The sequence below is a fragment of the Nocardia sp. NPDC051929 genome, assembly GCF_044548645.1.
Taxonomy (GTDB): domain Bacteria; phylum Actinomycetota; class Actinomycetes; order Mycobacteriales; family Mycobacteriaceae; genus Nocardia; species Nocardia sichangensis.
On sequence record NZ_JBIUCG010000008.1, the window covers coordinates 113,731 to 227,557 of the forward strand.

Sequence of the window (113,827 nt, forward strand, 5' to 3'; positions counted from 1 at the left end):
CCAGATCCGCGCGTCCTCGGGGCCGGGAAGCAGGATCACCTCGGCCCGGTCGGTGCCCCGCCCCGCGCGTCCCACTTGCTGGTAGTAGGCGATGGGCGAGGACGGCGCACCGATGTGCACCACGAATCCCAGATCGGGTTTGTCGAAGCCCATGCCGAGCGCGGAGGTGGCGATGAGCGCCTTCACCTCGTTGTTCAACAGCGCCGCTTCGAGCGCCTCGCGTTCGGCCGGGTCGGTCTGGCCCGTATAGGCGGCGACGGTGTGGCCGTGTGAGTTCAGCACGTCGGCCAGATCGTGCGCGGCGGCGACGGTGAGCGTGTAGACGATGCCGGAGCCGGGCAGCCGGTCGAGGTGCCCGCCGAGCCAGGCGGTGCGCTCCACGGCATCGTCGAAGCGGACCACCGACAGGTGCAGCGACTCGCGATCCAGCGTGCCGCGCAGCACCAGGGTGTCGGTGCCGATCTGGGTGGCGACATCGGTGACCACCCGGTCGTTGGCCGTCGCGGTGGTGGCGAGCACCGGGACGTCCGAGCCCAGGTCGGCGATCAGCGTCCGGATGCGCCGGTAGTCCGGCCGGAAGTCGTGGCCCCAGTCCGACACACAGTGCGCTTCATCGATCACCACCAGCCCGGCGTCGGCCGCGAGCCGGGGCAACACCTGATCCCGGAAATCCGGATTGTTCAATCGCTCCGGGCTGACCAGCAGCACGTCGACCGCACCGGCGGCGACCTGTGCGTGGATCTCGTCCCACTCGGTGACATTGCCCGAGTTGATGGTCGCGGCGACCACTCCCGCGCGCTGTGCCGCCGCGACCTGGTTGCGCATCAGCGCGAGCAGCGGCGACACGATCACCGTGGGCCCGCGCCCGGCCCTGCGCAGCAGCTTGGCGGCGATGAAGTACACCGCCGACTTGCCCCAGCCGGTGCGCTGCACGACCAGCGCCCTGCGCCGCCGTACGACGAGCGCTTCGATCGCGGTCCACTGATCCTCCCGCAGCGCGGCGCCCGCCCCGGCCAGCTCGCGCAGCAGCTGTTCGGCGTGCTCGCGCAGGTCGGGGGCCGTGAGGTCGATCGGAGACGCGTCGGTGGCCGTGGTCATGCGGTCCATCGTGCCCGACGCCACCGACAGGCGGCGTCGGGGCGCCGGTGTGGCGATCGGTCAGCCGCGCGCGGCGCCTTCCGGCCACACGATCTCCACGGGCACGGCACTCGCCGTGGCGGGTGCGCATCCTCGACGTGAGGGCGTGATCAGGCGGATCGCGCGGTGGCGGCCGCCAACTCGGCCAGCCGGGCACGGACCAGATCCGGACGTTCCTCGAGAATGAAGTGGCCGCAGCCCCGCACCGGTTCCAGGCGGTAGTCGTCGGCACGCGCGGTCTCCTCGGCGGCGAGCGAAGGATGGACCGCCGCGTCCTCGACTCCGAACAGGGTGCGGATCGGAATCTTCGCTCGACGTCGTTCGCCGTGTCCGGCCGAGCGCGGAACTTCGCGCAGCAGGAAAGTGCGGTAGGTGTCGGTCGCCGTGCGGGCACAGACGGGGTCGCGGAAACGGTCCGCGTAGACGCGAATCGCCTCGGGTCCGAACTTCTCGCGATCGCGTACGGCGCCGGCGAAGACGAGGTCCAGAAAGCGGGTGCGCTGGTGCAGGTAGGTGCCGAACGCCGCGACGGCGGGTTGATAGAGCAGGAACCGCCACGCGTGCGGGAGGAAAGTGCGCGGTGTCTGCCACGGGTGGGCGATGTTGAGCGCCAGCAGCGCGTCGAATCGCTCCGGCTCGCGCAGCACGAGCAGGTGGGCGATGTAACCGCCCCAGTCGTGGCCGACCAGCAGCACGCGCTTCAGGCCGAGCGCGTCCAGCAATGCGAGCAGGTCGGAGGCGACTTCGTCCTTGGCCCACCGGTGCGGCGCGGGACCGGACCAGCCGTAGCCGGGTAGGTCGGGCGCGATGATCCGCAGTCCGTCCGGCGGGTCGGCGAGCAGGTGACGATAGGCGTAATGATGCTCGGGCCAGCCGTGCAAGGCCAACACGGGGCGGCCATCCGTCGGTCCCGCCTCGGTGACGTGGAAACGCACCCCGCGAGCGGTGACATAGGAACGCCGCACGCCGGGGATCTCCGGCGGGCCGGCCGCCGCGTCCGCAGGAGCGGGTGAGAAGAACGAGGGCCGCCAGGGCATATCCGATGGTATCCAGTACGCCGCCGAGACATCCAGAGCGAAACAGCTCCCGGCGATGGACAATGAAGCCCTGAATCCCCGGTAGGGGGACCGGGGAGGAGGCAGCGGTGTCGAGCCACATTCAGCCGCCCGCGGGGTGGGCTCCGCCGGGCGCCGAGTTCCGGACCAGCAACAATGTCTCGCGCACTGTGACGGGCACGCTCGTCGGCCTGTCGGTGACGCCCATCGGGATCGGCCTGGCCGCTCATGGCGGGCTCGGCACCCGGCAGTGGGTGATCCTCGGGGACGAGGGCGACCGCTGGAGCTCGAACGCCCAGATGATCGGTGGTGCGTTGCTGTTGTTCCTGGTGGCGCTGCTGGCCGCGTACTCACCCGTCGGCACTGTGATAGCGGGCCTGGTGTGGGGTCTGCTGCCGGGCGCGGTGCAGTTGTTCTTCCCTCACGACCTCTGGCGTCTGATCGAGCAGACGCCGGGGCTGTCGGAGGAATGGCGCCTGGCCCTCTACAACTGGGTGCTGAACGGATGGGGGCTGGTGCTCGGCCTGTTGCTCATCGGAGCCGGGCTCGCCGCCACCTTGCGGCGGTGCTGACCGCGGCCGCACGCCGGGCGAGTCGGTCCGCCCGGCGCGCAGCCGACGTTCAGCCCTTGACGCAGAGCACCTGGTGCAGCGTCGCGACCACGTCGACCAGGTCCCGTTGTGCCTCGATGACCTCATCGATGTCCTTGTACGCGGCCGGGATCTCGTCCACCACGCCCGCGTCCTTGCGCGACTCGACGCCCTCGGTCTGGGCGATGAGGTCGGCCACGGTGAACTGCCTCTTGGCCGCGTTGCGGCTCATCCGCCGTCCCGCGCCGTGCGAGGCGGACTGGAAAGAAGCCGGGTTCCCCTTGCCGCGTACGACATACGAGCGGGTGCCCATCGAGCCGGGGATCAGCGCGAGATCGCCTTCCCCCGCGCGCACGGCCCCCTTGCGGGTGACCAGCATGGGCACGCCGTCGATGATCTCCTCCGCCACATAATTGTGGTGACAGTTTCCGGTAAGGATGTTTCCCTCGAGAGCGAAGGAGTGTGTCTCTTCCACAACAGCGCAGAAGACCTCTGCTACCTCCGTAGTGGGCCTCACCGAGCGAACTGTCCATCCGCGTCGCTCGACAGCGCTCCTATTAGCAGCCCACAGCGAGCGGTGCTTCGCATGGATAAAGAACTCAGGCGTGACGTCACTGCGCGAGATGCCCATTACGAACACGTCGGACTCGCACCGGCCGAACCCTTCGCGAGTCTTCCTCCGTATCGGGAGGGTCCAGATGCCGAGTACATCGCAGGCAGTCTTGAAGAATTCGAGATGCTCGCGATTCGCGGACCGGATGGCCGGGCGGCCGGTCTTACCGACCTCTCCGTCTGCCGCGAAGTAGCCCGCGAGCCAGCCGTACAGATCGGAACGTGATCCGTCGAGTGGCGGATACTCGCGCTTCCACTCGCGCGGAAGTCCGCCTAACCGCTTGTACGCTTTTACGTTGTAGCCCTGCTTTCGAAGTTGCGCGACCTCGTTCAACTTCACGTAGGTCTTCCGCGATGGGTCGTCCGAGTACAGGTAATAGTAGGTTCGTACGCGCTCGAGGTTGTCGTAGTAGGGCAGTAGTGCCATGTCTTTCGACCCATAGAAGATGGCATTAGCCAGCGCGTCACCAGCGATGCTGCCATCGCCGAACACGAAGCCGCGGGCGATGCCTTCCCGAGACGGTTGGAGGTCATCCGGGCGCTTCGGGAAGACGTAGGCCAGGCGATCTCCGACGCGGAGTCCCGAAGTGATTGCCTCGGTGCGGTTATGTGCGACCTTCGGTCGAAGAAGCCAGCGATGCTCAGCTGTCGCGCGAATGGTGCGCTCTTGTCCGTAGCGCCCAACGACCAGCTCCCAGAGTGGTTGATGACCGAAGGACATGATGGGCGCCTTCACCCACTCGCCGCCCTCCGTGAGCAAGGTATGCATGCCACCCGCGAGCTCCGAGATAGGGCGGCAACCTTGTTCCGTCATCACCGAGGTCTCCCCGGCGAAGCAGCTTATCGGCTGCTCGAAACGCACTCTGCGATCGGCGAATTCGGCGGCGACCGCACGGCAGACCAGGGCGAGCATCACCGCGCGGTTGCGCGCCGCGTACTCCTGCGCCCAGGTGAGGTCGCGCCGGTACGCCCGCATCTCCGGCGTGCCGGAGACGAAGACCGCCAGGTCGCGGTCGGGCAGATCGACGTTGTGCGGCAGCGTGCGCGCGATCGAGATGTGCCGCTCGGCGAGTTCCTTGCCGATGTTGCGGCTGCCGGAGTGCAACAGGATCCACACCCGGTCGTCCTGGTCCAGGCAGACCTCGATGAAGTGGTTGCCGCCGCCGAGCGTGCCCATCTGCTTGTGCGCCTTCGACTCTCGTGCCTGAACCCGGCTGTCCAGCGCGCCGAACGAACCCCAGAACCGGTCCCAGCCCGCGCGCAGCGCCGCCGTGCTCGCGCCGAGGCCCGCGACCTGGCCGCCGAGCCGGGTGACATCGACGGCGTCGTGATGCGCCTGGAAGCCGACCGGCACCGCCGCCTCGATGCGCGACCGCAGCGAACGCAGGTTGTCGGGCAGATCCGCCGCGGTGAGATCGGTGCGCACGCTCTCCATGCCGCACCCGATGTCCACGCCGACCGCGGCGGGGGCCACCGCGTCCTTCATCGCGATCACCGAGCCGACCGTGGCCCCCTTGCCGAGGTGCACGTCCGGCATCACGCGGACGCCGTGGACCCATTTCAGCGCGGCGATGTTGCGCAGCTGCTGGAGCGCGGCCTGCTCGACCTCGTGCTCGTCGGCCCACATCAGCGTCTGCGCCTTGGTGCCGCGCAGCTCGACGGGAAACATGGTGTCGATCCTTCCGTTGGTTATGCCATCAACGGTAGGTACCGAGGACACCCGGCGCACCCGAATATTCGACCGCCCGGAATGCTGGCGGTCAGCCGGCCGCCTGCTCGAACCGTGCGCGATAGACGCGCTCGGCGTTCCCGTGGGCGATGGCGCTGACCAGGGCTTCGGCGTCGGCGGTGGTGATCGCGTCGTCGGCGAGCCACTCGTCGACGAGCTTGCCGAGACCGCGCCGCCAGAGCAGGGCGCCCAGGTAGTGCAACTCTGGGAGCCCGTAGCCGTCGGAGGAGTAACACAGCGCCCGGAACGGAGCCAGCTCCAGCGTCTCGGCCAGCACGGCCCCGGCCCGCTGTCCCACATAAGGGATGGTCAGGCCCAGATCCAGATGGACGTGCTCGAAGACGTGCGCGAGGTAAGCGGCATGGCGATGGAAGGGCCAGCAGTGCAGCAACATCACCGACAGCCCGGTGCCCGCGGTCCGGCGCAGGAAGTCGGTGAGCAGCAGCGGGTCGCCGTGCCGCAGGCGCAGGTCCGGGTCACCGAATCCGGTGTGGAATTGCAGCGGAAGACCTAGTTCGGCGCCGATGCGCGCGCCGAGGCCGACCAGCCAGCCGAGGACGTCCGGATCGGTGAGCCGGTGCTCGGGCGCGAAACTGGTCGGCGGGTGATCCCGCGGCGGGAAGTCCAGACCGCACCGGTAGGCCACGATCGTCTTCAACCCGACGGCGCCGACCGCCCGAGCGCGCAGCTCCTCCTCGATCCGCTCGTACACCCCGGACACCGCGCCGACCTGCGCGACGACTTGCTCGGCCACTTGCTCCAGCCGCACCACCTCGCGCACCTCCCCGCCGGCCAGCTCGATGAAATCCGCTGTTCCACCACCGATTCCGGTGTCCAGAAACCATCGGGTCACCCCGGTGGCGCGCAGCAGCCGGGCGGACACCTCGCGCGCGCCGAGCCGGGCGCGATGACGCAGGTAGACGTCCGGGCCGACGTGGGCGGGCAGATCGAGCGCGGGGGCACACCAGCGGCGCACGGCGAGCCCGATCGCGGAATCGAAACTGCCGCGCGCGCCTTCCCCGAGCAAGCGCTCGAAGCCGGGCCGATCCAGGTTCTCGGTGTACACCCCGTGGCAGTGGTGGTCGGTGAGCCGGACACCGTCGGTGAGCATGTCAGAACCGCCAGCGGGTCAGGGCGACCAGCTCGTCGGCGCTCGCGGCGGCGTACCGCTCGGCCTCCGCGCGGCGCACGGTGAGCATCGAGTCGTGTAGTTCGACGCCCATGGCGTCGGCGAGCACCGTGGACGCGGCGAGGTGGTCGGCGGCTTCGGACGGGGTGGTCGGCAGGCGGCGCACATTCGATACCATGCGTGCCTCGGCGTCGAAAGTCGCTGGATCACCGGTGATTTCGACCGGAAGGCGCAACTGTTCGGCGACACCGGCGAGCCCAGCGGCGATCACCGACCCGACGATCAGGTACGGATTGCCGGTCGCGTCGAAACATTTGATCTCGGCGTTGGCCGCCCACGCCTCGGTGCCGCGCACCCCGGTGACGAACCGTAGCGCGGCCTCTCTGGTCTCGTGGCCCCAGCACTGCCAGACTCCCGCCCAGCGCGACGGCTCCGACCGCAGGAAGCTCGCCGGATTGCCCGCGCCGACCGCGACCAGCGCGGGCAGTTCGCGCAGCACTCCCGCCAGGAACGCCTCGCCGGTCCGCCGCATGCCGTGCGGGCCGTCGCCGTCCGCGAACAGCGGTCCGTCCTCGTCGGTCACCGACAGGTGCAGGTGCGCTCCGGAACCGGCGCCGCCCGGTTCGATGCACGGGGCGAGCAGCGCCCGCCTGCCGTGCCGCGCGCTCACCTGCCGGATCGTGTGCCGGACCAGCACGGCCTCGTCGGCGGCGGTGACCGGCTCGGACGGTTCGACCGACAACTCCAGTTGCGCGAGGGCGTATTCGGGATGGAACTGGGCGACGGTGACGCCTTGGCGCTCGAGTGCGGCGACCAGGTCGGCGGCGTAGTCGGCCACCTGCCCGAGCCGCACCAGTCCGTAGGCGGGGCCGTGGATCGCGGGTGTGAAGTCGTCGGTGTCGTCGGCGCGGCCCACCGCCCATTCGGTCTCGAACGCCATGGACAACCGCAGTCCGGCGGCCTGCGCCGCAGCCGTCTGGCGTGCCGCGAAGTGGCGCTGGCAAGCGGCGAAGCGGGTGCCGTCCTGGGTGTATTTGTCCGTGGGCGCCCACGCCCAGCCGGGCTGGCAGGCCAGTTCGGTGAGCATGCTCAGATCGGGGACGAGTCGCAGGTCGCCGTCGGGCCCGCCGAGATAGCGCCCGATCGCCATCAGGTCGTCGAAGGCGAAGGTCTCGAAGCACGGCGACACTCCGACGCCGTACCGGGACGCTCGGTCCAGCCGCTGGCTGGGGACGGTTTTCACGCGCGTGATGCCCGCGTTGTCCACGAAGCTCAGCGCGACCATGGCCGCGTCCAGCCGCTCGATCGGCGCGGTGTCGCCCTCGGCGGGGATGCGATCCGGCGTGGTGGCCATGCGCATCACGATATCGGCTCGGGCGCAGCGGGAGCCGCCGCGGCGCGAGTCGTCACTCCGCGGCGAGGGCTGCGGTGATCTCCTCGCGGGCCGGGATCGAACTGCTCGCGCCCAACCGGGTCGTAGCCAGCGCCCCGGCCGCGCAAGCCCAGGTCAGCGCCCATTCCGGCCCCCGATGCCAGGCTGCGGCCAGCGCACCGGTGAAGGCGTCGCCCGCGCCGGTGGTGTCGACGACATCGACCCGCGGGCTGGGCTGGGACAGGCGGGCGCCGTCCGGTCCGCGATAGTCCGCGCCCGCCGCCCCGCGGGTGACGACCACGTGCGCGACGGTGTCCAGGTCCGCGCCCAGTTGCTCGGCCTCGCCGGAATTCACCACGGCGACATCGATATTCGTCCAAAGATCGGCGGGCAGCGGACGGGCGGGCGATGGGTTCACCAGCACGGTGGTGTCGTGCGCGCGGGCGTGGCGGGCCGCGGCGGCGATCGTTTCGACCGGAATCTCCAGCTGGCACAACAAGATATCGGCGGCCGCGATCGCCGCCAGGTCGTCCTCGGTCAGCTCGGTCATCCGCGTGTTGGCGCCTCCGACGACGATGATGCTGTTCTCGCCGTCGTCGTCCACCACGATCGTGGCGATGCCGCTCGGCCCGGCGACCGTGCGCAGCCGGTCGGTGAACACCGCGGCGTCCGTGAGCGCCGCGCGCAGTTCACCGGCGAAGACGTCGTCGCCGACCGCCCCGAGGAAGCTGACCTCGCCGCCCGCCCGCCGCGCAGCGATCGCCTGATTCGCGCCTTTCCCGCCGGGCACCATGGCGAAGCCGTTGCCGAGGACCGTCTCACCGGGGACCGGTCTGCGTGCGGTCGTAGTGATCAGGTCCATGTTGACGCTGCCGAGCACCACGATCGCGGGAGCGTCCGATTCGACCGTCATATCGCCGGACGGTAGTCGCCCGGCCCGGGTCGCGCACGTGACCGCGCCCGCGTCGCAGCGGGTGGAATCGGCGGTGTACCCGGTGCGTAGGCTGTACCCATGACGGTAGGAACGACCACCCAGCCTGATGTTCGCGAGGTAGTGCACGAGGCCGCGCGCAAGGCCAGGGTCGCGTCGCGAGCCCTCGCCCCGCTGACGACGGCGCGGAAGAACGACGCCCTGCACGCCGCCGCCGACGCGCTGCTGGCCGCCGCCGATCGGGTGCTGGCCGCCAATGCCGAGGACATCGCCGCGGCGCGGGCCGCGGGCACCGAGGAGTCACTGCTGGACCGGCTGCGGCTGACCGAGCCCCGCATCGACGGCATCGCCTCCGGGTTGCGTCAGGTGGCGGGACTGCCCGATCCGGTGGGTGTGGTGGTGCGCGGCTCGACGCTGCCGAACGGCTTGGAGATCCGGCAGGTGCGAGTGCCGCTCGGCGTGGTCGGCATGGTGTACGAGGCCAGGCCGAACGTCACCGTCGACGCGTTCGGGCTCGCGCTCAAGTCCGGTAACGCCGCCCTGCTGCGCGGCTCATCCTCGGCGGCCCGCTCCAACGCCGCGCTCGTCGCGGTGCTGCGCGAATCGCTTGCCGCGCAAGACATCCCGGCCGACGCCGTGCAGTTGCTGCCGAGTGAGGACCGTTCCAGCGTCACGCATCTGATCCAGGCCCGCGGCCTGGTCGACGTGGTCATTCCGCGCGGCGGCGCCGGGTTGATCAACGCCGTCGTGCGTGACGCGCAGGTGCCGACCATCGAGACCGGTACCGGCAACTGCCACGTCTACGTGCACGCCGCCGCCGACCTGGACATGGCCGAGCGGATCCTGATCAACGCCAAGACCCGCCGTCCCAGCGTGTGCAACGCCGCCGAGACCGTGCTGATCGACGCCGGGATCGCGGACACGGCGCTGCCCCGGCTCTCCGAAGCGCTGGAGCGTTCCGGCGTCACCATCCACGGCGACCTGCCCGGCCAGGTTCCGGCCACCGAGGCCGACTGGGGCGAGGAATACCTCACCCTGGACATCGCGCTCAAAGTGGTCGACGGCCTGGACGCGGCGGTGGAGCACATCAACACCTGGGGCACCGGCCACACCGAGGCCATCGTCACCGGCGACCTCGCCGCGGCCCGCGAGTTCACCAGCCGGGTCGACGCCGCCGCCGTGATGGTGAACGCCTCCACCGCGTTCACCGACGGCGAGCAGTTCGGCTTCGGCGCCGAGATCGGCATCTCCACCCAGAAGTTGCACGCTCGCGGCCCGATGGCGCTGCCGGAGCTGACCTCCACGAAGTGGATCGTCTGGGGCGAAGGACAGATCCGGCCCGTCTGACCCGCGTGCGCGGCGGCCACGGCCGATGCCGAGTCGGCATCGGCGACGCGCTGCCGTAGCGTGGGGGACGGTTCGGAAGGAAGGTGCCGGGTGGTGTCGGAGAGCGCAGTACAGGAGCCGATCTTCACGTCGGTGGACGACGTGATCGAACGGTTGGCCGGGACGGGCTACCTGGCGGACAAGGCCACCGCCACCTCGGTGTTTCTCGCCGATCGGTTGGGCAAGCCGTTGCTGATCGAAGGACCGGCGGGTGTCGGCAAGACCGAGCTGGCGCGCGCGGTCGCGCAGACCTCGGGCGCCGAGCTGGTGCGATTGCAGTGCTACGAGGGCGTCGACGAGGCCCGCGCGCTGTACGAGTGGAACCACGCCAAGCAGATCCTGCGCATCCAGGCCTCCAGCGAGAACGACTGGGAAGAGACGAAGGCCGACGTCTTCACCGAGGAGTTCCTGCTCTCGCGCCCGCTGCTGACCGCGATCCGGCGCACCGATCCCACGGTGCTGCTGATCGACGAGACCGACAAGGCCGACGTCGAGATCGAGGGCCTGCTGCTCGAGGTGCTCAGCGACTTCGCGGTGACGGTACCGGAACTGGGCACGATCACCGCCAGCCGCAAACCGTTCGTGGTGCTCACCTCGAACGCCACCCGCGAGCTGTCCGAGGCGCTCAAGCGTCGCTGCCTGTACCTGCATCTGGATTTCCCGGACGAGGAGCTGGAGCGGCGCATCCTGGCCAGCCGGGTGCCCGAACTGTCGGCGGCCGTCGCCGCGCAGCTGGTGCGGATCGTGCACGTGCTGCGCGGCATGCAGTTGAAGAAGCTGCCCTCGGTCGCGGAATCGATCGACTGGGGTCGCACGCTGCTGGCGCTCGGCCTGCGGGACCTGGACGACACCACCGTCCGAGCGACGCTCGGTGTGGTCCTCAAACACCAGAGCGACCACCAGCGCGCGCTGGCCGAACTGAAGCTGGCCTGAGCCATGGCGACCGGGCCGGTCCCCGCCGAAGTCGCGGCACTGAGCGCGCCACACGGTATTCCGGGACATCTGGTCGGGTTCGTGGAGGCGCTACGGGCGCGCGGGATACCGGTCGGACCGTCGGAGACGGTGGACGCGGGCCGCGTGGTGACCGTGCTCGACCTGATGGACCGTGAGGTCCTGCGGGAGGGGCTGGCGTGCGCGTTGTTGCGGCGCACCACCCACCGCGCGACCTTCGACGGGCTGTTCGACCTGTGGTTCCCCGTCGCCGTCGGGCAGCGCGCCGTGAGCCAGGACGAGCTGGAGATCCCGCACACGCCCTCGGGAGACGTGGACATCCCGGCGCTGCGCGAACTGCTCGCGGAGTTGCTGGCGCAGGAGTCGGCGACCCAGCAACTGGAGGCGCTGGCCGCGCAGTTGGTCGAGCAACTCGGCCAGTACCAGTCCGCCCGCGGTCCGTCTTTCTCGTCGTACCAGGCGCTGAAAGAGGTGCAGCCGCAGACGTTGCTGGCGAAGATCCTCGCGGGCATGGCCCTCGGGCCGAACACGAGCGAGTTCGACTCCGAGATCGCCCGCCGCGCCGCCCGGCAGCGCATCGCGGGCTTCCGCGCGACCGTCGAGGCCGAGACCAGGCGGCGCGTCGCCGAACGGATCGGACGCGAACGCGTGGCGAGCTACGGAGTCGCCCGGCAAGCCGAGGAGGTCGACTTCCTGCGCGCCTCCGAGGCCGAACTCTCCGAACTCAAGCGCGGTACCCAGCGGTTGGCCCGCATCCTGGCTTCGCGTCTGGCCGCGCGTCGCAGGCACGCCCATCGCGGAGCCATCGACCTTCGCCGCACTCTGCGCGCGTCCTTGTCCACGGGCGGCGTGCCCATCGACCTGGTGAACCGCAAGCCGCGACCGGGCCGCCCCGAACTGGTTCTGCTGTGCGATGTGTCGGGCTCGGTGGCCGGCTTCAGCAACTTCACGCTGCTGCTGGTGAGCGCGCTGCGCGAACAGTTCTCCCGGGTGCGCATCTTCGCGTTCGTCGACCAGATCGACGAGGTGACCCGGTTCTTCGATCCGCACACCCAGCTGGACCGGTCGATGACCCGGATCTTCGGTGAGGCGAACGTCGTCGGCCTGGACGGGCACTCCGACTACGGCAACGCGCTGGCCGGGTTCGCCAGGGGCTTCCCGGACGCCGTCACCAGCCGCAGCTCGCTGCTGATCCTCGGCGACGCCCGCACGAACTACCGTGACCCGGAGCTGAACACCCTGCGGTCGCTGGTCGAGGTGGCCAAGCACGCGCACTGGCTCAATCCCGAACCGCGCAACCAGTGGGGTTCCGGCGATTCCGCGGCGGACAAGTACCGCGACGTGATCGAGATGCACGAATGTCGTTCGGCCAAACAACTCACCGCGGTGGTTTCGCGGCTGCTACCGGTGTAGGAGACGGCATGGACGATGCCGCGCTGCTGAGCTACTGCCTGGCCAAGCCGGGCGCCTGGCAGGACGAACCGTGGGAGGGCGACGTCGTCGCCAAGGTCGGCGACAAGATCTTCGCCTTCCTCGGCGCGACATCGGTCGGCCTCAAATGCGGGCGGACCCGCGAGGAGGCCGACGAACTGGTCCGGGTGTACCCGGGGGACGTGGCGGCGTCGGCCTACATCGGGCGGTACGGCTGGAACGTCATCCAGTTCGGCGGCGCGGTCTCGGATAACGAACTCTACGAGCTGGTCGATCTCTCCTACGAGGCTGTCGTGCGCAAGCTGCCGAAGAGCAAGCGCCCGACCGCCTGAAAGGGTTCGTTAAGGGGATCTTTGGCTTGCGCCGACAAGATCGGCGGCCATGGGGAACAGAACGCCGGACGATCCGGTGGCGGTGCACAATAACTATTCGTTTCAGGTCGATTTGCGCGGGATAGTCGATCTGCTTTCTCATCACCTCTATTCGAGTCCGCGGGTCTATCTGCGCGAGCTGTTGCAGAACGCCGTCGACGCGGTCACCGCACGTGTTCGGCTCGATCCGCTGGCTCCCACCGGAATTCGGCTCTCCGTGGACGAGTCCGGGCTGCGGATCAGCGATCCCGGTGTCGGCCTGACCGACGCCGACGTGCACCGGTTCCTCGCCACCATCGGCCGCTCGTCCAAACGCGACGACATCGAAGGCGCGCGACGGGAGTTCCTCGGACAGTTCGGAATCGGGTTGCTGGCCTGTTTCACGGTCGCCGAGACGATCCGGGTCGTCACCCGATCGGCCGCCGACCCGACCGCCTCGCCGGTCGAGTGGCTGGCCCGCGCCGACGGCACCTACTCGGTGCGCTCACTCGATCGAGGCGAGTACGCGCAACCGGGCACGACGGTGTGGCTCACCCCGCGCGGGGGAGCCGGGGAGTGGTTCCGGCCGCAGCGGGTGACCGACCTGGCACGCGAATTCGGGTCGCTGCTGCCCTACGAGGTGACGGTGGAGTCGGACGGTGCTGTGACGACGGTCACCGAAGGCGTTCCGGTCTGGCGCCGCGCGTATCCGTCGGCGCAGCGGCGCAGGGCCGCCCTGCTCGACTACGGTCACCGGACGCTGGGCTTCGTCCCGCTCGACGCCATCGAGCTCGATGCCGGTGCGGCAGGCGTCAGCGGTGTGGCCTATGTCCTGTCCCAGCCGGGCAACCCGTCCGACAGCAGTGCGCATCGGGTGTACCTGAAGGGCATGCTCCTGGGCGACGCGGTGCGCGGCGTGCTGCCGGATTGGGCGTTCTTCGTGCGCTGCGTGCTCGACACCGACACGCTGCGCCCCACCGCGTCGCGGGAGGGCCTCTACGAGGACGAGCGGCTCGCCGTCGTGCGCGAGGTGCTCGGAGACCGGATCCGGGACTGGCTCACCGAGATCGCCGCCGAACAGCCGCAGCGGCTGGCCGCGTTCCTGTCCGTGCACGCACTCGGCGTGAAGGCGATGGCGAGCCATTCCGTCGAACTGCTGCGCATCATGCTGCCCCATCTGCACTTCGAGACCACCGACGGGCGCGTGCCGCTCACCGAGTTCGCCCGCCACCACCGCACCGTCCGGGTGACGGCGACGGTCGAGGAGTTCCGTCAGGTGGCGGCCACCGCCGCCGCGCAGGGCATCGGCGTCGTCAACGGCGGCTACGCCTACGACCGGGAGTTGATCGCGCGGTTGCCGCGGTTGCTGCCCGGCGTCGAAGTGGTCGACCTGGACGTAGACGCGATCGCCGCGGCGCTCGACCCGGTCGACCCAGGCGACGAACTGGCGCTGGCCCCGGTGCTCGAACTGGCGCGATCCGTGCTCGACCCGCTGTCGTGCGACGTCATCGTGCGCGCCTTCCATCCGGTCACGGTGCCCGCGCTCTATCTCGACGGCCGCGCCGCACGCAACGAACGCGCCAGAGCGCAGACGGCCGGGGACGCCGACGACCTGTGGACCGAGATCCTCGGCGCCCTGGCGGTCGCGACACCGCGCGCTCGGCTGGTGCTCAACCACCACAGCCCGATCGTGCGCAGGCTGTCCCGCATCGACGATCCCGGCTTCCGGAAGACGGCGGTGGAATCGCTCTACGGGCAGGCCCTGTTGATGACCCACCGCCCGCTGAGCGCGGCCGACACGGCGCTGCTCAATCGCGCCTTCGGCGAATTCCTCGGCTGGGCCACCCAACGCGCCGCCGACCGCGGTGAAGAGACGGAGTGAGCATGGACGCCGCCGAGATCGGCGCGGCGCTGGCGCAGGTCTACGCGCTACCGCACGGCCGGACGCGCACCGAGCGACTGGAGACCCTGGCCGCGGCCGCGCGAACCGGATCGGATCGCGCGCTGGAAGGCAGGGTGCTGCTGGAGCTCGCGCAGTCGTACACCTACGCGGGCGAACGCGATCTGGTGCCCGTCGCCTACGGCAGGTTGCTGCGGATCTACGACGACCACCCCGCCGAGCTGGGCTCGATGACGCACTCGGTGCACTGGTATCTGAAATGGGTGACCTGGGGCATGGTCGGCAACCCCGCGCTGCCGCTGTCCACGATCGATCGCTGGTTCGACGAACTGGACAGCCGCTACCGGCAGCGCGGCTACAGTCCGCGCCCGGTGCTGGCCCTGCGCTCCGAACTCGCCCGCGAGATCGGTGACGCCGCGGCCGCCGCCGCGTGGCTGGAGCAGGCGATGGCCGCACCGCGCGACAGCATGTCCGACTGCGATGCCTGCGAGCGCGGCGAATGGGGTGTGACGAGCGTGTCTCTCGGTGACGACGAGGGCGGACTCGCGCACTGGAAGCCCGTGCTCGACGGCGAACGGACCTGCGCCGAGGAGCCGCACCGCGTTCTGGCGCAGGCACTGCTCCCGCTGGTGCGCACCGGCCGCGTCGCGGCGGCACGCGGCGCGCACCTGTCCGGGTATCCGCTGGTCCGGCACACCGAGGACCTGCGTCCGTCGGTGGCGTCGCATATGGAATTCTGCGCGCTGACCGGCAACGAGGCACGCGGGCTGGAAATTCTCGCCGAGCACGCGAACTGGCTGGCCGATTCCGGAGCCGACGCGGGCGCGCGCCTGGCCTTCGCCACCGGCGTGTGCGTGCTGCTGCGCAGGCTGGTGGCGCTGCGGCTGGGTGATCTTCCGCTTGCGGAGGGGACGGTGGAATCGGTGCGCGCCCGGTTGGAGGTCGAGATCGGCGCGTTGTGTGCTCGCTACGACGCCCGCAACGGCAACAGCTCGGTCAGCCTGCGCACCGCCGCCCGGCTCGCGGCCGAACCGCTACTGGACCGGTTGCCGCTCGGTTTGCGCAGCACACTGCCGCGCGCCGCGAGCGCGCCGGACAGCGTGCGGGCGGCCGACGACTTCTCCGGCGACCGAGCGACGGAGGTCCGCAGGCTGGCCGAACTCGGTGCCGCCCGGCTCGCCGATACGCCCGAGGAGGCGGAAGCCCACCTGCGGGAAGCGCTGGCGCTCGGTACGCAGGTGCTGGCCGGGGAGGAGGCCGCCCGGCTGGGCGCGCAGCTGGTCATCGCCATCGCGAGCCAGCCGGACCGCGAACTCGATCTGGCCGATGCCGCGGTGCGCGCCGCGGCACGCTGGGAAGGGCTGTCCGAACCGGATGTACTGCATCACACCGTGGTCGCCGCACGCGCGTTCCATCGCGCGGAGCGCCACGGCGAGGCCGTCGCCCTGTTCGAACACGCGCTGCTCAGCGGCGCGATTCCGTATCCGTCCGGCGAACTGGCGGTGGTGCGCGCGCAGTTCGGCCGATCGCTGAACGCACTGAACCGCCACCGCGAGGCCGCGCGGCAGTTCCTGGAGGCGGCACGACTCGTCGAACGCGACCCGGAGCGGACGAAGCTGCACGCCGAGCTGGCGTGGTCGGCCGCCACCGCGCTCGAGTACTGCGGGCAGGACGACGAGGCGGTGGCCGCCTACCAGCGCGCCGCACAGCTGTGGGCCGGGCTGGGCGCGGTGGCGGAGCGGGCGCGTTGCCTGCGGGCGGCGGCCTGGCTGCGCGTGTGCGGCGAAGCCGATCCCGAATCCGGGCTCACCTCTATGCGGACGCTGATCGCCGAGCTGGCCCCGCTGGCGGGCCGGTCGGCCGAGGCGGCGGATGAACTCGCGCGCACCCGCGAGCAGCTGGCCCGGATGCGCGAGATGGGAGACGCCACCGCCTGAGGCGCCGCCGGGCCCGTGTGGCGGGGCATAGTGCGGGCGGGTGTCCCCAGTTCGCCGCCCGCCCCCGCTTACCGGCCCCGTGCGGGCCGCGGGCGACCCGTTAAGCTCGGCAGTCATGCACGAGACAGGTCGGCGCGGCCGCAAGCTCGGGGTGATGGGCGGCACGTTCGACCCCATCCACCACGGGCATCTGGTCGCCGCCAGCGAGGTCGCGCACCGGTTCGACCTGGACGAAGTGATCTTCGTCCCGACCGGGCAGCCCTGGCAGAAATCGCACAAGCAGGTCAGCCCGGCCGAGGATCGGTACCTGATGACCGTCATCGCGACCGCGTCCAACCCACGGTTCTCGGTGAGCCGTGCGGACATCGAGCGCGGCAAGGTCACCTATACCGTCGACACCCTGCGGGAGATGCGATCGGCCCATCCCGGCGCCGAGCTGTACTTCATCACCGGTGCGGACGCGCTGGCCAGCATCCTCACATGGCAGGATTGGGCAGAACTGTTCGAACTGGCGAAGTTCGTCGGGGTGAGCCGTCCGGGGTACGAGCTGAACATCGATCATCTCGAGGAGCATCTGCGGGATCTCCCGCCGGATGCGGTGACCATGGTCGAGGTCCCCGCGCTGGCGATCTCGTCGAGCGAATGCCGTCGCCGCGCCGCCGAGAATCGGCCGGTGTGGTACCTCGTCCCCGACGGCGTGGTGCAGTACATATCGAAGCGGCACCTGTATGTGCCCGGAGCAGCGGAAGGTAGCTGAGCGTGAGCGAGCGCAGCGAAGGTGCGGGCATGAGCGAGCGAACGATCCCCACGGCCGCGAGTGCCGTCCCGCCGAGCGCTCGGGGGGTGCAGGCATGACCGCGTCGACCGAGTCGGTGGAGATCGCGCAGGTCGCCGCGCTGGCCGCCGACGAGAAGCTGGCGTCCGACGTGGTGGTGCTCGATGTGTCGGAGCAGCTGGTGATCACCGACTGCTTCGTGATCGCGTCCGCGCCCAACGAGCGTCAGGTCAACGCCATCGTCGACAACGTGGAGGAGAAGCTCCGCGCGGCCGGGCACAAGCCGGTCCGGCGCGAGGGCACCCGCGAAGGCCGCTGGGCGCTGCTGGACTACGTCGACGTCGTCGTGCACATCCAGCACAACGACGAGCGCAATTTCTATGCGCTGGAACGCCTGTGGAAGGACTGCCCCGTGGTGCCGGTCGCCGGTCTCACCGGGGCCGCGCCGGATTCGCGCGCCGCGGCGACGGAGGACGAGGCGCGATCGTGAGCAGACATGCCGGCGTGCGCACCCTCATCCTGTTGCGCCACGGGCAGACCGAATGGAACGCCACCGACCGCATGCAAGGCCAGATCGACACCGATCTCACCGAACTCGGTCGCAGACAGGCCAAAGAGGCGGCACGCGAACTGGTTTCGCGCAACGCCATCGCTATCCACGCTTCGGATCTGCGCCGTGCCTTCGACACCGCGACGGCTCTGGCCGAACACACCGGGCTCACCGTCGTGCCCGACGTCAGGTTGCGGGAGACCAATCTCGGCGACTGGGAGGGATTGACTCACCTGGAGGTCGACGCCGACTATCCGGGCGCGCGCATGGCGTGGCGGCTGGACGCGCGCTACACCCCGCCCAACGGCGAGAGCAAACTCGAGGTCGGGGCGCGGTCGCTGCCGGTGGTGCAGGAGTTGCTGGTCGAACGGCAGGACTGGCCGGGCCGGACTATCATCCTGGTGGCGCACGGCGGGCTGATCGCCGCCCTCACGGCTGCGCTGCTCGACCTGCCGCCGCAGAACTGGCCGATCCTCGGAGGACTGGCCAATACCAGCTGGGTGCAGCTCAGCAGTCACGGCCCGAGCATCGAACAGCCCGGCTGGCGTCTGGATGTGTGGAACGCAGCGGCGAAGGTAGCACCGGATGTCCTCTGAAGAGCCGATCAGATCGGTCCCGGACGAACTGTTCCGTAAGGTCTCGGCGAAGGCCGAACGGCAGTTGCCCGACGCGTTGTTCGGCGGTCCGCCACCGGCTTCCCGCGAATCCGCGGCTACATCCGACGAAGCTTCCGGCGCGGCAGGCGATTCCGGCGGCGGGTCCGAGTCCGGAGAGGAATCCGACTCGGAGGACGACGGATCCGGTGACATCGTCACCAGCGCCGAGCCGCAGGTACACGTCGGCGGCGGCGCGTCGCCCGTCGGTGCCGCGAACGACGCTCCGGAACGGATTGCCGAGTCGGCGGAAACGCTCGGCGAATCGGTCTCCTCGACGGGGGACGGGTCCACTGCAACGTTCGGCGAACCGGTTGCCCCGGCGGCGGACGGTTCCGCAGCCTCTGCGATCGCGGAATCGGTTGGCACACGGGCGGATGGATTCGCCGGAGCACTCGGCAAATCGGTCGCGGTGACGGACGGGGCCGCGGCCGACACAATCGCCGGATCGGATGCCACGGTGGCGGCTGGGTTCGCAGCGGTGCTCGACGAACCGGTTGTCTCGGCGGGTAATGGGTCCGCTGCGGCGCTCGGCGAACCTGTTGCTCCGGCAAGAGAGGAGTCCGCGGCCGACGCGATTGCCGCATCGCCCGCGCCGACAGACGCCGTGATCGAGTCCGCGACGCCCGGATCCGCTGTGCCAGGAGAACCTGAACTCGCTGCGCCCGAGTTCGCCGCTGTCGCTCCGGAATCCGCAGGCGCCGACGAACCCGCCGAAACGCGCGAAGCCGGGCGCCCGGTGCTGCTGGTGATCGCCGACTCCCTGTCCTACTTCGGGCCCAAGGGCGGACTGCCTGCAGACCATCCGCGTATCTGGCCGAACCTCGTTGCGGCCGAACTGGATTGGGACGTCGAATTGGTCGCCCGGATCGGCTGGACCTGCCGCGACGCCTATTGGGCCCTGATCGGCGATCCTCGGGTGTGGGCGGCGGTGCCGCGCGCCGGTGCGGTGGTCTTCGCCGTCGGCGGCATGGACACGCTGCCCTCGCCATTGCCCACCGCGCTGCGCGAACTGATCCGCTATGTGCGCCCGCCCGCGCTGCGCCGCGTCGTCCGCGCCACTTACAACTGGCTGCAGCCCAAGCTGTCGAAACTCGGCAGGCCCGTGGCGCTTCCGCCGAAGGTGAGTGTCGACTATCTGGAACAGTGCCGCACGGCTCTGGCGCAGTTGCGCCCTGACCTGCCGGTCGTCGCGGTGCTGCCCTCGGTGCACAACTGCGAGGCCTACGGCCGCGTGCACTCCGGGCGGCCACGGGCGGTGGAGGCGCTGCGCTCTTGGTCGAACCGGACTTCGGTGCCGCTGGTCGACCTGGGGGAAGCGGTGCGCGACAACATTTTCTCCGGCGAGGCGAATCCGGACGGCATCCACTGGGGCTGGGACGGTCACACGGCGGTGGCCAACGCGATGGTCAAGACCCTGCAGGAGGTTCGGTAGTCCGTGGCAGTCGTGGTCGTCACCGATTCGTCCGCCAGCCTCCCTGCCGAACATGTCGACGAGCTGGATATCGCCGTCGTCCCGCTGCACGTCCTGGTCGGTGACCGGGCGATGCGGGAAGGCGTCGACCCGGTCGAGATCGACTATGCCTCCGACACCGTGACCACTTCGGCCGCCTCGCCCGGCGAGCTGCGGGAGGTGTACGAGCGGGCCTTGGAGCGCAGCGGCGGTGACGGCGTTGTCGCGGTGCACCTTTCCCGGCGGCTGTCGGGCACATGGGAGGCCGGTCGGCAGGCCGTGCGCGACATGGACGCCGCCGACCGCGTCCGGCTGGTCGACTCGCTCGGAGCCGGGTTGGCCACCGGGCTGCCCGTGCTGGCCGCCGCCCGGCGTGCCGAGTCGGGAGCGCCGCTGGACGTGGTGTACGACGCGGCGGTGGCGGCCGCCGCGCGGGCCCGCACGTTCATCCTGGTCAATCGCACCGAGCAATTGCGGCGCGGCGGCAGACTGTCGTCGGCGGCGACGTTCTTCGCCAGCGAGCTGGTCACCAAGCCGCTGCTGCAGATCGTCGAGGGACGGCTGGAGCTGCGGGAGAAGGTCCGGACGCGCTCCAAGGCGTACGCGAAACTCGTCGCCGCGGCAGTCGACGCGGCGGGCGAGGACGGCGCCGCGGTGGCCGTGCAGCATCTGGGCGCCGAGGACGCCGCACAGACCATCGCGGGCCAGTTGCGGGAACTCGTTCCCGGCCTGGAAGAACTCATCGTCGCCGAGTTCGGGCCCGCGCTGGCAGTGCATCTCGGGTTGGGGGCGCTCGGCGTGCTCGTCGTCCCCGGCGGGTGTCGCTGAGCGTGTGCGGGTCTTCGGGCGGACAACGATCTCGGTGATCCGAATGCGAGCGCGTCGCCCGGCGTACGGCTAGCGTCGGAGCATGAGTTCCGCGAAGCCGCCGGTCCGTCCTCCGCTCACCGTGACCGCCGTGGACTGGGACCATCCGGACGCGGTGACGTTGCGCGCGGAGATGGCGGCCGAGGTCGGGCCGCGCTACGCGCATCTGGCCAGGCAACTGCCCACGAACCCGAACGCGGTGGATTCCGCCACTGTGCACAGCACTTTCGTGGCGTACTCCGATGGTCCGGTGGGTCACGCCGCGCTGCGGTGGAACGGGGAGGAACTCGAGGTCAAGCGGATGTTCGTCCGCCCCGCGCATCGCGGCTCGGGCGCGGCGGCGCTATTGCTCACCGCCGCCGAGGATGCCGCCCGCGCCGCTGGACGCCCCCGACTGATCCCGCAAACCGGTCACCTGCAACCGGAGGCCGTCCGCTTCTACGAACGCAGCGGTTACCACCGAGTTCCGATCTTCTCGCCGTACGAAGTGCTTCCCCTGTCGAACTGCTTCGCCAAGGATCTGGGCTGAGGCGGACCAGAGCCACGGCGGGTTCCGGCATAGCCGCCACTGTTCCCCGGTGAGTTGTGCACAGGGCCGCGGTTGTCAACATGTTCGTCGAATCCGCTGGTCGGACCGGTCTTTTCGGCGTCTGCCCGCACTACCGTCGCGGCCATGTCACGACAGGACGAACGCGAGCGGGTACGGCGGCGATTGGGTGAGCTGACCGCCCGGGTCGGCGCGAGCATGACGGCCGGTGTCGGCACCGGGAAGGCCGGGCCCGATGCGGAGCACGGACCGTCTGGATGGGAGACGACGCGGTCTGCGCGTAGCGTGCCCGTGGGGGAAACGGGGCAGCCGGATCGTCCGAGCCGCACCGCCATGGCCGCGGCGGCCGTCCCATACCGGCGTCGATCGAGCACGGTCGCACGCCCATCGACTGCGGATGAAAATGCCGCGCGTCCAGTGGGTCTCGGGTGGCAGACGGGCCGGACGCCGCCTGCCGTCCGCCCCGGTCCCCCAGCTGGGGAGACGCGACCCGCACCCGATGCCGGGAAGGTGGTGGATGCCCGCCCCGCCGAATCCGAGGATGACGAAGGCGACCGCCGGTCGGCACCCGTGAGAAATCACTCCGATGGCGCCGCGCAAACCGGTGGGGCCCGGCCCGCGAGCCGTCCTGCTGCCGCGGGGAAATGGGATCTCGTGCGGCTGCCCGGCCATCCCGCGCCCGACCGGGAGTCCGAAGACGATGTCGGCCGAGTTCGGTCGCCCGGCTGGCTGGAGGAGCCGGTGCCCGGCGCGAATCGGCTGCACCGCCTCGTGCCCGAACGGTTCCGGGGTCTGCGGCTCGATCCGGGGCGTTACGGGGTCCGTACGCTCGCGCTTGTCGGCCTTGCCGCGATGGTCGTCGCCGGGGTGGTCGTGTTCCGCGAACGCCCGATCGCTCACACGGTGCCGCCGTTGCCGATCGGACAGAGCGTCGCCTTGGCGACATCCAGTGCTGCCGCCACGAGCGCGGCCGGAGCGCCACCGCGAGCAGTCGATCCCGGCCCGCCGACGACGGAATTGGTCGTCAGCGTGGTCGGCCTGGTCCACCGCAGCGGTTTGGTTCGTCTCCCCGACGGTTCGCGTGTCGCCGACGCGCTCGCCGCGGCGGGCGGCCCGAGTGAAGGCGCGGACACCACCGGCCTGAATCTGGCGCAGCGGCTGTCGGATGGCGATCAAGTGCAGGTCGGTCCGGCCGCGCCGAGTTCGGGCGCGTCGCAGCAGGGCAGCGGCACGATCGGCGCAGGCGGGCGCCCATCCACCGGGTCCGCCGCCGCGCCGAGCCGTCCGTCGAGCCCGGCGGGCCGGATCGACCTCAACACTGCCTCCGAAGCCGAACTCGATGCTCTCCCCGGTGTCGGGCCGGTCACCGCACGCGCGATCATCAACTGGCGTACCACCAATGGTCGCTTCAGCACGATCGAGCAACTCGGTGAAGTCGAGGGCATCGGCCCCGCCCGCTTGGCGCGGCTGCGTGATCTGGTGCGGGTATGAACGCCGCCGGGTTGCTCGAACTGGTTCGCCGGAAGCTGGGTGCCGATACGGAATCGTCCATGGAGCGCCCGCGCGCCGGAGCCGTTCGAGGTTCGGGGGAGGGCGTCGCGTCGGAGGAGCCCGGCGTCGTTCAGGCACTCGACGCTCGCCTGCTGCCCGCCGCTTTGTGCTGCTGGGGTGCGACCATCGTGGCGGTGGCGGCAGGGTGGCGGGCCGGGATCGCGCTGGCGATCGCGTTGACGGTCTCGGCCATCGGGTTGTGGGTGTTGCTGTTGTGGGTGACCGCGCACCGCGGCGAACGCCGACGAGCGGTGGCGGTGGTTGCGCTCGCCGCCGTGGTGCTCGGCGCGGGGTTCGCGGCCGCGGCGGCATGGCGGGAACATCGCGTGGCGACCCATCCGCTGCGGGCTTCGTCCGGGCAGTCGGTGCGTGTGGTGGTCATTCCGACAGACGATCCGAAACCGCTGCGCGCGAAGGTCTCCGGCGCGGATCGTCAATGGGTGGTCCGGGCGGATCTGCGCGAGTACGGCCGCGGCGGGGTGACGGTACGTGCGGGTGGCGCGGTGGTCGTCCTGGCTTCCGGTCCGGAGTGGGGTGACTTGTCGCCGGGCGGGCCGGTCGAGTTCCGCGCCAGGGTGGAGATGCCGCGCCGATCCGACCTCACCGTCGTCACGCTGCACGCGCAGGGCGCGCCCACTGCCGCCGGACCGCTGCCGTGGTGGCAGCGCGCCGCCGAGTCGGTGCGCGCCGACTTCGCGGCCTCGGCGACGCGAGCCCTGCCGGCCGACGCCGCAGGGCTGCTGCCAGCGCTGGTCGTCGGCGATACCTCGGCGTTGCCCGAACAGGTGCGCGAGGATTTCAAGATCGCTGGGCTGCAACACCTGACGGTGGTCAGCGGCGCGAATTTCACCATCTTGCTCTCGGTGGTGTTGCTCGTCGTACGCCTGCTGACGCTCGGCCCGCGCGGTGCTACGGCCGTCGCCGCCGTGGCGCTGCTGATGTTCATCGTCGTCACTAGGCCGGACCCGAGCGTGCTGCGCGCCGGTGCGATGGGCGCGATCACCCTGCTCGCCGTGCTCACCGGCCGTCGTAAACAGGCGCTGCCCGCGTTGTGCGCCGCGATCATCGCGTTGCTAGCCCTTTGGCCAGGGCTCGCCGTCGACGCGGGGTTCGCGTTGTCGGTCGTCGCGACGGGTGGCCTGATCCTGTTGGCGCCGAGCTGGGCCGACTGGTTGCGCGCCAGGGGATGGTGGCGGGTGCCCGCCGAGACAGTGGCCGTGTCCGCCGGGGCGTTCGTGGTCACGACGCCGATCATGATCGCGCTCACCGGACAGCTCAGCCTGGTCGCCGTCCTCGCGAACGTGCTGGTCGCGCCGGTCGTCGCGCCGATCACCGTCGCGGGGGCAGCCGGTGCCGCGCTGTCGAGCCTGTGGTCGCCGCCGGCCGACTTGGCGCTGCGCTGCGCGGCACCGCCGCTGTGGTGGCTGTTGTGGGTGGCCCGCCACGCGGCCGCGCTGCCCGGCGCGTCCGTCGCGGTACCGGGTGGCCTGGCGGGAGGTCTGATCGCGAGTGCCGTCGTGGTGGGCGTGATCGCGGCATTGCGCGCTCGCCCGGTGCGGCGGATCGCCGCCGCGGTCGTGGTCGGGGTCGCGGTGGTCCTGGTCCCGGTGCGGCTCTGGCACCCCGGCTGGCCGCCGACCGGCTGGGTCCTCGCGGCGTGCGACGTCGGCCAAGGTGATGGCCTCGCGCTGTCGGTCGGTCCCGGCGCCGCCGTGGTCATCGATGTCGGGCCGGATCCGCGTCCGATCCGGACCTGCCTGGATCGTTTGCGCGTCTCGCGCATCCCGCTGCTGATCCTCACCCACCCGCACGCGGATCACATCGACGGGCTCGCAGGCGCGCTGCACGGCCGCACGGTCGACGCGATCGCCGTCGGCGTCCACGAGCTCGACGTGCTCGCGCCACCCGCACACGATCGGTCGACGCCCGAAGCGGGGCTCGGGTGCGCTTCCGTGCCCGCCACCGCACCGGCCGCGGAGGTGCACCGGCTCAGCGGGTTCGCGAAAGGTCATGCCCGGAACGACCGAATCGTTTCGTTCGGCCGACGAGATGCGCGAAGCCGGTTGCATGGCAGCCATGATCGCGCCGTTACCGTGCTGGGACATGCGCAAATCGATTGTCGGCCAGTCGGATACGGGGTGCGGAGCCAGGCGCGTCCATCGGGTGACGCGCATGCCGCTGCCTCCGGTCTCACGCGGGTCGCGGCCATCGCCAGGAGCGCGGGAGTGCCGCTGCTGGAATTGTCGGCCGGACATGTTCTGAGTTTCGGGTCGATCGAACTGGAGGTGCTCGCACCGGCAAGGAACGGTCCGCGACCGGTCCGGGGCGCGGAAACCGACGGCGCCAACGACCGTTCGGTGGTCGTCACCGCTCGCACGCCCGCGGGCAGGATTCTGCTCACCGGGGACATCGAGGCCACCGCGCAGCGGGCTCTGATGCACGCCGGAATTCCCATCCAGGCGGAGATCCTCAAACTTCCGCACCACGGATCACGCACCACCACAAAGGAATTTCTCGACGCGGTGCGTCCGCGTCTGGTGCTGGTGAGCGTCGGCGCGGACAACGCCTTCGGGCATCCCGCCCCCACCGTCCTCGCGGACTTGTCAGCCCTCGGCGCGACGGTGGTACGCACGGACCTGGACGGCGACATCGTGGTCTCGGCCGGAGGCGGCCACTTGCGTATGACGAGTTCGCGATGACCGGCGGATCACGCGTGCCGCGACTGCCCCTGGCCGGGGTGGGGTGTCGGTCGTTGACCGTAGGATCGGGCTGTGGACGAGCGCGGCGAATGGAGCAAGGCGGCAGAGCCATCGAGCACGATGCCCTCCGGCGACGAGGAGGCGCCGTCGTGAGCGAGCGGCCTGCGCCCGTGCATCTGGTGCTCGGGGAAGAGGAACTGCTGATCGAGCGGGCGCTGGGCGCGCTCACCGCGCAGGTGAGGGCGTTGGCTCCGGACCCGGACGCGGTGCCGGTCGATCGCATGCGCGCGGGGGACGCGAGTACCGCGGAGCTGGCCGAACTGCTGAGCCCCTCGTTGTTCGCCGAGGACCGGGTGATCATCCTCGAGGCGGCGGCCGAGGCGGGTAAGGACGCGGTCGCGGTGATCACCGAGGCATCGCAGAGCCCGCCCGAGGGTGTGTTGCTGGTCGTTGTGCACTCCGGTGGCGGACGGGCCAAGGCGCTCGCGTCCGCGCTGCAGAAAGCCGGTGCCGTCACCCACGACTGTGCCAAATTGACCAAGGCCGCCGAGCGCGTCGAGTTCGTGCGCGGCGAGTTCCGCAACGCCGGAGTGCGGGTGTCGGGCGAGGTCGTCCAAGTGGTGCTGGAAGCGGTGGGCTCGGACCTGCGTGAGCTGGCCGCGGCGTGCGGGCAGCTGGCCGCGGACACCGGAGGGAAGATCGATGTCGCGGCCGTGCGCCGCTACTACTCGGGCAAGGCCGAGGTCTCCGGGTTCGACGTGGCCGAACTCGCGGTGGCCGGGGATCGCCCCGGTGCGATGGAGGCGCTGCGCTGGGCGAACGACCGCGGCGTTCCGCATGTCCTGCTCGCCGACGCGCTCGCCGACTCGGTGCACACCATCGCGCGCGTCGGTTCGGCCGGCCGCGGCGACCCGTTCAAGCTGGCCCAGCAGCTCGGCATGCCGCCGTGGAAGGTGAAGAAAGCGCAAGCCCAGGCCCGCAACTGGACCCCCGCGACCATCGGCTCCGCCCTCCAGGTGGTCGCGACTCTCAACGCCGACGTGAAAGGCGGCGCCGCCGACGCGGGCTATGCGCTGGAACACGCCCTTACCCGAATCCTCGATCTGCACGGCGCGAGCTGATCCGGGTCCGGTCGACCCGTTCCAACGCGTTCGCCGGAGCACACGCTTCAGAGGGTTCAGCCTCGGTCCTGGTTCCCGCTGGGGCAACGCCATGCGGGGCTGGTCACCACCCAACTCGGCAGGTACCCATGCACGGCGGACGGCAGCTCGCCGGAGACCGGCCGCGCCGCCGATCAGGTGCGACCCGATGCGGCGGTGCGGGTCTCGCTTCGCGCCGCCGCATCGGATCGACGCTCAGACGCGCCCGTCGATCTTCAGGTCGCCGAAGGTGACGCTCTGGGTCATGGGGCGGTTGAGGAATTCGTGCGGGAATCCGAGATCCACCGCACTGGCCTGTTCCAGCCTGGCGAGCTGGGTGGCGTCGAACTCCACGTCGAGGGCGCCGAGGTTGTCCTCCAGTTGCGCCGCCGTGCGCGCGCCGATGATCGGCGAGGTGACTCCGGGCTCGCGCAGCGTCCAGGCCAGCGCGACCTGCGAGGGTGTCTTGCCGATCTCGTCCGCGACCTGCTTCACGACGTCGGCGATGGCGAGGCCGCGTTCGGTGAGCGAGCCGTTGGCGGCGGCCACGTTCTTGCGGCTGCCTTCGGGCGAACCGTCCGCCTGGTGGTCGAGGTCGGCGCGGCTGTACTTGCCGGTGAGCACACCGCTGGCCAGCGGTGACCACGGAATCACACCGAGGCCCAGTTCGCGCGCCATCGGGATGAGGTCGCGCTCGACGGTCCGCTCGATCAGGCTGTATTCGATCTGCAGCGCGATCAGCGGCGACCAGCCGCGCAGGTCCGCGATGGTCTGCATCCGGGCGATCTGCCAGGCGGGCGCGTCGGAGATGCCGACGTAGAGCACTTTGCCCGAGCGCACCAGATCGTCCATACCGCGCAGGATCTCCTCGACGGGGGTCAGGAAATCCCAGGCGTGCAAGTAGAGCAGGTCGATGTAGTCGGTGTTCAGCCTGCGCAGGCTGGCCTCCACCGAGCCGACCATGCTCTTGCGGTGGTTGCCACCGGAATTCGGGTCACCCGGACGGCGCAGCATGGTGTATTTGGTGGCCAGCACCAAGCTTTCGCGGTTGTCCGCGGTGAATTCGCCGAGCAGTTGCTCGGAGGTGCCGTTGGTGTACTGGTTGGCCGTATCGATGAAGTTGCCGCCGCGCTCGACATAGGTGTCGAAGATCTTGCGGGCTTCGTCCCGGTCCGCGCCCCAGCCCCAATCGGCGCCGAAGGTCATGGTTCCCAGGGACAGGGGTGACACCCGAAGGCCCGAGCGGCCGAGCAGCCGGTAGGTGTCGAGGGTGCGAGCTCCGGACATGTCCAGCTCCTTGTGTTTTCGCGATGTCTCGTTGCCGGAAGCCAGTCTTCAGCGCAGCGCGAGGACCAGTAAGGGAAGCTTCATCCTGGGAAAGCCAGTCCTAGGCAGCCGTAGGATCGACGGTGATGAGCACCGTGCACCCCACACAGCGCCGCGACCTCACCTCCGGTGGCGGCAGCCCGCGTAACCACGCCGGACCCGGGAGCGGCGCGGAGTCGGCCCAGCGCCGCGATCCCAGGCCTGGCAGCGGCAGCCCGCGTAATCACGCCGGACCCGGGAGCGGCGCTGATTCGACCCAGCGCCGCGACCTCGGGTCCAGCGGCGGGAGTTCGCGCACGCGCGCGGGGTCCGGCAGCGGCGCGGATCGAGTGCAGGAGATGGCCGCCTTCTTGCGGGCTCGCCGGGAGCGGCTGACGCCGGAGGATCTCGGCTTGCCGCAGCGCAAGCAGGCGCGCCGGACGCCGGGGCTGCGCCGGGAAGAGGTGGCCGAACTGGCAGGCGTGAGCACCGACTACATCGTGCGGCTGGAGCAGGGGCGGGGCCTGCGGCCGTCGGTGGACGTGCTGAACGCGCTGGCGCGGGCCCTGTGCTTGGACGACGACGAGCGCGCCTACCTGTTCGATCTGGCGCGACAGCGGCAGCCGGACAGCGGCAAGCCGAGCACGGTGCCCGCGCCCGCACTGGCCATGCTGGTGCGCGATCTGTCCCCGCTGCCCGCGATGCTGGTCAACCACCGCTACGACATCCTGGCCTGGAATCGGGAGATGGCGGCGTTGATCACGGACTTCGGCGCGCTGCCGGAGCGGCAGCGCAACTCCATGTGGTTGTGCCTGCTCGACCCGGGCATGCGAGATTTCTATGTCGAGCGGGAGCGCATCATCCGGGAGGGCATCGCGGATCTGCGCGCGGCATGGGCCGCGCATCCGGAGGACCGGGCGCTGGCCGACCTGATCGCCGAGTTCACCGCCCACAGCGCGGAGTTCGAGCAGGCATGGGCCCGCCACGACGTCCGCGTGCAGGGACGGGGGAACAAGCCGCTGCGGCATCCGGTGGTGGGTCCGCTGGTCGTCAGCTACGAGGTGCTCATACCCGTGCAGGATCCCGACCAGCGGATCGTCATCTACCGCGCCGCCGACGCGGACTCCCAGACGGCGCTCGACCGGCTCACCGCCGACCTGGATACGCGGTGACCGGGGCTATTCCGTGGAGGTCAGAATCAGCTCGCCGTCGTCGTCCGCGTCTTCGTAGCGGCCTTCCCACTCCTCGTAGGCGGGCACGTCCTCGTCCCGCGTGACGATCCACTCCAACGAGTAACCGCCGTCGTCGTCGGGAACCAGCACATTCTCGATCTTCAGTCCGAATCCGAGCACCTCGGCCGCGCGGATCACGTCCGGCAGGTCCTCGGCGCGAACGACCGTCTGATTGGCATACACGGTTACCATGCGCGGAATGGTAGCTGGAACCTCCGACACAGCGCGGGCCGAATCTCGAAACAGCAGCTGAAACGGCGTGGGAGCCAGATTGCTGTCCGGGCACGACAAAAGCCGCCGTGGTCATCGAGGCCACGACGGCTGCGTCACACCACGAGTGCGGTACCGGCGCGCGGTACCGGGTGAATCAGAGCTTGTTGAAAGCCAGCGACAGGGCCGACTTCTTGTTGGCGGCCTGGTTGGCGTGGATGACGCCCTTCGAGGCGGCCTTGTCCAGCTTCCGGCTGGCGAACTGAAGGCGCACGGCGGCGGCTTCCTTGTCACCGGCGGCAGCGGCCTCGCGGAAGCTGCGGATGGCGGTGCGCAGCGCGGACTTGACCGACTGGTTGCGCTTGCGCGCTTCCTCGTTGGTGCGGATCCGCTTCAGCTGGGACTTGATGTTGGCCACGCCGGTTCCTCGTGTTCCTGTCTGGTAGGTCTGTCCTGGGAAAGTTCGTCGAGCGCGCGACATACCCGAATGGAACGGGTAACGCAGCGCCGAAGGTCGAGGTTACCAGTCACCGTTCGGCACGCGAAATCCGACACCGGACCCGCCCCGGTCGATACCGGACACGGCACCGCGCTGGCTTCCCTGGCGACCGGCGAGTTCCACCCGCGAATCCGGCTGCGGGGATCGGCACGACGGTCTCCGGGCGAGAGTACGCCCGCGTCGAGGCATGGACCGGCGCGTGGTCGGGCTCACGGCCCGGCCGGCGCACGCAGGCGCCGAGCAGCACGTGTCCGTCGGGGTGGGCCGTCGCTACGCGATACGCCGCCGCTGAAGGGCCTCTTGTCGGGCGGCGGTTCGACCGGCCCGAAGTCGTTGTAGAGATCACACGACTCGCGTAGCGTCCTCCTAGCAACCGTTGCTTTCGAGCGGCTGGCGTTGCCGAAGCGGTACCACGACTCGTCCGAGTACATGTCTGGAACGCGGAAGGTGGACAGATGTCTCCAACGGCCCAGGAAGTAGTCGAAGAGGCTGTCGAGAACAAACCGGTTCCCGAGAGCAAGAAATGGGGCGCGGAGGCGCTCGGCACCTTCGTCCTGGTGATCGGCGGTGTCGGCACCGCGGTGCTGGCGGGGGAGAAGGTCGGTCCGCTGGGCATCGCGCTCGCTTTCGGCCTGTCGCTGATGTTTCTCGTCTATTCGATCGGGCCGATTTCGGGCTGCCACGTGAACCCGGCGGTGACCGTGGGGCATCTGCTGCTCGGCCGGATCAGCGGCGTGTCCGCGGCGGGGTACGTGATCTCGCAGCTGATCGGCGGGCTCCTCGCCGGTCTCGTTTTGTTCGCGCTGGCCAAGAACCTGCCGTCGTACGACCGGTCGGTCGACGGCCTCGCCGCGAACGGGTGGGGCAAGCACAGTCCCTCGGCGATTCGGGGGCCGCTGGGCGAGGTGGTGGTGCAGAACGGGTTCGGCATCGCCGCCACGATCATCGTCGAGGTGATGCTCACGGCGCTGCTGGTCTTCGTCGTGCTGTCCTCCACCGATCAGCTCTCCGACGTGCCGCTGGCCGGCCTGTCCATCGGCGCCACGCTGGCGGTGATCAACCTGGTGGCGATTCCGGTGGACTACGCCTCGGTGAACCCGGCACGCAGCCTCGCCGTGGCGCCCTACCAGGACGGCGCGATGGGGCAGGTCTGGGCGTTCATCGTGTTCCCGCTGATCGGCGGCGCACTCGGCGCGCTGCTGTACGGCCTGCTGTTCGGCCGTTCCCGCGAAATGATCTCCTGACGAAGGCGTTCGGCCCCGGTCAGTCGGCCGGGGCCGATCACTGTGGCTGGGCGGTCAGCTCGCGGTGCGCTCCTGCGGTGCGGTGCACACCAAAGTGACCAGCGCCGGGATCGGGAAGAGCAGCAGGAAGAGGTTGGGCACCCACCACAACGGACTGAAATCGCCGCGCAGTGTCCAGAACGCGATGGCTTGCAGCCCCGCCACGCTGGTCAGGGTCAGCGAAACGGTCATCAGGGTGCGCCAACCGGGCGAGCGGCACAGGCTCGCCAAGCCGGTGGCGCTCGCGGCGAGGTCGAGTACGACGAACGAGTAGTTCCAGTCGCTGAGGATCGGGTCGGTGTAATCCTTGTACGCCCATTCGGGCGGAATCACCTGGGCGAACGCGATCGCCCAGTAGAGCAGGAAACCGACGTCGGTGATCAGCATGGCGATCTTGGTCGGTCCGAGCACGCGTGCCATGGTCCGCCTCAGTGCCAGGCGTATTCGGCGCAGAGCCGGTGGGCGACCAGATCGAAGGTCTTGCGGGGCAGGATCGCGCCCTCGCGGCGGATGCCCGCCTCCGGCACGTCGAGCACCCGATCGAGCCGCACCCAGCTAGGGCGGTTGTCGTGGTCCCAGGACCCGCTGCCGATGCCGATCCAGTTGCGGTCGTAGGCGCGTTCCGGGTTCGACGACAGCATCAGCCCCAGCAGCGTGCGACGGTCCCGGCCCACCACCAACACCGGCCGGTCCTTGCCGTTGCTCGGATCCTCTTCGAACGGCACCCAGGTCCAGACGATCTCCCCGGGATCGGCACGGCCGTCCAGTTGCGGCGAGTAGACGATCTGCCGCGCCCGCTCGGCGGTCGGGACCGGCGTCGACGCGGCGGGCCGCACCGTGACGCCCACGGCCGTGCGCCGCTGGGCCAGCGACCACACCAGCCGGTCGACCAGCCGGGGACCCTGCTGCTTGACGATCTTGGGCCCCTGTTGCTTAGCGATGAGACCGATCTGCTTGCCGAGGGTGTTCCAACTTCGGGCCATCCCAGGAGAATAACGGCGCACCCGCCGCTTCTCACCCGCGTGGGAACCGTTGTGTCGCGGGGGCCATTCGTCTGCGAGCGAGCTATGGAAGCGGATGTGCCCGCCGATCCGGGACCGATCGGACATGTCCGGCTCCCTGCCCCGTTGGCAAGGTACGCCGAGACCGAGCGCGATGAACGCAGCGGAGGACGGCGCGGCGCGCCCGACGGTGGCGACGGTGCGGGCGGTGACATCTTCGAAGCGTGGCCTCAGCGCATTCTTCGCGCAATGCGCAGGCAGACAGTAATCGCTGACCATGAGCGGTCGCGCGGGGCGCAGCATCGCACCGCGACCATCGCGGCGCACTTCATGTCCGACTGCCCGAAGCGTCTGCGACATATCCACTGGCTCATCCCCAGCCGTCACCGGCTCGGCCGCGTCCGTCCATTCGCCCCGGGTAAAGGAAGGACCCGCAGCTCGGGCGCGAGCCATGAGGGGGCCGCGAACACGCAGCGCCGAAGGCGCTGCAAAAACTGGCAGAGCACCATGGGACGATAGACGGCAGTTTGCCGATACCCATGAGGAGTGGAGTGCCCGCCAGCTTCGCCGACACGACGTTCACCGATCCCGCCCGGATCCGGAACTTCTGCATCATCGCGCACATCGACCACGGCAAGTCGACGCTGGCCGACCGGATGCTGCAACTGACCGGTGTGGTCGAAGAGCGGCAGATGCGTGCGCAGTATCTGGACCGGATGGATATCGAGCGCGAGCGCGGCATCACCATCAAGGCCCAGAACGTGCGGCTGCCCTGGACGCCCAGGACGGGGGAGCACGCGGGCACCGATTTCGTGCTGCACCTCATCGACACACCCGGCCACGTCGACTTCACCTACGAGGTGTCGCGCGCCCTGGAGGCGTGCGAGGGCGCGATCCTGCTGGTCGACGCCGCGCAGGGCATCGAGGCGCAGACGCTGGCCAACCTGTACCTGGCGCTGGAGAAGGATCTGACGATCATCCCGGTGCTGAACAAGATCGACCTGCCCGCCGCGGACCCGGAGCGCTACGCCGCCGAGCTGGCGCACATCGTCGGCTGCGATCCGTCGGACGTGCTGCGCGTCTCCGGCAAGACGGGCGAGGGCGTGGCCGATCTGCTCGACCAGGTGATCGCCCAGGTGCCGCCGCCGGTCGGCGAGGCGGACGCGCCCGCCCGCGCGATGATCTTCGACTCGGTCTACGACACCTACCGCGGCGTGGTCACCTACGTCCGTGTGGTGGACGGCAAGCTGACTCCGCGCGAGAAGATCAAGATGATGTCCACCGGCGCGACCCACGAGCTGCTGGAGATCGGCATCGTCTCGCCCGAGCCGAAACCGACCCAGGGGCTCGGCGTCGGCGAGGTCGGCTACCTGATCACCGGCGTGAAGGACGTGCGCCAATCCAAGGTCGGCGACACGGTGACCGGCGCGCGCGGCGGCGCGACCGAACCGCTCACCGGCTATCGCGAGCCGCGCCCGATGGTGTACTCCGGCCTGTATCCGGTGGACGGCTCCGACTACCCGGACCTGCGCGACGCGTTGGAGAAGTTGCAGCTCAACGACGCCGCCCTGACCTACACGCCGGAGACCTCGGTCGCGCTCGGGTTCGGCTTCCGCTGCGGCTTCCTCGGCCTGCTGCACATGGAGATCACGCGCGAACGCCTGCAGCGCGAGTTCGACCTCGACCTCATCTCGACGGCCCCGAACGTGGTGTACCGGGTGGAGATGGAGGACGGCGTCGAGCACGTCGTCACCAATCCCTCGTACTGGCCCGAAGGCAAGGTTCGCAATGTCTACGAGCCGGTGGTGAAGTGCACCATCATCGCGCCGAGCGAGTTCATCGGCTCGATCATGGAGCTGTGCCAGTCCCGCCGCGGCGAGCTCGGCGGCATGGACTACCTGTCCGAGACCCGCGTCGAGCTGCGCTACACCATGCCGATGGCGGAGATCATCTTCGACTTCTTCGATTCGCTGAAGTCACGCACCCGCGGTTACGCGAGCCTCGACTACGAGGAGGCGGGCGAGCAGGAATCGCAGCTGGTGAAGGTGGACATCCTGTTGCAGGGCGAGGCGGTGGACGCGTTCAGCGCGATCGTGCACCGCGACGCCGCCCAGGCCTACGGCCACAAGATGACCACCAAGCTGCGCGAGCTGATCCCCCGCCAGCAGTTCGAGGTGCCCATCCAGGCCGCGATCGGGTCGAAGATCATCGCCCGCGAGAACATTCGCGCCATCCGCAAGGACGTGCTGGCCAAATGCTACGGCGGTGACATCAGCCGCAAGCGCAAGCTGCTGGAGAAGCAGAAGGAAGGCAAGAAGCGGATGAAGACGATCGGCCGCGTCGACGTCCCGCAGGAAGCCTTCGTGGCCGCGCTGTCCTCGGACGCCGCTTCGGACAAGCCGAAGGACAAGAAGTAGGCGGCTAGCCCGCCGCGCGCAGCCGTACGCGCAGGCGGGCGCCGCCCATCGGGCTCTCGTCGAGTTCGGCGGTGCCGGAATGCAATTCGGCTTGCTGACGGACCAGGGCCAGGCCGAGGCCCGAGCCGGGGGAACCGGGGCCCTTGACGAAGCGGTCGAAGGCGTCGCCGCGCAACGCCTCGGGGATGCCGCGACCGTCGTCGTCCACATAGATCTCCACGATGTCCTCCGGGCCGGATCGTGCGCTGACGGTGACGGTTCCGGCCTTGCCGTGTTGCACGGCATTGGCGACGGCATTCGTGACGATGAGCATGACGCCGCCCGGTAGACCGGTCACCGTGATCGGTGGGCATTCGGCGAGTTCGACCCGCACCCCGGGATGCCCGCGCCGCGCGTCGTGCACCGCGCGGTCGAGGGTGTCGCAGAGGTCGAACGGCTCGAAGACGTCCGGTTCGGTGAGTTCGCCGACCGCGAGGCGTTCCAGATCGGTCAGCGTGTTCTCGATCTGCCGCTCGGCGAAGAGGATCTCGGACAGGATCACGCCGCGCTGCTGTTCCGGAATCTCTTTGGTGGCAAGTACTTGCAGGTCGGTGCGCAACGCGGTGAGCGGCGTGCGCAACTCGTGCGCGCAGACCGCGGCGAAGTCGCGTGCGCCGGTCAGCGCCCGTTGGGTGGCGCGGTGGGCGGCTTCCAGCCGGGCGAGCATGCGGGTGATCGCGTCGGAGAGTTCCTCGGCTTCCCGCGCGCCGCGGCCGGACAGCGGCGGCAGTTTCTCCAACGTGTCGATGCGGTGGGTGGCGTCGGCGAGACGACGCAACGGGCGTGCGGCGAACCCGGCCAGGAACCAGCCGAGCAGGGCGGCCAGCAACGCGCCCGCCGCGCCGATGCCGAGCCCGATGCGCTGGCTGCGATGTATAGCCGCCTCCACGACGTCGCGGTCGGGATCGAGCGCGACCAGCACGCCGGGCAGCCCGTCGACCCGGGCGATCGCCGCGTCGGCGGGCGCCACGGGTCCGCGCGCGTCGGCGGACCCCTGCTCGGGAGACAGCGTGGCCGCGGACGGCGGAACAGGTTGCGCGGGCGCGGCTTCACGCGGCGCGGCGACCCGCACCGCCATCGACGAGACGGTCTCGTCCAGCTGACGTTCACCGGTGGCGCCGAGCAGGGTGGCGAAAGTGATCGTCAAGGTGAGCGCGACCAGCGCCGCGACCACCCCCGACACGACCGCTACCCGGGTGCGCAGCGACGGCGATCCGCTCATGGTTCCTCCCGGAGGACGAAGCCGACGCCGCGCACGGTGTGGAGTATCCGGGGCACGCCGTCCGCCTCCAGCTTGCGCCGCAGGTAGGAGACGAAGACGTCGACGACATTGGTGTCGGTGGGGAAGTCGTAACCCCACACTGCGGACAGGATCTGCTCGCGGTCGAGCACGATCCCGATGTGCTCGGCGAGCAGGGCGAGCACCTCGAATTCACGTTTCGTCAACTCCACCGGCCTGCCCCCGGCCAGCACGCGGCGTCCGGCGGGGTCGATCCGCACCTGCCCGACCGTGCGCGCCTGGTCGGGGCGGTCCAGCGGTTTACGCCTGCGTCGCAGCAGCGCGTTCAACCGCGCGACCAGCTCGCCGAGATCGAACGGCTTGGTGAGGTAGTCGTCGGCTCCGCGTTCCAGGCAGGCGATCCGGTCGCTGACCGCGGTGCGCGCGCTGAGCACACAGATCGGGATGTCGTCGCCCATCGCCCGCAGCGCGGTGACCACGCCGACACCGTCGAGTTCGGGCATGTTGACGTCGAGCACCATCGCGTCGGGCGTGGTGGCGCGGACCATGCTCAGGGCCTCGGCGCCGTCGGTCGCGGTGACGACCTCGAAATCGGAGAGCTCCAGTCCCCGCCGCAGCGACGCGAGGACGCGAACCTCGTCGTCCACGACCAAGATTCGATGTCCGGCCATGAGGTCAATCTAATCCCACAGTCTGAGATCGTGGTGTCGGCTGCGCCCGCGGTGCGCGATGCGCAGGACCGGAAAGTGAGGCATTGGCCACGGCGCAAACTTGTAACGGACGTGTCGGACGGTGTGCAGACGCGGATCGTCGCGATGCGGCCGAGTGGAAGTCGATATGAGCCGATAGTCGTCCGGTAGATACGTTCGCGTCCCGGCCAACTCGGCATCCATGCCGCCGAACGGCTGATTCGTCGAATTCCTCGATGGAGAGCAAATCCTCGGCACTCCGTCGGCAACTCTCAGAGTTCCTTCAGTTCTTGCCGTCGAGCACTCGCCACGTTTCGATCAGGCCTGGTGACGGTGTCTATTCGAGACTGTGCGCGGTCGGGGAGGCCGCCGGAAATGGGGCTTCCGATCCGGCAAATCGGATGGCAGGGTTGTGTTGCCCGCCACAGTCGCATTCTCTCCAGTCCTGGAGAATGTGACAGGGGAGTATTCCCGAAATACTGTTGGGTGATCTTCACTCTCGGTCGGACCGGCGTGGTGAGGATGCTGAACAACCGAGAGTGGAGCTTTTATGACGCGTGATCTGCCCTTCGACGGCGACACCGAAGAGGCCGACCGCGCGGGCGACACCGCCTACCGTGTGGCCACCGGCGTCGCACGGGTCGCGCGGGCGGGCGCCTATGTCACCGGCGGCGCGCTGGTGGCCGCCAACGGCGGCGGCGTCCCCGCACAGCCCGGCGAATCCCGTCTCGACAGCTGGCACACCGGCTGGGCGCACAGCACCGATCCCGATCCCGACCAGCCGAGCCCGGTGATCACGTTCCCTGACCCGGTCGTCGAGCCCGCGCCGTTCTCGCATGGCTCGAATGTCCCGGTGGCGCACGGAAACTTGGTGCCAGGACCGGGCAATCCCGCGCCCGGGTTCGCCCTCCCCGGCACCGGCGCTGGCCCCGCCGGGTCGCTGCCCACGCTCCCCGGCGAGTACAGCGGCACCGACGCCGGCATGCCACTGCCGACGCTGGCCGGCGAGTCCGGCGCGCAGCAGGGGATGCAGCTGCCGACGCTGCCCGGCGAGTCGGGCGGCCACGGGACGCAGCTGCCCGGACACTCCGGCGGCGGCGTCCCCGGGCTCGGCGGGATCCCCGGCATGGACGGTGATGCCGGGAGCGGACTGTCCATCCCGGGGACCGACGGTCACGTGTCCAACGGTTTCTCGCTGCCCGGCGTCCGGTCCGACGCCGCGAACGATCTCGACGCGCCCGGCGGGCACGGGTTCGGCCTGCCCGGCCACGGACTCGGCCAAGCCGGGCACGGCTTCGGCCTGCCCGGCGCGAACGGCTTCACCGCGCCCGGCTCCACCGTCTTCGACCTGCCCGGCAACAGCGGCGCCGGTGCGGCGCACGCGGCGGGCGATCCGTTCGACGGCGTCGGTCAGGGCGGCGATCTCGGGATGTTCGTCGGCACCCAGTGGTCGGTCGACTTCGGGGTCGGCCCGAACGGGATCTACTTCACCTCCGAGATGAAGGTCGACGGCGCCGTCGGGCACGTCGGCGATCAGCTCGACGAATTCACCGACTATCTGGCCGACGGCATCCATCTGCCGGACGGCACCGCCAGCGCGGCCGCCCAGCCGAACGCGCTGAGCCAAGGCCCTTCCGGACTGCTCGGTGGGCTCACGTCATCGGGCGCGTCCGCCACGCAGTCGTCGGCGGCCTCCGGCGTCGCGCAGTCCGCGTCGGCGGCCGGTGCGCCGACGGCATCGAGCGTCGCGCAGCCGCTGGCGGCCTCGGCGTCCGTCGCCCCCGTGAGCGCGGTCGCGCCGGTGGCCCCCGCCGCCACGGCGCCCGCGCCCGCACCCGCGGCGGTCGCCGCGGCACCGGTGGTCGCGGCCACCCCGCTGCAGACCACGATCCAGCCCGACGCCGCCTCGACCCCGATCGCGAATGTGTTCGCCGCTCCGGAGGGCCCGTCCGTGCTGACCGCTCCCGCGGCGGCCGTCCCCGCGCTGTTCGACGCGGTACGGCCTGCGCCCGTGGTGAAGCCGGCACCCGGGACCGACCCGCATCCGTCCCACCCCGCCCAGTCGCCCGCGTCGACCGTCACCGCGCCGACGACGATCGTCAAGACCACGCCGACGCCGAGCGTTCCCGGCGACGTGACCGTCCCGTCCGCGCCGAAGACGCCGGATCACGACGTCACGAAGCTCCCGGGCGCCACCACGGTGCCGCACGGGGGCGTCACCACCGCTCCGGACGTGCCGACCACCAAGGTCCCTGGCGCGACGGTCACCCAGACCCCGGCGCCGACGCATGCGCCGACCACCCCGGGTGACGACGCGACCTCGCCGGGTGGCGTCACGGGTCGCCCGAGCACCGGTGGCACCTCCAACAGCACCTACCCGACCAACGACGTGCCGACCCACGAACTGCCCACCGGCGACGTACCGACGGTGAGCAGGCCTTCGCAGCCGACGTACGAGGCGCCGGACCAGCCCACCTACAGCGCCCCCGCACAGGCGCCCACCGTCGAGCCGCACGCCCCGTCCGCGCCGACCTACACCGCCCCCGTACCCACCCAGGCGCCGATCAAGCCGCAGGTGATCGACCCGAAGCCGCACGGCATCTCGGCGCCGCTGGCGCTCGACCACCCGGCCGACACCGTCTACCCGGTCGCCGACTACACCTACGACCACTCCGCACTGGCGCTGTCCTCGGGTGGCAGCCTCTCGGGTGCGCTGCTGCCGGAGTCGGGCATAGTGGAAACGCACCATTACGTGTCCGATGTGTCGGACATCTCCCTGATCTAGCAGGGGCGTAGCGGGTTCCGACGACTGCGGAGTGGTCGCAGGGGGCACCTGAACGAAAGTCATCGAGAGTAAGGAGGAGGGTTGTCTGCCGCTGCCGGGCTGAAGGCTGCGACCGTGAAACATCCGGACGCGATGGCCCCGCTCATTCGGATACTCGACGAGCTGCGGGAGACGGCCCGATCCTCGGGACGCGACGACCTCGGCAGCCGACTGAGCATGGTTCGTGCCAGGGTGAGCGATCCCCGGGTACGGCTCGTGGTCGTCGGTCGTCCGAAGAACGGCATGAGCACGCTGGTCAACAGCTTGGTCGGTGCCTCGGTCAGCGCGACGAACAGCGATCTGAGCGTCCCGGTGATCGTCGAGTACGGGCCGGAGCCGACCGCGACGCTGGTGCGGCAGACCGAGCACGGCCGCACCGAACGTCAGTCGGTCGACCCGCTCGATCCCGGTCCAGCGCTGGCCACCCAGGGCGTCGTCCGTGCCGAGTTCACCCAGCCCAGTCCGCTGCTCGCCGACGGTGTCGTGGTGATGGACGCGCCGGGCGCGCTGGGCGACAACCGCACCACCTGGTCGATGATCGCCGCGGCCGACGCCGTGCTCTACGTCGGCGACGCCGGCACCGAGCTGACCGTGGAGCAGATCGCCGAGTTGCAGCGCATCCAGCAGATCTGCCCGACCGTGATCTGCGTGCTGAACAAGATCGACGTGTTCCCGCACTGGTCGCGCACCCAGCAGCGCAACCGGGAACTGCTGGACTCGGCGGGACTCGGCTTCGCGGTGGCCCCGGTCTCCGCGGAACTGCACCGGCAGGCCGGGTTGACCGGTGACTACCAGCGCGACATCGAATCCGGCGTGCCGCAGCTGATCGATCATCTGCGCGACTACGTGGTCGCCCGCGCGGACGCGGTGGCGCTGGAAGCCGCGGTCGGGGACATCCGCCTGGTCTGCGATCACCTCGCGCTGACCCTGCGCACCGAAGCCGAGGCGCTGCGCGACCCGCGACGCCGCGCCGAGATCACCGACCAGCTCGCCCGCGCGCGCGACGAGGCCGATCAGCTGCGCCAGCGCACCGCGAACTGGCAGGTCACGCTCGTCGACGGCGCGACCGAGCTGATGGCCGACATCGAGCACGATCTGCGCCACCGGCTGCGCAGCCTGATCCGCGACGCCGAGGCCGAGATCGCCCAGACCGATCCGGCGCGCCGCTGGAAGGATTTCGCCGCCGATCTGGACGCGCGCATCTGCGAGGCGGTCGAGGAGAACTTCGCCGTGGCGCACTACCGCTCGATGGAGTTGTCCGAGCAGGTGGCCGCCAAGTTCCCGGCCGACAACCGGACCCCACCGCTGCCGGACCTGCGCTTGTCCAACCCCGGGGAGGTGCTCGAGGCGGTGCAGCCGCTGGAGCCCCTCGAGAGCGCGAAAGCCGGGGTCACCCAGCAATTCCTGACCGGTCTGCGCGGTTCCTACGGCGGCATCCTGATGGTCGGTCTGGCCACCAGCCTCCTGGGCATGTCGCTGGTGAACTGGTATTCGGCGGGTGCGGGCGTGCTGCTGGGCGTGAACGCGCTATGGGACGACCGCAAGAGCCGCAAGGTGCGCCGCCGGGCCGAGGCCAAGGTAGCGGTGGCCCGCCTGATGGACGACGTGATCTTCCAGGTCGGCAAGGAGTCGCGTAACCGCTTGCGCGCCGTGCAGCGAGTGCTGCGCGACCACTTCACCGACATCGCGACCGAGGTTTCGCGCGCCGCGGACGACGCGCTGCGCTCGGCCGAGGAGAACTACGGGAAGTACGGCGACCGCAGGCCGGAGCGGATCGCCGACCTCGAGGCGCGGCTCGGCAAACTGCACGCGCTGCGCGAGGAGGCCGACGGACTGGTTCCCGCGTAGACCGTTTCCCGGCGTGGGTCAGACCGGATGGCCCTGCGGGGTGTTCGCGGGCTGGAAGCGGCCCGCGTGCCGGGAGCTCTCGGCACGGATGACGTGGGTCACGGCGTTGATCAGCGCGAGGTGGGTGAACGCCTGGGGGAAGTTACCGAGGTGGCGGCCACTGCGCGGATCGATCTCCTCGGCGTACAACCGCAGGGGACTGGCGAAGCCGAGCAGTCGTTCGCACAGGTGCCGCGCCCGCTGGATCTCCCCGATCTCGACCAGCGCGGAGACCAGCCAGAACGAGCAGATGGTGAACGCTCCTTCCGTGCCGCTCAGGCCGTCGTCGGTGGTTTCGGTCCGGTACCGCAGCACCAAGCCGTTCTCGGTGAGCCGGTCGGCGATGGCCAGCACGGTCGCGCGCACGCGATCGTCCTCGGGCGGCAGGAAGCGGGTGAGCACCACCAGCAGCAGCGAGGCGTCCAGCGTGTCGCCGCCGTAGACCTGGGTGAATACGCCTTCTGAGGTGACGCCGTTGGCCAGGACGTCGGCCTTGATCTCCTCCGCGATCGCGTACCACTCTTCGGCGTGCTCGTACTGGCCGTGCAACTCGGCGAGCTTCGCGCCGCGGTCCAGCGCCACCCAGCACATCACCTTGGACGAGGTGAAGTGCTGCGGCTCACCGCGCACCTCCCAGATGCCCCGGTCGGGCTCCTTCCAGTGCTCGATGGCGGCGTGCACTTGGCGGACCAGTAGCGGCCACAGCGTCTCCGGCACCTGCTGGCGCGACTTCACGTGCAGGTACACCGCGTCGAGCATGGTGCCCCAGATGTCGTGCTGATCCTGGCTGTAGGCATTGTTGCCGATGCGCACCGGACGGGACTGGTCGTAGCCGCCCAAGTGATCGAGGATGATCTCGTCGAGCTGCCGCTCGCCCCCGATGCCGTAGAGCACCTGCAGCGGGACGGGCTCCCCGTCCTCGCCGGTCGTCGCGTCGTTGAGAAAGGCGAAGAAGTCGTCGGCCTCCCGGTCAAGGCCCAGCGTGTACAGGCCCCACAGCGCGAAGCTGGCATCCCGCACCCAGCTGTAGCGGTAATCCCAATTGCGTTCTCCGCCAGGGGTTTCCGGTAGCGAGGTGGTGGCGGCGGCCATCAGGGCGCCGGTCGGAGCGTAGGTGAGGCCTTTGAGGGTGAGCGCGCTGCGCTGCAAGTAGTTGCGCCACGGGTGATCGGGGAACTTGCCGAGCGTGATCCACTGGCGCCAGCATTCGGTGGTCTGCCACATCTTCTCGGCGGCCTCGTCGAAGGTGCGCGGCGCGGGCAGTTCCGACCAGGTGAGCGCGACGAAGACCTCGTCGCCCTCTTTCATCCTGGTGCGGGCGCGCGCCTCGCGCCCCTCGAGTCCGAGACGCAGATCGGTGGTGAGCACCAGGCTCGGCCCGGCGCTGGGCTCGTCGCCGCGCACCGCGGTCGCCTCCTCGTACACCTTGCCGGTGTACTCCCACCGTGCGCTCGCCCGGTGGTAGTCGAACGCGGGCTCGCAGCTCACCTCCAGTTCCACGGTGCCGTTCACACATTTCACCGTGCGCAGCAGCAGATGCTCGGCATCCCAGTCCATCGGGGTGCGCCGGTGGGTCTTGCTGCGCTGATCGTTGTTGTGCCAGGGGCCGAGCACCAGTGCGTCGCGCACGATCAGCCAGCCGGTGCCGGTCTGCCAGGTGGTCTCCAGGATCATCCCGCCGGGCAGGTAGCGGCGGGCGGCGGGCACGTTGACCCCGTACGGCCCGACCCGGAAGTGCCCCGCGCTGCGGTCGAGGAGCGCCCCGAAGATGCTCGGCGAATCCGGCCGCGGAACACACATCCATTCCACCGCGCCGTTGCTGGCGACCAGGCAACTCGTCTCGCAGTCGGACAGGAAGGCGTAGTCGTCGATCGGCGGGTAGGCGCCGTGGCGGTGGGTTTCGGCCAAGTTCGTCGGCAGGCCGTCGGAGTCGTTGAGGGTGAGGTCATCGGAGGACGCCATACCCCATCTTCGGGCCGATGTACGCCCGTCGTCCACTGCGCGATTTCTCCGTCCGCCGATGTGGCCGACGGCCTCGTGGAACCGGCCGGCGTACCGACTAGGCTGGAGCCGTGCATCGCATCGCAGGTTGGTGGGACGGCTTCGAGCTGTGGGTGGCGGGACTGCCGTTCATCCCGCAGTTCCTCGTGGTGCTCGTGGGCATGGTCCCGATCAGCTTCGCCATCGCCTACGGGCTCGATCGCGTGCTGCGCGCTGTGCTGCGCGTGCTGGATCGCCGCTACGGCGCCCATTCCGCACCGGCCCGCCCCGCCCCGGCCGCTGCGGCGGCGGTGCTCGAACCCGGGCAGGCCGCCGCCGATCGCACTCCCGTGCAGAGCGGGGCGCGCTGATGCCTCGTTCGCGGGTTCAGCTCGCCCTCATCGCGCTGCTCGTGCTGATCGTCGTCGCCTGGTTGATCACCCGCTGACGGTCAGTTCCCGCCGCCGCGCCAGTCGCCGAACCGCTTGCCGAGCTTCGCGACGGTGTCGCCGACCTCGTGGGCGACCGTGCTCGCCGCCGCGCCGACATCCCGGCCCAGCGTGCGCACCGTACGGATGAGCGGATCGTCGGACTGGTCGAAGTTCGTGCGGTAGGTGCGGGCGGCGGCCTTCATCTCGTCGGTGATCCGGGTGGCGCGATCCTGGTCACGGCGCGGATAGTCGCCCGAGAGCACGCGGTCGTAGTCGCCGCTCTGGATCCAGCGGCGCAGTTCGGCCGCGCGCAGCACGGAGAACGGGTGGCTCTGTAACTCCAGGTTGAGCAGCTTCAGCACTCCGTCGCGCAGATCGCCGGACCGCTCGTAGTCGTCGGCCTGGGACAGGAACGCCCCGTGGTTCATCTCCTTCACCAAGGCGCCCCCGGCCGTCTTCATGTGCACGCGTACCGAAGCGTCGACATCCTGGCCGCACAGCAGCCCGGCCCGGTCGCCGGACAGCTCGGACTTGCGGCTCCACTCCATCAGGGCCGCGACGATGCCGCGCAGAGCCCACCCACCGACCGGCAACCAGCCGACGCTCGCCGAGACCCGCAGCAGGTGCATGAGCATCGTGCGGTACACCGCGTGGCCGGACAGCGCGTGCCCGAGTTCGTGGCCCACTACGAAACGCAGCTCCTCGGTGTCCATCAGTTCGAGCAACCCGGTGGTCAGCACGATGAACGGCCGGTCCATGCCGATGGTGAAGGCATTCACCTGTGGGCTCTGCAACACGAACAGCTCGGGCGTCGTGGGGGCGTCCAGGATTCGCACACAGTCCTCGCGCAGGTGGTGCAGGGTGCGGAATTGCCGCTCGTCCACCCGTACCGCGGTGGCCAGATACAGCAGTCGGTGCTGGCGTTCTTGCAGCAAACCCGACAATGTGCGCAGCACCACGTCGAACCCCGGCAGTGACCGCAGGGTAACCAGGGCGGTGCGGTCGGCCGGGTGCTCCCACGTGCGGGTGCTGATGCCGGGGAATGTCGTGCGGACGCGATCCGGACTGGTGGTCATAAGGTGAAACCCCCCTCTTCCTGGGCTCTTCGATTCGAACTCCGCCTTGCGCTCTGCTACAGTCTGCCCGTGTCTTCGAGCGCAGTCCCGCAGGTCCGCCATGAATTGGCGTTGATTGCTGTCGGTGACCTCGCGGTCGCGGACGTCTACTGTCGCTGATCGCGACCGGGCACATCCGCGTCTCGTTTGTCAGCAGACCGGCGCGCTTCTTGCAGATGTGCTTTCGCTTCCCGACGGCCCGTTGTGGGCCGGTAGTCGCGCCGCTGCCGTATCGCTCGATCGGCGGGTCTGCTGAATCGATAAGTTTGTCGCCGCCACCGATGTGTTACCGGAGAACTGGCGGTCCGCACGAAAGGTCCACCCCGATGGCTCGCAAATCCTGGCTTTCGCCGCGCCGACGCTACAGCGCCGTTGCCCTAGCCGCCCTAGCGGCGGTCGCGCTGACCGCGTGCGGCGGCGGAGCCAGCGACACGGTCGGGGCGGGCGCTTCCGACGGCAGCGGCGGCACCCTGAACCTCTACGCCTACGCCGTGCCGAAGCCCGGTTTCGACAAGGTGATCCCCGAGTTCAACAAGACCGAGCAGGGCAAGAACGTCCAGATCCAGCAGTCCTACGGCGCCTCCGGCGACCAGTCCCGCAAGGTGAAGGACGGCGCCGAGGCCGACGTCGTGAACTTCTCGGTCGAGCCGGACATCACTCGCCTCGTCGACGCGGGCCTGGTGGACGCGAGCTGGAACGCCGACGCCACCAAGGGCATCCCGTTCGGCTCGGTGGTCGCGATCGTCGTGCGCAAGGGCAACCCGAAGGGCATCAAGGACTGGGACGACCTGCTGAAGCCGGGCGTCGAGGTGGTCACCCCGAACCCGTTCAGCTCCGGTTCGGCCAAGTGGAACCTGCTCGCGCCGTACGCGGCCAAGAGCGACGGCGGCAAGAACCCGCAGGCGGGCCTGGACTACCTGAGCAAGCTGGTCTCCAAGGAGCACGTGAAGGTGCAGCCGAAGTCCGGCCGCGAGGCGACCGAGACGTTCCTGCAGGGCACCGGTGACGTTCTGCTGAGCTACGAGAACGAGGCGATCTTCTCCGAGCGCAACGGCGATCAGATCGAGCACTTCGTCCCGCCGGTCACGTTCAAGATCGAGAACCCGGTCGCGGTGCTGAAGAACAGCAAGAACCAGCAGAAGGCCGTCGCCTTCCGCGACTTCCTGTTCACCACCGCGGGCCAGAAGGCCTGGGCCGCCGCCGGTTTCCGCCCGGTCGACCCGAAGGTCGCCGCCGACTACGCCAAGGACTTCCCGACCCCGCAGAAGCTGTGGACGATCGCCGACCTCGGCGGCTGGAAGACCGTGGACAAGGAACTGTTCACCCCGAACACGGGTTCGGTAGCGGTGATCTATGACAACGCCACCAAGTGACCGGGTGACCCCCGTTACACGGGATACTGGACGATCGTGACTACGAGCAGTAACGCCGGGACCGCGCAGGCAGCTGGTCCCGGCGTCTCCGAACCCGTGCGTCCCGATCGCCGCTGGAACTGGTCGTGGCTGCGCGTGACCGGCTCGGTGGGTCCGCTCGGCATCGCCACCGCGGTGCTGTGGCTGAGCATCATCGTGCTGCTGCCACTGGCGGCGCTCACCGTGACCAGCTTCGAGGACGGGTGGTCCGGTTTCTGGGACGCCGTCACCGCGCCCGCCGCGCTGGACTCGCTGCGCATCACCGTGCTGGTCTCGGTGGTGGTGGCGGTGGTCAACGTGGTCATGGGCACGCTGATCGCCTGGGTGCTGGTCCGCGACCGGTTTCCCGGCAAGGGTGTGGTCAACGCGCTGATCGACCTGCCGTTCGCGCTGCCGACCATCGTCGCCAGTATCGTGCTGCTCTCGCTGTACGGTCCGCAGAGTCCGATCGACATCCACCTGAACGCCACTCAGCCGGGCCTGGTGGTCGCCCTGGCGTTCGTCACGCTGCCGTTCGTGGTGCGTTCGGTGCAGCCGGTGCTGATCGAGGCCGACCGCGAGGTGGAACAGGCGGCGCTCTCGCTGGGCGCGAACAACTGGACCACCTTCCGCAGGATCGTGCTGCCCGCGCTGGCTCCCGCCATAATCAGCGGCGGCGGACTGGCCTTCGCCCGCGCGATCGGCGAGTACGGTTCGGTGGTGCTGATCGGCGGCGCGATCCCGCGCAAGACCGAGATGGCCTCCCAGTACATCCAGAAGCAGATCGAGATCGATCGGCCGGTGAACGCGGCGGCCGTGTCGGTCGCGCTGCTGGCCATCTCGTTCGCGACGCTGCTGGTTCTGCGGCTGCTCGCCGAACGCAGCGCGCGCAAGGAGCAGGCGAGCCGATGACAAACAATCGCGCAGCGCTCCCCGTGTCGCCGGGGCGCGGGCATTCCCCTGGGACGGAGCAGGGTCGATGAAACTGCATCCGCTGACCCGCATCTCGTTGCGGACGGTGGCGCTCGGCTACTTGTTCGTACTGCTGGTGCTGCCGCTGATCATCATCCTGTGGCGCACGTTCGAGCGGGGGATCGGCGCGTTCGTCGACTCGATCACCACGCCCGCGGCGATCTCGGCGTTCCAGCTCTCCCTCCTGATCGTCGCGATCACCGTCCCGGTGAACGTGGTCTTCGGCATCGTGACGGCGCTCGCGCTGGTGCGTGGAAAGTTCCCGGGCCGCAACCTGGTTCAGGGCATCGTGGACTTGCCGTTCGCGGTCTCGCCCGTGGTGGTCGGCGTCTCGCTGATCCTGCTCTGGGGCGCGGGCGGCTGGTTCGGCGGTCTGGAAGACCTGGGCTTCAAGGTCATCTTCAACCTACCGGGCATGGTGATCGCCACCATCTTCGTGACGCTGCCGTTCGTGGTGCGCGAGGTCGAGCCGGTGCTGCACGAGATCGGCGACGACCAGGAGCAGGCCGCGGCCACCCTGGGCGCGTCCAAGTGGCAGACCTTCTGGCGGATCACGCTTCCCGCGATCCGGTGGGGCCTGACCTACGGCGTGGTGCTCACCGTGGCCCGCGCGCTCGGCGAGTTCGGCGCCGTGATCATGGTGTCCTCCGCGCTGCCTGGCAAGTCGCAGACGCTGACGTTGCTCGTGCACGGCCGGTACATCAACGACCACAACACCTTCGGCGCGTACTCCGCCGCCACCTTGCTGATGGGCATCGCCCTCGTCACCCTTCTGCTGATGACCCTCCTCGAACGTAAGCGGGGCACAAAGTGATCACCGTGACCAACGCGAACAAGAACTACGGCACGTTCGCCGCCCTCGACGATGTCAGTCTGGACATCCCCTCGGGCGAACTCACCGCGCTGCTCGGCCCGTCGGGTTCGGGCAAGTCGACGCTGCTGCGCTCGATCGCCGGGCTGGAGTCGCTGGACACCGGCGTGGTCAGCATCGCGGGGCGCGACGTCACCCGGGTGCCGCCGCAGAAGCGCGACATCGGCTTCGTGTTCCAGCACTACGCGGCGTTCAAACACATGACCGTGCGCGACAACGTGGCGTTCGGCCTGAAGATCCGCAAGCGCCCGAAGCACGAGATCAGCAAGCGCGTCGACGAATTGCTCGGCATCGTGGGACTGGACGGCTTCCAGCACCGCTACCCGGCCCAGCTGTCGGGTGGCCAGCGCCAGCGTATGGCGCTGGCCCGCGCGCTCGCCGTCGATCCGCAGGTGCTGCTGCTGGACGAGCCGTTCGGCGCGCTGGACGCCAAGGTCCGCGCCGACCTGCGGACCTGGCTGCGCAGGCTGCACGAGGAGGTCCACGTGACCACCGTGCTGGTCACCCACGACCAGGAGGAGGCGCTCGACGTCGCCGACCGGATCGCGGTGATGAACAAGGGCCGCATCGAGCAGATCGGCACTCCGGAGGACGTGTACGACCGGCCGGCCAACGAGTTCGTCATGTCGTTCCTCGGCGCGGTGGCCCGGCTCAACGGACATCTGGTGCGGCCACACGACATTCGCGTCGGCCGGGATCCCGGCATGGCGCTCGCCGAGCACGAGGGCACCGCCGATTCCGCGGGCGTCACCAGGGCGACGGTCGAGCGCGTCGTGCACCTCGGCTTCGAGGTGCGCGTGGAACTGCGCAACGCAGCGACCGGCGACCTGTTCGCCGCGCAGGTCACCCGCGGTGACGCCGAGGCGCTGCGACTGTCGGACGGCGAGACGGTGTACGTCCGCGCCACTCGGATCCCGGAACTGCCCGCGCACTAAGGGTTTTCGCGAACCGGTCGCATACTCGTCGACATAGGGAGTGTGGCGCTGAGAAGTTGCCACACTCTCTCCCGTTGCCGTGTCCACTGCTATCCGGCTGCGCTGCGGAACGGTTGCCGACGGGGAAGCGAGGTGTGCGCCAGGCGGCGGTCGTAGCGGCGTCGGGCCGGACCCGGCATGCGATGCGAATATCGACGACTGTCGCCGGTCCGGCGCCCCGTCCATTCGGCGAATTGTCGGCACGGATCCGTCAAGGGGAGTCTCCCCATGTGGAGCGCTGTCGCTCGGCGCCGTGCGCGTAAGAACCCGGATTCCGGCAAACATCCACCGGGCATGATCTATCCCCGCGTGTCGCAAGGAAATCCGACTGGACGGCATGTGTAGTGCTGGTTGGCCTGGTGAGGGCGTCGTAGCCCGTGGATTCGGATGCGGCGAGGCACAGGCGGCTTGCGGACAATCGGTTGTCCGGACTTGGCACGAAGATCGCGGAGTGGTTGCCTAAACGGCGTTCGAAGCAAATCGGCACGGCGATCGGGTGGATTGCGATGGCGGTTGGTCTCGGGTTGAGCATCGGTACGGTGAACACGGTTTCCGTTCTCGCGGAGGAAGGTTCGGCCAAGGCTCCGCCGGGGCGACGCAAAACGCAGCGGGCGCAGACCATCACGCGCCGCACCACGCTGACCTTCGACAGCACCGGCGTGGCCAGGGTGGGCATGATTCCCCGGCACGGCCGCGCGGTCACCGAATTCGCCGATCTCACGCAGCGTTCCAGCACGTGGGCGCGGGTGGGCAACCGCGCGCTCGCCCCGGCGGACCTCGTCGCGACGGTGGCGAAGTGCCTGACCGACGAGGTGCGGCAGGACCATCCCGGCTGCGGAAGCGGGCTCGGCATCGCGGTGGCCTATCCGGCCCGCTATGCCGACGAGCAGGTGGACGCGTTGCGCGCGGCGCTGGACGGCGTGGAACTGACGCAGGCGGCGCTGGTGGCCGAACCCGTCGCGGCGGCGGCCTGGCTGGAGGCCGACCGTGGTCCGCTCATGCCGGGTCTCGCCCTCGTCTACGACCTCGGCGGTGCCGGGCTCGACGTCACGCTGGTCCGGGTGGGTGCGGGATGTCCGCGCAATCCGATCGTCGGGGTCTCGCTGCGTTCCACCGAGTTCGGCGGACGCGCGTTCGGGGCGTTGATCGCCGAGCAAGCCGGGCCGGGCCCGCACTCGTCTTCGGTCGCCGAGTCGGTCGCCGACACGATCGCGGGCGAACTGCGCGTCAAGCATGTCCGGGAGTCGCTGGAACTCGTCTACCGCTGCTTGCGGGTCGCGGACGTCACCATGGCCGACGTCGACCGCGTGCTGGTGGTCGGCGGGGCGGCGCGACCGGCGGAGGTGGCCGAGGTCTTGGCGGCGGAATTGGCCAGGCCGGTGATCGTCGCCGCCGATCCCGGGCGGACCACCGCCGACGGCGCCGCGATCCTCGGACGGAGGGCGGCGGCCGCGGCCGAGGCGGCGGCCGAGCTGCGCCGGGTCAGGCGCAGGCGCGTCCGTCGTCGTGCCGCCACGCGGGCCCTGATGCTGTCGCGCCGGACCAGGCGCAGGCTGGGCCGGGTGGTCGTCGTCACGAGTATGTCGGCGGTATTCGGTTTCGGGACTTCGATCCTGGCGGTCGGTGACGGGGTGCTGGTGAGTTAGGCCCCGGCACGGACCGCGATGAACAGGGGCCGTCCGGCGGTGCGCGTGATGAGGGCGCGCATCGCCGGACGGCCCTAGCAACTGCTGGGTTGACGTAACTCTCCGTTGGTGTAACTATGGGATACAGTTAAACGGTTCCATCGAGGAGAGGCAGTGACGACGATGTCCGCAGCCGTGACACCAGCCGTCGATCCCGATCTTGAAAAGGCGCAGGAGTACGCCGCGAAGCTGCTGCTGCTCTCCGAGGGATCGGTCAACAAGCACTTCGATCCCTTCGAGGACATCGACTGGGACAACCCCGACTTCGCCGCCGACGCCGGCGAGGAGCGCTGGATTCTGCCCGTGTCCGCCGACACGGTGGCGCGCCACCCCTGGTATCAGGCGTTGTCGACCGAACAGAAGATCGCGGTCGGCAAGTACCGGCAGGCGAACATCGCCAAGGTCGGCCTGCAGTTCGAGTCGATCCTGATCAGCGGCATGGTCATCCACAACTTCGGCCTGCCCAACGGCTCGCCGGAGTTCCGGTACTGCTCCCACGAGATGATCGAGGAGCACAACCACACCCTGATGTTCCAGGAGATGGTCAACCGGATCGGCTTGGACGTGCCCGGCATGGGCCCGCTGGTCAGCAAGTTCAAGTACCTGGGCGCGCCCGTGGCGGCCTGGTTCCCGAATCTGTTCTTCATGGCCGTGCTGGCCGGTGAGGAGCCGATCGACCACATCCAGAAGCAGATCTTGCGCTCGGGCGAAGAGGTGCACCCGATCATGCGCGGCGTGATGGCCATTCACGTCGCCGAAGAGGCGCGGCACATCTCCTTCGCGCACGAGTTCCTGAAGAACCATGTGCCGGAAGCGAAGCCGGCGCAGAAGTTCATCCTCTCGCTGGCCATGCCGATCGTCATGCGGATTCTCGGCCGCTCGATCGTCACGCCGCCGCGGTCGTTCTTCGCCGAGTTCGACATCCCGGAGAAGGTCCGCAAGGAGCTGTTCTACGGCTCGCCGGAGGCCAAGCGGGTCTTCAGCGATTACTTCTGTGACGTGCGCGCCCTGGCCAAGGACATCGGATTGATGAACCCGGTCGCCAAGGCGGTCTGGAAGGCGCTCGGCATCGACGGTCCCAGCACTCGGTACCGATCCGAACCGCTGCGCGCCGCGAACAAGGTCGCCTGAGTCGCATGCCGTACGTCGTCACCCAATCCTGTTGCAGCGACGCGTCCTGCGTGTACGCCTGCCCGGTCAACTGCATCCATCCCACGCCCGACGAACCGGACTTCCGGACGGCGGAGATGCTGTACGTCGACCCGCAGGCGTGCGTGGACTGCGGCGCCTGCGCCACCGCGTGCCCGGTCGACGCCATCGTGTCATCGAAGAAGCTGACCGCTGAGCAGAAGCCGTTCATCGAGATCAACGCCGATTTCTACCGGCAGGCGCGACCGCGCCCCCTGCTGGCGCGACCGGTGCCCGCGGCACGGATCCACACCGAGCGCACGCCGCTGCGGGTGGCGATCGTGGGGTCGGGTCCTTCGGCGATGTACGCCGCCGACGAACTGCTGACCCAGCCCGAGGTGTCGGTGACGGTGTTCGACCGGTTGCCGGTGCCCTACGGGCTGGCCAGGCACGGCGTCGCACCGGACCACGAGAAGACCCGCAAGGTCGGCGAGCTGTTCGACGTCATCGCGGCCCAGCCGGGGTTCCGTTCGTACTTGAACGTGGACGTGGGCGCGCACGTTTCGCATGCCGAGCTGCTCGAGCACTTCCACGCCGTGATCTACGCCGTCGGCGCGTCGTCGGATCGCAAGCTCGGCATCCCGGGTGAGGGCTTGGCGGGCAATGTCTCGGCCACCGACTTCGTCGCCTGGTACAACGGTCATCCCGACTACGCCGACCGTGCCTTCGACCTGTCCGGCCGGCGTGCCGTGATCGTCGGCAACGGCAATGTCGCGCTCGACGTTGCGCGCGTCCTCACCAGCGACCCGGCGACGCTGACCGGCACCGACATCGCGCCCTACGCATTGCGGGCGTTGCGCGAGAGCAAGGTCGAGGAGGTGGTCGTGCTCGGGCGGCGCGGTCCGCTCGAATCCGCTTTCACAGTGCCGGAGTTCGTCGGCTTGCTCGGATGCGACGTGGACATCGTGATCGAGGGTGAGCTGCCCGAGCTCGGCGCGGAACTGCCGTTCCATGTCGAACAGAAGCTGCGGCTGCTGCACAGCGTGCGCACCCGGCCGGTGGGGCAGCGCAAGCGCATCGTGTTCCGCTATCTGGCCGGGCCCACCGAGATCCTCGGCACCGATCGGGTGACCGGTCTCGCAATCGGCCGCACCGAGCTGGTCACCGATCCGGACGGCCGCATCAGCGCCGTCGGGACCGGGCAGACCGATCGGCTCGACGCGGGCCTGGTGCTCACCTCGGTCGGCTACCGCGGCGTGGCGGTGCCGGGCCTGCCGTTCGACGAGCGGGCCGCGGTGATCCCGAACCAGGACGGCCGGGTGCTGGAGCGCCCGGGCGGCGCCGTGGTCACCGGCACCTACGTGACCGGCTGGATCAAGCGCGGGCCCACCGGCTTCATCGGGACCAACAAGTCCTGCGCGCAGGAGACGGTGCGGCAGTTGGCCGCCGACTTCAACGCGGGCCGCCTGACCGAACCCGCCGGCAGCGCAGCGGAACTCGATCGGCTGGTGCGGCTGCGGCAGCCCGCGGTGCGGGCCGGGGGAGCGGTGGAAGCTCGCCCAGGCCGGGTCCGCCGCTTGCTGGCGCGCGCCTGACGAACCCCGCCTCGGGATACCCCGGCCGCGCCGGTATCCCGAGGCGGTCCCACGTCCAGAGGTCACCGTGCGGTGAAGCCGCCGTCGATGGCGAGTGCCGCACCCGTGACGAAACTGGCTTCACCGCTGAGCAAATAGGCGCAGAACGAGGCGATCTCCTCCGGCGTCGCGATGCGGCCGAGCGGGTGCAGCGCCGCGATGGCAGCCACTCCTTCGGGCGTCGCGCCCATCGAATTACGGAACGCCGGGGTGTCGACCGCCCCGGAGACCAGTGCGTTCACCCGCACTCCCTGATCGGCGGCTTCGAGCGCCGCCGCACGCGTCAAGCCGACCACTCCGTGTTTGGCGGCGACGTACGGCGCCACCGAGCCCATGCCCACCACACCCAGATTCGACGCGTTGTTCAGGATCGCGCCGCCGCCGGAGGCCGCCAGCGCGGGAACCTGATGCCGCAGGCCGTAGAACACGCTGGTGAGATTGAGCTCGAGATCGGCGCGCCAATCCGCCTCGTCGATCTCCGCGACCGGGCCGAACGCGTGCACCGCGCCCGCGTTGTTGAACGCGGCGTCCAGGCGACCGAATTCGGATACCGCGGCGTCGGTCAACCGGGCCACGTCCTGTTCCACCGTGACATCGGTCGGCACGAACAGCGCGCGCCCGCCGGCCGCGCGGATGTCGGCGGCCACCTGCTCACCCGCGTCCTTGCCGCGTGCGCCGAGCACGACCGCGGCGCCTTCGCCCGCGACCCGCAGCGCGACGGCCTTGCCCACGCCCGAGGTCGCGCCGGTGACCAAGACGACCTGCTCCGCGAACCGTGTTGCCATCGTTCGATTTCCTCTCCACTCTCGCGATCGCACCTCCGTGGTGTGACCCGATGTCGAGTCAAGCCGGACGCGAACGAGAATGCTGGCGGTAATTGGACATCTAGTTGATGTGTCAATTGAATGCCGTCCCGTGGCGGCGTGCCGAGATGCACGGATTTGGCAAGGATTTGGTTACCTACCGGTGAGTGTCCGTCGAGCGGTGTGCTTTCGGTGGGGCAAACCGGCGATCGGTCGGATTTTCTCCTCATATCGAGATCGCTGTATGGTAGCGGAAATGCTGTGGGCTCAGTCTGATTCGTGACGTCGAGCCGGCTGGACGCGGGCGTCCACTCGTATCTACCTGGCAATTCGGACGATTATTGCTATCGGTCGAACATTCCGTATCAATTGCGCATCCACGTCGACGTGAAACAGCTAACCTGTGGTGGCTGTTTGGAAGACGACCGCGGCCACAGGGGAACGCCATGTGATGGACGTGGTCACGGTGCGTTGACGGGATAGCGAATGACTACAGGTCTGGGTTTCAGCATCGGTGCAGTGAATTCCGTGACGGCTTCGGTCAGCGCGGATCGGCCACGGCCGGCGGTGCGGTCTCGCCGCACCGCGGTGACCTTCGACAGCGCGGGTGGACTGCGCCTCGGCGGGATTCCGCAATTCAGCATGGCGGTCACGGATTTCGCCGATCTGAGCCGTGATCCGGAGGCCGTGATCGTCGGCGGCCGCATCTGGTCGCCGGCCAATCTCGTGGCCGCGGTGGTCAACGAGCTCAGGGCGGTCGAGCCGGACGCGTCCGAGGCGGGCGTCGTGACCACCTACCCGGCGGTGTATTCCGACAAGCAGGTCGCGTTGTTGCGCCAGGCGCTGGACCTATCCGGGGCGAGCGACGTGCTGCTGGTGCCCGAGCCCGTCGCGGCGGCGGAATGGCTGGAACACGAGCACGGCCCGCTGGATGCCGATTTCATCTTGATCTACGACCTCGGCGGCACCAGCCTCGATGTGAGCATCGTGCGCGTCGGGCCCGACTGGGACAACCATCCGATGATCGGGAAGCCGACGCGCTCCCACGATTTCGGCGGCAGGCCGCTGGGGTCGATGATCGCGCGGTACGCCCCGGACGTCTCGCGCGCCGGACTGTCGATGACATCGATCGTCGATATCGACGGACTGCGTACCGCGCATGTGCAGGACTCGCTCCAATTGGTCCGCGACTGTGTGCGGGAAGCGGGCATCACGCTTTCCGATATCGGGCGTGTGCTGCTGGTGGGAGGGGCGTCGCGGCCTGCGGAGGTAGCGCGCACGCTCGCCGAACTCGGTCGGCCCGTGCTGATCTCGGCCGATCCGGGGCAGACGATCGCCGCGGGGGCCGCGCTGATGGCGGCGCGCACCATGGCGCTCGGTGCGTCGGACCGCCGCGCCGCCGCGCCTCGCGTGGCGGTGTTCTCCAGTGCCGCGGTGGTCTCCGCGGTGGCCATGTCGGCCGTGACCGTCTTCGGCGGATCCATGGTTCCCGAGCTGGCGCCGATGCTCGAGCATCTTCCGCAAATCAGTTTCCCGGCCGATAGTCTGCTGGTCGACGTCGGAAGCGAGCACCTCGCCGACGCCTGGTCCCGGATGGCCGTGCCCGCCGCATGGAACTCGGGCCGGGCGCTGCCCTCGCTGCTATCGCAGCCGACTTCCGCGTATACCCGATTCATCACACCGGTTCCGCGCAGCACCGGTTACGGTCCGTCGGTGGCCGAGTCCAGGATCGGCTCGCACCGGGATCCGCGAAACTGCTGCGCCCATGGGAGCCTGCGGTACCGGGGATATGGCGATCCCGCCTATTTCGTGAATCCATTGCCGTTCGCTCCGGTGGTTCGTCCCGTGCCCGGAGGCATCGTGCAGCCGCCCGTTCCCGGACCGGCTCCTGGTCTGCCGCTGCCGGGGCAGGCACCCGGGTCTGATCTGCCCGGACAGCCGCCCGCGCCGGGGCAGGTATCCGCTCCCTGGTCGGGCACGCCGGGCTCCACCGGTCCGGTATCGCAGAACGGCTCGAAGCCTGCGGAGCCCAGTGGGACGGCACCAGGGAGTTCTGCGGGCGGTCCGTCGACCGGAAGGTCGGACTCACCGGGCGGCGGTACGGCAACGGGCGAGCACGGCGAACCCTCCGCATCGAATTCGTCCTCTTCCGGGACAGCGAGCCCCGGGAGTTCCTCGTCCGTGGGGACCGACGGAACATCCACCTCGTCCGGCGGGAGCGCGTCGAGCGGTGGCTCGGCGAACGATTCCACCGCGCACGAATCCTCCGACGACTCGCCGGGCGGGTCGACCGGTGGATCGTCGTGGGGAGGGTCGCCCGGGCACTCCACGACGCACGGATCGTCTTCGGCTGGGCCTGCCGGTAACTCGTCGTCGGACGGGTCGGCCGGTAATCCGTCGAACCATGGCTCGTCCTCCGGCGGCTCGGCTGAAACTTCGTCGGCCCACGGCTCGGGGGCGTCGGCCGGTAATTCATCGAGCGGGCGGCCGGGCGGCGCGCCGTCGGCGGGCGGCCACTCGGGTGGGAACCCCTCGGGCGCTTCGTCGTTCGGCGGCTCGCCGGGCCGATCCGGCTCGATCGGTGGGTCGGCAGGCGGGTCGTCCAGAGGAGGCGCCGGAGGTGCGGGCGGTGTCGGCGGCGGAGGGCGCGGTCGATAGCGGCCCAGCCCGGGACGGCGAATTGCCCGGTGGCGGTGCGGGTCTGGTCGCGCCGGATTCGACGGCGGGTGCGGCGGCCGCGAGGCACAATGGGTTGATGGCATCCGGGGGTCCCCAGCTGATCGCGCTGGACGTAGACGGGACGCTGCTGGATACGGGAACACCGATCAGTGCGCGGGTGGTCGCGGCGGTGCGCGCGGCCGTGGCGGCGGGTGCGCATGTCGTGATCACCACGGGACGCACGCTGCTGACCACACGTCCGGTGCTCACCGAACTCGGTCTGCGCGACGGACATGCCCTCTGCTCGAACGGCGCCGTGCAGATCGACGTCGCCAGGGGCGAACCGGTGGCGATCCAGGCGTTCGACCCGGCGCCCGCGATCACCGCGCTGCGCGCGCTGTTTCCCGCGATGATCTTCGCCGTGGAGAAGGTCGGCATCGGCACCTGGGCCACCGGAGCGAGTCCCGGCGAATTCTCGCTCGGCGAGTATCTGCTCGTCGACCATCACGCGTTGAGCAGCGAACCGACCCCGCGACTGAACGGCTGGCTGCCGGACGGTTCGCTGGAGGAGATGTTGCTGGCGCTGCGGTCCTTGCGCGTGCCCGGCGCGAGCTGGGTGCACGGCGAGTTCGGGCCGTGGCTCACCGTCTGCCGTCAGGGCGTGTCGAAGGGTTGGGCGCTGGAACAGCTCCGCATCGCACTCGGTGTCCCGGACGAAGCGACGCTGGCCATCGGCGACGGCTACAACGATCGGGAAATGCTGCGCTGGGCGGCGCACTCGGTCGCGATGGCGAACGCGCCCACGGACGTTCGCGATCTCGCGGACGAAGTGACCGGCCATGTCCTCGAGGACGGCGTCGCCACCGTCCTGGAGCGCTGGTTCCGTCCCTGATCTTCCGATCGGGTCCGTTTCGAGCGAGAATCGCCCGGAGTGCGCGGCGTGGTGTCCGTCGAGAGGATACGGGCAGCACGCCGCCGTACTGCTGCATTACGCGGGACCGGTCTCGGCGAGTATCTCGAGGTAGTGCGGGTTGGACATGAGGCCGAGGACGTTGCCGAACGGGTCCACAACGGCGGCGGTGACGAAGCCCTCGCCGTTGCCGCGCGGGGTGATGGGATCGTAGACGGTCGCGCCGAGTTCCAGCAGCCGGTCGAACGTTGCCCGCACGTCGTCGACGTGCCAGTTCACGATCGCGCCGCCGGGGGCGTTGCGCGCTCCGGCGGGCGCGTAGGCGCGGTTCACGATGCCGAATTCGTGCTGGTAGTCGCCGATGCGGAACTCGTAGTAGCCGTTGGGCACCTGGTAGTAGGGCTCGGCGCCGAAGAACCGCGCGTACCAGTCCTTGGCGGCCTCGAGGTCGTCGGCGTAGAAAGTGCTCGTCGCCATTCCGCGGAGCATGGTGGTCTCCTTCGAATCGTTCTCATCCGTACTCGTAGATCCATCATCCGAGTAAAAGTGCGCACCGAATGAGCACTTTTGACGGCAGAATTGTGCGTATGCGAGCGGACCGATTGGTGGCGATCCTGCTGATGATGCAGACCCGAGGACGGGTGACGGCCGCGCAGGTCGCGGCGGAGCTCGAGACCTCGGTCGCCACCGCGCGCCGGGATCTCGAGGCGCTGTCGGCCGCAGGGGTGCCGGTGTATCCGCAGCCGGGGCGTGGCGGCGGCTGGTCGCTGGTGGGCGGTGCGCGCACGGATCTGACGGGGCTGACGGCGGGCGAGGCGCGGGCGCTGTTCCTCTTGGCGGGTCCCTCCGCGGGCGCGGTGCCGGAAGCCAAGTCGGCGCTGCGCAAGCTGGTGCGCGCGCTGCCGCAGACCTTTCGCGGCGAAGCGGAGGCGGCGGCCGATGCGGTGGTGATCGATCCCGCGCGCTGGGGTGCGACGGATCGCGAGCTGCCCCCGCTGGTGTCGCTGCTGCAACGCGCTGTCGTGCAGCGGGAAAAGGTCCGGCTGCGCTATGCGAACCGGACCGGGAAGCGGTCCGAGCGTCTCGTCGATCCCTGGGGTCTGGCTGACAAGGACGGTGTCTGGTACCTGATAGCCGGAACCGAGCGGGGCCGGCGGACTTTTCGCGTCGATCGGATCTCCGAGGCGTCTTGCACCGGTGAACCGGCGCATCGCCCAGCGGATTTCGATCTCGCCGGCGCCTGGGAACAGGTGGTCGAGGAGATGGAGCAGCGGCGCGCGACCCTCGCCGCCACCGTGTTGATCTCCGAGCGTCTGTTGCCGATCCTGCACGACCAGCAGGGGCGGAACTGCGTTGTGGACGGTCCGGTTGCCGACGGCCGCATCCAGGTTCGCGTCACCGCTCCCACCGCCTGGATGCTGGCCCAGCAGCTGGCGGGCTGGGGCGCCTCGATCGAGGTCCTCGACCCGCCCGAGGTCCGCGCCGAATTGGCCAGCCTCGGCGCCGAACTGGTCGAACGGTACGGATCGGACGGCCGGTCCGGCGCGGCACCATGACACTGTCCTGGGTAGATCGCAGGCATCGAACGCGGGTTGCTCCGCCGTCGCGGCGGACCCGGGTTCGGTCGCTGCCCGCAAGGGCCTGGCCGGAGACGGGGCGTGTCGTCCTCGAATACCGCCGTGATCCTGGAACGGAGCGGTCGCGTCGTTCGCCTCGATCGGCGCCCGCAGCGCATTGCGCTCGGTTGTCCGCCTTTCGAGATGTGGTGGAGGCACCCGACCGCCGGCGCCTCCGCCACGTGTCCGATCAGCGCGACACGAGAACATGTCCGGCCAGCGTGCGCACCATGTCCGAGGCGAGCACGGCGTGACCGCTCATGCTGAAGTGGATGAGGTCGGCGCTCATAAGGTCGGGCCGCAGGCGCAGCGGGTGGTCCCATAGTTCGAGCAGGAGCGCGTCGTAGCGGGCGGCCAGTTCGCGGACCAGGTCGTTGAGCGCGGCCATCCGGTCGCGCATCGGACGCATCGGCGCCATGCGCTCGATTTCCCAGACGTCGGCGAGGGTGAAGGTCACGATCCGCGCTCCGGTGCGGGCCAGCGTTCCGAACAGCGTGTCCAGGTTGGAACGCAATTCGGCGAGGTCGCCGCCCGGCAGGAACAGGTCGTTGCCGCCGCAGCTGAGATGCACGAGATCGGGCCGGAATTCGAGTACGGAGGGCAACTGCTCGGCGATGACCTGGGCGGAGGTGGCGCCGATCCGGCCGGTGTTCAGGTAAGCCAGATCCGGGCGAACCGAAGTGAGCACGGCCGCGACGCGGTCGGCCCAGCCCGCGAATTCGTAACCCGGGCTCGGATCGCCGACGCCCTGCGCGATGGAGTCGCCGAGCACCGCGTAGCGCTGCCACGGGGCTTCGGCGAGCAGACGCCGCTGTTCCGCGGGCGGCAGCAGCAGCGGATCGTTCTCTTCGGTACGAATATTGTTGTCGCTCACGCTGATTCCTAGTTGTCGACGGAGAAGGACGGAGTGCGGGCCGGTAGCGCGGCCAGGCAAGCGGCCGCGGCGGCGATGCCCGCGCACACGGCGAAGACGATGTGGAACGCGCCGAGTGGATCGTCGGGACGTGCCGCGAACACGGCGGCGAGCACGGCCACGCCGAGCGCCCCGCCCACTTGCCGCGCGGTCAGATTCATGCCGGTGCCTGCGGCGAACTGCTGCGGCGGAAGGGCACCGGCCGCCGCGGTGCCCAGCACCGTGACGACGAAACCGATGCCGCCGCCGCCGAGCACACCGGCCGGAATCCACGCCGACCACAGGGCTGGAGTGGCGCCGAAGGCATCCGTGCTCATCCACGCGGTGCACGCCACGAACATCAACGCACCGAGCACGCCGAGCCACCGCCTGGCCGTCGCCGAGCCGATCCGGCCCGCGACGGTCGCCGTCACCATCGACGCGACCGCTCCGATGGTCATGGCTCCTGCGGAGCCGAGCACCGAGTAGTCCCAGATCGCGTCCAGGAACAGCGGTCCCGACAGCAGCCAGGCGAACATGGCCGCGCCGAAGACGAACGAGGTGGCGTTGGCCAGAGCGTAGGACTTGCTGCGCCACAGGTCGACGGCGATCGCGGGTTCATGATGGCGCGCCGAACGGATGAGGGCGGCCACGACCAGCAGTCCGCCGCCGATCAGCGCGGTCAGTGTCCCCGCCGAGGTCCACCCCCAGCGCTGCCCTTCGGTGACGCCCGCGACCAGCCCGCCCAGCCCGAGCGCCACCGCGAGGGTGCCGAGCGGATCCGGCAGCGCACCGCCGGATCGACGGTCGTCGGGGGCCGGAACGCGCGCCGCCGCCATGATGAGCAGCAGTGCCACCGGAACGTTGATGACGAAAACCGCCCGCCAGTCGAATCCTTCGACCAGCGCGCCACCGAGTGCGGGACCGACGACAGCGGCGAACCCGCCCGCGGCCGACCAGGCTCCGATGGCCGCGCCGATCTTCTCCCGCGGCGTGGCGGCGAGCACCAAGCCGAGAGCGGACGGCACCATCAGCGCCGCGGCGCCGCCTTGCAGCACCCGGCCCGCGATGAGCCAGCCCGCTGTCGGGGCGAGCCCGCACAGCAGGGAGGTGAGGGCGAAACCAGCCAGCCCGCCGAGGAACAGCCTGCGGCGGCCGAGCGCGTCGGCGAGACGTCCGGCCGGGGTGAGCAACGCGGCGAAAGCGACCGCGTAGCCGCTGACGACCCAGGTCAGCGTGGCGGTCGCCGTGCCGGGGTAGTCCCGGGCGATCGACGGGAAGGCGATATTGACGACGGAGAGATCCAGAAAGGCGATGAAGGCGGCGCCGCAGGCGATCAGCAAGGTGCGCGTGGCCGCGGTCGCGGTCGGTGGGCTGTCGAGCCGCACGGACGCGTCGGTCATGGGAAGTCCTTAGTCGGGGATACAAAACGCACGATCGTTCGTTCAAATAAAATACGACCATACGTTCGTATGTGCAATAGTGAAGTGGAAGAATGGCCGCATGACCGAGTCCGTCACCACACGCGACCAGCCGCGCGGCACCGATCAGCGCCTGGCCAAGGGCGCGCGGGCGCGTGCGTCGATCGCCCGCCACGCCGCCGACGTGGCGTCTGTCGAGGGCCTCACCGGCCTCAGCATCGGCCGCTTGGCCACCGACCTTGGGCTCAGCAAGAGCGGCATCGCCACCCTTTTCGGCAGCAAGGAGAGCCTGCAGATCGCGGCGGTGAAATCCGCGCGGCAGGTCTTCATCGACGAAGTCATCACGCCGAGCCTGAGCGAGCCGGCCGGACTACCGCGCCTGCGCGCCCTGGTCGAGCGCTGGCTGGGTCAGGTGGCCGACCCGGCATTCCCCGGCGGGTGCTTCCGCGTCGCGACACTCGCCGAGTTCGACAGCAGGCCGGGACCCGTGCGTGACGCCATCGCCGAAGACCGCAGGGACTGGCTCGCGTTCCTGACCAAGGAGATTCGCCGGGCGCAGGACCAGGGCCATTTCGGTGCGCGCAGCGCCGACGCCGTCGCGTTCGAACTGGACGCGGTGATCGCCGCGGCGCACACGGCGCGGCAGATGGGTGACGAGTGGGGCGTCACTACCGCGCGCCACCTCGTGGCGGATCTGCTCGGCCCGGGCGACTAGTCGGCCGGTGAACCGTTGACCAGGTAGTCCAGGTAGGAACCCGGGATCGGGGACAGTTCCACGCCTTCGGCGTCCACGATGTGCGGCCGGATGGTGCCGGTGGGCGTGATCTCGGGGCTTTCGATCAGCACCGTGGTCGCTACCGGAAGGGCGAAGAACTGCACCGCGAACGGCATGGCGGTGGCCAGTTCCAGCAGGGTGGTGTAGTACGACGACCGGTGCGCGTGGTCTTCGAAGCATTCCACCGACCAACCGGAGGACTCGGGGTCGTCCGGCTCCGTGCGCGCCAGCACCAGGACCGGTGATTCGAGTCCGCACGACGAGATGGTGGCCCGCTGGTCCTCGCCGGGAAAGTCGAGGCGATCGGTGAGGCCGACCCCGGCCGCCACTTCGCGCTGGTACCACACATCCCGCAGGGTGCGGTCGATCTGCTCGGCCCAGGTCTGCGCATCGGTACGTTCGGCGAGGCCCAGTGTGCCGTCGTCGCGGCCGCGCACCCGGACCAGATTCCAGCCGATCTGAATCGTTTCGCCGGGGTGGTAGCGCGTGCCCGCCGCGACGGTGGACTCCAGATACGACAGCAGCCAGTTCTCCATGCCGGGCAGCCGCGGCTCGGTGAAGAGAAGGGTGAACTCGGGATGTCCGTGGCTGGCGCAGGAGGTGGTGCGGAACGACTCGGCCATGCCACGTTCCTAGCACGCGACAGCGTCACGCGGGCACGCCCGCCCGGGAACCGCCGCGAACGCCCGGTCAGGCCGAGAGCGCGCGAGTGTCCGCGATCACCGCGTGATAGCGATCCAGGATGACCTCGGTGAGGGCCGGATGCGCGCCGAGCACATCGGCGTGGATCGCCTCCGGCGCCGCGTCGACGAGGCGATCGGTCAGTAATCCGGGTGCGAGGAACCAGGGAGCGACCAGCACGTGCTCGGCGCCGCGAGCGTGCAGTCGCGAAATCGCCTCGGTGACCGGCGGTTCGGTGGTCGCGAAGCAGATCTCGGTGCGCCAGCCGGTGCGGGCGGCCAGGCGGGTGGCCACCTCGGCGGTCCGGGCGTTGGCCGCCGCCGACGACGATCCGACCGCCGCGACCGCGACGCCGAGGCGCCGATCCGCGAAGCGGTGCCCGGCGCCGGCGGCGAGGACACGGTCGCGCAGCGCACCGACCAGTCCGGCGTCCACGCCGAGCACGTCGGCTTGGGTCAGGCGCAGCCCGAGATGGCGGGCGCGGGCCGCGGCGAGCAGGCCGGGCAGATCGACCCTGGCGTGGAAGGCGCTGCCGAGCAGCAGCGGCGTCACCACCGCGTGCGTGTGCCCGTCGGCGGCGACGGCATCCACCACCTGTTCGACCGACGGGGCGGTGAGATCGAGGAACGCCGTCCTGACGTCGAGGTCCGGACGAGCGGCGGCGACGGCGCCGACCACCTCCGCGACGGTTGCCGCCGACCGCGGATCGCGGCTGCCGTGGGCCACCGCGATCAGCGCGGGCGGTCGCGCCGGGCTGCCGTCGAGCCCGGGGGCGATCCGGGAAGTCGCGCAGCCCGGACCGCCCGCCGGGGCGACAGCGCCCAGGACCGGCGGGGCGCCGAACAGGGCTCGCGACACCGCCATGTCAGGCCCCGGTGCCGACCTCGACGGCGGTCAGCACGTCACCGACCAGACCGGCCGCCAGCGTGTTGCCGCCCGCCGGATCGATCAGCAGGAAGCTGCCGGTGTGCCGGTTGGCTCGGTAGTCGTCGGCCGCGATCGGCTCGGCGACTCGCACCGAGATGCGCCCGATGTCGTTGAGCTCCAGCGACTCCGGGTTCGGGTCGGCCGCGAGGCGCTGCTCGTCGAAGCGCTCCAGCAGCGCGCCGACGATCGCCTGGGTGGTCCGGGTGCCGTGCTTGAGCAGCAGCCGCGCACCGGGGCGCAGCGGCTTGTCACCCAGCCAGCACACCGTGGCGTCGAAGGTGTCGATCGGCTCGGGCGCGTCGGCGGCCGCGGCGATGATGTCGCCCCGCGAGATGTCGACCTCGTCGGCCAGGATCAGCGTGACGCTGCGTCCGGCCTGCGCCACCGCGAGCTCGCCGTCGGGGGTGTCGATCCGCTCCACAGTCGTGCGGATGCCCGACGGCAGCACCACGACCTCGTCGCCGGGAGCGACCGCGCCCGCCGCGATCTGTCCCGCGTAGCCGCGGTAGTCCGGGTGCTCGGCGGTGCGCGGCCGGATCACGTACTGCACCGGGAACCGCAGGCCCAGCTCGTGATCGCCGGTGCTGTCGGCGTCGACCGGCACCGATTCCAGGTGCTCGATCAGCGACGGCCCGTCGTAATACGGGGTGTTGTCCGACCGGGTGGCGATGTTGTCGCCGTGCAGCGCCGAGACCGGGATCTCCAGCACGTCCTCGCTCGACCAGCCCAGCGTGCTGGTGAGTTCGTTGAACTCCGCGGAGATGGCGGCGAACACCGCGGCGGCGTCGTCCACCAGATCGATCTTGTTCACCGCGAGCACCAGCTTCGGCACACCGAGCAGCGCGAGCACGGCGGCGTGCCTGCGGGTCTGCTCGATGACGCCCTTGCGCGCGTCGACGAGCAGGATCACCAGCTGCGCGGTGGACGCGCCGGACACGGTGTTGCGGGTGTACTGCACGTGCCCGGGGGTGTCCGCGAGCACGAATGAGCGGCGCGGAGTGGCGAAGTAGCGGTAGGCGACATCGATGGTGATGCCCTGTTCGCGTTCCGCGCGCAACCCGTCCACGAGCAGCGAGAGATCCGGGGTGGCGAGACCTTTGTCCACCGACGCGCGGGTGACGGCGTCGATCTGGTCGGCCAGAACGGATTTCGTGTCGTAGAGCAGGCGTCCGACCAGAGTGGACTTGCCGTCGTCGACAGAACCGGCGGTGGCCAGCCTCAATAGGTCGGACATGTCAGAAATAACCCTCTCGTTTGCGGTCTTCCATCGCGGCTTCGGAGACGCGGTCGTCGCCGCGGGTCGCACCACGTTCGGTCAGTCGGGACGCGGCGACCTCGGCGAGGATCGCCTCGTTGTCGGCCGCGTCGGAAAGCACGGCGCCGGTGGAGGATCCGTCGCCCACGGTGCGGTACCGCACCGACCTGGTCTCCAGCACCTCGTTTTCACGCGGGCCGCCCCACACGCCCGGCGTCATCCACATGCCGTCGCGCAGGTACACCGGACGCTCGTGCGCGTAGTAGATGCTCGCCAGATCGATGTCCTCGCGGGCGATATAGCGCCAGATGTCCAGCTCGGTCCAGTTGCTCAGGGGGAACACGCGCACGTGCTCGCCCGGCGCGTGGCGCCCGTTGTACAGGTTCCACAGCTCGGGACGCTGCCGCTTCGGGTCCCACTGGCCGAAGGCGTTGCGCAGCGAGAAGATCCGCTCCTTGGCGCGCGAGCGCTCCTCGTCGCGACGGCCGCCGCCGAACACGGCGTCGAACCGATGCTCGCTGATCGCGTCCAGCAGCGGGACGGTCTGCAGCGGGTTGCGGATGCCGTCGGGGCGCTCGGTGAGCCTGCCGTCGGCCAGGTAGTCCTCCACCTTCGCCACGTGCAGGCGCAAGCCGTAGCGCTCGACCACCTTGTCCCGGAACTCCAGCACCTCGGGCAGGTTGTGCCCGGTGTCCACGTGCAGCAGCGCGAACGGCAGCGGCGCGGGCCAGAACGCCTTGAGCGCAAGATGCAGCAGCACGGTGGAGTCCTTGCCGCCGGAGAACAGGATCACCGGCCGCTCGAACTCGCCCGCCACCTCGCGGAAGATGTGGATCGCCTCGGATTCCAGCGCGGCGAGAGTATCGAAATCGGTGATACCGAGCGAACGTTCGCTACGAATCGTTTCAGTCATGATTGGTGCAACCCGCATTCGGTCTTGGCGAGGCCGGCCCAACGGCCGCTTCTCGGATCGGCTCCCGGCTCCGGCTTCCGTGTGCACGGAGCGCAGCCGATGGACGGATACCCCTCCTCCACCAGGGGATTGACGAGGATGCCGTGCTTTTCGATGTAGTCCTGCATCTCGTCGTCGGACCACGGCGCGATCGGGTTGATCTTCACCAGGCCGAACGCCTCGTCGAAGGAGATCAGCGGTGCGTTCGCCCGGGTCGGCGCCTCCACCCGGCGGATGCCGGTGACCCAGGCGTTGTAGCCCGCGAGCGACTTCTGCAACGGGACGACCTTGCGCAACCGGCAGCACTCGTTGGGCTCGCGGGCGAACAGATCCTTGCCCAGCAGCCGATCCTGTTCGGCAACGGAGTGTTCCGGCCGGACGTTGACCACGTTCACCCCGTACACGGCCTCCACCGCGTCCCGGGTGCCGATGGTCTCGGCGAAGTGGTAGCCGGTGTCCAGGAAGAGCACGTCGACGCCGGCGCGCACGCCCGCGGCCAGGTGCACCAGCACGCCGTCCTGCATGTTGGAGGCCACGATGTAGTTCGTGCCGAAGGTGTCCTCGGTCCACCGCAGGAGTTCGGTCGCCGAGGCGCCGTCGAGTTCGGCGGCGCCGCGCGCGGCGATGGCGCGGAGCTGGTCCTCGGACAGCTTTTCCGCGAGTTCGGTTGTCACAATTGATCTCCCGTCGACACTTATCTCAGGTCGGCCTCGTCGGCGCGGACCGCCCACTGGGCGAACCGTTCGCCGTCCGAACGTTGCTTGACGAAGTTGCGCACCACCCGGTCGATGTAGTCGCCGAGTTCCCCGGTGGTCACTTTGTGCTGGCGCAGCTTGCGCCCGAACGCGCTGTCGAAGCCGAGGCTGCCGCCGAGGTGAACCTGGAATCCCTCCACCTGATTCCCGGTGCCGTCGTCGACCAGCTGGCCCTTGAACCCGATGTCGGCGATCTGCGAGCGGGCGCAGGAGTTCGGGCAACCGTTGATGTTGATCGTGATCGGGACATCCAGCTGCGCGTTCAGATCCGCCAGCCGTTCCTCCAGCTCCGGCACCAGCGCCTGGGAGCGCTTGCGCGTCTCGGCGAAGGAGAGTTTGCAGAACTCGATACCGGTGCAGGCCATCAGATTCCGCCGCCAGAGCGAGGGCCGCGCCTGCAGGCCGAGGGGTTCCAGCTCGTCGATCAGCGCGTCGACCTTGTCGTCGGGAACGTCGAGCACGATCAGCTTCTGGTACGGGGTGAACCGGACACGATCGGAGCCGATCCGCTCGACCGCGTCGGCGACCTTGGTCAGGACGGTGCCCGACACCCGGCCCGCGATGGGGGAGAAGCCGACCGCGTTGAGTCCGTTGCGCAGCCGCTGCACGCCGACGTGGTCGATCGGCTTGGTCGGCTGCTCGGGCGCGGGGCCGTCGATCAGCTTGCGCTTCAGGTACTCGTCCTCCAGCACCTGGCGGAACTTCTCGATGCCCCAGTCCTTGATCAGGAACTTCAGGCGCGCCTTGGTGCGCAGGCGGCGGTAGCCGTAGTCGCGGAACACCGATACGACGGCTTCCCACACGTCCGGCACCTCGTCCAGCGGCACCCACACGCCCACCCGCTTGGCGAGCATCGGGTTGGTGGACAGCCCGCCGCCGACCCACAGGTCCAGACCGGGGCCGTGCTCGGGATGCACGACACCGACGAACGCGACGTCGTTGATCTCGTGCACCACGTCCTGCTGGCCGGAGATCGCGGTCTTGAACTTGCGCGGCAGGTTGGAGTACTCCTTCTTGCCGATGTAGCGGCGCACGATCTCCTCGATCGCGGGCGTCGGGTCGATGACCTCGTCCAGCGCCTCGCCGGCCAGCGGAGACCCGAGCACCACGCGCGGGCAGTCGCCGCACGCCTCGGTGGTCTTCAGGCCGACCGCCTCGATCCGCTTCCAGATCTCCGGGACGTTCTCCACCTCGATCCAGTGGTACTGCACGTTCTCCCGGTCGGACAGATCCGCGGTGTCGCGGGCGAACTCGGTGGAGATCCCGCCCAGCGTGCGCAGTTGCGCGAGGTTCAGCGCGCCGCCGTCGCAGCGGATGCGCATCATGAAGTACTTGGCCTCGAGCAGATCGATGTTCTCGTCACCGGTCCAGGTGCCGTCGTAGCCCTGCTCGCGCTGGGTGTACAGACCCCACCAGCGGAACCGGCCGCGCAGGTCGCCTTTGTCGATGCCGTCGAAGCCGGTCTTGGCGTAGATGTTCTCGATGCGGGCGCGGACGTTGAGGGGGTTGTCGTCCTTCTTGGACTGCTCGTTCGGGTTCAGCGGCTCGCGGTAACCCAGCGCCCACTGACCCTCGGCCTTGCGGCGCACGGGCTTGCCGGTGCGCACGCGCGGTCCGGTCGTGGTCGCCTCGGGACGCGGCCGATCCGGGCGGACCCGGCGTTCGGAGGCCGGGCGTTCGGGGCGCGCGCGGCGCTCCGGCTGGGATTCGGGCGTGGGCTGATCGGTCGGACCGGCGTCGGTGCTCGACGTCATGGGGTCGCTCCTGCGGGGTGGGTGGTACATCCTGCTGAGGGGCGCGAGGGGCTGACTCACGCCTGCGGTGTCAGCGGGCCGATGAAGTCGGGATCGCCGGGGACCCGGGGATCGGGCGCGCTGAACTACCGGAGGGAACCGGGCAGACAGCAGGCGCTACAGACGCGCTTGTAATCGACGTGGCGACGGGCCACCAGTCGAATCTCCAAAGCGCGCATGCGGCCTATTGTGCCACGTCAGCGATGGCCTTCCGACCCTGCGTCTGGTATTTCCCGTGAATCTGCGGGAAATCCCCTGGACGTTCGACCCAGTTTGTGACGGCAGTCATAGTCGCGAGCCCCAACCAGGCGCGTGATACGGCGACCGCGCCGTCTGTGACACTGCGCACCTCGCTTGACCTCGAGCGAAGTGGAGGTTGGACGCTCGGCGTCATGAGTACCACAACTGTCGAGGCCACCGGTGAGCTCGAAGCCATCCGCGCGGTGGTCGCGAGCGTCCAGCACGCCCAGCGCAACGAGCTCGTCGACGAATTCGTCGCGCTGTTCCGGGAGGACGCGATCTGGACCACCGGACACGGCAAACGTCTCTTCGGACGGGCGGCCATAGCGGAGTTCACCGCGCAGGTGCTGCCCGGTGCCACCGCACACGGCACGGCGACCTACGAGGTCGAGCACGTGCTGTTCATCCGCCCGGACGTGGCGGCGGTGAAGGTGCGCCAGCGCTATTTCACCCACGCGGGCGTTCTGGAGAGCGAAGGCAGCCCGATGTACGTGATGTCCAAGGAGGACGGCCGCTGGTTGCTCACCGCGAACCAGAACACTCCGGTCGTGGCGGACTGAAGGGCCGGTAGCGGAGTCCCGGCCGTCGGCGCGGTCGCGGCGACGTTCACACTGGACAGGTGAGTTCTTCCGCCGCTACCGCGAGCACCGACACCTCCGCGCCGGTGCTACGCGACTTCGGCGACGGGCCGTTCGGGATCTACGTGCACGTGCCGTTCTGCGCCACGCGGTGCGGCTACTGCGACTTCAACACCTACACCGCGGGGGAGCTCGGCAGTTCGGCCTCGCCGCAGTCGTGGCTGGCGGCGTTGCGCGGTGAGCTGGCGACCGCCGCGCAACAGTTCGCGGCGTTGCCCACCGCGACGCCGGAAGTCTCCACCGTCTTCGTCGGCGGAGGGACGCCCTCCCTGCTGGGCGGCGACGGGCTCGCCTCGGTGCTGGACGCCGTGCGCGCCGAGTTCACCTTCGCCGCCGGGGCCGAGGTCACCACGGAGTCCAATCCGGAATCCACCTCGCCGGAATTCTTCGAGCGCATCCGGGCGGCCGGGTTCACCAGGGTGTCGCTGGGCATGCAGTCCGCCGCGGCGCACGTGTTGAAAGTGCTCGATCGCACGCACACCCCCGGCCGCGCGGTGGCCGCCGCGCTGGAGGCGCGCGCCGCTGGATTCGAGCACGTCAACCTCGATCTGATCTACGGAACACCGGGTGAGCGCGATGTCGATCTGGACGCCAGCCTGGACGCGGTGCTCGGCGCGGGCGTCGACCACGTATCGGCGTATTCGCTGATCGTGGAGGACGGCACCGCGCTGGCCAGGCGGGTGCGCCGCGGCGAGTTGCCCGCGCCGGACGACGACGTGCTCGCCGCACGTTACGAGCGCATCGACGCCCGACTGCGCTCGGCCGGATTCGGGTGGTACGAGGTGTCGAACTGGGCTGTGGGCGACGCCGCGGTCTGCAGGCACAACCTCGGTTACTGGGACGGCGGCGACTGGCTCGGCGCAGGACCGGGCGCGCACAGTCATGTCGGCGGCGTGCGGTGGTGGAACGTGAAGCACCCCGCTCGATACGCCGATCGAGTCGGCGCGGGCGGGCTGCCCGCCGCGGGCTGGGAGGCGCTGAGCGCGGACGAGCGCTACACCGAGCGGGTCATGCTCGCCGTCCGGCTGCGCACCGGCCTGCCGCTGGCCGAGCTGGCGTCCTCCGCGCGCACCGCCGTCGATCGCGTGGTCGCCGACGGCCTCGCCGTGCGCACCGCGGACGACCGGCTCGTCCTCACCGACCGCGGCCGTCTGCTCGCGGACGGCGTCGTCCGTGAACTGCTCGACTGATCCCGTGCCGGATCACGGTCGGGTCAACGCGATGCACTTTATGTCTCGTTCCGGTAACTCGGTGCGCACCGGCCGCGTAGTCTGCGATCAACCCCAAGGAGACTCATGGCTTCGGCACCACGTATGACCCTTATCCATGAACCAGGCGAGTTCGCGGAGGCGCGAGCAGCGGAGAAAGCGGAAAACGCGCGCCAGTGCGCCGTCGCCGCCCGCACTGTCGCCAGCTACGCGGAGAACGCCGCCGACTGCGAGTCGCTGCTGGCGATGCTCGGTCTCGATGCGCTCGCGGGCAAACAGGCGAAAACCTGCGGCTGACCATTACGCCTCGTCCGGGGCGAGGGCGGTGCTGCGCCATTCCCGTGGCGTGAGCCCGTAGGCGGCGCGGAAGCGCCGGGCGAAATGTGACGGATCGCGGAAGCCCCAGCGGCGTGCGATCATCGCGATCGTCCGATGTTTCTGGTCCGGACGAGTCAGATCGCCGTGTACCCGCTCGAGACGCTGGCTGATGATTCCCTGCTCGAGGCTGCACTCCGTGTTCGCGTAGATCTTGTAGAGCTGCCGGACCGACATGTTGTGCGCCTTGGCGATCTGTTCCGCGCCGAGACCAGGATCCGCCAGATTGCGCCGGATATAGGCGCGAATCCGGGACAGCAGGATGTCGGAGGGGACGACGGAGCCGTCGTCGGCGCACGCCGACAACAACAGTGCCCGGATCAGCTCGATGCTGGCGCAACCCGACAGGGCGGCCGCGGGGTCGGCGCTGAGCGCGTCCGCATCGGCGGTCAGTTGGACGATGTGGTTGGCCACCAGCCGGTAGTGCGGGCTGTCCTGCACTCTGGCGGCGGCCTGACCGATCAGATCGGCGGGCAGGCCGAGCTGATCGAGCGGCACGTGCAGGCAGGTCGACGCCCCGTCGCCGCGCCGGCTGAAGTCGTAGGGCGCGTTCAGATCCATGACGTGCAGATCGCCCGGTCGCACGACGCGACGGACGTCGCCCTGCTCGTACCGTCCGTCGCCCGCCTGCTGCACCGCGACCGCCAGTACCGGCGCGGGGGAGGTCCTGACCTGCTTCGGCGTCCGGATCAGCTGGATGCCCGAGGTGCTGGCACGCACGATGCGCGCCTCGCCGAACCACCACACGTCGAACGTGGCGTGCACACGCTCGTCCGGCCCGTCCAGCACGACATGGGACGGGACCGATGCCTCTTGTACTGCCGCGGCCACCGCGTCCGCCCGCTCGCGCGGCGCGATGGTGTCCGAATTGAACACGACCGTCATCACAGCCTCCGTCGCAAATGAGACAGATTCGGCAATCCTCGCATGGAACCCGCCGACCGGGCCGTGCATTCTGAGCCGACGATCGTGCACGCAGAGTCGTTTCTCCGGCGGCCGCCCGTCATACGCTGTCGGTCGACCAAGATCGATCCCCGGTTCACCCGACATCCGTCCAGATCGAAGGGAACTGTCATGCCGACGATCACCACCACCGATGGCGTCGAGATCTACTACAAGGACTGGGGTGCCGGACGTCCGGTGGTGTTCAGCCACGGCTGGCCGCTGAACGGGGACGCCTGGGACAACCAGATGAAACTGGTGGCGAGCAACGGCTATCGCGCCATCGCCCACGATCGGCGCGCGCACGGACGCTCGAGCGACGTGTGGGACGGGCACGACATGGACCACTACGCCGACGACCTCGCCGCGGTGCTGAACGAGCTGGACATCAAGGACGCGATTCTGGTCGGGCACTCGACCGGCGGCGGCGAGGTGACCAGGTATCTGTCCCGGCACGGCACCTCGCGGGTGGTCAAGGCGGTGCTGCTCGGCGCGGTCCCGCCGTTGATGCTGAAGACCGCGAGCAATCCGGAAGGGACGCCGATCGAGGCGTTCGACGACATCCGCGCGGGCGTGGCCGCCGACCGCTCGCAGTTCTGGAAGGATCTGGCGATCCCGTTCTACGGCGCCAACCGCACCGGATCGAAGGTCTCACAAGGACTGCGCGACCACTTCTGGCTGATGGGCATGCAGGTGGGGCTCGAGGGCGCGTTCGACTGCGTCAAGGCGTTCTCCGAGACCGATTTCACCGCCGAGCTGCCGAGCATCGAGATCCCGGTGCTGGTGGCGCACGGCGACGACGACCAGATCGTGCCGCTCGCCGCCGCGGGCGCCAAGACGGCGAAATTGCTGCCGAGGGCCGAGTTGAAGGTGTACCCCGGCGCTCCGCACGGCCTGTGCGGCGACTACGAGAAGGCGTTCGACGCCGATCTGCTGAACTTCCTGAAGAGCTGAGGAGCCGAGACCCGATGCCGAACAAACGCTACCTGCGCCGTGCTGTGGCCGCGCTGGCCCTCCTGCTCGCCGCCACCACAGCGGCCGGGCCGGCGCGAGCGCAATCGCTGCCCACCGTCGTGCTCGTGCACGGCGCCTTCGCCGACACCACCAGCTGGGACGGTGTCGCTGCCGTGCTGCGCGAGCGCGGCTACCGCGTGGTGACGCCGGAGAATCCGCTGCGCGGGCCTGCCTACGACGCGGCCGCCGTGCAGCGCACGCTGGACACGATCAGCGGTCCCGTCGTGCTGGCGGGGCACTCCTACGGCGGCTTCGTGATCAGCAACGTGCACGATCCGAAGGTCGAATCGCTGGTGTACATCGCGGCTTTCGCGCCGGTGGAAGGCGAGGTGGCGCAGGCCGAGCTCGACCCGATCCGCTTCCCGGGCAGCCAGCTGCTGCCGCCCGCGCTGCAGGTGAAGCTCGTCGACGACGTCACGGGTGTCGCCGGGAAGAACCTGGACGCGTATGTCGCACCCGCCAGCTTCCATGACGTCTTCGCCCAGGACGTCGGCCCGGAGACCACGGCCGACATGATCGTCCATCAGCGCTCCATCGCCGTGAAGGCCAATCTGGAACCGTCCGGGCCGCCCGCGTGGTCCGGCACTCCGAGTTGGTATCTGGTCTCCGCCGACGACCGGGTCATCCCGCCGTCCTCCCAGCGCTTCATGGCCCAGCGCATGGCGGCTCGAACCGGTGAGATCGAGGCCTCGCACGCCTCGCTGGTCTCCCGGCCCGACGCCGTGGCCGCGGTGATCGACGCCGCCGTTCCGCGCTGAGCGTCGCGCCGCTCGTCACGTCCCGTTGCAGGCGAGAGATCCGGTTACCGACAATTAGACTGGATCGACGGACGAACCGTGGTCGGCCCGCGATGTGCGGCGGTCACGGGACGTCGGCGCCGGGTACGGCGTGACGGGAGACGAGAGCGAGGAGGTGCGGCCGATGTCGAGCACCGAGGATCGGCGCTTCGAGGTCTTGCGCGCCATCGTCGCGGACTATGTCGCGACCAAGGAGCCGATCGGGTCGAAGACGCTGGTCGAGCGGCACAACCTGGGTGTTTCCAGCGCGACGGTGCGCAACGACATGGCGGTGCTCGAGGCCGAGGGCTACATCACCCAGCCGCACACGAGTTCCGGCCGCATCCCCACCGACAAGGGCTACCGGCAGTTCGTGGACCGGATCTCCGAGGTGAAGCCGCTGTCCTCGGCGGAGCGCAGGGCGATCCTCGAGTTCCTGGAGTCCGGCGTCGACCTCGACGACGTGCTGCGCCGGGGCGTCCGCTTGCTCGCTCAGCTGACCAGGCAGGTCGCCGTCGTGCAGTACCCGACGGTGTCGGCGTCCACGGTGCGGCACATCGAGGTGGTGGCGCTCAATCCCGCCCGCCTGCTGCTGGTGGTGATCACCGACACCGGCCGGGTCGACCAGCGCCTGGTGGAGCTCGGCGCGCTGGTCGACGACGAGGATCTGGCCGCGCTGCGCGGCATGCTCGGCGGCGCGATGGACGGCAAACGCCTGGCCGCGGCCTCCGCGGCGGTGGCCGAGCTGCCCGAGCACGCTCCGTTGCGGCTGCGCGACGTGCTGGTGCGGGTGTCCACGGTGCTGGTGGAGACCCTGGTGGAGCACCCGGAGGAGCGATTGGTGCTCGGCGGCACCGCCAACCTCACCCGCAACGCCGCCGACTTCGGTTTCCCCGGCTCGCTGCGTTCGGTTTTGGAGGCGCTCGAGGAGCAGGTGATCGTGCTCAAGCTGCTCGCCGCGGCCCAGCAACCGGGGACGGTGACGGTGCGGATCGGAGAAGAGACGCAGGTCGAGCAGATGCGCGGCACGTCGGTGGTGTCGACCGGCTACGGCGCGGCGGGCGCCGTGCTCGGCGGTATGGGGGTGCTCGGGCCCACCCGGATGGACTACCCGGGCACGATCGCATCGGTGGCGGCCGTCGCCCGATACATCGGCGAGGTCCTCGCCGAGCGCTGACGCGACGACGCCACTGCTACGCTCGATCTTTCGGCCGGATAAAGTTGAGTGCACAAGACTAATGCTGTTGTCGGCGCGCTTCACAGCGGCGCGGGCACCGGCGGCACTGTCGAGAACGACCAAGGACTAGAGAACTCAAGTGGCACGGGACTACTACGGACTGCTCGGCGTCGCGAAGAACGCGACCGACCAGGAGATCAAGCGGGCATACCGCAAGCTGGCGCGTGAGCTCCACCCCGACGTCAACCCCGACGAGGCGGCGCAGGCCAAGTTCAAGGAAGTGTCGGCCGCCTACGAGGTGCTGTCGGATCCGGAGAAGCGGCGCATCGTCGACATGGGCGGCGACCCGCTGGAATCCGGCGGTGGTGGGGCCGGATTCAACGGCGCGGGCTTCGGCGGGCTCGGCGACGTGTTCGAGGCGTTCTTCGGCGGCATGAGCGGATCGGCCGGTGCGCGCAAGCCGCGCGGTCGAGTCCAGCCCGGCGCCGACTCGCTGATCCGCACCCGGCTCAGCTTGGCCGAGTGCGCGGTCGGCGTGACCAAGCACCTGACCGTGGACACCGCGATCCTGTGCGATATCTGCCAGGGCTCCGGTACCAACGGCAAGTCCAAGCCGGTGCGCTGCGAAACCTGCGGCGGCGCGGGTGAGGTCCAGTCCGTGCAGCGGTCCTTCCTCGGCCAGGTGCTGACCTCGCGCCCGTGCCCCACCTGCCGCGGCGCGGGCGAAACCATCCCGGACCCGTGCCACAAATGCGGTGGTGACGGCCGGGTGCGGGCGCGCCGCGAGATCGCGGCCCCGATCCCCGCGGGCGTCGCGAACGGCATGCGGGTGCGGCTGGCCGCGCAGGGCGAGGTCGGCCCCGGCGGCGGTCACGCGGGCGACCTCTACGTCGAGATCGTGGAGCAGCCGCACGACGTGTTCGTCCGGGACGGGGACGATCTGCACTGCACCATCCGGGTGCCGATGGTGGACGCGGCGCTCGGCACCACCGTCGTGATCGACACCATCCTGGACGGCCCGACCGAGTTGAGTATTCCGGCGGGCACCCAGCCCGGCGAGATCTCGGTGCTGCGCGGGCACGGCATGCCGCGGCTGCGCTCGAGCGCGCGCGGCGACCTGCTGGCGCATCTGGACATCGTGATCCCGGCCAAGCTGGACAGCAAGCAGACCGAACTGCTGCGCAAATACAAGGGACTGCGCGAGCGGGAACGCGCCGAAGTGATGTCGGCGCAATCCGAGCACAACAGTGGCCTGTTCGCGCGACTGCGCGCGTCTTTCAGCGGGCGCTAGGTGGCCGCGACGGTCTTCTACCTCGACGAGGTGCCCGAGCCGGGCGCGGTCGCGGTGCTCGACGGCCCGGAGGGCAGGCACGCCGCCACGGTGCGCCGCATCCGGGTCGGCGAGCCGATCACCCTCTCCGACGGGCGCGGGGTACTGGCCGCATCGGAAGTCGTTGCCGCGCAACGCGACCGGCTCGAGCTCGCGGTGCGCGAGCGGGTGCTCGCGGCACCTCAGACGCCGCCGGTGACCGTCGTGCAGGCGCTGCCGAAATCCGATCGCTCGGAACTGGCGGTCGAGCTGATGACGGAGGCGGGCGCGGACGTCGTCGTTCCCTGGCAGGCCGCGCGCTGCGTCGCGAACTGGGAGGGCAAGGCGGCCAAGGGAGTCGAGAAGTGGCGGGCCGCGGCCCGCTCGGCCGCCAGGCAGTCCCGCCGGGCCTACATTCCGCAAGTCGCCGACCTGCACCGCACCCAGGACTTGCTGGATCTGGTCCGCACGGCGAAGGCCCGCGGTGCGATCGTCGCGGCGCTGCACGAATCCGGCGCCGCCCGTTTCACCGAATTGCCCTTCGCCGAGGCCGCCGAAATCGTCCTCGTCGTGGGTCCGGAAGGCGGGCTGGACGACGCCGAGCTCACGGCGTTGGCCGAAGCGGGCGCGGACATCACCTTGCTCGGCCCGACCGTGCTGCGTACATCCACCGCGGCAGCGGTCGCTCTCGGGGCGCTCGGCGCACTGACGCCGCGTTGGTGAGGTCTCGCGTCGACGCCCGATGCGATACCCACAGCAGCAGTGCCGCGATGACCATCAGCGATCCGATGCCGCAGGACAGCCCGAGCCACCCGGAGCGGGCGTAGGCGATGCCCGCCGTTCCGCCGACGAGCGCGCTGCCGAGGTAGTAGGCGAACAGATACAGCGACGACGCCGCGCCCCGGTTGCCTTCGGCCATCGCCCCCACCCACGCGCTCGCCGCGGTGTGCGCCCCGAAGAAACCCGCGGTGAAGAGCAATACGCCGAGCAAAACGGTGCCGATGTGGTCGGGAATCGTCACCAGGAGCCCGATCGCCATGACGGCCAGCGACATCGCGAGCACCCAGGATCGGCCGATCCGATCGGTCAGCAGGCCGGATGCCGCCGAGGCCGCCGTTCCGGCCAGATAGAGCACGAACACCAGCCCCACCAGTGCTTCCGGCAGCCCGAAGGGCGCGCTGGTCAGCCGGTAGCCGAGATAGTTGTACATCGAGACGAACCCGCCCATCAGCACGAACGCCAGTCCGAACAGAGCGAGCAGTCCGCGGTGACGCAAGGGGCTGCCGAGGTCGCCGAGGACCGTCCGGATTCCGGCGGGGCGAGGCACGAAGCCGCGCGAGGGCGGCAGCAGGCGGACGAACCACACGGTGCAGGCCGCGGCGGCGATCGAGGCCACCGCCTGCGCCCACCGCCAGGACGCCACGTCCAACGTGAACGCCGGGATCAACCGCCCGGCCAGCCCGCCGATAGTGGTACCCGCGACGTAGATGCCCATCGCGGCGCCCAGCCCGTCCCCGCCGATCTCCTCTGCCAGATAGGCCATCGCCACCGCGGGCACACCGGCCAGCGCGATGCCTTGCAGCGCGCGTCCGGCCAGCAGCAGATCCAGCGAAGGGCTCAGCGGCAGCAGCAGTCCGAGCACCGCCGCCGCGACGGCGGAACCGATCATCACCTTGGTCCGGCCGATCCGCGACGAGAGCGCGCTCACCGGGATGATGGCCAGCGCGAGGAACCCGGTGGTGAGCGACACCGCCAGTGCCGCCCGCGCGGGCGTCGCGCCGAACGCGGCCGAGAGACTCGGCAGCAGTGCCTGGGCGCTGTACATCGAGGCGAATGTCGTCAGACCGGCCGCGAACAGCGCGATGGTGATCCTGCGTTCGTGGGCGACGTCCCTCGCCGCTTCGATCCGTGTCGTGGTCATCGGGTCCTCCTTTCGTCCAGCATCGCCAGGCGGTTTTCCGGAAGGAAATGAATAATGAGAAGTGAGTTCATTCCCTGAGCGCATATAGAGAGGTCGGGCAGTGCTTGGCGAGGATCTGGAGTGGTTCACGACACTCGCCGAACTCGAACGGGTCGGCGCCGCCGCGGAGCGGTTGCACCTGGCGCAGCCGACGTTGTCGCGCATGCTGGCTCGCTTGGAGCGCAGGGTGGGAGTCGAACTGTTCGACCGGCACGGGAAGCGGATCGTCCTGAACGAATACGGTCGCATCTACTACGAGCACGCCCGCCGCGCGCAATCCGAGCTGGACGCGGCGGAACAGGTCCTCGCCGATCGGGCCAACCCGGCCGGGGGCGTCGTGCGGCTGTCGTTCCAGCACTCTTTCGGCGGCTCGCTGGTGCCGCAGCTGATCAGCGGCTTCCGGCGCATCTCCGGCCGGATCACGATCACGCTGTGGCAGGGAGCGGCAGCCGCGGTGACCGAGCGAGTGCTCGCGGGTGAAAGCGATCTGGGCATCGTCTCGCCGCGCCCGGCCGTCGCAGGCGTCGGCTGGCGCGCCGTGCTGCGACAGCCGCTGGTACTCGCGGTGCCGCCGGAACACCGGTTGGCCGGACGGCGGCAGGTCCGCCTCGCGGAGGTGGCCGACGCGGAGTTCGTCACCATGCACCACGGATTCGGGATGCGGCGCATCTTCGACGAACTGTGCGCCGCCGCGGACATCCGGCCGCGGATCGCGTTCGAGTCGAGCGATCTCGTCACGGTGGCCGGGCTGGTCTCGGCGGGGTTGGGGGTGGCGATCCTGCCGCGTGAAGATCCGCTGTCCGCGGGCCCGCTGTCCGGCCCGGTGACGGTCCCGCTCGCGGACGCGGGCGCCGCGCGCGCGGTCGGGCTGATCTGGCCCGCCGCTACCACGCCACCCGACGCGGTGCGACGCTTTCGTGATTTCGCCGAGGATTGGGCGCGGCGACGTGGGGGAATCCCGTGAGGGGCCGGTTTTGCCCACGGCTTATTCACTGGGCGGTGTCGGTGGGGCGGGTTAAACTTTCTCCATACAGCAGCAGTCGAGACCGGAAAGCAGGCTATAGCCACTTTTGAGAACACAAGGCGAGATCGGCGACCCCACCACCCCAGCGGCAGGCATCGGCGCCGGCGACAACGGTTCGGGTCCCGCAGCGCGCACCGTGCGCTCGAGCATCGAACTCGCTCCTGAATCCGTGTTCCCCTTCCTCGGTTCGGCCGACCAGAATCTTCGCGAACTGGAGACGCTGCTCGACGCGGACATCCACGTCCGCGGGAATTCCGTGACCCTCACCGGCAAGGCGGCCGACGTCGCGCTCGCCGAGCGGGTCATCGAGCAGCTGGTCGCGCTGACCGGGCGCAACCGCGTGGTGACGCCCGAGGCGGTGCGGCACACCGTTTCGATGCTCACCGAGGGCTCCAGCGAGTCCCCCGCGGAGGTGCTCAGCCTGGACATCCTGTCCCGGCGGGGCAAGACCATCCGGCCCAAGACGCTGAACCAGAAGCGCTACGTCGACGCGATCGACGCGAACACCATCGTGTTCGGCATCGGTCCCGCCGGTACCGGCAAGACCTATCTGGCGATGGCCAAGGCGGTCCAGGCGCTGCAGACCAAGCAGGTCAACCGGATCATCCTCACCCGCCCCGCGGTCGAGGCGGGCGAGCGGCTCGGCTTCCTGCCCGGCACGCTGAACGAGAAGATCGACCCGTACCTGCGCCCGCTCTACGACGCACTGCACGACATGATGGACCCGGAGGCCATTCCCAAGCTGATGGCGGCCGGTGTCATCGAGGTCGCGCCGCTGGCCTACATGCGCGGACGCACGCTGAACGACTCCTTCATCATCCTCGACGAGGCGCAGAACACCACCGCCGAGCAGATGAAGATGTTCCTCACCCGCCTCGGGTTCGGCTCGAAGATCGTGGTGACCGGTGACGTGACGCAGGTCGATCTGCCGACCGGCGCCCGGTCCGGTCTGCGCGCCGCCAGCGAGATCCTCACCGAGATCGAGGACATCCACTTCGCGGAGCTGACCAGTAGCGACGTGGTTCGCCACCGGCTGGTCTCGGACATCGTCGACGCCTACGACCGCTTCGAGGCCCAGTCGCGCCCGCAGGTCGCCCCGCATTACGGCGGCAACCGAGCGCAGCGCCGCGCGGCGAGCCGGGCGGACCGGCGGTAACTCGTCTCGCCGGGCGGGGCTCCGCTCCGCCGACACGATCGACGGGATCGTAGGCTGTTCGGGTGAGTATCGAGATCGCCAACGAGTCGGGTATCGACGTGCCCGAAGAAGAGCTGGTCAGCGTCGCTCGGTTCGTGATCGCCCGGATGGACGTGCACCCCGCCGCGGAGCTGTCGATGGTGCTCGTCGATCTCGACACCATGGCCGACCTGCACATGCGCTGGATGGACCTACCCGGCCCAACCGACGTCATGTCCTTCCCCATGGACGAACTCGAGCCGGGCGGGCGGCCCGACAGCCCCGAACCAGGCCCATCCATGCTCGGCGACATCGTGCTGTGCCCGGAGTTCGCCGCCGGTCAGGCCCGTAAGGCGGGGCACTCCCTGGATCACGAACTCGCTCTGCTCACCGTGCACGGCGTGCTGCACCTGCTCGGCTACGACCACGCCGAGCCGGACGAGGAGAAGGAGATGTTCGCGTTGCAGGCCAGGCTGCTCGAGGAGTGGTACGAGAGCCTGCGGGAGGCGCAGCGGCGCGCCGAACTGGCCGAACGCGACGCGCGGTTGCTGGGTAAGGCGGGTTTCACCACACCGGGTGAGTCCCTGGGTCCCGCGTGAATGCCCTGACCCTCGTCCTGCTCGCGGTCCTGCTCATCTCCGTGGGTGGGGTCTTCGCCGGGGTCGATTCCGCCCTGAACACGATCTCGCCCGCCCGCGTCGAGGACTTGGTGCGAGCCGACCGGCCCGGCGCCGTGCGGCTGAGCCGGGTCGTCGACGACCGGGCCCGCTACGTGAATCTCATGGTGCTGCTTCGCATTCTGTGCGAGATCGGCGCGACGGTGCTGCTGGCAGCGGGACTGATGACGGTCTGGGGCAGGAACTGGGCGCTGCTGATCACCGCGCTGGTGATGGTGCTGGTGTCCTACGTGGTGATCGGTGTCGGCCCGCGCACGCTGGGCAGGCAGCACGCGTATTCCATCGCCCTGGCCGCGGCCCTGCCCCTGCAGTTCATCGGCGCGCTGCTCGGCCCGATCAGCAGGCTGCTGATCCTCATCGGTAACGCGATCACCCCCGGTAAGGGTTTTCGCAACGGGCCCTTCGCTTCCGAGATCGAGTTGCGCGAAGTGGTCGAGATGGCCGGTGAGCGCGGAGTGGTGGCCGACGACGAACGGCGGATGATCCAGTCGGTTTTCGAACTCGGCGACACAGCGGCGCGTGCGGTGATGGTGCCGCGCACGGAGATGGTCTGGATCGAAGCGGACAAGACCGCGGCGCAGGCCATGTCGCTGGCGGTGCGTTCCGGGCATTCGCGGATCCCGGTGGTCGGCGAGAACGTCGACGACATTCGCGGCGTGGTGTATCTGAAAGACCTCGTGCCGTTCGCCGAACGCAGCCGCAAGGTACGGGTGCGTGAGGTGATGCGTCCCGCGGTGTTCATGCCCGACTCCAAACCGTTGGACAGCCTGCTCGACGAGATGCAACGCAGGCGCAACCACATGGCGTTGCTGGTGGACGAGTACGGCGGCATCGCGGGTCTGGTGACCATCGAGGACGTGCTGGAGGAGATCGTCGGAGAGATCGCCGACGAGTACGACATCGACGAGACCCCGCCCGTCGAGGATCTCGGCGACGGGCGCTACCGCGTGTCGGCCCGGCTGCCGGTGGAGGATCTCGGCGAGCTGTTCGGATTGGAGATCGAGGAGGAGGACGTCGACACCGTCGGCGGCCTGCTCGCGCACGAGCTGGGCCGGGTGCCGCTGCCCGGTTCGAAGATCGAGGCGCACGGGTTGGTGCTGCGCGGTGAAGGCGGACCGGACGCGCGCGGCCGGATGCGGGTGAACACCGTGGTGGTACGCAAAGCGCGCGAGAAGGTCCCCGCGGGGAAGACCAACGGGGACAATCCCAATGGCAAGCGCAAGGCGAACGGATCGGAGCGGGATATCGCGGCCGATCGCGACGAGGACGGAGACACCGAATGACCGAACTGGACGCCGAGGACAACAAGCTGGTCACGCTGGCCCGTGGTGCGCTCGGTCGCACCGGAGGGGCGAGTGGAGCCGCGATCCGCGATACCGATGGTCGCACCTACGCCGCGGGCGAGGTCACGCTGACCGCGCTGCGGTTGACGGCGCTGCAAGCCGCCGTGGCCGCGGCGTTGTCCAGCGGCGCGGAGGGCTTCGAGGCGGCCGTGGTGGTCGGCGGGCGGTTGTCCGACTTCGGTGTGACGGCGGTGCGGGAGGTTTCGGCGGAGGCGCGGATCATCTTCACCGATCGTGACGGCGCGGTGTTCGAGATCGTCGACGACTCCGCCGACGCGGCCGACGCGGTGAGCGCCGACTCCGGCGAGGTCCGCGGTGGCTGACGCGCGGGAGAAGGGCGAATTCCGTTCCGGGTTCGTCTGTTTCGTCGGTCGGCCGAACACCGGCAAGTCGACCTTGACCAACGCCCTGGTCGGCGCGAAGATCGCGATCACCTCGTCGCGCCCGCAGACCACCAGGCACACGATTCGCGGCATCGTGCACCGCGAGCACGCCCAGCTGATCCTGGTCGACACACCGGGCTTGCACCGCCCGCGCACCTTGCTCGGCCAGCGCCTCAACGACCTTGTGCGCGATACGTATTCGGAAGTCGACGTGATCGCGCTGTGTATCCCGGCCGACGAGAAGATCGGTCCGGGTGACCGCTGGATCGTGCAGCAGATCAAGCAGATGGCGCCGAAGACGACGCTGCTCGGCGTGGTCACCAAGATCGACAAGGTGAGCCGCGAGCAGATCGCCGAGCAATTGCTCGCCGTGGCCCAGTTGCTCGGCCCCGAGGCCGACGTGGTGCCGGTGTCGGCGGTCAAGGGTGAGCAGGTGGAAGTCCTCGTCGACGTCATCGCCTCGAAGATGCCGGAGGGCCCGGCTTTCTACCCCGACGGCGAGCTCACCGACGAGCCCGAGGAAACGTTGATGGCCGAGCTCATTCGCGAGGCCGCGCTCGAGGGTGTGCGCGACGAGTTGCCGCACTCGCTGGCCGTCGTCATCGAGGAGGTCCTGCCCTACGAGGAGCGCGAGGACATGCTCGACGTGCACGCCTTGCTCTACGTCGAGCGGCCCAGCCAGAAGGCCATTGTCATCGGCAAGGGCGGTTCCCGGCTGAAAGAGGTCGGCACCAACGCCCGCAAGCAGATCGAACACATCCTCGGCACCCGGATCTACTTGAATTTGCACGTGAAGGTGGCCAAGGACTGGCAGCGCGACCCGAAACAGCTGGGCAAACTGGGTTTCTGACCGGTTCGGGCGTCGCTGGGGCGTGCGTGGAAGTCTTGGAGGCGTCTTCGTTGGCGTGGGGCGTCCGGTCGGCTGCCGATGATTCGGTGTGATCCACCGATGTGTCGGCTGTACTCGAGGCGAGTGCCGTGTCAGTGGTCGTGTCAGACCGGCGTCAGCTCGGTATCAGCCGGGCTCGCGACAGTAGTCACATGAACAGCACAGCGATCGCGACTTCCACCACCACCCTCTCCGACCAGGACAAGAGCACGCTGCGGACCGCCGCGTACGGCGCGTTGTCGCTGATGGCCGCCACCGGCACGCCGCACGTGGCCGCGACGAACGGCTCCATCGCCCTGACGTCGGCGACCGGCCTGGTCGGGCACGTGCTCGCCGCGAAGTCCAAGGACATCCAGTTGAAGGGCAAGACCATCGCCGAACTCGCCGACCAGGTACTGCCTGCCCTGACCTCGGCCGTGCACCTGCTCGAGCGGCACGATCCGGCCGAGGCCGACAACTTCCGCGGCACCGTCCGCATCGCCGTCGACGCAGCAGCCCAGCCGCACCACGGCGAGCCCGGCCCGGCCACGGCCGAGATGGCCCGCAAGATCATCGCGGCGCTCGATGCCGCCGGGGTGGCCGGTGCCGACAACGGAACGGTTGCCGCCGGGCCGGATCGCCCGCAACTCCAGAAGGCCCTCGATGAGATCGTCGCTTCTGGTTTCGCCGGAATCACGCTGCGCGTGCACGACGAGCGGGGCGAGTGGGTCGGCAGCGCCGGGGTGAGCAGGCTGGGCGAGACCGCGAAGCCGCCGACCGACGGGCACGTCCGGATCGGCAGCAATACAAAGACTTTCACCGCGACTCTGGTCCTGCAACTGGTGGCCGAGGGCAAGATCGGATTGGACGACCCGGCGGCCCACTACCTGCCCGAGTTCGAACTCGATTCGCGGATCACGGTGCGGATGCTGTTGCAGCACACCAGCGGGGTGTTCAACTTCACCGGCGAGTACTACGAAGACGGGACCGTCGTGCCGGGAATCCCCGCCACCACCGCGGGCAAAGAGTGGGTGGACAACCGGTTCGAGACCTACCAGCCCGAAGAGCTGGTGCGGCTGGCGCTGTCCAAGCCCGCGCGGTTCGAACCAGGCACGGGCTGGAGTTATTCCAACACCAACTACGTGCTGGCCAGGTTGCTGATCGAGAAGGTCACCGGCCGCCCGGTCGCTCAGGAGATGCAGCGGCTGATCTTCGGGCCGCTCGGGCTGTCGGGCACCGTGGCCCCGACCACCCAGACCGAGCTCCCGGAGCCGCACGCCCACGCCTACTACCGATACGAGGACGCAGGGCAGGAGAAGACGGTCGACGTCACCAGCCACAACCCCTCCTGGATCTCCAGCGGCGGTGACATGATCTCGACCACCCAGGACCTGCAAACTTTCATTTCCGCGCTGATGAGCGGCAAGCTGCTGCCTGCCGAGTTGCTGGCCGAGATGTGCGCACCGCACCCGACAGGCATCCCGAACATGGGCTACGGCCTCGGTGTATTCGTGCAGGACACCGGCCTGGGCGGCAAGGTCGTCACCCACAACGGCGGCGCAGCGGGTCACGCGGCGCTGATGTACAGCACACCCGACGGCAAGAAGACCCTGACCGGCACCCTGAACTACGCGGACGACGCCGCCATGTCCCTGGCCGTGCCGTTCCAGCAGGCGACCCAGAGGCTCGTCGACGAGGTGTTCTGCGGCGGCCAGGCCGATCCGGCGCAGCCGACGGACTGAACTTCCCGCTGCGCATGCCGAAACGCCCGGACACGGACGCCGAGTTGTCGATGGTTCGGGTCACCACCACGGGGCGGGGCGGTGGCGGTGCCACTGGAGTTCGGATTCGAGTTGGGCGGCCAAGGAGATCAGGAGGGGTTCGGAGTTTGCTGTGCCCATCAGTTGGGCGCCTACGGGGAGGCCGGTGTCGGTGAAGCCTGCGGGGACGTTGATGCTGGGCCAGCCGAGGACGTTCCATGGCCAGGTGTAGGGGCAGGCCGCGGTGATGAGGTTGTTGGTGGCGTTGACGCCGATGCCGTCGATTTCCTCGGCGCGGGGCGGTGGGGTGGCGGTGGTCGGGGCGAGGACCACGTCGTAGTCGCGGAAGAAGTGGCCGATTCGCTTGTGCAGCAGCGGTTCCAGCTGCCGTGCCGCGTAGAGGGCGGGGCCGTCGAGCGCGCGTCCGATTCGGGCGTTGGCGGTGGTGCGCGGATCGACTTCCAGACCGGGCATGCGGTCGTACACCCGCCGGACCCCGGCGAGCGAACGCGGGAGGAAGGAAGCGCCGATCAGGATGCCGTAGTGCAGGTCCGCCACGGTCACGGTGTGTCCGAGCGCGCCCAGTGTGTCGGCGGTGCGGCGCACCGATCGCTCGACCTCGGGATCCAGCGCGGTCCTGGTCGCGGTGAAGGGGATACGCAGCGACAGGGCGATTCGCAGCTTTCCTGGGTCCCGGCCGACGGCGTCCGACGCGGTGATCGGCTCCGGGGTGTGCAGATCTTCCTGGTGCGGACCGGCCGCCGCATCCAGCAGTAGCGCCGCGTCGGCGACGGTACGCGCCAGCGGACCGTTCACGGTGAGCCCGTAGAACGCTTCGGCTTCCGGCCAGGTGGAGATTCGTCCGCGCTGCGGTTTGATGCCGACCAGGTTCGTCCAGGCCGCAGGGATGCGGATCGAGCCCGCGCCGTCGGAACCCAGAGCGGCGGGGACCAATCCGGCGGCGACGGCAGCCGAAGCTCCGCCGGAGGACCCGCCCGGCGTCCTGCCGCGGTCCCACGGATTGCGGGTGTGCCCGAACCATGCGGCACTCGTGAAGGGCCACTGTCCGAGTTCACAGGTGTTCGTCTTGCCGACGATCACCGCGCCCGCGGCACGCAGGCGCCGGACCGATTCCGCGTCCTCGGTCTTCGGTGCGAAGTCGCCGCCGCAGCCGAACGCGGTCGGCTCGCCCGCGACATCAGTGTCGTCCTTCACCGCGACGGGCACGCCCAGCAGCGGCAGTCGTTCTCCCGCGGCCAGCCGCCGGTCGGCGTCGGCGGCCTCCGCCAGGGCCCGCTCGCGGCGCACGATCCGGAAGGCATTGAGCGTGCCCTGCGCCGCGTCGATCCGGTCCAGTGCGCCGCCGACCGCCGCGGTCGAGGTGATCGCGCCGCTCGCGATCGCGGCCGCCAGTTCGGCCAGGCCCAGTTCCCGCGTGCCAGATACGTGGGCAGGATCGGACACCGTCATGTGAGCTCCGTCTCGTCGTGATCTACAGACGGTAGCGCCATATTGGTCAATCGTCCAGATTGTCTCAGGGGACGAGCTCGGCGGGCAGCAGTCGCCAGGCGTACCCGGTCGGGAACCGATCGAACAGCTGGCGTATCCAGTCGTGTCGGTTGCCGCCGTCCTTATCGACCCCGCCCGGTTTCGCTCGCGCACCGAACGGCGACCTGTGCGATCGAACCTACTCGCTCGGCTGGGTCTTCCAGATGACCCACCACAGAGGACGCGGAATCGGTCCGGCGCCTGCGTGCCGCCGCGGAGAAGATCGGCGGCAGCGGGCCTGTGCTCTGGCCGAGAAGGTCCGAGTACTCATGTCACGGAATGTGCTTGCACTCACCGTAGGGCACGCCCTGGGTGAGGTCCGGCCGGCCGAACATCCGGCCGACCAGAGCGTTGAACGCCGCCACCGACAGCCGGTCCATGTCGTTGCAAAGAAAGTCGTTCTTGGTGCCCGAGACATCCTTGGACTTCAGGGATTTCGCCCACTTCTGCGGTGTTCCCCCGCAGCCGACATGCACCTGGTAGTCGCCGCCCTTGTCGAGCTCGAAGGAGTAGTCGACCTTGGAGTGGCCGCCGAGCCGGACCGGAAGCTTGGTCCGCGCCCATCCCGATTTCGATGTCTTGGCCTGAACCCAGACTCCTACCGGCGACGCGCTGTTGATGCAGCCGATCGTGCCGCTCACGGTGGTGGACGCCGATGCGCTCGGCAGTCCGAGGGCGAGGAACGCCGTGGAAGCGGAGACGAGAACGGCTACGCGGAGGGTCTTGCGCATCATTCGAACCTTTCGATGGGGGGAACGGCGGACTCCGATCGCGCGGAGCGCGCCGCGACGACGACTTGTTCCGGCCGCAGCAGGCGTTCACCCATGAGGTATCCGTGCCGGACTACCTGCAGCACCGTGCCCGGTGATCTGCCGGAAGCCTCGGCGACGGCGACGGCTTCGTGAACCTCGGGATCGAAGTCGGCCGTGGCGGGCACGAGCCGGACGCCACGACGTTCGAGCAGTTCGTGCAGTTCGCCGACGATGCTGCCGAGCACGGCGTCGTCGTCGTTCAGTGCCGTCACGCGATCGACGAGTCTGAGCAGCTCGCGAAACAGCGGGGCCAGGAGTTGTTCGGCGAGCCCGCCGCGCGCGAGTGCGAGCTGCTCGTGCAGGTCGTCCAACGCCCGATTCTTCGCCTTGTCCTCCAGCAGCCTGCGCTGGAAGAGATCACGCAATTGCGCGATCTCCCCGGCCAGCGCGGTCAGCGGATCACCCACGTCCGGAGCCGCATTCATATGCCGCGCTTGGCGATGTCGTATCGCTTCGAGTTGTGCTTCCAGACCGGCATCCGGTGGGTCAGCGTGTAGCCGGCGATGACGCCCGCGACGATCAGCAGGCCGATGCCCTTCGCCGGAATCAGCGCCAGGCCGATCACCAGGGCCACCGCCCACGCGCCCGCACCGCTGTGGAACCACTTGGCCACGGCGGCCCGCTCGGCGAGTTCGATGTTCTCCTGCAGCGAGGCGCGCAGCGGCGCGTCGTCGAACCGGAGTTTCAACGCGCGGCCGGACATTTCGTGCGTGACGGCGATCTGGGCTTCGGAGGTGATGCAGTACGCCCCGCTGCGGAGCTCCGACCACATCCCCAGGTTGACCTGCTCCAGCGCGAGCGCGAGGTAGTACTGGAAGATCTGCTCGTTCGGATGGTGCCGGACCACGTCCTCCATCAGTTCCAGCGCCTTGTCGTTCTTGTGCTGCTGAAGGTAGACGTTGGCGATGGCGGTGCGGTACAGCGGCTCGCCGGGCGCGAGACGCAGCGCCGTCTCGTATTCGCCGAGCGCTTCGTTCAGCGCCCCGGTGGCGAGAAACGCTTCGGCGTAGTCGAAGTGGTATTCCGGGCTGTCGGGCTTGAGGCTGATGGCCTCCCGGAATTCGAAGCCGGCGTCCTTGTAGTTGCCCATGACGAACGACGAGTTCGCCCGCACCGCCCACGCTTCGTGGTTCGCACCGTTGACCGAGATCGCCTCGCGGGCGCAGTAGTACGCGGACGGAGCGTTGCCGCGCTCGAAATACTCGCGTGCGAGACTCAGCCAGTCCCGGCCGCCCTGCACCACGGGCGCGGGCTGATTACTCGCCGGACGATACTGCCTGGCCTGCTGGTCGAATTGCCGCCGCTGGTTCGGGTCGAGCAGCACGCGCTCGGCCTGACCGAGGTGCCGTATCCGGGCTTCGGCCTGCGCGCGTTTGACGGGATCCGACTGGCCCGCGCGCTTGTTCCACATTCTGCGCTGCTCGCGGATGGCCGTCTTGATGGCATCCGGGTCGGCGGTCTCGGCGAGGCCGAGGATTTCGTAGTAGTTGACGAATTCTTCGGTTGTCGTGGTCATGCTTCAATTCACCTCGAGGTCTTCGTTCTTCGTGCGTGCGACGCGGATTTCGCCCTCGCTGAGGTTGGCGACGTTGTCGACCTCGAACGTGCCGAGCGATTTGTCCGCGGTGAGGTCCGTGATCTCGACCTGAATGGTCTGGTCTATGTCGTAGTGGAATGTGATCTGGACCGGAGCATTCGCCGGATAGGGCGGAATGGCGAAGAGCTGCCCGCCGTCGGGCCACTTTCCTTCGGTGACGAACCGGACGTAGTCGAGATCCTCGTCGTCGCCCTGCGTGACGCAGATCCGCAGTTCGGTCTGGCCGTCGGCGACGGTGCCGAACACTTTGCTCGCCTTGGCTGGGATCTTGGTGTTGCGGGGGATCACGATGTTGTTCTTCGGTTCCCGGTTGTCGTTCAGGGCGACCGTGCCCAGCGCCTGCGAGGTGACGTCGAGGATGACCGGCTTCGGCGCCGTGCTCGAGGACGTCTCCGCTTCGGCGCGGATCGCAGCGCCGAGCGCCACGAGTTCGTCGGGGTTGCCCGCCCGCAACGGCGGCTTGCCGGTCAGTTCCTCCAGCATCGCCGCCACCATGGGCATGCGCGTGGAGCCGCCGACGAGCAAGACGTGATCGAGGTCGGCGAAGCTCAGGCCCAATTCCTCCACGAGGGAATGGGTCAGGTCGCGCGACTGGTTCAGCAGGTCGCTGGTGAGGTCCTCGAACGTTTCCCGCGTGACGGTGAGCGTGTGTGTGACGCCGTTGTGGCTGAGCACGACTCGCGTGGATCCGGCGGAGCTCAGGGTGCGTTTGGCGAGTTCTGCTTTCTCGCGCAGATCGGCTTGGGTCTCGAACGCGTCGTCGAGATCGCCGCCGCCTCGAGCCATGTACTCCTCGTTGAGGTGTCGCATGAGCCGGTTGTCCCATTCGAAGCCGCCCAGTTCGTGCAGCCCATCGGTGCCGAGCACGTCGAACACGCCGTCGCGGATCCGCATCACGGTGACGTCGAACGTGCCGCCGCCCAGGTCGTACACCATGACGGTGCCGCTGCGGCCGAGGTCGAGCCCGAAGGCCAACCCGGCCGCGGTCGGCTCGTTCACCACGCGCAGCACGTTGAGTCCGGCGATCGTTCCCGCGTCCCTGGTCGCCCGGCGGCGCGCGTCGTCGAAGAACGCCGGGACCGTGATCACCGCGTCGGTGACCTGCCCCTGCCCCAGGATCAATTCGGCGTCGTCTTTCAGCCGTTTGAGAATCAGCGCCGAGACTTCCTCGGCCGAATAGGCGCGATCATCGGTGGTGACGAATCGCCAGTCCGGATTGCCCATCTGCCGCTTGACGAACTGCACGACATCCAGCGGCGCGGTCGCCGCGGACCGTTTGGCCATCGAGCCGACGAGCACGCTGTCGGAGTCGAAGAAGACCACCGAAGGCGTGATCCGCTCGCCGTCCCGGTTGACCAGGATCTCCGGTTTCCCGCCCGCGCCGACGACGGCGACCGCTGAATACGTGGTACCGAGATCGATACCGACGGTGTGTGCCACTGATTGCCCTCCCGATGCATCTGGTGACGATGCACGCGAATTGATACTGCGAAAATTCGAGACCGGAACGATTTTCCCCGCGGTCTCATCGGATAAGCCGCACGACGGGCGCCGGACGGTCGGCGAGAACGATCAGGGATTCGGTGCCTTCCATTCGTATTTGCACATCTGGCACTGGTATTTCTGCCACCCCTGACGATCCTTCTCGCCGATATCCATTCCGGTCTTCTTGCTGCACTGTGGACACACTTCGGCCATTGCTGGTCCTTCCGGTAGCGGGAACGGTGCGACAGGCTCGGGTGGCGCACCGGATTGGAAGCATATAAGTCGCCGTGGGTGATTGATCAGCGAACTTCGCGGTGATTTCCGACCCGTATTCCGGCCGGTGGGCCGATTTTTGCCGCTTCCGAGGGGTGTCGCTGGAATATTGCTCGAACACTCGTTTTCCAGCAAGATCTTGCAGTACCCGAGTCGTCCGCCGAGGAATCGAAAAGCGATGAGGTCATCGACGCGTCGGCGATCGGTAGTCTTCGAGCGCCGGATCGCCGGCTGCGGCACTCGTCAACCGGCCGGGCGAGCAAGATCTTGCTGTGCGATACGCATTACGAAACCTACCGGTTCGATAGACATTTGGAGTCTTGCCGACGAGTGTCGGCAGCGATGAAGATCGCGCTATGGAACCGAACTTACGAGTGCTTGTCGCCTCGCCGTTGGGCGGAATCATCGCCCCTGTGCTGTCGCAGTACTTTCCGGCGTCGACCGTCGCGGTCGCCTCCGACGTCGACGAGGTGCGCGGTCGAATCGTGGGACGTTTCCGGTTCGATGTGGTCATCTCGGATCTGATCTGGAACAAACCCGAAATGGAGTACCGGTTCGACGGTTTGGATGTTCTGGACTTGCTCCGGGAAACCAAACGGCAGAGCGAGGTCCTGCTCGCGGCTCAAGGGCACAGCATGGAGAGCGATCATCTCGACGAGGCGCGGCTGCGCGCGGACGAAATCGCCGAGTTCTACGACAAGTCCTCCGGCGTGCCCGCGCTGCTGGATGCCATTCAGCGCGCCGCGACCGGCCGCAGCGACCAGGTCGCGCCGCCGCCGCAAGGGCCGCCCGCGTTGTGCGCGCTGTTCACCGAACAGCGTGGCGAGACGGCGGGCCGGCTGGCGGGTGCGATCGCGGCCAAGTCGGCGTGGGACTACAACTCTCTCGCCCAGGTCGCTCGTGTCGGTCTCAACACCGCAAACAAGGCGACCAATACTTATATCGGCCCGATCATCCTCGCTCGGAAGGAGTTGCCGGAGGGCACGCCGTTGACCCAGGGCGCGGTATTTCGCTGGTGCGGTGAGCACGCGCACTACCTCATCAGCTGGTGCCGCCGAAATGGGCACGCCGATGTCCTCGGTCCGCGATTCACCTGACGGCACAGCCCGCTTTCGGCACTCCCGGTCCGGCATCAGCGCCCTGCCCGTTCCGCTCGGTGGCGCGACGGCGGCATCCGCCGCAGGGAACGACGTCGACGGCGTCGGCTCGATGACGTCTCCGAGCGGTGCGACGACGAGAAGTCGCATGAATCGGTTCCCCTCTCATGGTCCCCCGGGTGGAGAGTTCTCTGTCGCGTCGGCGGTGCTGGAACAGGAATCAAGTATGGACCTCGGAGAGACGGTCGCGGGGGGATCATCGATGTGGGATCTGGCACTCCGAAAAGCTCATCTGGTGCGTAATAGCTTGGTCGACAGTCTTTTTCACCGATGCTTGCCTCGGTACCGTCCTAGCTCGCAATATCTTGCTCGCAGGATCCGTGCAACCGAGCGCCTTCTGCTGCGCAACGCACTCCACAGGGACCGCGACGGACTGGCCGCCGCGGTCACGCTCGCGGAAGCCTTGGCCGGTCTGGCCGGGCGGTTGATCGCCTGCGGCAGCGGATTGTCGTCGGGCCGGTACCGAGTAGATCTCGAGACGCTGTTGCCGGGTGCCGTCTTGACGCCTCCCATCGGCAAGGTCTTGCTGGCACGTATCCATATCGAGCCGAATGGAACCCGGGTGCCGTGACAGCCGGTCAGACCTGGTACGGCACCCGGATTGTGATCGGCTCGGCGGCGGGCGAATGCTTGGCTGGCGAGGTGCGATGCGCCGAGTGCCAGCATTCCAACCGGGACGACTACGCGTTCTGCCGCAGATGTGGCGTGCGTTCACGCCGAAGGTACGACGCGGTGGCAGCGGAGGCGGTGGAGGAATTGCGGTCTTCCCTGAGCGATCTGCTCGACCGGATCAGCCGGTGTGACATCGATCTGGCGGAACGGCAGTTGGTCGAGGAGACGACGCGGCGGGCGGCGGCCGAGGCGGCGAAGGAGCGACCGAATCGGATCGTGCTCACGGGGGTGCTCTACGCGGTCGGGGAGTCGGTGGCGGGCGTCGCCTCTCTGGCGACCGCGGTGACGGCGTCGAAGGACGCGGTCAAGGCGGTGTTCAGCTGATCCGCCGCGCACTGCGGGTCTAGACATACATACGGTATGTATGTAACAGTGGTCGGGAACCGAGACCACTGGGAGGACTCATGGCAACCAGCACAGCACTAGGCCGCACCCACGATGTGGACCTGCCCGGCGGCCGTATCCGCTACCACGAGACGGGTGCGGGCGCCCCTGTCGTCTTCGTGCACGGCTTGCTCGTCAACGCGGACCTCTGGCGCAAGGTGGTGCCCGCTGTCGCGGCGGCCGGGTATCGCTGCCTGACGCCGGACTGGCCGCTCGGCTCGCACGAGATCCCGGTGCCGGACGCGGAACTGACTCCGGCCGGTGTCGCCGATCTCATCGCCGCGTTCCTCGAACGCCTCGACCTCACCGACGTCACCTTGGTCGCCAACGACACCGGCGGAGCGATCACGCAGGTGTTGCTGACCCGCGACCGCTCCCGCGTCGGCCGGGTGGTGCTCGCCTCGGTGGACAGCTACGAGGGCTTCCTGCCGCAGCCGTTCACCACGCTGCCGCTGCTGGCCAGGATTCCCGGCTCGCTGCGCCCGCTGACCGAGTTGCTGCGCATCCGCGCGCTACACCGGCTGCCGGTGGCCTTCGGCTGGGTCACCAAACGGCCGGTCCCGCCGGAGATCGTCGACTCCTACCTGCTGCCGAGCCGCGACTCCGCCGCGATCCGGAAAGATCTGCGGCGCTTCCTGAAATCGGCGCATCGCCGATACACCCTGGAAGCCGCCCGTCACTTCGCCGAAGTCGACATTCCGGTACTGCTGGCCTGGGCGCGGGAGGATCGGTTGTTCCCCGTGTCGTTCGCCGAACGCCTGGCTCGCGACCTGCCGGACGCGACGCTGAAGCTCATCGACGACTCCTACACCTTCCTGCCGGAAGATCAGCCCGAGTTGCTCGCCGAATCGATTCTGGAGTTCACTCGGCTGCATGCCACGCCGTAGCCAGGAAGACCGCTCCCGAGCGACCAGAGCCGCGCTCGAACAGGCGGGACGCCGCCTGTTCACCGAGCGCGGCTTCGCGGGCGCCTCCGCCGAGGAGTTGGTCACCGAGGCCGGCGTCACCCGGGGCGCGCTGCACCACCACTACGGCGACAAGCGCGGACTGTTCCTCGCGGTGCTGGAGCAGATCGAGGCGGAGATCACCGAGGAGATCGAAAACGCCATCGCCGCAGTAGATTCCGACGATGTGATGGCCGGGATGGCGGCGGGTCTCGCGCTGTTCCTCGAGATCTGCCAGCGTCCGGCGATGCTGCGCATCGCCCTCACCGACGCCCCCGCCGTGCTCGGCTGGCAGGCCTGGCGCGAATTCGAATCCGCCCACGGCCTAGGCCTGATCACCGCGCAACTCGAGCGTGCCCGCGCCGCCGGGTTGATCGCCGACGCCCCCGTTCCCGTGCTGGCCCAGCTCGTCGTGAGCGTGGTCAGCGAGGCGTCCCTGATCGTCGCGCACGCCGAAGACCCCGACCTCGCCCGCGCCCAGACCCAGCAATCGGTGCTGCTGCTGATCTCGGGGCTGCTGCGCGCCGACGGGTGAACGCGGCCGATAGCGAGGTACCGCGGGTCCGCGGGGAAGCGATGTCGCCTCGCCGGAAATCCGCGCGCAGGTCGTAACCGCCTGCCCCGTTCTGGGCAACCGGGGTCTTATCCTGCGCATGTGACAGAGCAACCAGCGCGCTCGGCGCATCGGTTCCGACGGCGTGCGACGCCGCTGGCGGTGTGGGTAGTGCTGGCGGCGTGCGGTGCCGCGACCAGGCCGTTCAGCTGGCAGGCAACCGCGATGGTGGCGGTGGCGGCACTCGCGGGGATGGTGCTGGCCTTCCGCGTGCGAATCGAGCGACCCCCGTCCACTGCCCGGCTCAGGCGCGGCACAGCCGTGTGGTCGGCACTGCTGGTCGCGGCGTCGGCATGGGAGGTCTACGCCCTTCTGCGGCAGCCCGCCCTGAACCGGCCGAGCCACGAACACCCGACACTGTCCACGCTGCTGGACCCGGCGCTCGAACAATGGCCGCTGCGATTCGCCGGATGGCTGTTGTGGCTCGCAGCCGGATGGTGGCTGGTCTCCGGATGAGCGATCGAACCACCGTCCTCCTCGGATTCGCCCTGCTCCTGACGGCCGCGCTCGCCGCAGTAGTGATCACGCGCCTGCGCCGGGACCTGATCGCAACGCTGGGAGAGACGATCGCCTACCTGACCGGCACCCGGGCGACGAGAATCGCCGCAGTACTCGTGTGGGCATGGCTCGGCTGGCACTTCCTGGCCCGGTGACGGCCGGTCCATGCGCCGAATCGTTCACGCGTGACCACAGCGGGCCCAGTCGCGATGCCGGGTGAAGTCAGCGCCTATTGCGCCGCCGCGACTCGGCGCGCCCAAGAGTGACCGCCTCGAAGCGACGGAGGAGCAAGCGGCCGCCGCACGAGCGATGCAGGCGGCGAACACACCGGGTTGATGCGTTGTCAAACCGACACCGGCACACGCGAGCCATAAGAGGGCCGCGAACACGCCGCGCGAAGGCGCGGCCAAACAACACAGCATTAGACTCCACTGGTGCGGCTGTATCGGGACGAGGCGGTAGTGGTTCGCCAGCACAAGCTGGGCGAGGCGGATCGCATCGTCACGCTGCTCACCCGACAGCACGGACTGGTTCGCGCGGTCGCCAAGGGGGTGCGGCGGACCAAATCGAGGTTCGGGGCCCGGTTGGAGCCGTTCTCCTATATCGACGTGCAACTGCACCCCGGACGCACGCTGGACACCGTTACCCAGGTGCACACGATGGAGGCGTTCGCCGCCGACATCATCGATGACTACGGGTGCTACACCACCGCGTGCGCCATCCTGGAGACCGCTGAACGCTTGGCGGGCGAGGAGCGTGCGCCCGCGCCCCGGCTGCACGCGCTCACCGCGAGCGCCCTGCGTGCCATCGCGGCCAAACAGCGCCCGCACGAACTGATCCTAGACGCATTCTTGTTGCGCGCCATGGGTTTCGCGGGCTGGGCGCCCGCATTGGACGAATGCGCCAAGTGCGCGACACCGGGCCCGCATCGGGCCTTCCATGTCGCGGCCGGAGGCGCGGTGTGCGTGCATTGCCGTCCACCGGGTGCGGCGACGCCTGCCCCCGGGGTGCTCGATCTGCTGGTGGCGTTGCTGCGCGGGGAGTGGGAGCAGGTCGAGGCGACGCCTGAGGCGGTGCGCAGGCAGGCCAGCGGGCTGGTCGCGGCGCACTTGCAGTGGCACCTGGAACGTCAGCTGCGCACCCTGCCGTTGATCGAGCGATCCAAGGACACAGCCGCGCGAACCCCGCATGTAGCCGCGCGAGGTTGAGTGGAGGCTAGGCAGTCGCGGGGGAGGCGCTGCCGGGCGGGGCTCGTCCTCGGGCCGAGCTGAAACGAGGCAGCCGCAGGGGAGGGCGCTGTCGGGCGGGGCCCGTCTTCAGCCCGCGCCGGGCCGAGCGAAGGCGAGGTAGCCGCAGGGGAGGGTGCTGTCGGGCGGAGTCCGTTGTTCAGCCCGCGCCGGGCCGAGCGAAGGCGAGGCAGCCGCAGGGGAGGGCGCTGTCGGGCGGGGCCCGTCTTCAGCCCGCGCCGGGCCGAGCGAAGGCGAGGCAGCCGCCTACTCCACGAATTGGAGCTCTACCTGCGGCAACTCGTTCATGACGCGGGCGCACACGGCACGATGCCAGGTTGCCGGGTAGCGGGTGTCCGGCTCGTGCTTGGAGTAGTCGTCGTTGGTCCGGTAGGTGTGTAGGCGAGGAGAGATCTCCCCGGCGTCGATGGCATCGACCATGGCCTCGACCACCTGTTCGGTCTCGTCCGCGATGGCGGCGAGCTCGCGGGCCACGATGTCGGGGATCTGGAAGGCCCCCTTCTCCCACCGCTCGACGGTGCGTTCCGCGACCGCGAAGAACCGCGCGCACCACGGGACCGGGAGGCCGAGCAACTCACGAGTGGCGCGGAAACCTGCCGCGGTTCCGGTCCCTGGTAAATCGGTCACGTTCGAGAAACCCCTCCCCAGTATCACGATATGGAAAAGAATAAGTCACCGGTGCCGGTCGGAACCGTGGAATTCGTGAGGAAGCAACGGGGCAGTGGGGGCGGCGCGGGCGATCAGGCAGGATAGAGGCCGTGATCCTCCGCCGAGACTCCGCCACCGCGACCGACCCCGAGCCCGCGGGCGCCGTGCGTCCGCCCGCGCCGCATCCGTCGGGAGCTCGGCCGCCGCAGCTGCCGCCGGAACTGGTGCCCAACCATGTCGCGCTCGTCATGGACGGCAACGGGCGCTGGGCCCAGGAGCGCGGATTGCCGCGCACCGCCGGGCACGAGCGTGGCGAGGCGGTGCTGATGGACACCGTGGAGGGCTGCATCGAGATCGGCGTCAAATGGTTGTCGGCGTACGCGTTCTCCACCGAGAACTGGCGGCGTAGCCCCGAGGAGGTGCGCTTCCTCATGGGCTTCAACCGTGACGTGATCCGCAGGCGCCGCGACGAGATGAACGAGATGGGCGTCCGGGTGCGCTGGGCGGGGCGGCGACCGCGCCTGTGGCGCAGCGTGATCAAGGAACTGGAGGTCGCCCAGGAACTCACCAAGAACAACACGGTGATGACGTTGACCATGTGCGTCAACTACGGCGGCCGCGCCGAGATCGCCGACGCGGCAAGGGAGATCGCGCGCCGGGTGGCGGCGGGCGAGATCGACCCGGAGAAGGTCACCGAGGCGACGGTGGCGAAATACCTGGACGAACCCGACATGCCGGACGTGGACCTGTTCTTGCGCCCTTCGGGCGAGTTCCGCAGCTCGAATTTCCTCATCTGGCAGTCCGCCTACGCCGAATTCGTCTACCAGGACACGCTTTTCCCCGATTTCGATCGCCGCAACCTGTGGGAGGCGTGCCTTCAGTACGCCGCGCGGGACCGCCGTTTCGGCGGCACGAAGTGAGCGGGGGCGCGGACATGGACGCGGCGGTGACCCCGGACCGGGAACTGCAGGCACGGGCCGGGGCCTGCCTGTCGAGTTACGGCATCGACGTGCGCGTCGATGCCGAAGGGTCGCTCGGCTTCGAGTACGAGGGCGCCTTGTCGTCGCTGCGCGCGGTGAATCTGGCGCCGGGCTTGGACGTGCTGAGCCTCACCTGCGTGCTGGCCTGGGATCGTCAGCTGAAACCGCAGCTGCACAAGCGGGTCGCCGAACGCAACAACGCGCTGCAGTTCGGTTCACTCACCGTGATCGGCCACGGCAAGCTCGCGGACGTCATCTTGCGCTACACCTTCCCCGCCGCGGGGCTGGACGACAAGGCGCTCACCACCATGCTGCTGCTCGTGCTGTCCAACGCGAGCCGGGCCAGGCAGGGTCTGCTGCCCTGAGGGCATGACATCTGTCATGTCGAAGTCGTGACAGCCGTGCGAGGTTCCGGGGCGGGTTTCCCGCGACCGTAGAGGCATGACTTCAGCAACAACCACCGCGGTCCAGAGTCCGACGCGGCCCGCGCCCGCCGTCGCGCTGCGCGACCTGCGCAAGAGTTTCCGCACCCCGGCCGGCGTGGTGCACGCTGTCGACGGGCTCGACCTGGTGATCGAGCCGGGGGAGATCGTCGCCTTCCTCGGTCCGAACGGCGCGGGCAAATCCACCACTATCGACCTGCTGCTCGGCCTGGCGCGTCCGGATTCGGGCACCGTCGCGGTCTTCGGAACGGCGCCGGAGCGAGCCGTCTCCGCAGGCCGCGTCGCCGCGGTGCTGCAATCCGGTGGCCTGCTGCCTGACCTCACCGTCGCGGAGACGGTGCGGCTGGTGGCCACGCTGCACGCGAGTCCGCGCCCCGTCGAGGAGGTGCTCGCCCGCGCGGGCATCGCGGGGATCGCCGATCGCATGGTGGGCAAGTGCTCCGGCGGCCAGCGCCAGCGACTCAGGTTCGCGCTGGCGCTGTTGCCGGACCCGGAGCTGATCGTGCTCGACGAACCCACCACCGGTATGGACGTCGAAGGGCGCCGGGAGTTCTGGAACGCGATGCGGGAGGATTCGCGGCGCGGCCGCACCGTCCTGTTCGCCACGCACTATCTGGACGAGGCCGACGCCTACGCCGACCGCATCGTGCTGGTGCGCGCGGGCCGGGTCATCGCCGACGGCAGCGCGGCCGAGATCAAGAATCTGGCCGCGGGCCGTACCGTCGCCGCGACCCTGCCCGGCGCGGACCCCGCCCGGCTGCTCGTGATCCCCGGCGTCGATGACGTCGAGTTGCGTGGTGACCGAATCCTGGTGCGTGCCAAGGACTCCGACGCCGTCGCTCGATTCCTGCTGAACCACACCGCCGCGGTCGATCTGGAGATCACCGCGCACAACCTGGAAACCGCCTTCCTCGCGCTGACCACGGCAGGAGATCACTGACATGACCACACTCGTCTCCCGGCCCGTCGCCACCACGCTAGGCGGCTTCAACCTCGGCTTCCTGCGCCTGGAACTGCGCCGCATGCTGCGCAACCGGCGGACCCTGATCTTCACGCTGATCATGCCGCCGTTGTTTTTCGTCATCTTCGGACTGCAATCCGATTACCGGACCCAGTCCTACGGCTCGGGCAACGTGACCGGCTACGTCATGGTGTCGATCGCGGTGTACGGCGCGATGCTGGCCACCACCAGCGGCGGCGCGATGGTCGCCGTCGAGCGTGCGCAGGGATGGAGCCGCCAGTTGCGGCTCACACCGCTGCGGCCGGTGGCGTACATCGCGGTCAAGGTCGTGGTCGCGATGGCGCTCGGGCTCGTCTCGGTGGCCGCGGTGTTCGCGGTCGGCGCGACGCTCGGCGCCCACCTCGCGCCCGCGGCGTGGGTGGAGTGCTTTCTGCTCGCCTGGGTCGGCTCGCTCGTGTTCGCGGCCTTCGGCCTGTTCGTGGGCTATCTGCTGCCGTCGGAGAACGTGATGCAACTGCTCGGTCCGGTGCTGGCGGCGCTGTCGTTCGCGGGCGGACTGTTCATGCCGCTGCACGGCTGGTTCGCGACCGTGTCGAAGGTGATGCCGACCAACGGCGTAGCCACGCTGGCCCGGCTGCCGTTCGGCGACACCGGCGGCGGGTCGGTCCTCGGGGCGGTGGTCGACGTCGCGGTCTGGTCGGCGGTCTTCGTGTTCGGTGGAGCCGCGTTGTTCCGGCGTGACACCGCGCGCTGAACGCCGGCCGCGCAACCGGTCGGCTACCTGGACGGCCGGTTCCGCCGTGCGCGGCCGGTGCGGTGGGACGGCGTTCCGTGGCGTCGGCGGACAGCGCGTGCGGTCTGGATTTGCTCACGTATGCGCGATCCCGGGGGAACCGGTGCCGGTAGCGTCGCCTCCCATGATCGACCACGACCGGCGAGCCGTGCACCGCCGCCTCCGTCCCGCCCGGCCGCAGCGAGGTGGCGCATGGACGTGAAGACGGCGGGCGGCGCGCGGCCGAGAAGGTCCGCCGGTCTGGTGGACGGCATGCTCGACTGGCAGTCGTTCGGTCCCGATGGACGGCGCAGGGGCTGGTTCGGCGCTGTCATGTCGCTGGTCTGGCTGGCCTATCTGATCGGACCGATCAGGCGGCGCTGGGCCGAGGGCGAGCCCGCGCAGGCGGTGGCGGCCATCGCGTGCGTGCTCGCGTTCGCGGCGCTGATCATCGTCGCGTTCGTCGCGTTCCGCAGGTACGCCAAGGACGGCGCGCCCGACGACTTACCGGTCGACCGCAGGGCGTGGCTGCTGCTGGCCGCGATGGTGGCGTTGTCCGTGACGATGGGGGCGCTGCTCGGCGGGGACGGTCTGCCCACGGCGCTCTATGTCGCGGTGGTCGCCGTGTTCGTGCTTCCGCTGCGCACTTCCGCCGTCGTCGTGGTCGTCATCATGACGATCATGCTGGTGGCCCCGTTCGCGGTGCCGTCGTGGCATCTGGGCGGGACGCCGTTCTACCTCGCGTTCATTCCCGTGGTCGTGTGGGTGGCCAGACAGCTCGGGTTCCGCGGCGACCGGCTCGCCGAGCTGGCTCGCAGGCAGCGCGCGGAACTGGAGATCATCGAGGAACGCAATCGCGTCGCCCGTGACGTGCACGACATCCTCGGCCATTCGCTCACCGTCATCACCGTGAAAACCGAACTCGCCCAACGACTGCTCGACGTCGACGCGAACCGTGCGCGGACCGAACTGGCCGATATCGAACGGCTCGCGCGCGAAGCGCTGGCCGGGGTGCGGGAGACCGTCGGAGGCCTGCGGGAGGTGTCGTTGCGCGGCGAGCTGGCCAACGCGCGGACCGCCCTGGCCGCCGCGAGCATCGACGCGGAACTGCCGGAACCGGCGAGCCTGCCGGACGCACCGTCGGGCGAACTGCTGGGTTGGGTGCTGCGCGAAGCGGTCACCAACGTGATCCGGCACAGCGCCGCGCGCCGCTGCGCCGTGACCGTCACCGCGACGTCCATCGAGGTGGTCGACGACGGTCGCGGCCTCCCCGCCGACAGCGCGTCCGGCTCGGGGCTGGCCGGGCTGCGGGAGCGCGTGCGCGCCGCGGGTGGAACACTGACGCTGTCGACGCCGGAGGGCGGGGGCGTGCGCATTCGCGCCACGATCCCGGAATAGGAAGCGGGTGCCATGATCCGGCTGTTGCTGGCGGACGACCAGGCTTTGGTGCGCGGCGCGTTGGCCGCGCTGCTCGGGCTGGAGCACGACCTGGAGGTGGTCGGCGAGGTCGGGCGTGGCGACGAGGTGCTCGACGCGGTCGAGCGGACCGGTCCCGACGTGGTGCTGCTGGACGTCGAGATGCCCGGGATGGACGGCATCACGGTGGCCGAGAAACTGCACGCCGCCCACCCGGACGTGCGGATTCTGATGGTCACCACCTTCGGCAGGCCCGGTTATCTGCGCCGCGCGATCGACGCGGGCGCGAGCGGTTTCGTCGTCAAGGACACTCCGGCCAGGGAATTGGCCGACGCCGTGCGGCGCGTACAGATGGGGTTGCGGGTGATCGACCCGGGCCTGGCCGCGGAAACGTTGACGGCGGGCACCTCCCCGCTGACCGCGCGAGAACGCGAGGTGCTCGTCGCGGCGGCCGACGGTGCGCCCGCGAGCGCCATCGCGAAGCGGTTGCACCTGTCGGAAGGCACGGTGCGCAACCACCTTTCGTCGGCGATCGGCAAGACCGGCACGAGCACGCGCGCGGAAGCGGTGCGCGCGGCCGAACGTCTCGGCTGGCTGTGACGGGCGGGTCAGCCGACTGCCGGACGCGCGGGCTCGCCGTAGGGGAGCAGGGTGCGCACACCGAGCGCCAGCGTTTGCGGGTCGAGATCGCCGAGGATGAGGTGCTGGAGGATGAATCCCGGCAGCAGTCCGATGATCGCCTTGGCCACGGCGTCGACATCGGCGTCTGCGGGTAGCCAGCCTTTGTCGCGCATCCGTTCGGCGTAGGTCACCCACAGCGCGCGCATCGCGAGCATCGTCTCGCGGACCATCACCGCCGCCCCGGGATGCACCAGGGCCAGGGCCCAGGCTTGCGGCGCCAGTCGCACCGGCCCGTCGGGCCCGCTGCGCCGCACCACCTCCTCGGCGATCATGGTGATCAGTTCGGCGGGCGTGGGCAGTGGATCGCGGCGGATCGCCTCGTCCATGGCGATGCGCAAGGCCACCGTCGTCTCCGTGGCGAGCGCGGTGATCAGTTCGTCCTTGCTCTTGAAGTAGCGGTAGACCGCACCGGCCGAGAGCCCTGATTCCGTGAACACGTCCTGCATGGAGGTCTCGTAGAACCCCTTGCGGGCGAAGCAGCGCCGCGCGGCGTCCATGATCTGCTGCCTGCGGCGCTCCAGGTGTTCTTCGCTGACTCGGGGCATGAGCCCAAAATAAAACGAATATCCGTTCTTGACAACCGGACGACCCCGTGCGACGGTAGGCGCAACTAAAAAGAACGAGCATTCGATTTTTAGGGAGAAGGCATGAACACCACGCAGCGGGCGTTCGCTCTGGGCCTCGGCGCCACCCTGCTCCAAGCGCTGATGCTGATCGCGTTCGCCTGGCCCGCCGCGCACATCGCGCCCCGTGACCTGCCGCTGGCCGTCACCGGTCCGCAGGCGGCGATAGTCACCGGCAAGCTCGCCGAGCACAGTCCGGGCGCCTTCGAGATCAGCGCGCCCGCGGACGAGGCCGCCGCCCGCGCCGCCATTCGTAACCGGGAGGTCTACGGAGCGATCGTCACCGGCGACGGACCGCCGCGTATGCTGGTCGCCTCCGGCGCGAGTCCCGCTGTCGCACAGCAACTCACCCAGATCGGGCAGCAGCTCTCCGGCGCGCCCGCCGTTGCTGTCGAGGACGTGGTGGCGGCCGACTCCGACGATCCACGGGGCGCGGCCTTCGGCGCGATGGTGTTGCCGCTGGTGATGTCCGGCATCGCGGCGGGTGTGCTCCTGGCACTGCTGGTCCCGTCGATCGGCGGCAAAGTGCTCGGACTGGCCACCTTCGGCGTCGCGGGCGGACTGCTCGGCATGGCGATCATCCAGGGCTGGCTGTCGGTGGTGCCCGGGCCGTATCCGGTGCTCGCGGCGGTCGGCGGGCTGGTGTCGTTCGCGGTCGCGGGCGCGGTGGTCGGGCTCGCCGCCGTACTCGGGCGAGCGGGCATCGGCATCGCCGCGCTCACCATGCTGCTGGTCGGCAACCCGTTCTCCGCGGCCACGTCGGCGCCGGAGCTGTTGCCGCAGCCGTGGGGCGCCGTCGGCCAGTGGCTGCCGCCCGGCGCCGCCGCGTCGCTGCTGCGCTCGGTCGCGTTCTTCGACGGCACCGGCGCGAGCGGACCGCTACTGGTACTGCTGATCTGGAGCGCGGTCGCGCTCGCGCTGCTCGGTGGGGCGGCGGTGCGCGGTCGTCCGGCCGAGGCGCAGGCCGCGGACCGAGACGCGATCCCGGTCGGCTGAATCCGTCACCGCGGCGGGTCGCCCTCGCGGGAGGGCGGCCCGCCGTCAGCGCGGTGACGGCGGGCCGCAGCTGTTCTCGTCCTCGTGTGGCGCCACGAGTCCGGGTGGTCGGCTCAGCCCACCGTGAACGACAGGGTGGGTGCGGTGGCGGCGCCCTCTTGCTTCTGGGCGTTGTACGTCACCGTGTAAGGGCCGGTGCCAGGGGAGGGCACCACGAAGACCACGTAGTTCTTCGGGTTGTCGATGGTCTCGTTCGCGTTGAGCAACTCGTTGATCGGGCCGCGGATGTCGGCGGCCACGGTCTGGCCGTCAGGGGTCCGGACGGTGAAGTAGTCGTAGTAGATGTTCGTGCCGCCCGCGGCGATGCCGGGGCCGCCGACGAGCTTGATGCGCAGTGCGAGATCGGATTTGCCGTTCTCGTCCTTGGTGTAGCTCGGGCTGATCCGTCCGCCGGTGACCTGAATGGTCGTCTGGTCCTGCACGAGGGTGCCGGTGACGGCCAGCGCCTTCGGTTGGACGCTGTCCACCTTGCCCGCCGCGGCGAGCGGAATCTTGGTCTGGTTGTCGGCGGCCGACCCGTACACGACGGTCATCGTGTCGATGAGGTGCTCGGCGTCCTTGGCCGACTTGAACGACGTGGTCGCGGTGCCGGTGGCGGAGCCGTTGCCGGGCACCGTCGGGCTGTCGAAGATCGCGCCGCCGTCCACCTCTTTGCCGACCAGCAGCGACGGCGTGATGCTCAGCGTGTGGTTGTCGAGAGTGGTGTTCTTGTAGGTGATGTCGACGCGCACCTTCGCGCCGCCGTATTCGTCCGGCGCCACGGTCGCCTTGTCCACGGTGATGTCGAATCCGTCGTACCAGCCGGTCTTGCCGACTGTGCGGACGGTCGACTGCCCGTTCGCCCCGCCCGGCTCCGCGGCCACTCCGGTCGCGGTGGTCGACGAGACCGCCACCGGAGTGCCGTCCTCGTCCTGGCACGCCGAAAGCAATAACGCCGAGGCCACGACGAGCGCGGCCCCGGCGACGGTCACGGCCCGGCGGCGCACCGGGCGTACGGATGAGTCGGTGATCGTTGACACGCTGCCTCCCCAGCAGATGGCGGATCCTTCGTATCGAGCCCGGATCGGCCCGGGTTTCCGAGGATCTCGCCGGTGAATCTCCGCTGGTCGCAGCCGCGTTAACCCGACACGCCGGGAATCGGTGCGATCACCGGTCGCGTCGGCGCGCCGTCCCGCATGCCGTGCAGGTGCCGAACACCTCGAGGGTGTGGCTGATCTCGGTGAAGCCGTGCTCGCCCGCGATCGCCTCGGCCCACGCCTCCACCGTCGGGCCCTCCACCTCCACGGTGCGACCGCAATGCCTGCAGACCAGGTGGTGATGATGGCCGGTGGAGCACTGGCGATAGACCGACTCGCCGGAGTCGGTGCGCAGCACATCGACCATGCCCGCGTCGGCCAGCGACTGCAGCGTCCGGTAGACCGTGGTCAGCCCGATGCCCTCGCCGCGTCTGCGCAGCTCGTCGTGTAGGTCCTGGGCGGAGCGGAACTCGTCGATGTCACCGAGCAGCGCGGCGATGGCGCTGCGCTGCCTGGTGCTGCGGATGCCGACCGGTTTCTGCGGAACGGCCGTGTTGTCTGGCACGAATCACCCTTCCTCGGCGTGCGCGACGGCGTCGACGACGATGTGCGCCAGATGGTCGTCGACGAGTTCGTAGAGCACCTCGCGACCCGAACGCTCACCGTGCACGACACCGGCGGCCTTGAGGATACGCAGATGCTGACTGACCAGTGGTTGCGTGACACCGAGCGCGTCGACCAGTTCGTGCACACACCGCGGTGATTCGCGCAACTGCAGCACGATAGCAATCCGAACCGGCGCGGCCAGCGCCCGCAACAGCTCACCCGCGTCCTCCAGCACGGTTCGCGGGGGTACCGGCGCCGGTCCCGGCGACCGATACGGGTTGTGCGGCGGTGCCGCGGCGGTCTCGGCGGTCATGTCACCAACTCCTTAATGGAAAGCATTACCAGTTTGCGTATGCACAGGTGCGCATGTCAAACGGGCGCGCCGAACCGTGCGGTTGAAACCGCCGCGGACGCTGCCGATAGGCTGGGCGCAATCGCGGCTATGACACAAAACTATTGTGTTCATGCAAGGCAAATTCCGACTCGCAGTGGATGGAGAATTCTCGCGTGGCACCCAAGTCGAAGGTGGACACCGTTGCCAACCTCGCCAAGCGCCGGGGTCTGGTGTACCCGTGCGGTGAGATCTACGGAGGCACCAAGTCGGCGTGGGATTACGGGCCGCTGGGCGTCGAGCTCAAGGAGAACATCAAGAAGCAGTGGTGGCGCGCCATGGTCACCGCCCGCGAGGACGTCGTCGGTCTCGACTCCTCGGTGATCCTGCCCCGTCAGGTCTGGGTCGCCTCCGGTCACGTGGGCGTGTTCAACGACCCGCTGGTCGAGTGCCTCAACTGCCACCACCGCTTCCGGCAGGACCACTTGCAGGAGGCGTACGCGCTGAAGAACAAGATCGACGACCCCGACACGGTCTCGATGGAGCTCATCGCCTGCCCGAACTGCGGCACCGTCGGCCGCTGGACCGAGCCGCGCGACTTCAACATGATGCTCAAGACCTACCTCGGCCCGATCGAGTCCGAGGAGGGCCTGCACTACCTGCGCCCGGAGACCGCCCAGGGCATCTTCGTGAACTTCGCCAACGTGATGACGACCGCGCGCAAGAAGCCGCCGTTCGGCATCGCGCAGATCGGCAAGAGCTTCCGCAATGAGATCACCCCTGGCAATTTCATCTTCCGCACCCGCGAGTTCGAGCAGATGGAGATGGAGTACTTCGTCAAGCCGGGCGAGGACGAGGAGTGGTACAAGTACTGGATCGAGACGCGGTTCTCCTGGTACACCGACCTCGGCATCGACGCGGAGAACCTGCGGCTGTTCGTGCACCCGAAGGACAAGCTCTCGCACTACTCGGCGGGCACCACCGACATCGAGTACCGCTTCGGCTTCCAGGGCAACGAGTGGGGTGAGCTGGAGGGCATCGCCAACCGCACCGACTTCGACCTGAAGACGCACTCCGAGCACTCCGGCACCGAGCTGAGCTTCTTCGACCAGACCACCAACGAGCGCTACATCCCGTACGTCATCGAGCCGGCGGCGGGCCTCACCCGCTCGCTGATGGCCTTCCTGGTCGACGCCTACGCCGAGGACGAGGCGCCCAACGCCAAGGGCGGCGTGGACACCCGCACGGTGCTGCGCCTGGACCGCCGCCTCGCGCCGGTGAAGGCGGCGGTGCTGCCGCTGTCGCGCAACGCCGATCTCACGCCGAAGGCGAAAGACCTGGCCGCGCAGCTGCGCAAGCACTGGAACGTCGAGTTCGACGACGCGGGCGCCATCGGCCGCCGCTACCGCCGCCAGGACGAGATCGGCACGCCGTTCTGCATCACGGTCGACTTCGAGACGCTCGACGACCAGGCGGTGACCATCCGCGAACGCGACACGATGACCCAGGAGCGCATCGCGCTGGACAAGGTCGAGGGCTACCTGGCCCAGCACCTGATCGGCGCCTGAGCTACGACGCCGCGCCCCGTGGCCGATGGGCCACGGGGCGCTGTCGTTTCAGCTGTTCTTGCGGGTGACGATGCCGATCGTGGTCGGGATGAGCAGCGCGAGACCCCACGGCACCGCGACCCAGAACGGCCAGAAGTAGCCCGCGCCGGTGGCCAGGTAGATCGCCACGCACAGCGCGTTCACGAACACCCACGGCGTCCACATGATCGTGATCCACTGCGGGATGCCTTTGGCGCGCACGGGCCGTGCTTCCCGTTGTGCGGGAAGGTCGGACAGCAGCGGCGTCAGCTCGCCGTAGGTCTTGGCGGCGTATACCTGTTGCAGCCGATCGTCGAATTCGGCGAGCGACAGCCTGCCCTCGTTCATAGCGAGGCGCAGCCGGTCGATGATCTTCTCGCGATCGGCGTCGGACGCCCGCATGTGCTCCTGACTCACCGTGTCAGCCTAGGTCCACTCGGCCGGTGGGGCGGAGTGGACGTCAGTGGCAATGGGATTCCACCTTGCCGTAACTGTCGTGGTGCAGCGCTTCGCCGACGTGCTTCTGCCTGCCCAACGGCGTGAGATCGAGGTACTGGTGGGTGCCGATGAGGATGTCGCCGCCGCGGCCGTAGGACGAGTAGGTGTGGAACACCGCGCCGTCGTCGTCACGCCAGAACACGCTGGTGCCGGGCTGTTCGCCCGCTCCGTGATAGCTGTGGCCGCGTGCCTCCAACTCCGCCTTCGTACGGTAGTTGTATTCCACCGGCGCGCGGGATTCGTCCTGGGTGACATGGAAGTCGTAGTTGAAGTCGCTGTCGAACGACGAATACATCGGGAAGGTCCAGCCCATGCGCTCGCGGTACCGGTCGAGCGTCTCCCACGGACCGCGTGACACGGCCGCGAAGGTGGTGTCCTGCGCGTTCAGGTGGGCCAGGTGGCCGACGTTGTCGAGCAGCATCGCGCAGCTCGGACAGCCCGCGTCCAGATCCCAGCGCCACATCATGTGGTAGACGATGAGCTGGCGGCGCCCGTCGAACAGTTCGGGCAGGGTCGTGCGGCCCGTGGGACCTTCGAAGACGTATTCCTTGTCGATCGCGACCATCGGCAGGGCACGGCGTTTCGCCGCCAGCTCGTCCAAGCGATGGGTGATCGCCTTCTCCTCGGCCAGCAAGCTGATACGCGCGGCCAGCCATTCCTCGCGTGATGCCACAGTGGGGCGGTTCATAAGGGTCTCCTCGATGCCGGGACAGTGCTCTGTACAGGTAGACGGAGCCGCCCGGCAGGAGTCATCGGCGGACCGAGGAATTCGTCCGGGGATCAGGGTCGGAGCGGAACGTCCCAGAACGCCAGCTCGTGCCGGAGCCCTTCGCGGAACAGGTCTTCCGCCCGACCCGGATCGGCCCCGGACTCGTCGATCATCTGCGCGCAGCGGCGGGTGAGGGCGGCGAATCCGGGATCGGCGTAGGTGTCCACCCAGCGGCGGTAGCGCGGTTCGGCGGGCGGGTGCTGGGCGAGCCGGGCCCCGAGCGTGGAGTATCCCCACATGCACGGGTAGAGCGCGGCGAGACCCTCGCCGTAGGACGCGGCGGAGTCCAGCAGAAACGCCGTGTACGCGGTGCACGGAGCGCCTTTGACCGCGCCGTCGAGGTCCGCGCCGAACTCGGCGGCCAGCGAGCGGTGCAGCGACAGCTCCTCGTGGTAGGTGGCGTGCGCGAGGTCGACCAGGTCACCGAGATGGGCGGCCGGAGCCTGCCACGCGAGGCGGGCGAACACGCGGACGTAGTCGAGCAGGAACAGGTAGTCCTGCTCCAGCCAGGACCGGAAGACCGGTTCGGGCAGGGTGCCCTCGGCGATACCGAGCACGGTGGGATGGGCGAGTTGTTCCTCCACCGTGGGAAGGCCGATTTGCTCCAGATGCGCCGCGAGACTCATACCGGCAGTCTTCCGCATCCGCCCGGTCGGTTTGCGCCCGTGCCGGTAGTGCCGCACCCTTGCCGTGTGTTGTGGGATGAGGAAGCTCCGATTCGCGTGCTGGCGCCGTCGGAGCAGCGGTTCGTTCGGCATGGCACCTACACGGGCCGGTCGGTGTCGGTACGGGGAGCGCTCGATGTGACGGCGCTGCGGGAGGCATTCGCGACCTTGCGGCGCGCGTATCCGGTGATCGGCTGCAGAATCGTGGAAGACGCTGCGGGACTGGGATATCTGTTCGGCGCTGACGAGAGGGCATGGATCCCGGTTTCCGTGCGTGCGGGCGACCTGGCGGCGATCGGCGTTCCCGCGATGGATCCGGCGGTCCAGCTGGCCTATCTGGACGTCGTGGGCTCGGGCGCGAACGAGTGGCGTGTCACGCTGTTCGCTCACCACAGCGTCGCCGACGCGGGCTACTGTGTGGAACTGCTGTCCCGACTATGGGATTTCTATTCCGGCGTTCTCGAAGGTCGGCCGATAAACGTTGCGCCACAAGCGCTCCCGCAGTCTTTGGAGTGGTATGCGGCGGAACGGGGCATCACCGCGGCCGCGAAGTCCGGATTCGAGGAGGTGACCAAGCCGCTTGCGCTGGAGGCGAGGAACGTGCCGTCCGATAACGCGAAACCCGCGCCGAGTACGCTCGCCCGTCCTGTACGCGTGCGGCTCAACCGGGCGGCTACCGCGCAGATCGCCGATCTCGCACGCAAGACCGGTGTGACGGTGAACGGTTTGCTCACCGCCGCACTGCTGCGCGCGTACGCTCGTGAGACAGGCGGCGGCACAACAGCTCTGGGCTGCCTGTATCCGGTCGACCTGCGCAACAGGCTGGAGCCGCCGGTCGCCGCCTCGGCGGGTACCAACATGGCCGGGCTGGCTTCCTTCGCGGGCGAGGTGGATCCGGCCGCCAGCCCGGTCGAACTGGCACAGCGCATTTCGAGTCGGCTGACGCGCGACCTGTCCGAAGGCATCGTGCAGCAGTCCGTGCTGCACTTCCCGGATTACTACGGTGCCAACAGGATTCATTCGCTGGCCGGACATATCGCGGTGACCAATACCGGCGTCGTCCCGGTGTTCCGCACACCGGCCACGCTCGAGCTCACCGACTACGAGATCGTCTACGTCTCGGCGCATCCCCGCCCGTCCGCGGGCGCGTCGGCCGCGGTCACCTATCTGGTCTACACGTTCGCGCAGGAGCTGATCGTGGGCGTGCTCGGTGGTGGCGCGCATGCCGACGGCCTGCCCGAGGCGGTGCGGGCGGAGTTGACCGCCCTGTCCGCGGCCGGCGCTCGCTGACCGGTGCGAGGACCGGTTCCCTGCTGAGCCATCGACCGGTCCCGGTCTACGGCCGCACCCGGTGGCAGGATCGAGCCGTTCAGAATCTGCCGCCACGGCCGATGCGCCGGGAACCGGAGGAACCACCGTACGAGCCGGGGCTCCAGCCGCCCCCGGAGTGCCGAGCGCCGCTCGCCGCCCCGCGCAGCAGTCCTTCGAGCAGGATGCCGCCGAGCACCGCCCCGGTCTGGGCGCTGCCGGAGGGCGCCCGGTCCGCCTCCCATGCCCGCACGCTGGCCTGCGCCGCTTGGAGCGCGCGCCCGGCCAGATCCGCCGCCGCCTGCGCGCGCCGCAGTGCGTCGGCGGGATCGTTCGCGCTCGATTGCTGCGCCTCGTCGAGGTTGCGCTGTGCTTCCGACAGGCGGGTGCGCGCTTCGGCGTCGATGCCGCCGCGCCGGGTGCTGATGTAATCGGCGGCGGCACCGATCCGGGCGCGAGCGTCCGTGAGCGCTCGATCGAGCCTGCGCCGCAGGTCTTCGGCGGCGAGTTTGCGGTCGGTGGCCCCCGCGACGGCGCGGTCCAGATCCGCGTCGGCGGTGACCGCGTCGTGGAAGGCGCTCAGCGGATCGATGTCGCCCGTGGCCGTCGCCTGCTCCAGAGCGGACTGCGCCGCGGTGCGGGCGTCGGCCAGTTCCGGCCCGCCGTAGTCGGCGAGCTCGGCGGCGGAGGCGAGGTCGCGGCGCAACTCGTCCAGCACACCCGGCAGGCCGTCGCGGGCCTGCTGGATGGCGCTCGACGCGTTGTCGACCGCGTCGAGCAGGGAACGCGCCTGACCGATCGCGGCCTCGGCGGAACGAATGGCGGCGACCGCGCCGCCTTGCTCGCCGACCGGCTCGGTGAGCGCGGCACGTCCCCCGTCGACGTTCTGCTCCGCGAACGTCAGGCGCTCGCGTGCCATCCGCACGTTGTCCTCGATCGGCGCGAGCACACTGGCCGGATGGGTGGCGGCGAGCCGGCTCAGCTCGGTTTCCGAGCCGGGAATCCGGGCGGTCACGTCGACGACATCTCTGGTGAGGGCGTCCAGCCGAGCCGAGGCGTTGAGCAGCAGATCGCGCATCGCGTCGAATTCCGCCACCTCCGCGTCGAGTTCCCGGTCGGCGCGCCCCACTGTGCCGATCAGCTCGACCAGCAGCGAGCGATGTTCGTCGGCTGTCTCCGGGATCGCGTCGTCCAGGCGCTGCCGGATCGCGAACGCCGCGGCGGCAGCGGTTTTCGCGTTGTCGAGGGCGGTGCGAAAAGGCGTGGTGGCGGTGGCGCCGAACTCGCCGGTAGCGAGCTCGAGTTCCTCGCCGCTGGTGCGAATCGCGTTGTCGATTTCCACCAGCGTCTCCCGAGAGCGGGTCTGCAGCGCTTCCAACGGCAGTTCGGACAGCGCCGTCGCGTTCTCCGGATCCAATTGCCGTGCCGCCGCCAGTTCGGCCTCGAACCGTTCACGACGCCGTTTGCGCGCGTACCAGACGAGGCCGCCCGCCACCAGAATCACCAGCAGGCCGATGACGAGCAGGGCGCCGACGTTCACCCCGCCGCCGCGCATGGCCGCGTCCAGTCCGGCGGCGGTCGCGACCCCCGCGTCGGCCCAGCGCCCGTCGCGCAGGGCCGGCTCGACGTGGCCGATCAGGATGTCGTCGAGTTCGGAATCGCTGATCTCGCCGGGCACTTCGCCCTCCAGCCAATACGCGCGATCCTCGGTGGCGACCGCGAGCAGCAGGTCACGTTGGCCGAACCCGGATATCGAGGCGGTGCGCCTGGCCCAGTCCCGCGGCTGCATCCCGTCGAAGCCGCGCACGTACACCACCCACAGCCGCAGCTGCTCGTCGGCGTAGAGCTGGTCCACCGCACCGCGCACCCGATCGCGCTGACCTTGGTCGAGCACACCGGCCGGATCCTCCACATAGGTGTTCATCCGTAGCGGCGGTTCCGCCGCGATCGTCGGAGCGCCCAGCAAGGCGATCGCGGCCAGTAGGACGCTGATCGCGAGCAAGCGGACGAAGCGGATCCGCGACGGCAGTGACATGGCACGAATCTAGCTCGCTAGCATCATTTCGTGATCACCATCGATCGCCCGTACAGCGGCCACGTGTCACCGGATTCGAATCCGCAGCAGCGCGACGTCCCCGGCGCCCGCATCGTCAAGATGTCCGTCGGCGGCATGGACAACAACTGTTACCTGGTGCAGTGCACCGGCACCGGCGCGGCCCTGCTCATCGACGCCGCCAACGAGGCGCCCCGCATCGCGGCCCTCGTCGAGCAGGAGGCGCCCGGGCAGGTCCAGCTGATCGTCACCACCCATCAGCACCGCGACCACTGGCTGGCGCTGCGGGAGACCACCGCGGCCACCGGCGCTCCCACCGCGGCGCACC

108 protein-coding genes and 2 pseudogenes (2 of these 110 running past the window's edge) are annotated in these 113,827 nt (G+C 69.3%); 67 read left to right on the forward strand and 43 right to left on the reverse strand.

The features are described 5' to 3' along the window. Together ACIHAX_RS12255 and ACIHAX_RS12260 are read right to left on the reverse strand one after the other, a co-directional pair. A protein-coding gene (locus ACIHAX_RS12255; protein ID WP_397277281.1) for a RecQ family ATP-dependent DNA helicase crosses the window boundary here: on the reverse strand, positions 1–1,098 show its 5' portion. 1,017 nt of this gene lie to the left of the window's left edge; the window shows 1,098 of its 2,115 coding nt (coding positions 1–1,098); its start codon is at positions 1,096–1,098; its stop codon lies off the left edge, out of view. 149 nt (positions 1,099–1,247) lie between these two features. Further along, positions 1,248–2,174 (reverse strand): alpha/beta hydrolase, encoded by a 927-nt coding sequence (locus tag ACIHAX_RS12260; protein WP_355072327.1) that lies wholly within the window; start codon positions 2,172–2,174, stop codon positions 1,248–1,250. A gap of 107 nt (positions 2,175–2,281) precedes the next feature. Between ACIHAX_RS12260 and ACIHAX_RS12265 the strand changes: the two genes are divergently transcribed. Beyond that, a complete protein-coding gene (locus ACIHAX_RS12265) occupies positions 2,282–2,764 on the forward strand; it encodes a hypothetical protein (protein WP_397277283.1) in 483 nt (160 codons plus the stop codon). A gap of 49 nt (positions 2,765–2,813) precedes the next feature. Here the strand turns inward: ACIHAX_RS12265 and ACIHAX_RS12270 are convergent. From ACIHAX_RS12270 to ACIHAX_RS12290, 5 genes and pseudogenes are all read right to left on the reverse strand, one after another. Continuing rightward, positions 2,814–3,389 (reverse strand): annotated as a pseudogene (locus ACIHAX_RS12270) (RtcB family protein); the annotation flags it as partial. A gap of 804 nt (positions 3,390–4,193) precedes the next feature. Continuing rightward, positions 4,194–5,063, reverse strand: a pseudogene (locus ACIHAX_RS12275) (RtcB family protein); the annotation flags it as partial. 91 nt (positions 5,064–5,154) lie between these two features. Beyond that, entirely contained in the window at positions 5,155–6,234 is a 1,080-nt protein-coding gene (locus ACIHAX_RS12280) for an amidohydrolase family protein (RefSeq protein WP_397277285.1), read from the reverse strand. Between the two features lies 1 nt (position 6,235). Next, positions 6,236–7,606, reverse strand: a complete 1,371-nt coding sequence (locus ACIHAX_RS12285) for a glutamine synthetase (protein ID WP_397277287.1) — start codon at positions 7,604–7,606, stop codon at positions 6,236–6,238. Between the two features lie 52 nt (positions 7,607–7,658). Continuing rightward, complete coding sequence (locus tag ACIHAX_RS12290; RefSeq protein WP_397277289.1) at positions 7,659–8,537, reverse strand: ribokinase; 879 nt, start codon at positions 8,535–8,537, stop codon at positions 7,659–7,661. A 99-nt stretch (positions 8,538–8,636) separates the two neighbouring features. Between ACIHAX_RS12290 and ACIHAX_RS12295 the strand changes: the two genes are divergently transcribed. From ACIHAX_RS12295 to holA, 15 genes are all read left to right on the forward strand, one after another. Beyond that, positions 8,637–9,902, forward strand: coding sequence for a glutamate-5-semialdehyde dehydrogenase (locus ACIHAX_RS12295; protein ID WP_397277291.1), 1,266 nt, complete (start codon positions 8,637–8,639; stop codon positions 9,900–9,902). A gap of 90 nt (positions 9,903–9,992) precedes the next feature. Beyond that, positions 9,993–10,874: an AAA family ATPase gene (locus ACIHAX_RS12300; protein ID WP_397277293.1), complete on the forward strand. Its 882-nt coding sequence runs from the start codon at positions 9,993–9,995 to the stop codon at positions 10,872–10,874. A gap of 3 nt (positions 10,875–10,877) precedes the next feature. Further along, positions 10,878–12,305: a VWA domain-containing protein gene (locus ACIHAX_RS12305; protein ID WP_397277295.1), complete on the forward strand. Its 1,428-nt coding sequence runs from the start codon at positions 10,878–10,880 to the stop codon at positions 12,303–12,305. A gap of 8 nt (positions 12,306–12,313) precedes the next feature. Next, positions 12,314–12,655, forward strand: coding sequence for an MmcQ/YjbR family DNA-binding protein (locus ACIHAX_RS12310; protein WP_355072343.1), 342 nt, complete (start codon positions 12,314–12,316; stop codon positions 12,653–12,655). A gap of 49 nt (positions 12,656–12,704) precedes the next feature. Further along, complete coding sequence (locus tag ACIHAX_RS12315; RefSeq protein WP_397277299.1) at positions 12,705–14,555, forward strand: HSP90 family protein; 1,851 nt, start codon at positions 12,705–12,707, stop codon at positions 14,553–14,555. A gap of 2 nt (positions 14,556–14,557) precedes the next feature. Beyond that, a complete protein-coding gene (locus tag ACIHAX_RS12320) occupies positions 14,558–16,510 on the forward strand; it encodes a hypothetical protein (protein WP_397277301.1) in 1,953 nt (650 codons plus the stop codon). Positions 16,511–16,625: 115 nt separating this feature from the next. After that, positions 16,626–17,267 (forward strand): nicotinate-nucleotide adenylyltransferase, encoded by a 642-nt coding sequence (gene nadD, locus ACIHAX_RS12325; protein ID WP_355072347.1) that lies wholly within the window; start codon positions 16,626–16,628, stop codon positions 17,265–17,267. 94 nt (positions 17,268–17,361) lie between these two features. Further along, a complete protein-coding gene (gene rsfS, locus ACIHAX_RS12330; RefSeq protein WP_355072349.1) occupies positions 17,362–17,775 on the forward strand; it encodes a ribosome silencing factor in 414 nt (137 codons plus the stop codon). 71 nt (positions 17,776–17,846) lie between these two features. Beyond that, positions 17,847–18,431 (forward strand): histidine phosphatase family protein, encoded by a 585-nt coding sequence (locus ACIHAX_RS12335; protein WP_379254761.1) that lies wholly within the window; start codon positions 17,847–17,849, stop codon positions 18,429–18,431. Between the two features lie 796 nt (positions 18,432–19,227). After that, positions 19,228–19,923, forward strand: a complete 696-nt coding sequence (gene octT, locus ACIHAX_RS12340; RefSeq protein WP_355072959.1) for a diglucosylglycerate octanoyltransferase — start codon at positions 19,228–19,230, stop codon at positions 19,921–19,923. A 3-nt stretch (positions 19,924–19,926) separates the two neighbouring features. Continuing rightward, on the forward strand, positions 19,927–20,769 hold the full coding sequence (locus tag ACIHAX_RS12345) for a DegV family protein (protein ID WP_355072350.1): 843 nt from the start codon (positions 19,927–19,929) through the stop codon (positions 20,767–20,769). Between the two features lie 82 nt (positions 20,770–20,851). Next, positions 20,852–21,337, forward strand: a complete 486-nt coding sequence (locus tag ACIHAX_RS12350; protein WP_397277304.1) for a GNAT family N-acetyltransferase — start codon at positions 20,852–20,854, stop codon at positions 21,335–21,337. Between the two features lie 588 nt (positions 21,338–21,925). Next, entirely contained in the window at positions 21,926–22,846 is a 921-nt protein-coding gene (locus tag ACIHAX_RS12355) for a helix-hairpin-helix domain-containing protein (protein WP_397277306.1), read from the forward strand. Then, positions 22,843–25,605 carry a ComEC/Rec2 family competence protein gene (locus ACIHAX_RS12360; RefSeq protein WP_397277308.1) on the forward strand — a complete coding sequence of 921 codons (2,763 nt, stop codon included), beginning with the start codon at positions 22,843–22,845 and terminating at the stop codon, positions 25,603–25,605. Before ACIHAX_RS12355 ends, ACIHAX_RS12360 begins: the two co-directional genes overlap by 4 nt. A gap of 149 nt (positions 25,606–25,754) precedes the next feature. After that, positions 25,755–26,726, forward strand: coding sequence for a DNA polymerase III subunit delta (gene holA, locus ACIHAX_RS12365; protein WP_364432046.1), 972 nt, complete (start codon positions 25,755–25,757; stop codon positions 26,724–26,726). A 234-nt stretch (positions 26,727–26,960) separates the two neighbouring features. Here the strand turns inward: holA and ACIHAX_RS12370 are convergent, their stop codons facing one another. After that, positions 26,961–28,031 (reverse strand): aldo/keto reductase, encoded by a 1,071-nt coding sequence (locus ACIHAX_RS12370; RefSeq protein WP_364432049.1) that lies wholly within the window; start codon positions 28,029–28,031, stop codon positions 26,961–26,963. 125 nt (positions 28,032–28,156) lie between these two features. Here ACIHAX_RS12370 and ACIHAX_RS12375 point away from each other — a divergent pair, with 125 nt between their 5' ends. Continuing rightward, positions 28,157–29,221: a helix-turn-helix domain-containing protein gene (locus ACIHAX_RS12375; protein WP_397277312.1), complete on the forward strand. Its 1,065-nt coding sequence runs from the start codon at positions 28,157–28,159 to the stop codon at positions 29,219–29,221. 6 nt (positions 29,222–29,227) lie between these two features. Here ACIHAX_RS12375 and ACIHAX_RS12380 read toward each other — a convergent pair whose 3' ends face one another. Together ACIHAX_RS12380 and rpsT are read right to left on the reverse strand one after the other, a co-directional pair. Beyond that, positions 29,228–29,473 (reverse strand): hypothetical protein, encoded by a 246-nt coding sequence (locus ACIHAX_RS12380; RefSeq protein WP_355072363.1) that lies wholly within the window; start codon positions 29,471–29,473, stop codon positions 29,228–29,230. A 175-nt stretch (positions 29,474–29,648) separates the two neighbouring features. Further along, a complete protein-coding gene (gene rpsT, locus ACIHAX_RS12385; protein WP_364432054.1) occupies positions 29,649–29,909 on the reverse strand; it encodes a 30S ribosomal protein S20 in 261 nt (86 codons plus the stop codon). 536 nt (positions 29,910–30,445) lie between these two features. On the opposite strand from rpsT, the gene ACIHAX_RS12390 reads away from it, so the two are divergent. Beyond that, positions 30,446–31,234, forward strand: a complete 789-nt coding sequence (locus tag ACIHAX_RS12390) for an aquaporin (RefSeq protein WP_355072367.1) — start codon at positions 30,446–30,448, stop codon at positions 31,232–31,234. Between the two features lie 54 nt (positions 31,235–31,288). Here the strand turns inward: ACIHAX_RS12390 and ACIHAX_RS12395 are convergent, their stop codons facing one another. Further along, a complete protein-coding gene (locus tag ACIHAX_RS12395; protein WP_355072368.1) occupies positions 31,289–31,693 on the reverse strand; it encodes a DUF5360 family protein in 405 nt (134 codons plus the stop codon). 8 nt (positions 31,694–31,701) lie between these two features. Continuing rightward, positions 31,702–32,256, reverse strand: coding sequence for a type II toxin-antitoxin system PemK/MazF family toxin (locus ACIHAX_RS12400; protein WP_356966427.1), 555 nt, complete (start codon positions 32,254–32,256; stop codon positions 31,702–31,704). A 557-nt stretch (positions 32,257–32,813) separates the two neighbouring features. On the opposite strand from ACIHAX_RS12400, the gene lepA reads away from it, so the two are divergent. Then, a complete protein-coding gene (gene lepA, locus ACIHAX_RS12405) occupies positions 32,814–34,691 on the forward strand; it encodes a translation elongation factor 4 (protein WP_355072372.1) in 1,878 nt (625 codons plus the stop codon). A gap of 4 nt (positions 34,692–34,695) precedes the next feature. Here the strand turns inward: lepA and ACIHAX_RS12410 are convergent, their stop codons facing one another. Together ACIHAX_RS12410 and ACIHAX_RS12415 are read right to left on the reverse strand one after the other, a co-directional pair. Further along, positions 34,696–35,952, reverse strand: a complete 1,257-nt coding sequence (locus tag ACIHAX_RS12410; RefSeq protein ID WP_355072374.1) for a HAMP domain-containing sensor histidine kinase — start codon at positions 35,950–35,952, stop codon at positions 34,696–34,698. Beyond that, entirely contained in the window at positions 35,949–36,641 is a 693-nt protein-coding gene (locus tag ACIHAX_RS12415; protein ID WP_397073231.1) for a response regulator transcription factor, read from the reverse strand. Before ACIHAX_RS12415 ends, ACIHAX_RS12410 begins: the two co-directional genes overlap by 4 nt. Positions 36,642–37,209: 568 nt before the next feature. Here ACIHAX_RS12415 and ACIHAX_RS12420 point away from each other — a divergent pair. Together ACIHAX_RS12420 and ACIHAX_RS12425 are read left to right on the forward strand one after the other, a co-directional pair. Then, positions 37,210–39,444: a hypothetical protein gene (locus ACIHAX_RS12420; protein ID WP_397277317.1), complete on the forward strand. Its 2,235-nt coding sequence runs from the start codon at positions 37,210–37,212 to the stop codon at positions 39,442–39,444. Between the two features lie 81 nt (positions 39,445–39,525). Next, positions 39,526–41,331, forward strand: a complete 1,806-nt coding sequence (locus tag ACIHAX_RS12425; RefSeq protein WP_397277319.1) for a dynamin family protein — start codon at positions 39,526–39,528, stop codon at positions 41,329–41,331. A gap of 18 nt (positions 41,332–41,349) precedes the next feature. On the opposite strand, the gene ACIHAX_RS12430 is transcribed toward ACIHAX_RS12425, so the two are convergent. Beyond that, positions 41,350–43,332 (reverse strand): glycoside hydrolase family 15 protein, encoded by a 1,983-nt coding sequence (locus tag ACIHAX_RS12430; RefSeq protein WP_356966419.1) that lies wholly within the window; start codon positions 43,330–43,332, stop codon positions 41,350–41,352. 110 nt (positions 43,333–43,442) lie between these two features. Between ACIHAX_RS12430 and ACIHAX_RS12435 the strand changes: the two genes are divergently transcribed. Further along, entirely contained in the window at positions 43,443–43,721 is a 279-nt protein-coding gene (locus ACIHAX_RS12435; RefSeq protein ID WP_356966417.1) for a hypothetical protein, read from the forward strand. An 80-nt stretch (positions 43,722–43,801) separates the two neighbouring features. Here the strand turns inward: ACIHAX_RS12435 and ACIHAX_RS12440 are convergent, their stop codons facing one another. Next, complete coding sequence (locus tag ACIHAX_RS12440; RefSeq protein ID WP_356966415.1) at positions 43,802–44,857, reverse strand: M48 family metallopeptidase; 1,056 nt, start codon at positions 44,855–44,857, stop codon at positions 43,802–43,804. A 69-nt stretch (positions 44,858–44,926) separates the two neighbouring features. On the opposite strand from ACIHAX_RS12440, the gene ACIHAX_RS12445 reads away from it, so the two are divergent. The 8 genes from ACIHAX_RS12445 to ACIHAX_RS12480 all read left to right on the forward strand — a co-directional run bounded on the left by ACIHAX_RS12445 (position 44,927) and on the right by ACIHAX_RS12480 (position 53,512). After that, on the forward strand, positions 44,927–45,016 hold the full coding sequence (locus tag ACIHAX_RS12445) for an Ms4533A family Cys-rich leader peptide (protein ID WP_321210233.1): 90 nt from the start codon (positions 44,927–44,929) through the stop codon (positions 45,014–45,016). 206 nt (positions 45,017–45,222) lie between these two features. Then, on the forward strand, positions 45,223–46,269 hold the full coding sequence (locus ACIHAX_RS12450; RefSeq protein WP_355072386.1) for a sulfate ABC transporter substrate-binding protein: 1,047 nt from the start codon (positions 45,223–45,225) through the stop codon (positions 46,267–46,269). A 96-nt stretch (positions 46,270–46,365) separates the two neighbouring features. After that, positions 46,366–47,199, forward strand: coding sequence for a sulfate ABC transporter permease subunit CysT (gene cysT, locus ACIHAX_RS12455; RefSeq protein ID WP_379254765.1), 834 nt, complete (start codon positions 46,366–46,368; stop codon positions 47,197–47,199). Between the two features lie 67 nt (positions 47,200–47,266). Then, positions 47,267–48,073 carry a sulfate ABC transporter permease subunit CysW gene (gene cysW / locus ACIHAX_RS12460; protein ID WP_355072388.1) on the forward strand — a complete coding sequence of 269 codons (807 nt, stop codon included), beginning with the start codon at positions 47,267–47,269 and terminating at the stop codon, positions 48,071–48,073. Further along, complete coding sequence (locus ACIHAX_RS12465; RefSeq protein ID WP_355072390.1) at positions 48,070–49,065, forward strand: sulfate ABC transporter ATP-binding protein; 996 nt, start codon at positions 48,070–48,072, stop codon at positions 49,063–49,065. The genes cysW and ACIHAX_RS12465 overlap by 4 nt, the downstream gene beginning before the upstream one ends. A 578-nt stretch (positions 49,066–49,643) precedes the next feature. Next, positions 49,644–50,750: a hypothetical protein gene (locus tag ACIHAX_RS12470; protein ID WP_356966408.1), complete on the forward strand. Its 1,107-nt coding sequence runs from the start codon at positions 49,644–49,646 to the stop codon at positions 50,748–50,750. A gap of 153 nt (positions 50,751–50,903) precedes the next feature. Further along, on the forward strand, positions 50,904–51,920 hold the full coding sequence (locus ACIHAX_RS12475; RefSeq protein WP_397277323.1) for a diiron oxygenase: 1,017 nt from the start codon (positions 50,904–50,906) through the stop codon (positions 51,918–51,920). A gap of 5 nt (positions 51,921–51,925) precedes the next feature. Continuing rightward, on the forward strand, positions 51,926–53,512 hold the full coding sequence (locus tag ACIHAX_RS12480) for an FAD-dependent oxidoreductase (protein ID WP_364432076.1): 1,587 nt from the start codon (positions 51,926–51,928) through the stop codon (positions 53,510–53,512). Positions 53,513–53,574: 62 nt separating this feature from the next. On the opposite strand, the gene ACIHAX_RS12485 is transcribed toward ACIHAX_RS12480, so the two are convergent. Then, positions 53,575–54,336, reverse strand: a complete 762-nt coding sequence (locus tag ACIHAX_RS12485) for a glucose 1-dehydrogenase (protein ID WP_364432079.1) — start codon at positions 54,334–54,336, stop codon at positions 53,575–53,577. Positions 54,337–54,873: 537 nt separating this feature from the next. On the opposite strand from ACIHAX_RS12485, the gene ACIHAX_RS12490 reads away from it, so the two are divergent. Continuing rightward, positions 54,874–57,012: an Hsp70 family protein gene (locus tag ACIHAX_RS12490; RefSeq protein ID WP_397277326.1), complete on the forward strand. Its 2,139-nt coding sequence runs from the start codon at positions 54,874–54,876 to the stop codon at positions 57,010–57,012. A 97-nt stretch (positions 57,013–57,109) separates the two neighbouring features. Then, a complete protein-coding gene (locus tag ACIHAX_RS12495; RefSeq protein ID WP_355072400.1) occupies positions 57,110–57,904 on the forward strand; it encodes an HAD family hydrolase in 795 nt (264 codons plus the stop codon). A gap of 96 nt (positions 57,905–58,000) precedes the next feature. Here the strand turns inward: ACIHAX_RS12495 and ACIHAX_RS12500 are convergent, their stop codons facing one another. Further along, a complete protein-coding gene (locus ACIHAX_RS12500; RefSeq protein ID WP_355072402.1) occupies positions 58,001–58,411 on the reverse strand; it encodes a VOC family protein in 411 nt (136 codons plus the stop codon). Between the two features lie 98 nt (positions 58,412–58,509). Between ACIHAX_RS12500 and ACIHAX_RS12505 the strand changes: the two genes are divergently transcribed. Next, positions 58,510–59,478: a helix-turn-helix transcriptional regulator gene (locus ACIHAX_RS12505; protein WP_397277329.1), complete on the forward strand. Its 969-nt coding sequence runs from the start codon at positions 58,510–58,512 to the stop codon at positions 59,476–59,478. A gap of 250 nt (positions 59,479–59,728) precedes the next feature. Here ACIHAX_RS12505 and ACIHAX_RS12510 read toward each other — a convergent pair whose 3' ends face one another. Both ACIHAX_RS12510 and ACIHAX_RS12515 read right to left on the reverse strand, forming a co-directional pair. Continuing rightward, positions 59,729–60,412: an SGNH/GDSL hydrolase family protein gene (locus ACIHAX_RS12510; RefSeq protein ID WP_364432090.1), complete on the reverse strand. Its 684-nt coding sequence runs from the start codon at positions 60,410–60,412 to the stop codon at positions 59,729–59,731. Between the two features lie 8 nt (positions 60,413–60,420). Next, positions 60,421–61,833, reverse strand: a complete 1,413-nt coding sequence (locus ACIHAX_RS12515; RefSeq protein ID WP_397277331.1) for an MFS transporter — start codon at positions 61,831–61,833, stop codon at positions 60,421–60,423. Positions 61,834–61,933: 100 nt separating this feature from the next. On the opposite strand from ACIHAX_RS12515, the gene ACIHAX_RS12520 reads away from it, so the two are divergent. Further along, a complete protein-coding gene (locus ACIHAX_RS12520) occupies positions 61,934–62,566 on the forward strand; it encodes a TetR/AcrR family transcriptional regulator (RefSeq protein ID WP_397277333.1) in 633 nt (210 codons plus the stop codon). Here ACIHAX_RS12520 and ACIHAX_RS12525 read toward each other — a convergent pair. The 7 genes from ACIHAX_RS12525 to ACIHAX_RS12555 all read right to left on the reverse strand — a co-directional run bounded on the left by ACIHAX_RS12525 (position 62,563) and on the right by ACIHAX_RS12555 (position 69,168). Further along, positions 62,563–63,249: a hypothetical protein gene (locus ACIHAX_RS12525; protein ID WP_397277335.1), complete on the reverse strand. Its 687-nt coding sequence runs from the start codon at positions 63,247–63,249 to the stop codon at positions 62,563–62,565. The genes ACIHAX_RS12520 and ACIHAX_RS12525 overlap by 4 nt on opposite strands. 67 nt (positions 63,250–63,316) lie before the next feature. Continuing rightward, positions 63,317–64,171: a sirohydrochlorin chelatase gene (locus ACIHAX_RS12530; protein WP_397277337.1), complete on the reverse strand. Its 855-nt coding sequence runs from the start codon at positions 64,169–64,171 to the stop codon at positions 63,317–63,319. Position 64,172: 1 nt separating this feature from the next. After that, positions 64,173–65,468 carry a GTP-binding protein gene (locus ACIHAX_RS12535; protein WP_355072416.1) on the reverse strand — a complete coding sequence of 432 codons (1,296 nt, stop codon included), beginning with the start codon at positions 65,466–65,468 and terminating at the stop codon, positions 64,173–64,175. Between the two features lies 1 nt (position 65,469). Next, complete coding sequence (gene cysD / locus ACIHAX_RS12540; protein ID WP_364438852.1) at positions 65,470–66,402, reverse strand: sulfate adenylyltransferase subunit CysD; 933 nt, start codon at positions 66,400–66,402, stop codon at positions 65,470–65,472. Then, entirely contained in the window at positions 66,399–67,115 is a 717-nt protein-coding gene (locus ACIHAX_RS12545; RefSeq protein ID WP_355072419.1) for a phosphoadenylyl-sulfate reductase, read from the reverse strand. Before ACIHAX_RS12545 ends, cysD begins: the two co-directional genes overlap by 4 nt. Before the next feature lie 20 nt (positions 67,116–67,135). After that, positions 67,136–68,950: a nitrite/sulfite reductase gene (locus ACIHAX_RS12550; RefSeq protein WP_397277340.1), complete on the reverse strand. Its 1,815-nt coding sequence runs from the start codon at positions 68,948–68,950 to the stop codon at positions 67,136–67,138. A gap of 125 nt (positions 68,951–69,075) precedes the next feature. Next, a complete protein-coding gene (locus ACIHAX_RS12555) occupies positions 69,076–69,168 on the reverse strand; it encodes an Ms4527A family Cys-rich leader peptide (RefSeq protein ID WP_350356343.1) in 93 nt (30 codons plus the stop codon). Positions 69,169–69,381: 213 nt separating this feature from the next. On the opposite strand from ACIHAX_RS12555, the gene ACIHAX_RS12560 reads away from it, so the two are divergent. From ACIHAX_RS12560 to ACIHAX_RS12570, 3 genes are all read left to right on the forward strand, one after another. After that, the gene (locus ACIHAX_RS12560) at positions 69,382–69,789 is read left to right on the forward strand and encodes an SgcJ/EcaC family oxidoreductase (protein ID WP_397277342.1); all 408 of its coding nucleotides are present in this window, start codon (positions 69,382–69,384) and stop codon (positions 69,787–69,789) included. 59 nt (positions 69,790–69,848) lie between these two features. Continuing rightward, a complete protein-coding gene (gene hemW / locus ACIHAX_RS12565) occupies positions 69,849–71,057 on the forward strand; it encodes a radical SAM family heme chaperone HemW (protein WP_397277344.1) in 1,209 nt (402 codons plus the stop codon). Positions 71,058–71,162: 105 nt separating this feature from the next. Continuing rightward, positions 71,163–71,372, forward strand: a complete 210-nt coding sequence (locus ACIHAX_RS12570) for a hypothetical protein (protein ID WP_355072425.1) — start codon at positions 71,163–71,165, stop codon at positions 71,370–71,372. A 3-nt stretch (positions 71,373–71,375) separates the two neighbouring features. Here the strand turns inward: ACIHAX_RS12570 and ACIHAX_RS12575 are convergent, their stop codons facing one another. After that, positions 71,376–72,335, reverse strand: coding sequence for a helix-turn-helix domain-containing protein (locus ACIHAX_RS12575; protein ID WP_364438840.1), 960 nt, complete (start codon positions 72,333–72,335; stop codon positions 71,376–71,378). A gap of 189 nt (positions 72,336–72,524) precedes the next feature. On the opposite strand from ACIHAX_RS12575, the gene ACIHAX_RS12580 reads away from it, so the two are divergent. The 5 genes from ACIHAX_RS12580 to ACIHAX_RS12600 all read left to right on the forward strand — a co-directional run bounded on the left by ACIHAX_RS12580 (position 72,525) and on the right by ACIHAX_RS12600 (position 77,391). Next, on the forward strand, positions 72,525–73,346 hold the full coding sequence (locus tag ACIHAX_RS12580) for an alpha/beta hydrolase (RefSeq protein ID WP_355072429.1): 822 nt from the start codon (positions 72,525–72,527) through the stop codon (positions 73,344–73,346). A 14-nt stretch (positions 73,347–73,360) separates the two neighbouring features. Next, a complete protein-coding gene (locus ACIHAX_RS12585) occupies positions 73,361–74,164 on the forward strand; it encodes an alpha/beta hydrolase (RefSeq protein WP_364438835.1) in 804 nt (267 codons plus the stop codon). 163 nt (positions 74,165–74,327) lie between these two features. Further along, entirely contained in the window at positions 74,328–75,359 is a 1,032-nt protein-coding gene (gene hrcA, locus ACIHAX_RS12590; RefSeq protein ID WP_355072433.1) for a heat-inducible transcriptional repressor HrcA, read from the forward strand. 139 nt (positions 75,360–75,498) lie between these two features. Next, positions 75,499–76,650, forward strand: a complete 1,152-nt coding sequence (gene dnaJ, locus ACIHAX_RS12595) for a molecular chaperone DnaJ (RefSeq protein ID WP_355072435.1) — start codon at positions 75,499–75,501, stop codon at positions 76,648–76,650. Next, positions 76,651–77,391: a 16S rRNA (uracil(1498)-N(3))-methyltransferase gene (locus tag ACIHAX_RS12600; protein ID WP_364438830.1), complete on the forward strand. Its 741-nt coding sequence runs from the start codon at positions 76,651–76,653 to the stop codon at positions 77,389–77,391. Here ACIHAX_RS12600 and ACIHAX_RS12605 read toward each other — a convergent pair. Beyond that, positions 77,303–78,589 (reverse strand): MFS transporter, encoded by a 1,287-nt coding sequence (locus tag ACIHAX_RS12605; RefSeq protein ID WP_397277348.1) that lies wholly within the window; start codon positions 78,587–78,589, stop codon positions 77,303–77,305. The two genes, ACIHAX_RS12600 and ACIHAX_RS12605, sit on opposite strands and share 89 nt — an antisense overlap. A 100-nt stretch (positions 78,590–78,689) precedes the next feature. Here ACIHAX_RS12605 and ACIHAX_RS12610 point away from each other — a divergent pair, with 100 nt between their 5' ends. The 7 genes from ACIHAX_RS12610 to ACIHAX_RS12640 all read left to right on the forward strand — a co-directional run bounded on the left by ACIHAX_RS12610 (position 78,690) and on the right by ACIHAX_RS12640 (position 85,839). Next, positions 78,690–79,592: a LysR family transcriptional regulator gene (locus ACIHAX_RS12610; RefSeq protein ID WP_355072441.1), complete on the forward strand. Its 903-nt coding sequence runs from the start codon at positions 78,690–78,692 to the stop codon at positions 79,590–79,592. Between the two features lie 154 nt (positions 79,593–79,746). Then, positions 79,747–80,808, forward strand: a complete 1,062-nt coding sequence (locus ACIHAX_RS12615) for a PhoH family protein (protein WP_195077925.1) — start codon at positions 79,747–79,749, stop codon at positions 80,806–80,808. A 62-nt stretch (positions 80,809–80,870) separates the two neighbouring features. Continuing rightward, complete coding sequence (gene ybeY, locus ACIHAX_RS12620) at positions 80,871–81,425, forward strand: rRNA maturation RNase YbeY (RefSeq protein WP_195077616.1); 555 nt, start codon at positions 80,871–80,873, stop codon at positions 81,423–81,425. Beyond that, the gene (locus tag ACIHAX_RS12625) at positions 81,422–82,786 is read left to right on the forward strand and encodes a hemolysin family protein (RefSeq protein ID WP_397277351.1); all 1,365 of its coding nucleotides are present in this window, start codon (positions 81,422–81,424) and stop codon (positions 82,784–82,786) included. The genes ybeY and ACIHAX_RS12625 overlap by 4 nt, the downstream gene beginning before the upstream one ends. Continuing rightward, on the forward strand, positions 82,783–83,169 hold the full coding sequence (locus tag ACIHAX_RS12630; RefSeq protein WP_355072445.1) for a cytidine deaminase: 387 nt from the start codon (positions 82,783–82,785) through the stop codon (positions 83,167–83,169). Before ACIHAX_RS12625 ends, ACIHAX_RS12630 begins: the two co-directional genes overlap by 4 nt. Then, positions 83,162–84,079, forward strand: a complete 918-nt coding sequence (gene era, locus ACIHAX_RS12635) for a GTPase Era (RefSeq protein ID WP_355072447.1) — start codon at positions 83,162–83,164, stop codon at positions 84,077–84,079. The genes ACIHAX_RS12630 and era overlap by 8 nt, the downstream gene beginning before the upstream one ends. 191 nt (positions 84,080–84,270) lie before the next feature. Then, positions 84,271–85,839, forward strand: coding sequence for a serine hydrolase domain-containing protein (locus ACIHAX_RS12640; RefSeq protein ID WP_397277354.1), 1,569 nt, complete (start codon positions 84,271–84,273; stop codon positions 85,837–85,839). A 60-nt stretch (positions 85,840–85,899) separates the two neighbouring features. On the opposite strand, the gene ACIHAX_RS12645 is transcribed toward ACIHAX_RS12640, so the two are convergent. From ACIHAX_RS12645 to ACIHAX_RS12665, 5 genes are all read right to left on the reverse strand, one after another. Continuing rightward, positions 85,900–87,327: an amidase gene (locus tag ACIHAX_RS12645; RefSeq protein WP_397277356.1), complete on the reverse strand. Its 1,428-nt coding sequence runs from the start codon at positions 87,325–87,327 to the stop codon at positions 85,900–85,902. A 350-nt stretch (positions 87,328–87,677) separates the two neighbouring features. After that, positions 87,678–88,136, reverse strand: coding sequence for a hypothetical protein (locus ACIHAX_RS12650; protein ID WP_356966361.1), 459 nt, complete (start codon positions 88,134–88,136; stop codon positions 87,678–87,680). Further along, positions 88,136–88,642, reverse strand: a complete 507-nt coding sequence (locus tag ACIHAX_RS12655; RefSeq protein WP_397277358.1) for a nucleotide exchange factor GrpE — start codon at positions 88,640–88,642, stop codon at positions 88,136–88,138. The genes ACIHAX_RS12650 and ACIHAX_RS12655 overlap by 1 nt, the downstream gene beginning before the upstream one ends. Next, positions 88,639–89,733 carry a tetratricopeptide repeat protein gene (locus ACIHAX_RS12660; RefSeq protein ID WP_364438806.1) on the reverse strand — a complete coding sequence of 365 codons (1,095 nt, stop codon included), beginning with the start codon at positions 89,731–89,733 and terminating at the stop codon, positions 88,639–88,641. The genes ACIHAX_RS12655 and ACIHAX_RS12660 overlap by 4 nt, the downstream gene beginning before the upstream one ends. 3 nt (positions 89,734–89,736) lie before the next feature. After that, positions 89,737–91,254: an Hsp70 family protein gene (locus tag ACIHAX_RS12665; protein WP_397277361.1), complete on the reverse strand. Its 1,518-nt coding sequence runs from the start codon at positions 91,252–91,254 to the stop codon at positions 89,737–89,739. Positions 91,255–91,928: 674 nt separating this feature from the next. On the opposite strand from ACIHAX_RS12665, the gene ACIHAX_RS12670 reads away from it, so the two are divergent. The 8 genes from ACIHAX_RS12670 to recO all read left to right on the forward strand — a co-directional run bounded on the left by ACIHAX_RS12670 (position 91,929) and on the right by recO (position 97,048). Then, positions 91,929–92,669: a response regulator gene (locus ACIHAX_RS12670; protein ID WP_356966353.1), complete on the forward strand. Its 741-nt coding sequence runs from the start codon at positions 91,929–91,931 to the stop codon at positions 92,667–92,669. Positions 92,670–92,895: 226 nt separating this feature from the next. Further along, positions 92,896–93,300 (forward strand): hypothetical protein, encoded by a 405-nt coding sequence (locus ACIHAX_RS12675; protein ID WP_355072462.1) that lies wholly within the window; start codon positions 92,896–92,898, stop codon positions 93,298–93,300. A gap of 161 nt (positions 93,301–93,461) precedes the next feature. After that, on the forward strand, positions 93,462–93,725 hold the full coding sequence (locus tag ACIHAX_RS12680; RefSeq protein ID WP_356966349.1) for a hypothetical protein: 264 nt from the start codon (positions 93,462–93,464) through the stop codon (positions 93,723–93,725). A gap of 80 nt (positions 93,726–93,805) precedes the next feature. Next, positions 93,806–94,672, forward strand: coding sequence for an alpha/beta hydrolase (locus ACIHAX_RS12685; RefSeq protein WP_355072466.1), 867 nt, complete (start codon positions 93,806–93,808; stop codon positions 94,670–94,672). Then, positions 94,659–95,264, forward strand: coding sequence for a TetR/AcrR family transcriptional regulator (locus ACIHAX_RS12690; RefSeq protein ID WP_364438794.1), 606 nt, complete (start codon positions 94,659–94,661; stop codon positions 95,262–95,264). The genes ACIHAX_RS12685 and ACIHAX_RS12690 overlap by 14 nt, the downstream gene beginning before the upstream one ends. Positions 95,265–95,384: 120 nt before the next feature. Then, entirely contained in the window at positions 95,385–95,798 is a 414-nt protein-coding gene (locus ACIHAX_RS12695) for a hypothetical protein (RefSeq protein WP_355072470.1), read from the forward strand. After that, a complete protein-coding gene (locus tag ACIHAX_RS12700) occupies positions 95,795–95,995 on the forward strand; it encodes a DUF6186 family protein (RefSeq protein ID WP_355072472.1) in 201 nt (66 codons plus the stop codon). The genes ACIHAX_RS12695 and ACIHAX_RS12700 overlap by 4 nt, the downstream gene beginning before the upstream one ends. Before the next feature lie 279 nt (positions 95,996–96,274). After that, the gene (recO, locus tag ACIHAX_RS12705; RefSeq protein WP_397277365.1) at positions 96,275–97,048 is read left to right on the forward strand and encodes a DNA repair protein RecO; all 774 of its coding nucleotides are present in this window, start codon (positions 96,275–96,277) and stop codon (positions 97,046–97,048) included. A 285-nt stretch (positions 97,049–97,333) separates the two neighbouring features. Here the strand turns inward: recO and ACIHAX_RS12710 are convergent, their stop codons facing one another. After that, positions 97,334–97,714 (reverse strand): DUF1870 family protein, encoded by a 381-nt coding sequence (locus ACIHAX_RS12710; RefSeq protein ID WP_355072476.1) that lies wholly within the window; start codon positions 97,712–97,714, stop codon positions 97,334–97,336. A 131-nt stretch (positions 97,715–97,845) separates the two neighbouring features. Here ACIHAX_RS12710 and ACIHAX_RS12715 point away from each other — a divergent pair, with 131 nt between their 5' ends. The 6 genes from ACIHAX_RS12715 to ACIHAX_RS12740 all read left to right on the forward strand — a co-directional run bounded on the left by ACIHAX_RS12715 (position 97,846) and on the right by ACIHAX_RS12740 (position 102,907). After that, positions 97,846–98,655: an isoprenyl transferase gene (locus ACIHAX_RS12715; protein ID WP_397277367.1), complete on the forward strand. Its 810-nt coding sequence runs from the start codon at positions 97,846–97,848 to the stop codon at positions 98,653–98,655. Between the two features lie 14 nt (positions 98,656–98,669). Further along, positions 98,670–99,080, forward strand: a complete 411-nt coding sequence (locus ACIHAX_RS12720) for a YbjN domain-containing protein (protein WP_355072967.1) — start codon at positions 98,670–98,672, stop codon at positions 99,078–99,080. 76 nt (positions 99,081–99,156) lie between these two features. Beyond that, positions 99,157–100,098 (forward strand): ABC transporter ATP-binding protein, encoded by a 942-nt coding sequence (locus ACIHAX_RS12725; protein WP_355072480.1) that lies wholly within the window; start codon positions 99,157–99,159, stop codon positions 100,096–100,098. Between the two features lies 1 nt (position 100,099). Further along, the gene (locus tag ACIHAX_RS12730) at positions 100,100–100,873 is read left to right on the forward strand and encodes an ABC transporter permease (protein WP_355072482.1); all 774 of its coding nucleotides are present in this window, start codon (positions 100,100–100,102) and stop codon (positions 100,871–100,873) included. Positions 100,874–101,104: 231 nt separating this feature from the next. Beyond that, entirely contained in the window at positions 101,105–102,289 is a 1,185-nt protein-coding gene (locus ACIHAX_RS12735; protein ID WP_397277370.1) for a sensor histidine kinase, read from the forward strand. Between the two features lie 12 nt (positions 102,290–102,301). After that, entirely contained in the window at positions 102,302–102,907 is a 606-nt protein-coding gene (locus tag ACIHAX_RS12740; RefSeq protein WP_355072486.1) for a response regulator transcription factor, read from the forward strand. Positions 102,908–102,915: 8 nt separating this feature from the next. Here the strand turns inward: ACIHAX_RS12740 and ACIHAX_RS12745 are convergent, their stop codons facing one another. Further along, on the reverse strand, positions 102,916–103,533 hold the full coding sequence (locus ACIHAX_RS12745) for a TetR/AcrR family transcriptional regulator (protein WP_355072488.1): 618 nt from the start codon (positions 103,531–103,533) through the stop codon (positions 102,916–102,918). Between the two features lie 102 nt (positions 103,534–103,635). On the opposite strand from ACIHAX_RS12745, the gene ACIHAX_RS12750 reads away from it, so the two are divergent. Beyond that, positions 103,636–104,607 carry a hypothetical protein gene (locus ACIHAX_RS12750; RefSeq protein ID WP_397277373.1) on the forward strand — a complete coding sequence of 324 codons (972 nt, stop codon included), beginning with the start codon at positions 103,636–103,638 and terminating at the stop codon, positions 104,605–104,607. Positions 104,608–104,720: 113 nt separating this feature from the next. On the opposite strand, the gene ACIHAX_RS12755 is transcribed toward ACIHAX_RS12750, so the two are convergent. The 3 genes from ACIHAX_RS12755 to ACIHAX_RS12765 all read right to left on the reverse strand — a co-directional run bounded on the left by ACIHAX_RS12755 (position 104,721) and on the right by ACIHAX_RS12765 (position 106,602). Continuing rightward, complete coding sequence (locus ACIHAX_RS12755; RefSeq protein WP_397277375.1) at positions 104,721–105,686, reverse strand: hypothetical protein; 966 nt, start codon at positions 105,684–105,686, stop codon at positions 104,721–104,723. 127 nt (positions 105,687–105,813) lie between these two features. Then, on the reverse strand, positions 105,814–106,248 hold the full coding sequence (locus ACIHAX_RS12760; protein ID WP_355072492.1) for a Fur family transcriptional regulator: 435 nt from the start codon (positions 106,246–106,248) through the stop codon (positions 105,814–105,816). A 3-nt stretch (positions 106,249–106,251) separates the two neighbouring features. Further along, on the reverse strand, positions 106,252–106,602 hold the full coding sequence (locus ACIHAX_RS12765) for a helix-turn-helix transcriptional regulator (protein WP_039796803.1): 351 nt from the start codon (positions 106,600–106,602) through the stop codon (positions 106,252–106,254). 194 nt (positions 106,603–106,796) lie between these two features. Between ACIHAX_RS12765 and ACIHAX_RS12770 the strand changes: the two genes are divergently transcribed. Continuing rightward, positions 106,797–108,188: a glycine--tRNA ligase gene (locus ACIHAX_RS12770; RefSeq protein ID WP_355072494.1), complete on the forward strand. Its 1,392-nt coding sequence runs from the start codon at positions 106,797–106,799 to the stop codon at positions 108,186–108,188. Between the two features lie 48 nt (positions 108,189–108,236). Here ACIHAX_RS12770 and ACIHAX_RS12775 read toward each other — a convergent pair whose 3' ends face one another. From ACIHAX_RS12775 to ACIHAX_RS12785, 3 genes are all read right to left on the reverse strand, one after another. After that, positions 108,237–108,623, reverse strand: a complete 387-nt coding sequence (locus tag ACIHAX_RS12775) for a DUF1707 domain-containing protein (protein WP_355072496.1) — start codon at positions 108,621–108,623, stop codon at positions 108,237–108,239. Between the two features lie 43 nt (positions 108,624–108,666). Further along, positions 108,667–109,392, reverse strand: a complete 726-nt coding sequence (locus tag ACIHAX_RS12780) for a DUF899 domain-containing protein (RefSeq protein WP_364427409.1) — start codon at positions 109,390–109,392, stop codon at positions 108,667–108,669. 92 nt (positions 109,393–109,484) lie between these two features. Further along, the gene (locus ACIHAX_RS12785; RefSeq protein ID WP_364427412.1) at positions 109,485–110,099 is read right to left on the reverse strand and encodes a transcriptional regulator; all 615 of its coding nucleotides are present in this window, start codon (positions 110,097–110,099) and stop codon (positions 109,485–109,487) included. A gap of 66 nt (positions 110,100–110,165) precedes the next feature. Here ACIHAX_RS12785 and ACIHAX_RS12790 point away from each other — a divergent pair, with 66 nt between their 5' ends. Next, positions 110,166–111,428, forward strand: coding sequence for an acyltransferase (locus tag ACIHAX_RS12790; RefSeq protein WP_397277378.1), 1,263 nt, complete (start codon positions 110,166–110,168; stop codon positions 111,426–111,428). Positions 111,429–111,507: 79 nt separating this feature from the next. On the opposite strand, the gene ACIHAX_RS12795 is transcribed toward ACIHAX_RS12790, so the two are convergent. After that, positions 111,508–113,481, reverse strand: a complete 1,974-nt coding sequence (locus ACIHAX_RS12795) for a TPM domain-containing protein (RefSeq protein ID WP_397277380.1) — start codon at positions 113,479–113,481, stop codon at positions 111,508–111,510. A 30-nt stretch (positions 113,482–113,511) separates the two neighbouring features. Here ACIHAX_RS12795 and ACIHAX_RS12800 point away from each other — a divergent pair, with 30 nt between their 5' ends. Beyond that, a protein-coding gene (locus ACIHAX_RS12800; RefSeq protein ID WP_364427421.1) for an MBL fold metallo-hydrolase crosses the window boundary here: on the forward strand, positions 113,512–113,827 show its 5' end (the start). The gene runs 362 nt beyond the window's last position; 316 of the gene's 678 nt are visible here — the first part of the coding sequence; it begins with the start codon at positions 113,512–113,514; its stop codon lies off the right edge, out of view.

Bases quoted from the DNA above. Each gene is read 5' to 3' on its own strand.
- ACIHAX_RS12260 (WP_355072327.1), bottom strand. From the start codon at position 2,174: ATGCCCTGGCGGCCCTCGTTCTTCTCACCCGCTCCTGCGGACGCGGCG.
- ACIHAX_RS12280 (WP_397277285.1), bottom strand. From the start codon at position 6,234: ATGCTCACCGACGGTGTCCGGCTCACCGACCACCACTGCCACGGGGTG.
- ACIHAX_RS12285 (WP_397277287.1), bottom strand. From the start codon at position 7,606: ATGGCCACCACGCCGGATCGCATCCCCGCCGAGGGCGACACCGCGCCG.
- ACIHAX_RS12290 (WP_397277289.1), bottom strand. From the start codon at position 8,537: ATGACGGTCGAATCGGACGCTCCCGCGATCGTGGTGCTCGGCAGCGTC.
- ACIHAX_RS12295 (WP_397277291.1), top strand. From the start codon at position 8,637: ATGACGGTAGGAACGACCACCCAGCCTGATGTTCGCGAGGTAGTGCAC.
- ACIHAX_RS12305 (WP_397277295.1), top strand. From the start codon at position 10,878: ATGGCGACCGGGCCGGTCCCCGCCGAAGTCGCGGCACTGAGCGCGCCA.
- ACIHAX_RS12310 (WP_355072343.1), top strand. From the start codon at position 12,314: ATGGACGATGCCGCGCTGCTGAGCTACTGCCTGGCCAAGCCGGGCGCC.
- ACIHAX_RS12315 (WP_397277299.1), top strand. From the start codon at position 12,705: ATGGGGAACAGAACGCCGGACGATCCGGTGGCGGTGCACAATAACTAT.
- ACIHAX_RS12320 (WP_397277301.1), top strand. From the start codon at position 14,558: ATGGACGCCGCCGAGATCGGCGCGGCGCTGGCGCAGGTCTACGCGCTA.
- nadD (WP_355072347.1), top strand. From the start codon at position 16,626: ATGCACGAGACAGGTCGGCGCGGCCGCAAGCTCGGGGTGATGGGCGGC.
- rsfS (WP_355072349.1), top strand. From the start codon at position 17,362: ATGACCGCGTCGACCGAGTCGGTGGAGATCGCGCAGGTCGCCGCGCTG.
- ACIHAX_RS12335 (WP_379254761.1), top strand. From the start codon at position 17,847: ATGCAAGGCCAGATCGACACCGATCTCACCGAACTCGGTCGCAGACAG.
- ACIHAX_RS12350 (WP_397277304.1), top strand. From the start codon at position 20,852: ATGAGTTCCGCGAAGCCGCCGGTCCGTCCTCCGCTCACCGTGACCGCC.
- ACIHAX_RS12360 (WP_397277308.1), top strand. From the start codon at position 22,843: ATGAACGCCGCCGGGTTGCTCGAACTGGTTCGCCGGAAGCTGGGTGCC.
- ACIHAX_RS12370 (WP_364432049.1), bottom strand. From the start codon at position 28,031: ATGTCCGGAGCTCGCACCCTCGACACCTACCGGCTGCTCGGCCGCTCG.
- ACIHAX_RS12375 (WP_397277312.1), top strand. From the start codon at position 28,157: ATGAGCACCGTGCACCCCACACAGCGCCGCGACCTCACCTCCGGTGGC.
- ACIHAX_RS12380 (WP_355072363.1), bottom strand. From the start codon at position 29,473: ATGGTAACCGTGTATGCCAATCAGACGGTCGTTCGCGCCGAGGACCTG.
- ACIHAX_RS12390 (WP_355072367.1), top strand. From the start codon at position 30,446: ATGTCTCCAACGGCCCAGGAAGTAGTCGAAGAGGCTGTCGAGAACAAA.
- ACIHAX_RS12395 (WP_355072368.1), bottom strand. From the start codon at position 31,693: ATGGCACGCGTGCTCGGACCGACCAAGATCGCCATGCTGATCACCGAC.
- ACIHAX_RS12400 (WP_356966427.1), bottom strand. From the start codon at position 32,256: ATGGCCCGAAGTTGGAACACCCTCGGCAAGCAGATCGGTCTCATCGCT.
- lepA (WP_355072372.1), top strand. From the start codon at position 32,814: ATGAGGAGTGGAGTGCCCGCCAGCTTCGCCGACACGACGTTCACCGAT.
- ACIHAX_RS12410 (WP_355072374.1), bottom strand. From the start codon at position 35,952: ATGAGCGGATCGCCGTCGCTGCGCACCCGGGTAGCGGTCGTGTCGGGG.
- ACIHAX_RS12415 (WP_397073231.1), bottom strand. From the start codon at position 36,641: ATGGCCGGACATCGAATCTTGGTCGTGGACGACGAGGTTCGCGTCCTC.
- ACIHAX_RS12420 (WP_397277317.1), top strand. From the start codon at position 37,210: ATGACGCGTGATCTGCCCTTCGACGGCGACACCGAAGAGGCCGACCGC.
- ACIHAX_RS12430 (WP_356966419.1), bottom strand. From the start codon at position 43,332: ATGGCGTCCTCCGATGACCTCACCCTCAACGACTCCGACGGCCTGCCG.
- ACIHAX_RS12440 (WP_356966415.1), bottom strand. From the start codon at position 44,857: ATGACCACCAGTCCGGATCGCGTCCGCACGACATTCCCCGGCATCAGC.
- ACIHAX_RS12450 (WP_355072386.1), top strand. From the start codon at position 45,223: ATGGCTCGCAAATCCTGGCTTTCGCCGCGCCGACGCTACAGCGCCGTT.
- cysW (WP_355072388.1), top strand. From the start codon at position 47,267: ATGAAACTGCATCCGCTGACCCGCATCTCGTTGCGGACGGTGGCGCTC.
- ACIHAX_RS12480 (WP_364432076.1), top strand. From the start codon at position 51,926: ATGCCGTACGTCGTCACCCAATCCTGTTGCAGCGACGCGTCCTGCGTG.
- ACIHAX_RS12485 (WP_364432079.1), bottom strand. From the start codon at position 54,336: ATGGCAACACGGTTCGCGGAGCAGGTCGTCTTGGTCACCGGCGCGACC.
- ACIHAX_RS12495 (WP_355072400.1), top strand. From the start codon at position 57,110: ATGGCATCCGGGGGTCCCCAGCTGATCGCGCTGGACGTAGACGGGACG.
- ACIHAX_RS12500 (WP_355072402.1), bottom strand. From the start codon at position 58,411: ATGCTCCGCGGAATGGCGACGAGCACTTTCTACGCCGACGACCTCGAG.
- ACIHAX_RS12505 (WP_397277329.1), top strand. From the start codon at position 58,510: ATGCGAGCGGACCGATTGGTGGCGATCCTGCTGATGATGCAGACCCGA.
- ACIHAX_RS12515 (WP_397277331.1), bottom strand. From the start codon at position 61,833: ATGACCGACGCGTCCGTGCGGCTCGACAGCCCACCGACCGCGACCGCG.
- ACIHAX_RS12520 (WP_397277333.1), top strand. From the start codon at position 61,934: ATGACCGAGTCCGTCACCACACGCGACCAGCCGCGCGGCACCGATCAG.
- ACIHAX_RS12525 (WP_397277335.1), bottom strand. From the start codon at position 63,249: ATGGCCGAGTCGTTCCGCACCACCTCCTGCGCCAGCCACGGACATCCC.
- ACIHAX_RS12530 (WP_397277337.1), bottom strand. From the start codon at position 64,171: ATGGCGGTGTCGCGAGCCCTGTTCGGCGCCCCGCCGGTCCTGGGCGCT.
- ACIHAX_RS12535 (WP_355072416.1), bottom strand. From the start codon at position 65,468: ATGTCCGACCTATTGAGGCTGGCCACCGCCGGTTCTGTCGACGACGGC.
- cysD (WP_364438852.1), bottom strand. From the start codon at position 66,402: ATGACTGAAACGATTCGTAGCGAACGTTCGCTCGGTATCACCGATTTC.
- ACIHAX_RS12550 (WP_397277340.1), bottom strand. From the start codon at position 68,950: ATGACGTCGAGCACCGACGCCGGTCCGACCGATCAGCCCACGCCCGAA.
- ACIHAX_RS12555 (WP_350356343.1), bottom strand. From the start codon at position 69,168: ATGCGCGCTTTGGAGATTCGACTGGTGGCCCGTCGCCACGTCGATTAC.
- ACIHAX_RS12560 (WP_397277342.1), top strand. From the start codon at position 69,382: ATGAGTACCACAACTGTCGAGGCCACCGGTGAGCTCGAAGCCATCCGC.
- ACIHAX_RS12570 (WP_355072425.1), top strand. From the start codon at position 71,163: ATGGCTTCGGCACCACGTATGACCCTTATCCATGAACCAGGCGAGTTC.
- ACIHAX_RS12575 (WP_364438840.1), bottom strand. From the start codon at position 72,335: ATGACGGTCGTGTTCAATTCGGACACCATCGCGCCGCGCGAGCGGGCG.
- ACIHAX_RS12580 (WP_355072429.1), top strand. From the start codon at position 72,525: ATGCCGACGATCACCACCACCGATGGCGTCGAGATCTACTACAAGGAC.
- ACIHAX_RS12585 (WP_364438835.1), top strand. From the start codon at position 73,361: ATGCCGAACAAACGCTACCTGCGCCGTGCTGTGGCCGCGCTGGCCCTC.
- hrcA (WP_355072433.1), top strand. From the start codon at position 74,328: ATGTCGAGCACCGAGGATCGGCGCTTCGAGGTCTTGCGCGCCATCGTC.
- ACIHAX_RS12605 (WP_397277348.1), bottom strand. From the start codon at position 78,589: ATGACCACGACACGGATCGAAGCGGCGAGGGACGTCGCCCACGAACGC.
- ACIHAX_RS12630 (WP_355072445.1), top strand. From the start codon at position 82,783: ATGACCGAACTGGACGCCGAGGACAACAAGCTGGTCACGCTGGCCCGT.
- ACIHAX_RS12640 (WP_397277354.1), top strand. From the start codon at position 84,271: ATGAACAGCACAGCGATCGCGACTTCCACCACCACCCTCTCCGACCAG.
- ACIHAX_RS12645 (WP_397277356.1), bottom strand. From the start codon at position 87,327: ATGACGGTGTCCGATCCTGCCCACGTATCTGGCACGCGGGAACTGGGC.
- ACIHAX_RS12650 (WP_356966361.1), bottom strand. From the start codon at position 88,136: ATGCGCAAGACCCTCCGCGTAGCCGTTCTCGTCTCCGCTTCCACGGCG.
- ACIHAX_RS12655 (WP_397277358.1), bottom strand. From the start codon at position 88,642: ATGAATGCGGCTCCGGACGTGGGTGATCCGCTGACCGCGCTGGCCGGG.
- ACIHAX_RS12660 (WP_364438806.1), bottom strand. From the start codon at position 89,733: ATGACCACGACAACCGAAGAATTCGTCAACTACTACGAAATCCTCGGC.
- ACIHAX_RS12670 (WP_356966353.1), top strand. From the start codon at position 91,929: ATGGAACCGAACTTACGAGTGCTTGTCGCCTCGCCGTTGGGCGGAATC.
- ACIHAX_RS12675 (WP_355072462.1), top strand. From the start codon at position 92,896: ATGGACCTCGGAGAGACGGTCGCGGGGGGATCATCGATGTGGGATCTG.
- ACIHAX_RS12685 (WP_355072466.1), top strand. From the start codon at position 93,806: ATGGCAACCAGCACAGCACTAGGCCGCACCCACGATGTGGACCTGCCC.
- ACIHAX_RS12690 (WP_364438794.1), top strand. From the start codon at position 94,659: ATGCCACGCCGTAGCCAGGAAGACCGCTCCCGAGCGACCAGAGCCGCG.
- ACIHAX_RS12700 (WP_355072472.1), top strand. From the start codon at position 95,795: ATGAGCGATCGAACCACCGTCCTCCTCGGATTCGCCCTGCTCCTGACG.
- ACIHAX_RS12720 (WP_355072967.1), top strand. From the start codon at position 98,670: ATGGACGCGGCGGTGACCCCGGACCGGGAACTGCAGGCACGGGCCGGG.
- ACIHAX_RS12725 (WP_355072480.1), top strand. From the start codon at position 99,157: ATGACTTCAGCAACAACCACCGCGGTCCAGAGTCCGACGCGGCCCGCG.
- ACIHAX_RS12730 (WP_355072482.1), top strand. From the start codon at position 100,100: ATGACCACACTCGTCTCCCGGCCCGTCGCCACCACGCTAGGCGGCTTC.
- ACIHAX_RS12735 (WP_397277370.1), top strand. From the start codon at position 101,105: ATGGACGTGAAGACGGCGGGCGGCGCGCGGCCGAGAAGGTCCGCCGGT.
- ACIHAX_RS12740 (WP_355072486.1), top strand. From the start codon at position 102,302: ATGATCCGGCTGTTGCTGGCGGACGACCAGGCTTTGGTGCGCGGCGCG.
- ACIHAX_RS12745 (WP_355072488.1), bottom strand. From the start codon at position 103,533: ATGCCCCGAGTCAGCGAAGAACACCTGGAGCGCCGCAGGCAGCAGATC.
- ACIHAX_RS12750 (WP_397277373.1), top strand. From the start codon at position 103,636: ATGAACACCACGCAGCGGGCGTTCGCTCTGGGCCTCGGCGCCACCCTG.
- ACIHAX_RS12765 (WP_039796803.1), bottom strand. From the start codon at position 106,602: ATGACCGCCGAGACCGCCGCGGCACCGCCGCACAACCCGTATCGGTCG.
- ACIHAX_RS12780 (WP_364427409.1), bottom strand. From the start codon at position 109,392: ATGAACCGCCCCACTGTGGCATCACGCGAGGAATGGCTGGCCGCGCGT.
- ACIHAX_RS12785 (WP_364427412.1), bottom strand. From the start codon at position 110,099: ATGAGTCTCGCGGCGCATCTGGAGCAAATCGGCCTTCCCACGGTGGAG.
- ACIHAX_RS12795 (WP_397277380.1), bottom strand. From the start codon at position 113,481: ATGTCACTGCCGTCGCGGATCCGCTTCGTCCGCTTGCTCGCGATCAGC.